Origin of the sequence: Methylobacillus draconifructus, assembly GCF_045984385.1 — a bacterium.
GTDB lineage: Bacteria > Pseudomonadota > Gammaproteobacteria > Burkholderiales > Methylophilaceae > Methylobacillus > Methylobacillus flagellatus_A.
Map to the genome: position 1 here is coordinate 287,990 of NZ_JBJQIJ010000003.1, position 113,492 is coordinate 401,481.

General features: G+C 57.7%; 110 protein-coding genes, 3 tRNA genes and 1 pseudogene (2 of these 114 running past the window's edge). 50 read left to right on the plus strand and 64 right to left on the minus strand.

Annotated elements, in window-relative coordinates:
- Both ACKF11_RS07655 and queF read right to left on the minus strand, forming a co-directional pair.
- Positions 1-240, minus strand: partial view of an LTA synthase family protein gene (locus ACKF11_RS07655; protein WP_407996589.1) — the start only. The gene continues 1,773 nt to the left of window position 1, outside the view; 240 of the gene's 2,013 nt are visible here — the first part of the coding sequence; the start codon lies at positions 238-240; the stop codon falls past the left edge of the window.
- A 32-nt stretch (positions 241-272) separates the two neighbouring features.
- Positions 273-692: a preQ(1) synthase gene (gene queF, locus ACKF11_RS07660; protein ID WP_309565231.1), complete on the minus strand. Its 420-nt coding sequence runs from the start codon at positions 690-692 to the stop codon at positions 273-275.
- 61 nt (positions 693-753) lie between these two features.
- Between queF and smc the strand changes: the two genes are divergently transcribed.
- From smc to ACKF11_RS07745, 17 genes are all read left to right on the plus strand, one after another.
- A complete protein-coding gene (smc, locus tag ACKF11_RS07665; RefSeq protein ID WP_407996590.1) occupies positions 754-4,260 on the plus strand; it encodes a chromosome segregation protein SMC in 3,507 nt (1,168 codons plus the stop codon).
- Positions 4,261-4,365: 105 nt separating this feature from the next.
- Positions 4,366-5,745, plus strand: coding sequence for a cell division protein ZipA C-terminal FtsZ-binding domain-containing protein (locus ACKF11_RS07670; RefSeq protein WP_407996591.1), 1,380 nt, complete (start codon positions 4,366-4,368; stop codon positions 5,743-5,745).
- Between the two features lies 1 nt (position 5,746).
- Complete coding sequence (ligA, locus tag ACKF11_RS07675; protein ID WP_407996592.1) at positions 5,747-7,837, plus strand: NAD-dependent DNA ligase LigA; 2,091 nt, start codon at positions 5,747-5,749, stop codon at positions 7,835-7,837.
- Positions 7,834-8,634 carry a 3'(2'),5'-bisphosphate nucleotidase CysQ gene (gene cysQ, locus ACKF11_RS07680; RefSeq protein ID WP_407996593.1) on the plus strand — a complete coding sequence of 267 codons (801 nt, stop codon included), beginning with the start codon at positions 7,834-7,836 and terminating at the stop codon, positions 8,632-8,634. The genes ligA and cysQ overlap by 4 nt, the downstream gene beginning before the upstream one ends.
- 32 nt (positions 8,635-8,666) lie before the next feature.
- Complete coding sequence (locus ACKF11_RS07685; RefSeq protein WP_407996594.1) at positions 8,667-9,539, plus strand: tetratricopeptide repeat protein; 873 nt, start codon at positions 8,667-8,669, stop codon at positions 9,537-9,539.
- Positions 9,540-9,596: 57 nt separating this feature from the next.
- The gene (gene msrP, locus ACKF11_RS07690) at positions 9,597-10,568 is read left to right on the plus strand and encodes a protein-methionine-sulfoxide reductase catalytic subunit MsrP (RefSeq protein WP_407996796.1); all 972 of its coding nucleotides are present in this window, start codon (positions 9,597-9,599) and stop codon (positions 10,566-10,568) included.
- 19 nt (positions 10,569-10,587) lie between these two features.
- On the plus strand, positions 10,588-11,211 hold the full coding sequence (gene msrQ / locus ACKF11_RS07695) for a protein-methionine-sulfoxide reductase heme-binding subunit MsrQ (RefSeq protein WP_407996595.1): 624 nt from the start codon (positions 10,588-10,590) through the stop codon (positions 11,209-11,211).
- Between the two features lie 444 nt (positions 11,212-11,655).
- Positions 11,656-12,327: a mechanosensitive ion channel family protein gene (locus ACKF11_RS07700; RefSeq protein WP_309565238.1), complete on the plus strand. Its 672-nt coding sequence runs from the start codon at positions 11,656-11,658 to the stop codon at positions 12,325-12,327.
- Between the two features lie 163 nt (positions 12,328-12,490).
- On the plus strand, positions 12,491-12,694 hold the full coding sequence (locus ACKF11_RS07705; protein ID WP_309565239.1) for a cold-shock protein: 204 nt from the start codon (positions 12,491-12,493) through the stop codon (positions 12,692-12,694).
- A gap of 341 nt (positions 12,695-13,035) precedes the next feature.
- Positions 13,036-14,340: a trigger factor gene (gene tig / locus ACKF11_RS07710; protein ID WP_407994822.1), complete on the plus strand. Its 1,305-nt coding sequence runs from the start codon at positions 13,036-13,038 to the stop codon at positions 14,338-14,340.
- Positions 14,340-14,981 carry an ATP-dependent Clp endopeptidase proteolytic subunit ClpP gene (gene clpP, locus ACKF11_RS07715; protein ID WP_309565241.1) on the plus strand — a complete coding sequence of 214 codons (642 nt, stop codon included), beginning with the start codon at positions 14,340-14,342 and terminating at the stop codon, positions 14,979-14,981. Before tig ends, clpP begins: the two co-directional genes overlap by 1 nt.
- A gap of 39 nt (positions 14,982-15,020) precedes the next feature.
- Positions 15,021-16,286 carry an ATP-dependent Clp protease ATP-binding subunit ClpX gene (gene clpX / locus ACKF11_RS07720; RefSeq protein WP_309565242.1) on the plus strand — a complete coding sequence of 422 codons (1,266 nt, stop codon included), beginning with the start codon at positions 15,021-15,023 and terminating at the stop codon, positions 16,284-16,286.
- A 140-nt stretch (positions 16,287-16,426) separates the two neighbouring features.
- Positions 16,427-18,862, plus strand: coding sequence for an endopeptidase La (lon, locus tag ACKF11_RS07725; protein ID WP_407996596.1), 2,436 nt, complete (start codon positions 16,427-16,429; stop codon positions 18,860-18,862).
- A 361-nt stretch (positions 18,863-19,223) separates the two neighbouring features.
- The gene (locus tag ACKF11_RS07730; protein WP_011479634.1) at positions 19,224-19,499 is read left to right on the plus strand and encodes an HU family DNA-binding protein; all 276 of its coding nucleotides are present in this window, start codon (positions 19,224-19,226) and stop codon (positions 19,497-19,499) included.
- 20 nt (positions 19,500-19,519) lie between these two features.
- A tRNA-Val gene (locus ACKF11_RS07735) sits at positions 19,520-19,595 on the plus strand.
- A gap of 49 nt (positions 19,596-19,644) precedes the next feature.
- Positions 19,645-19,721 (plus strand) — tRNA-Asp (locus ACKF11_RS07740).
- A gap of 206 nt (positions 19,722-19,927) precedes the next feature.
- The gene (locus tag ACKF11_RS07745) at positions 19,928-21,820 is read left to right on the plus strand and encodes a SurA N-terminal domain-containing protein (RefSeq protein ID WP_407996597.1); all 1,893 of its coding nucleotides are present in this window, start codon (positions 19,928-19,930) and stop codon (positions 21,818-21,820) included.
- A gap of 60 nt (positions 21,821-21,880) precedes the next feature.
- Here ACKF11_RS07745 and ACKF11_RS07750 read toward each other — a convergent pair whose 3' ends face one another.
- From ACKF11_RS07750 to ACKF11_RS07775, 6 genes are all read right to left on the minus strand, one after another.
- On the minus strand, positions 21,881-22,039 hold the full coding sequence (locus ACKF11_RS07750; RefSeq protein WP_309565245.1) for a DUF3309 family protein: 159 nt from the start codon (positions 22,037-22,039) through the stop codon (positions 21,881-21,883).
- A gap of 208 nt (positions 22,040-22,247) precedes the next feature.
- Positions 22,248-22,553, minus strand: coding sequence for a hypothetical protein (locus ACKF11_RS07755; protein ID WP_407994824.1), 306 nt, complete (start codon positions 22,551-22,553; stop codon positions 22,248-22,250).
- Positions 22,554-22,661: 108 nt separating this feature from the next.
- The gene (treY, locus tag ACKF11_RS07760) at positions 22,662-25,487 is read right to left on the minus strand and encodes a malto-oligosyltrehalose synthase (RefSeq protein WP_407996598.1); all 2,826 of its coding nucleotides are present in this window, start codon (positions 25,485-25,487) and stop codon (positions 22,662-22,664) included.
- Positions 25,480-27,372 carry a malto-oligosyltrehalose trehalohydrolase gene (gene treZ, locus ACKF11_RS07765; protein WP_407996599.1) on the minus strand — a complete coding sequence of 631 codons (1,893 nt, stop codon included), beginning with the start codon at positions 27,370-27,372 and terminating at the stop codon, positions 25,480-25,482. Before treZ ends, treY begins: the two co-directional genes overlap by 8 nt.
- Before the next feature lie 36 nt (positions 27,373-27,408).
- Positions 27,409-30,813, minus strand: coding sequence for a maltose alpha-D-glucosyltransferase (gene treS, locus ACKF11_RS07770; RefSeq protein WP_407996600.1), 3,405 nt, complete (start codon positions 30,811-30,813; stop codon positions 27,409-27,411).
- Positions 30,810-32,936, minus strand: a complete 2,127-nt coding sequence (locus ACKF11_RS07775; RefSeq protein ID WP_407996601.1) for an alpha-1,4-glucan--maltose-1-phosphate maltosyltransferase — start codon at positions 32,934-32,936, stop codon at positions 30,810-30,812. Before ACKF11_RS07775 ends, treS begins: the two co-directional genes overlap by 4 nt.
- A 324-nt stretch (positions 32,937-33,260) precedes the next feature.
- Between ACKF11_RS07775 and ACKF11_RS07780 the strand changes: the two genes are divergently transcribed.
- The 4 genes from ACKF11_RS07780 to ACKF11_RS07795 all read left to right on the plus strand — a co-directional run bounded on the left by ACKF11_RS07780 (position 33,261) and on the right by ACKF11_RS07795 (position 36,941).
- Positions 33,261-33,554, plus strand: a complete 294-nt coding sequence (locus ACKF11_RS07780) for a hypothetical protein (RefSeq protein WP_407996602.1) — start codon at positions 33,261-33,263, stop codon at positions 33,552-33,554.
- A 42-nt stretch (positions 33,555-33,596) separates the two neighbouring features.
- Positions 33,597-35,786, plus strand: a complete 2,190-nt coding sequence (locus ACKF11_RS07785) for a VTT domain-containing protein (protein ID WP_407996603.1) — start codon at positions 33,597-33,599, stop codon at positions 35,784-35,786.
- A 98-nt stretch (positions 35,787-35,884) separates the two neighbouring features.
- On the plus strand, positions 35,885-36,592 hold the full coding sequence (locus ACKF11_RS07790) for an endonuclease/exonuclease/phosphatase family protein (protein WP_407996604.1): 708 nt from the start codon (positions 35,885-35,887) through the stop codon (positions 36,590-36,592).
- 73 nt (positions 36,593-36,665) lie between these two features.
- Complete coding sequence (locus tag ACKF11_RS07795) at positions 36,666-36,941, plus strand: hypothetical protein (protein ID WP_407996605.1); 276 nt, start codon at positions 36,666-36,668, stop codon at positions 36,939-36,941.
- 25 nt (positions 36,942-36,966) lie between these two features.
- Here ACKF11_RS07795 and ACKF11_RS07800 read toward each other — a convergent pair whose 3' ends face one another.
- Positions 36,967-38,454, minus strand: coding sequence for an iron-containing redox enzyme family protein (locus ACKF11_RS07800; protein WP_407996606.1), 1,488 nt, complete (start codon positions 38,452-38,454; stop codon positions 36,967-36,969).
- Between the two features lie 137 nt (positions 38,455-38,591).
- On the opposite strand from ACKF11_RS07800, the gene ACKF11_RS07805 reads away from it, so the two are divergent.
- The gene (locus tag ACKF11_RS07805; protein WP_407996607.1) at positions 38,592-39,575 is read left to right on the plus strand and encodes a methyltransferase; all 984 of its coding nucleotides are present in this window, start codon (positions 38,592-38,594) and stop codon (positions 39,573-39,575) included.
- A 116-nt stretch (positions 39,576-39,691) separates the two neighbouring features.
- On the opposite strand, the gene ACKF11_RS07810 is transcribed toward ACKF11_RS07805, so the two are convergent.
- Together ACKF11_RS07810 and ACKF11_RS07815 are read right to left on the minus strand one after the other, a co-directional pair.
- Complete coding sequence (locus ACKF11_RS07810) at positions 39,692-40,582, minus strand: SDR family oxidoreductase (RefSeq protein ID WP_407994835.1); 891 nt, start codon at positions 40,580-40,582, stop codon at positions 39,692-39,694.
- Between the two features lie 64 nt (positions 40,583-40,646).
- Complete coding sequence (locus tag ACKF11_RS07815; protein WP_309565258.1) at positions 40,647-40,829, minus strand: KGG domain-containing protein; 183 nt, start codon at positions 40,827-40,829, stop codon at positions 40,647-40,649.
- Positions 40,830-41,143: 314 nt separating this feature from the next.
- On the opposite strand from ACKF11_RS07815, the gene ACKF11_RS07820 reads away from it, so the two are divergent.
- From ACKF11_RS07820 to ACKF11_RS07830, 3 genes are all read left to right on the plus strand, one after another.
- Positions 41,144-41,656 carry a DUF2231 domain-containing protein gene (locus ACKF11_RS07820; RefSeq protein ID WP_407996608.1) on the plus strand — a complete coding sequence of 171 codons (513 nt, stop codon included), beginning with the start codon at positions 41,144-41,146 and terminating at the stop codon, positions 41,654-41,656.
- Positions 41,657-41,677: 21 nt separating this feature from the next.
- Positions 41,678-42,019, plus strand: coding sequence for a copper resistance CopC family protein (locus tag ACKF11_RS07825; protein ID WP_407996609.1), 342 nt, complete (start codon positions 41,678-41,680; stop codon positions 42,017-42,019).
- 265 nt (positions 42,020-42,284) lie between these two features.
- Positions 42,285-43,127: a CopD family protein gene (locus ACKF11_RS07830; protein WP_407996610.1), complete on the plus strand. Its 843-nt coding sequence runs from the start codon at positions 42,285-42,287 to the stop codon at positions 43,125-43,127.
- On the opposite strand, the gene ACKF11_RS07835 is transcribed toward ACKF11_RS07830, so the two are convergent.
- The 7 genes from ACKF11_RS07835 to ACKF11_RS07865 form a co-directional block, all read right to left on the minus strand.
- Positions 43,093-43,653, minus strand: coding sequence for a hypothetical protein (locus ACKF11_RS07835; protein WP_407994839.1), 561 nt, complete (start codon positions 43,651-43,653; stop codon positions 43,093-43,095). The two genes, ACKF11_RS07830 and ACKF11_RS07835, sit on opposite strands and share 35 nt — an antisense overlap.
- 2 nt (positions 43,654-43,655) lie before the next feature.
- Positions 43,656-44,309, minus strand: coding sequence for a c-type cytochrome (locus tag ACKF11_RS07840; protein ID WP_407996611.1), 654 nt, complete (start codon positions 44,307-44,309; stop codon positions 43,656-43,658).
- Entirely contained in the window at positions 44,306-44,944 is a 639-nt protein-coding gene (locus tag ACKF11_RS07845) for a cbb3-type cytochrome c oxidase subunit II (RefSeq protein ID WP_407994841.1), read from the minus strand. Before ACKF11_RS07845 ends, ACKF11_RS07840 begins: the two co-directional genes overlap by 4 nt.
- Complete coding sequence (locus tag ACKF11_RS07850) at positions 44,941-46,425, minus strand: cbb3-type cytochrome c oxidase subunit I (protein ID WP_407994842.1); 1,485 nt, start codon at positions 46,423-46,425, stop codon at positions 44,941-44,943. Before ACKF11_RS07850 ends, ACKF11_RS07845 begins: the two co-directional genes overlap by 4 nt.
- Positions 46,422-46,670, minus strand: a complete 249-nt coding sequence (locus tag ACKF11_RS07855) for a hypothetical protein (protein WP_407994843.1) — start codon at positions 46,668-46,670, stop codon at positions 46,422-46,424. The genes ACKF11_RS07850 and ACKF11_RS07855 overlap by 4 nt, the downstream gene beginning before the upstream one ends.
- Positions 46,671-46,860: 190 nt before the next feature.
- Positions 46,861-47,325: a DUF2269 family protein gene (locus tag ACKF11_RS07860; protein ID WP_309565267.1), complete on the minus strand. Its 465-nt coding sequence runs from the start codon at positions 47,323-47,325 to the stop codon at positions 46,861-46,863.
- Positions 47,306-48,655, minus strand: coding sequence for an SDR family oxidoreductase (locus ACKF11_RS07865; RefSeq protein ID WP_407996612.1), 1,350 nt, complete (start codon positions 48,653-48,655; stop codon positions 47,306-47,308). Before ACKF11_RS07865 ends, ACKF11_RS07860 begins: the two co-directional genes overlap by 20 nt.
- A gap of 64 nt (positions 48,656-48,719) precedes the next feature.
- Here ACKF11_RS07865 and ACKF11_RS07870 point away from each other — a divergent pair, with 64 nt between their 5' ends.
- A complete protein-coding gene (locus tag ACKF11_RS07870; RefSeq protein WP_407996613.1) occupies positions 48,720-49,208 on the plus strand; it encodes a hypothetical protein in 489 nt (162 codons plus the stop codon).
- Here ACKF11_RS07870 and ACKF11_RS07875 read toward each other — a convergent pair.
- Positions 49,202-49,435: a hypothetical protein gene (locus tag ACKF11_RS07875; protein WP_309565270.1), complete on the minus strand. Its 234-nt coding sequence runs from the start codon at positions 49,433-49,435 to the stop codon at positions 49,202-49,204. The two genes, ACKF11_RS07870 and ACKF11_RS07875, sit on opposite strands and share 7 nt — an antisense overlap.
- A 60-nt stretch (positions 49,436-49,495) precedes the next feature.
- Positions 49,496-50,668, minus strand: a complete 1,173-nt coding sequence (locus tag ACKF11_RS07880) for a zinc-dependent alcohol dehydrogenase (RefSeq protein WP_309565271.1) — start codon at positions 50,666-50,668, stop codon at positions 49,496-49,498.
- A gap of 323 nt (positions 50,669-50,991) precedes the next feature.
- Between ACKF11_RS07880 and ACKF11_RS07885 the strand changes: the two genes are divergently transcribed.
- From ACKF11_RS07885 to ACKF11_RS07895, 3 genes are all read left to right on the plus strand, one after another.
- On the plus strand, positions 50,992-52,260 hold the full coding sequence (locus ACKF11_RS07885) for a cytochrome P450 (RefSeq protein ID WP_407996614.1): 1,269 nt from the start codon (positions 50,992-50,994) through the stop codon (positions 52,258-52,260).
- Positions 52,247-52,441, plus strand: a complete 195-nt coding sequence (locus ACKF11_RS07890; protein ID WP_309565273.1) for a hypothetical protein — start codon at positions 52,247-52,249, stop codon at positions 52,439-52,441. Before ACKF11_RS07885 ends, ACKF11_RS07890 begins: the two co-directional genes overlap by 14 nt.
- 171 nt (positions 52,442-52,612) lie before the next feature.
- A complete protein-coding gene (locus ACKF11_RS07895) occupies positions 52,613-52,876 on the plus strand; it encodes a hypothetical protein (protein WP_407996615.1) in 264 nt (87 codons plus the stop codon).
- A 72-nt stretch (positions 52,877-52,948) separates the two neighbouring features.
- Here the strand turns inward: ACKF11_RS07895 and ACKF11_RS07900 are convergent, their stop codons facing one another.
- From ACKF11_RS07900 to ACKF11_RS07935, 8 genes are all read right to left on the minus strand, one after another.
- Positions 52,949-53,383: a GlcG/HbpS family heme-binding protein gene (locus ACKF11_RS07900; protein WP_309565275.1), complete on the minus strand. Its 435-nt coding sequence runs from the start codon at positions 53,381-53,383 to the stop codon at positions 52,949-52,951.
- 73 nt (positions 53,384-53,456) lie between these two features.
- Positions 53,457-54,362: a cytochrome c oxidase assembly protein gene (locus ACKF11_RS07905; protein ID WP_407996616.1), complete on the minus strand. Its 906-nt coding sequence runs from the start codon at positions 54,360-54,362 to the stop codon at positions 53,457-53,459.
- Positions 54,359-54,769, minus strand: coding sequence for a hypothetical protein (locus ACKF11_RS07910; RefSeq protein WP_309565277.1), 411 nt, complete (start codon positions 54,767-54,769; stop codon positions 54,359-54,361). Before ACKF11_RS07910 ends, ACKF11_RS07905 begins: the two co-directional genes overlap by 4 nt.
- Positions 54,770-54,798: 29 nt before the next feature.
- Complete coding sequence (locus ACKF11_RS07915) at positions 54,799-55,410, minus strand: cytochrome c oxidase subunit 3 (protein WP_407996617.1); 612 nt, start codon at positions 55,408-55,410, stop codon at positions 54,799-54,801.
- Positions 55,407-57,299: a cytochrome c oxidase subunit I gene (ctaD, locus tag ACKF11_RS07920; protein WP_407996618.1), complete on the minus strand. Its 1,893-nt coding sequence runs from the start codon at positions 57,297-57,299 to the stop codon at positions 55,407-55,409. The genes ACKF11_RS07915 and ctaD overlap by 4 nt, the downstream gene beginning before the upstream one ends.
- 4 nt (positions 57,300-57,303) lie before the next feature.
- Entirely contained in the window at positions 57,304-58,344 is a 1,041-nt protein-coding gene (gene coxB / locus ACKF11_RS07925; protein ID WP_407996619.1) for a cytochrome c oxidase subunit II, read from the minus strand.
- Positions 58,341-58,871, minus strand: a complete 531-nt coding sequence (locus tag ACKF11_RS07930; protein ID WP_309565281.1) for a c-type cytochrome — start codon at positions 58,869-58,871, stop codon at positions 58,341-58,343. The genes coxB and ACKF11_RS07930 overlap by 4 nt, the downstream gene beginning before the upstream one ends.
- Positions 58,855-60,705 carry a methanol/ethanol family PQQ-dependent dehydrogenase gene (locus ACKF11_RS07935; protein ID WP_407996620.1) on the minus strand — a complete coding sequence of 617 codons (1,851 nt, stop codon included), beginning with the start codon at positions 60,703-60,705 and terminating at the stop codon, positions 58,855-58,857. The genes ACKF11_RS07930 and ACKF11_RS07935 overlap by 17 nt, the downstream gene beginning before the upstream one ends.
- 370 nt (positions 60,706-61,075) lie before the next feature.
- Here ACKF11_RS07935 and ACKF11_RS07940 point away from each other — a divergent pair, with 370 nt between their 5' ends.
- Positions 61,076-62,143: a mechanosensitive ion channel family protein gene (locus ACKF11_RS07940; protein ID WP_407996621.1), complete on the plus strand. Its 1,068-nt coding sequence runs from the start codon at positions 61,076-61,078 to the stop codon at positions 62,141-62,143.
- Between the two features lie 37 nt (positions 62,144-62,180).
- On the opposite strand, the gene ACKF11_RS07945 is transcribed toward ACKF11_RS07940, so the two are convergent.
- Positions 62,181-62,456 carry a hypothetical protein gene (locus ACKF11_RS07945; RefSeq protein ID WP_407996622.1) on the minus strand — a complete coding sequence of 92 codons (276 nt, stop codon included), beginning with the start codon at positions 62,454-62,456 and terminating at the stop codon, positions 62,181-62,183.
- A 268-nt stretch (positions 62,457-62,724) separates the two neighbouring features.
- Between ACKF11_RS07945 and ACKF11_RS07950 the strand changes: the two are divergent.
- Positions 62,725-62,883 (plus strand): annotated as a pseudogene (locus ACKF11_RS07950) (IS3 family transposase); the annotation flags it as partial.
- A 744-nt stretch (positions 62,884-63,627) separates the two neighbouring features.
- Here ACKF11_RS07950 and ACKF11_RS07955 read toward each other — a convergent pair.
- The 4 genes from ACKF11_RS07955 to ACKF11_RS07970 all read right to left on the minus strand — a co-directional run bounded on the left by ACKF11_RS07955 (position 63,628) and on the right by ACKF11_RS07970 (position 65,567).
- Positions 63,628-64,182, minus strand: a complete 555-nt coding sequence (locus tag ACKF11_RS07955) for a hypothetical protein (RefSeq protein WP_407996623.1) — start codon at positions 64,180-64,182, stop codon at positions 63,628-63,630.
- Positions 64,155-64,242 (minus strand) — tRNA-Ser (locus tag ACKF11_RS07960). Before ACKF11_RS07960 ends, ACKF11_RS07955 begins: the two co-directional genes overlap by 28 nt.
- A 55-nt stretch (positions 64,243-64,297) precedes the next feature.
- Positions 64,298-64,831, minus strand: coding sequence for a peptide deformylase (gene def, locus ACKF11_RS07965; RefSeq protein WP_407996624.1), 534 nt, complete (start codon positions 64,829-64,831; stop codon positions 64,298-64,300).
- Positions 64,821-65,567 carry an S-methyl-5'-thioinosine phosphorylase gene (locus ACKF11_RS07970; protein ID WP_407994871.1) on the minus strand — a complete coding sequence of 249 codons (747 nt, stop codon included), beginning with the start codon at positions 65,565-65,567 and terminating at the stop codon, positions 64,821-64,823. Before ACKF11_RS07970 ends, def begins: the two co-directional genes overlap by 11 nt.
- 99 nt (positions 65,568-65,666) lie before the next feature.
- On the opposite strand from ACKF11_RS07970, the gene hpnC reads away from it, so the two are divergent.
- The 5 genes from hpnC (at position 65,667) to glgA (ending at position 70,667) form a co-directional block, all read left to right on the plus strand.
- A complete protein-coding gene (gene hpnC, locus ACKF11_RS07975; RefSeq protein ID WP_407994872.1) occupies positions 65,667-66,521 on the plus strand; it encodes a squalene synthase HpnC in 855 nt (284 codons plus the stop codon).
- Positions 66,518-67,354 (plus strand): presqualene diphosphate synthase HpnD, encoded by an 837-nt coding sequence (hpnD, locus tag ACKF11_RS07980; protein ID WP_407994873.1) that lies wholly within the window; start codon positions 66,518-66,520, stop codon positions 67,352-67,354. The genes hpnC and hpnD overlap by 4 nt, the downstream gene beginning before the upstream one ends.
- Positions 67,339-68,667, plus strand: coding sequence for a hydroxysqualene dehydroxylase HpnE (gene hpnE / locus ACKF11_RS07985; RefSeq protein ID WP_407996625.1), 1,329 nt, complete (start codon positions 67,339-67,341; stop codon positions 68,665-68,667). The genes hpnD and hpnE overlap by 16 nt, the downstream gene beginning before the upstream one ends.
- An 11-nt stretch (positions 68,668-68,678) precedes the next feature.
- Positions 68,679-69,089 carry a phage holin family protein gene (locus ACKF11_RS07990; protein ID WP_407996626.1) on the plus strand — a complete coding sequence of 137 codons (411 nt, stop codon included), beginning with the start codon at positions 68,679-68,681 and terminating at the stop codon, positions 69,087-69,089.
- A gap of 120 nt (positions 69,090-69,209) precedes the next feature.
- The gene (gene glgA, locus ACKF11_RS07995) at positions 69,210-70,667 is read left to right on the plus strand and encodes a glycogen synthase GlgA (RefSeq protein WP_407996627.1); all 1,458 of its coding nucleotides are present in this window, start codon (positions 69,210-69,212) and stop codon (positions 70,665-70,667) included.
- A 249-nt stretch (positions 70,668-70,916) separates the two neighbouring features.
- Here the strand turns inward: glgA and orn are convergent, their stop codons facing one another.
- Positions 70,917-71,465, minus strand: a complete 549-nt coding sequence (gene orn, locus ACKF11_RS08000) for an oligoribonuclease (RefSeq protein WP_407996628.1) — start codon at positions 71,463-71,465, stop codon at positions 70,917-70,919.
- A 106-nt stretch (positions 71,466-71,571) separates the two neighbouring features.
- On the opposite strand from orn, the gene ACKF11_RS08005 reads away from it, so the two are divergent.
- Genes ACKF11_RS08005 through queD form a run of 4 tightly spaced genes read left to right on the plus strand, consistent with a single transcriptional unit; the run spans position 71,572 to position 75,120 of the window.
- Positions 71,572-72,825: a M48 family metallopeptidase gene (locus ACKF11_RS08005; RefSeq protein ID WP_407996797.1), complete on the plus strand. Its 1,254-nt coding sequence runs from the start codon at positions 71,572-71,574 to the stop codon at positions 72,823-72,825.
- Positions 72,826-72,827: 2 nt separating this feature from the next.
- Positions 72,828-73,700, plus strand: coding sequence for a ribosome small subunit-dependent GTPase A (gene rsgA, locus ACKF11_RS08010; RefSeq protein ID WP_407996629.1), 873 nt, complete (start codon positions 72,828-72,830; stop codon positions 73,698-73,700).
- On the plus strand, positions 73,697-74,620 hold the full coding sequence (locus ACKF11_RS08015; RefSeq protein ID WP_407996630.1) for a histone deacetylase family protein: 924 nt from the start codon (positions 73,697-73,699) through the stop codon (positions 74,618-74,620). Before rsgA ends, ACKF11_RS08015 begins: the two co-directional genes overlap by 4 nt.
- A 59-nt stretch (positions 74,621-74,679) precedes the next feature.
- Entirely contained in the window at positions 74,680-75,120 is a 441-nt protein-coding gene (gene queD / locus ACKF11_RS08020; protein ID WP_407996631.1) for a 6-carboxytetrahydropterin synthase QueD, read from the plus strand.
- A 42-nt stretch (positions 75,121-75,162) separates the two neighbouring features.
- Here queD and dnaQ read toward each other — a convergent pair whose 3' ends face one another.
- The 3 genes from dnaQ to ACKF11_RS08035 are packed head-to-tail and all read right to left on the minus strand — an operon-like array spanning position 75,163 to position 77,031.
- Entirely contained in the window at positions 75,163-75,852 is a 690-nt protein-coding gene (gene dnaQ, locus ACKF11_RS08025; RefSeq protein ID WP_407994878.1) for a DNA polymerase III subunit epsilon, read from the minus strand.
- Between the two features lie 8 nt (positions 75,853-75,860).
- Positions 75,861-76,316 (minus strand): ribonuclease HI, encoded by a 456-nt coding sequence (gene rnhA, locus ACKF11_RS08030; protein ID WP_407996632.1) that lies wholly within the window; start codon positions 76,314-76,316, stop codon positions 75,861-75,863.
- Positions 76,317-76,320: 4 nt separating this feature from the next.
- Positions 76,321-77,031, minus strand: coding sequence for a methyltransferase domain-containing protein (locus ACKF11_RS08035; RefSeq protein ID WP_407996633.1), 711 nt, complete (start codon positions 77,029-77,031; stop codon positions 76,321-76,323).
- A gap of 51 nt (positions 77,032-77,082) precedes the next feature.
- Between ACKF11_RS08035 and gloB the strand changes: the two genes are divergently transcribed.
- From gloB to ACKF11_RS08060, 5 genes are all read left to right on the plus strand, one after another.
- On the plus strand, positions 77,083-77,835 hold the full coding sequence (gloB, locus tag ACKF11_RS08040) for a hydroxyacylglutathione hydrolase (protein WP_407996634.1): 753 nt from the start codon (positions 77,083-77,085) through the stop codon (positions 77,833-77,835).
- 114 nt (positions 77,836-77,949) lie between these two features.
- Entirely contained in the window at positions 77,950-79,512 is a 1,563-nt protein-coding gene (locus tag ACKF11_RS08045; protein ID WP_407996635.1) for a lytic transglycosylase, read from the plus strand.
- A gap of 12 nt (positions 79,513-79,524) precedes the next feature.
- A complete protein-coding gene (locus ACKF11_RS08050; RefSeq protein ID WP_407996636.1) occupies positions 79,525-81,180 on the plus strand; it encodes a peptide-binding protein in 1,656 nt (551 codons plus the stop codon).
- Positions 81,181-81,238: 58 nt separating this feature from the next.
- Positions 81,239-82,258, plus strand: a complete 1,020-nt coding sequence (locus tag ACKF11_RS08055; protein WP_309565312.1) for an ABC transporter permease — start codon at positions 81,239-81,241, stop codon at positions 82,256-82,258.
- Positions 82,255-83,085, plus strand: a complete 831-nt coding sequence (locus ACKF11_RS08060) for an ABC transporter permease (RefSeq protein ID WP_407996637.1) — start codon at positions 82,255-82,257, stop codon at positions 83,083-83,085. The genes ACKF11_RS08055 and ACKF11_RS08060 overlap by 4 nt, the downstream gene beginning before the upstream one ends.
- Positions 83,086-83,090: 5 nt before the next feature.
- Here the strand turns inward: ACKF11_RS08060 and ACKF11_RS08065 are convergent, their stop codons facing one another.
- The 17 genes from ACKF11_RS08065 to ACKF11_RS08145 form a co-directional block, all read right to left on the minus strand.
- Complete coding sequence (locus ACKF11_RS08065; protein ID WP_407996638.1) at positions 83,091-84,833, minus strand: putative bifunctional diguanylate cyclase/phosphodiesterase; 1,743 nt, start codon at positions 84,831-84,833, stop codon at positions 83,091-83,093.
- 432 nt (positions 84,834-85,265) lie between these two features.
- A complete protein-coding gene (locus tag ACKF11_RS08070; protein WP_407996639.1) occupies positions 85,266-85,640 on the minus strand; it encodes a hypothetical protein in 375 nt (124 codons plus the stop codon).
- A gap of 61 nt (positions 85,641-85,701) precedes the next feature.
- On the minus strand, positions 85,702-86,472 hold the full coding sequence (locus ACKF11_RS08075; protein WP_407996640.1) for an MBL fold metallo-hydrolase: 771 nt from the start codon (positions 86,470-86,472) through the stop codon (positions 85,702-85,704).
- Positions 86,463-87,239 carry a TatD family hydrolase gene (locus ACKF11_RS08080; protein WP_407996641.1) on the minus strand — a complete coding sequence of 259 codons (777 nt, stop codon included), beginning with the start codon at positions 87,237-87,239 and terminating at the stop codon, positions 86,463-86,465. Before ACKF11_RS08080 ends, ACKF11_RS08075 begins: the two co-directional genes overlap by 10 nt.
- Before the next feature lie 46 nt (positions 87,240-87,285).
- Entirely contained in the window at positions 87,286-87,657 is a 372-nt protein-coding gene (locus tag ACKF11_RS08085) for a PilZ domain-containing protein (protein ID WP_407994887.1), read from the minus strand.
- A gap of 8 nt (positions 87,658-87,665) precedes the next feature.
- Positions 87,666-88,670 (minus strand): DNA polymerase III subunit delta', encoded by a 1,005-nt coding sequence (gene holB, locus ACKF11_RS08090; protein ID WP_407996642.1) that lies wholly within the window; start codon positions 88,668-88,670, stop codon positions 87,666-87,668.
- A complete protein-coding gene (gene tmk / locus ACKF11_RS08095; RefSeq protein ID WP_407996643.1) occupies positions 88,667-89,278 on the minus strand; it encodes a dTMP kinase in 612 nt (203 codons plus the stop codon). Before tmk ends, holB begins: the two co-directional genes overlap by 4 nt.
- A complete protein-coding gene (mltG, locus tag ACKF11_RS08100) occupies positions 89,268-90,272 on the minus strand; it encodes an endolytic transglycosylase MltG (RefSeq protein ID WP_407996644.1) in 1,005 nt (334 codons plus the stop codon). Before mltG ends, tmk begins: the two co-directional genes overlap by 11 nt.
- A 1-nt stretch (position 90,273) precedes the next feature.
- Positions 90,274-91,089: an aminodeoxychorismate lyase gene (gene pabC, locus ACKF11_RS08105; protein ID WP_407996645.1), complete on the minus strand. Its 816-nt coding sequence runs from the start codon at positions 91,087-91,089 to the stop codon at positions 90,274-90,276.
- Positions 91,090-91,417: 328 nt separating this feature from the next.
- Complete coding sequence (gene fabF, locus ACKF11_RS08110) at positions 91,418-92,650, minus strand: beta-ketoacyl-ACP synthase II (RefSeq protein WP_407996646.1); 1,233 nt, start codon at positions 92,648-92,650, stop codon at positions 91,418-91,420.
- A gap of 38 nt (positions 92,651-92,688) precedes the next feature.
- Entirely contained in the window at positions 92,689-92,925 is a 237-nt protein-coding gene (gene acpP, locus ACKF11_RS08115) for an acyl carrier protein (protein ID WP_011479726.1), read from the minus strand.
- Between the two features lie 113 nt (positions 92,926-93,038).
- Complete coding sequence (gene fabG, locus ACKF11_RS08120; protein WP_407996647.1) at positions 93,039-93,773, minus strand: 3-oxoacyl-ACP reductase FabG; 735 nt, start codon at positions 93,771-93,773, stop codon at positions 93,039-93,041.
- A gap of 21 nt (positions 93,774-93,794) precedes the next feature.
- A complete protein-coding gene (gene fabD, locus ACKF11_RS08125) occupies positions 93,795-94,724 on the minus strand; it encodes an ACP S-malonyltransferase (RefSeq protein WP_407996648.1) in 930 nt (309 codons plus the stop codon).
- 41 nt (positions 94,725-94,765) lie between these two features.
- The gene (locus ACKF11_RS08130) at positions 94,766-95,722 is read right to left on the minus strand and encodes a beta-ketoacyl-ACP synthase III (protein ID WP_287111516.1); all 957 of its coding nucleotides are present in this window, start codon (positions 95,720-95,722) and stop codon (positions 94,766-94,768) included.
- Between the two features lie 9 nt (positions 95,723-95,731).
- Positions 95,732-96,775 carry a phosphate acyltransferase PlsX gene (gene plsX, locus ACKF11_RS08135; RefSeq protein ID WP_407996649.1) on the minus strand — a complete coding sequence of 348 codons (1,044 nt, stop codon included), beginning with the start codon at positions 96,773-96,775 and terminating at the stop codon, positions 95,732-95,734.
- A 73-nt stretch (positions 96,776-96,848) separates the two neighbouring features.
- A complete protein-coding gene (rpmF, locus tag ACKF11_RS08140; protein WP_230341835.1) occupies positions 96,849-97,028 on the minus strand; it encodes a 50S ribosomal protein L32 in 180 nt (59 codons plus the stop codon).
- Positions 97,029-97,046: 18 nt separating this feature from the next.
- Entirely contained in the window at positions 97,047-97,571 is a 525-nt protein-coding gene (locus ACKF11_RS08145) for a YceD family protein (protein WP_407996650.1), read from the minus strand.
- Between the two features lie 73 nt (positions 97,572-97,644).
- On the opposite strand from ACKF11_RS08145, the gene ACKF11_RS08150 reads away from it, so the two are divergent.
- The 5 genes from ACKF11_RS08150 (at position 97,645) to ACKF11_RS08170 (ending at position 103,801) form a co-directional block, all read left to right on the plus strand.
- Positions 97,645-99,063 (plus strand): acetyl-CoA carboxylase biotin carboxylase subunit, encoded by a 1,419-nt coding sequence (locus ACKF11_RS08150; protein WP_407994896.1) that lies wholly within the window; start codon positions 97,645-97,647, stop codon positions 99,061-99,063.
- A gap of 38 nt (positions 99,064-99,101) precedes the next feature.
- The gene (gene oadA, locus ACKF11_RS08155; protein ID WP_407996651.1) at positions 99,102-100,952 is read left to right on the plus strand and encodes a sodium-extruding oxaloacetate decarboxylase subunit alpha; all 1,851 of its coding nucleotides are present in this window, start codon (positions 99,102-99,104) and stop codon (positions 100,950-100,952) included.
- 107 nt (positions 100,953-101,059) lie between these two features.
- Complete coding sequence (locus ACKF11_RS08160; RefSeq protein ID WP_407996652.1) at positions 101,060-101,638, plus strand: Maf family protein; 579 nt, start codon at positions 101,060-101,062, stop codon at positions 101,636-101,638.
- A gap of 25 nt (positions 101,639-101,663) precedes the next feature.
- Positions 101,664-103,094, plus strand: a complete 1,431-nt coding sequence (locus tag ACKF11_RS08165) for a DUF4139 domain-containing protein (RefSeq protein WP_407996653.1) — start codon at positions 101,664-101,666, stop codon at positions 103,092-103,094.
- Complete coding sequence (locus ACKF11_RS08170; RefSeq protein ID WP_407996654.1) at positions 103,091-103,801, plus strand: SAM-dependent methyltransferase; 711 nt, start codon at positions 103,091-103,093, stop codon at positions 103,799-103,801. The genes ACKF11_RS08165 and ACKF11_RS08170 overlap by 4 nt, the downstream gene beginning before the upstream one ends.
- A gap of 48 nt (positions 103,802-103,849) precedes the next feature.
- On the opposite strand, the gene rnhB is transcribed toward ACKF11_RS08170, so the two are convergent.
- The 10 genes from rnhB to ACKF11_RS08220 all read right to left on the minus strand — a co-directional run.
- The gene (gene rnhB, locus ACKF11_RS08175; RefSeq protein ID WP_407996655.1) at positions 103,850-104,431 is read right to left on the minus strand and encodes a ribonuclease HII; all 582 of its coding nucleotides are present in this window, start codon (positions 104,429-104,431) and stop codon (positions 103,850-103,852) included.
- Positions 104,428-105,564, minus strand: a complete 1,137-nt coding sequence (lpxB, locus tag ACKF11_RS08180) for a lipid-A-disaccharide synthase (RefSeq protein ID WP_407996656.1) — start codon at positions 105,562-105,564, stop codon at positions 104,428-104,430. Before lpxB ends, rnhB begins: the two co-directional genes overlap by 4 nt.
- Positions 105,565-105,578: 14 nt before the next feature.
- Positions 105,579-106,361: an acyl-ACP--UDP-N-acetylglucosamine O-acyltransferase gene (lpxA, locus tag ACKF11_RS08185; RefSeq protein WP_407996657.1), complete on the minus strand. Its 783-nt coding sequence runs from the start codon at positions 106,359-106,361 to the stop codon at positions 105,579-105,581.
- 2 nt (positions 106,362-106,363) lie between these two features.
- Positions 106,364-106,825 (minus strand): 3-hydroxyacyl-ACP dehydratase FabZ, encoded by a 462-nt coding sequence (fabZ, locus tag ACKF11_RS08190; RefSeq protein ID WP_407996658.1) that lies wholly within the window; start codon positions 106,823-106,825, stop codon positions 106,364-106,366.
- Between the two features lie 29 nt (positions 106,826-106,854).
- Positions 106,855-107,907: a UDP-3-O-(3-hydroxymyristoyl)glucosamine N-acyltransferase gene (gene lpxD / locus ACKF11_RS08195; RefSeq protein ID WP_407996659.1), complete on the minus strand. Its 1,053-nt coding sequence runs from the start codon at positions 107,905-107,907 to the stop codon at positions 106,855-106,857.
- A 20-nt stretch (positions 107,908-107,927) separates the two neighbouring features.
- Entirely contained in the window at positions 107,928-108,431 is a 504-nt protein-coding gene (locus ACKF11_RS08200) for an OmpH/Skp family outer membrane protein (protein WP_309565338.1), read from the minus strand.
- Positions 108,432-108,502: 71 nt separating this feature from the next.
- Positions 108,503-110,863, minus strand: coding sequence for an outer membrane protein assembly factor BamA (bamA, locus tag ACKF11_RS08205; protein WP_407996660.1), 2,361 nt, complete (start codon positions 110,861-110,863; stop codon positions 108,503-108,505).
- 17 nt (positions 110,864-110,880) lie between these two features.
- Positions 110,881-112,248 (minus strand): RIP metalloprotease RseP, encoded by a 1,368-nt coding sequence (gene rseP, locus ACKF11_RS08210; RefSeq protein ID WP_407996661.1) that lies wholly within the window; start codon positions 112,246-112,248, stop codon positions 110,881-110,883.
- A complete protein-coding gene (gene ispC / locus ACKF11_RS08215) occupies positions 112,242-113,429 on the minus strand; it encodes a 1-deoxy-D-xylulose-5-phosphate reductoisomerase (RefSeq protein WP_309565341.1) in 1,188 nt (395 codons plus the stop codon). The genes rseP and ispC overlap by 7 nt, the downstream gene beginning before the upstream one ends.
- Positions 113,426-113,492, minus strand: the final stretch of a protein-coding gene (locus ACKF11_RS08220) for a phosphatidate cytidylyltransferase (protein ID WP_407996662.1). Its footprint extends 764 nt past the window's final position; the window shows 67 of its 831 coding nt (coding positions 765-831); the start codon falls outside the window, past its right edge — the gene reads right to left on this strand; the stop codon is at positions 113,426-113,428. The genes ispC and ACKF11_RS08220 overlap by 4 nt, the downstream gene beginning before the upstream one ends.

Here is a 113,492-nt window from a genome sequence, read left to right on the forward strand (position 1 = left end):
CAGCGCGGGCAGCCACATCAAGCCGATCTGAATGCTGTCCACGCGCAAACCGTTCAGCATGACTTCCTGCCAGCTGGAGACGGCCGTTACCCGGTCGTACTGCCAAGCGACCAGGCCTGCCCGGGAGAGGCTGAAGATGAGGAAGCTGACCAATGTCATGACGAGCAGGGGCGCGTAGGGGCCGAACCTGCCTGCCAGTGTCCAGAGTGAGCTGCGGCTACGTTCCAGCAAACCGACCATGTGATGACGACTTTCGTTAATTGATGGAATGTTTAACCGCGGATATTGGATTGTGGCGCGAATTCGGCCAGTTCGACGCGAGGCTGAGGCTGCCAGCCTGGCTTGCGGTGTTCGGCAACCACGTTGGTAAAGATGCCGCCGCGCACGTAGAACTTGGCAGTGAGGCGCATGAACTTGGGATCGGTCGCCGCCACCAGGTCATCCAGAATGCGGTTGGTCACGGCTTCATGGAAGCAGCCTTCGTCGCGGAAAGACCAGATATAAAGCTTGAGGCTCTTCAACTCGACGCACTTCTGGTCAGGAATGTAATCCAGATAGAGCACGGCGAAATCCGGCTGGCCGGTTTTTGGGCAGAGGCAGGTGAATTCGGGGATCTCCATATGGATGTGGAAATCGCGGCCGGGATTGGGGTTGTCGAAGGTTTCCAAAGCTTTGCTGGGTTGACTAGACATAAGGGCTACCGTATAAATCGGATTATCAAAAAAGTGTCATTATAGCCAAGACCTCCATCAATTGCGCCTGACTCATCTAAAGCTCGCTGGTTTTAAATCCTTCGTCGACCCCACTACATTGCATATCCATGGCCAGCGCGTAGGCGTGGTGGGCCCCAACGGCTGCGGTAAGTCCAACGTCATGGAATCGATACGCTGGGTGCTGGGCGAGTCCAGCGCGAAGGAAATGCGCAGCGAATCCATGGCGGATGTCATCTTCAACGGCTCCGGCAACCGCAAGCTGGCTTCCCGCGCCAGCGTGGAGCTCATTTTCGACAACAGCCTGGGCGGCGCGGCAGGGGAATGGTCGCAGTACGCCGAAATCTCCGTCAAGCGCGTGATCGAGCGCGAAAAAGGCTCCAGCTACTTCATCAACAATGCGGCCGTGCGCCGCCGCGACGTGGCCGACTTGTTCCTGGGCACAGGATTGGGCGGCCGCGCCTACGCCATCATCGGCCAAAACACGATTTCCAGGATTGTCGAGGCCAGGCCCGAGGAAATGCGCGTATTCCTCGAAGAGGCCGCCGGCATTTCCAAGTACAAGGAGCGCCGCCGCGAGACCGAGAACCGCCTGCGGGACACGCGCGACAACCTGGTGAGGGTGGAGGATATCCGCCAGGAAATGGACAAGCAGATCATGCGCTTGGAAGCGCAGGCTGCGGTTACCCTGCAATATCAGGGCCTGCAAAACAGCCTGCAACTGGCGCAAGGGCAGCTCTGGCTGTTGAAGAAGCGAGATGCCGGCAACCAGTGGGAGAAGTCGCAGGCCGCCATGAACCGGCTCGGCATCGAGCTCGAGGCGCAGATGGCGGCGCTGCGGCAGGCGGAGGGCGGCCTAGAGGCCTTGCGCCAGCAGCACCAGGCAGCTTCGGCTCAGTTACAGGCAGCGCAGGCGGCTTATTACGAAGCCAACGCGGAAGTCTCCAACCAGGAGCAGCAATTGCGCCACACCCAGGAGGCGCGCTCGCGCCTGCAGGCGCAATTGCAACAGATAGAGTCGCAATCGCATAAGCTCGACCAGCAGCATCAGGAGTTCAGTGAAAAACTGCAAACCCTGCAAGGGCAGCAACGGGTAGTCAGCGCTGAGGAAGCCGAGGCTGGCGAGCAACTGCAGGCATTGAAGCAGAAACTGCCGGAAATGGAGCGCGCCTTCCAGTCTGCGCTGCATATCCACTCCGCCGCGCAACGGGCATTGCATGAGGCGGAGCAGGCCATACGCCTGGAGGATGCCAGCCTCAAGCATGCCGAGCGCAATTTGGAGGATGCCAGGCAGCGCCTGCAACGCATGCAGCAGGAGGCGGGCAACCTCAAGATGCCGGACGAGGCAAAACTGCATGGGCTTGAAGCCGAATTCAAGGAAGCGGCCAGCCAGCAGGCCGAGCTTGAACAAGGCCTGCTGCGATTGCGGGAGCATGAACAGCAACAGGCCGAGCAGGTCAAGGCATTACGGGAGCAACTGCTGCAACATGAACGCCGGCTGGCGCAGGCGGAAGCCGAGGCAACCTCCTTGCGCAAGATACAGGCAGGCCTGGGCAAGCAGGGACAATTGGAAGGGTGGCTGCGCGCGCGCGGCTTGCATGACGGCGAGCGGCTCTGGCAAAAGATCAGGATTACGCCTGGCTGGGAAACCGCGGTTGAGGCGGTGCTTGGCGCCCGCCTCAATACGGTCCTAGGTATGCCGGAGCAGGACATGGCACGCGTCGTGGCGGAGCGTCCTCCCGCAGCGGTGGTGCTTGCCCTTCCTGGCGATCAAGCCTCGGCCGCTGCCGATGCACAGCAGTTGAGCGCCATGGTCGAAGTACATGAGCCGGGGCTGCAGGGCCTGCTGGCAAACTGGCTGGGCAATGTCTTGGTCGCGCAAACGGCGGACGAAGCCGGGAAGCTGCGCCTGTCGCTGGAAAATGGGCAGAGCGTGGTCACTGCCGCAGGCGATATCTACGACCGCCACAGCATCAGCCTGCACGCGCAGAACTCGGAATTGCACGGCGTGCTGGAACGCCAGCGCGAGCTGGACATGCTGGAGGCGGGCCTGCCGCAAATGCAGCAGGTGCTCCATGAGGCCAAGCATGCTTTGCAGCAGGCAGAACTCAAGCAGCAGGAGTTGCGCCAGCAACAACAGCAATTGCAGCAGCAGTTACGCGGCACGACCCAGGCGCAACACCAGCGTAGCTTGCAGATCCAGCAGCTCGCCCAGGAACGGCAGCATATCGCGCAGCGCCGCCAAGGCCTGGAAAACGACATCTTCGCACTTACCAGGCAACACGATCAATTACAGCAGGACCGCCAGCAGCAACAGCAAAAACTCGGCCAGTTGCAGGCATCCCTTGGTCAATTGCAGTCCGAACGGCAGGAAACCCAGGCCAAGCGTCATGCCGCTGAAAACGAGCTGAACGCGGTGCGGGCCGCCTGGCAAAAAGCCGAGCGGGCCGCACAGGAAAAAACCTTCAACCACAAATTGCTGGCGACCAGCATCGCGGACAGCCAGAGCAGGCTGAACGCCATCCAGGAAGAACGGCAGAGCCTCGCCATCCGCCGCCAGGAAGCGCAAGCGCTGCTCGAGGCTGCAGCAATGGAAAACCTCAAGGCCAACCTCGAAGCCGCGATCGTCCGCAAGCAACAACACGAGGCTGCGCTGGCAGCCGCACGCGACGCGTTGGCGGAGGCCGACAATGCATTGCAGCAGCAGGAGCGCAGCCGCATGCAATACGAGCAGGCCTTGCACCCCTTGCGCGACAAGCTGGAGCAGTCGCGCCTCAATGAGCAGCAGGCGCGACTGCATTTTGAGCAATGCCAGCAGAACCTGCAGGAATGCGGGCTGGAGGAAGGGGCGCTGGTGCAAGGGCTGACAGTCAACACGAAAACCGGCGATCTGGAACGCCGGATCGCGGCATTGGGCGGGGAAATCGAGGGGCTTGGGCCGGTGAACCTCGCCGCGCTGCAGGAATTGGAAAGCGAGCGCGAGCGCAAGCAATACCTGGACAGCCAGTCGGCAGACCTGGAGCAGGCCGTCGCCACGCTCGAGGACGCGATACGGCGCATAGACCGCGAGACGCGCAGCCGCCTGCAGCACACCTATGACGAAGCCAACCGCAATTTTGCCGAATTGTTCGCGGAGTTGTTCGGGGGCGGGCAGGCCAAGCTGGAAATGCTGGGCGATGAAATCCTCGATACCGGCATGCAGGTGTTCGCCCAGCCCCCGGGCAAGAAGAACAGTACCATCCATTTATTGTCAGGCGGCGAGAAGGCGCTGACGGCGCTGGCATTGGTGTTCGCCTTGTTCCGCCTCAATCCAGCCCCTTTCTGCCTCATGGACGAAGTGGATGCGCCGTTGGACGATAGCAATACCGAGCGTTTTTGCGCCCTGGTGAAAAAAATGTCGGAGCGCACACAATTTTTATTTGTCAGCCATAATAAAATAACCATGGAAATGGCTCAGCAGCTCATCGGAGTCACCATGCAGGAATCCGGCGTCTCCCGTATTGTGGAGGTGGATATCGCGGCGGCATTGCAGATGCACGAGGCAGCATGAACAGGATTCCGCTCTTGGCGCTTGTCAGCACTCATGGCGCATCGGCAACACCCTTGAATAAACCAGGATCATTTATCAGATCAAGAAGCGTGGAGTATTAAAATAATGACTGATCTACATTGGGCCTTACTGGGACTGGGCGCCCTTATCATCGGCGCTGTGCTGGCCTTCAACTGGTGGCAGGAACGCAAGTTCAAGCAGGAGGCCTTCAAGCGTTTCGACGAGCCCAAGTACGATGCATTGATGGAAGAGGCGCGCGCCATCCGCAATGAAGAGTTTCATATCGATCCCCATGCCGTACAGGATGACGAGGATGCTTCCGACGCTGAATACGTTGAGCGCGCTGATACATCCGTTCAACAGGCGAATAGCCTGGATGATGAACTCCAGTACGAGCCAGACTACGAGCCTGCTGGGGAGAGCGTGTCCTTCGCGGAAACGTATGAAGCCAAGGAAGATACTATAAAGCAAGATGCTCTAGAGGAAACGATAGTTGCCAATATCCCGGAAGAGGCAGAGGTGCCGCCATGGGAGGATGCCATCGAAGAAGAAAGCGTAAAGAAAGTCGAGGCGCTGCAAGCGGCTGTTCCCGAGCAGCCGCCAGAGCCGGAATATGCCCCGGAGCCGGCTACCCGGCCCGTCCTGACGATTCCCCCTGAGGTGAATCCCGAGATCGATTTTGTCGGCGTGCTTTCGCTGGCAGCGCCAGCCAGCGGCCAGGCGCTGCGTGAGTTCCTGCTTTCGATCACGGATATCGACAAGCCGGTGTATGCCTACGGGTTGGGCGGTGACCAGCGCTGGCATCTGCTGACGCGGGAGCAGGAGTCGGCCCATTTCAGCGCCGCCATCTGTACCTTGCAGCTAGCCGACCGCGCAGGAGCGGTCTCGACCGGCACCTTGTCGCGCTTCCACCTGGCAGTCGAGGAGCTGGCCCGCTCCCTGGGTGCGTCGATTGAGTGGCTGAACACGGAAAACCCGTTGCAGCAGGCTGCCGAGCTTGACCAGTTCTGCATCGAAGTGGACCAGATGGTCGGTTTCCACCTTACGCAGGGGGCAAGCGGCCCATTCACCGGCACCAAGTTCCGCGGGCTCGCGGAAGCGGGCGGCCTGACGCTGGGCGAGGATGGCGCTTATCACTACATTGTCGAGGATGGCAGCGGTAACCAGCAGATGTTGTTCTCCGTGGTCAACCATGACAAATTGCCATTTACCGTCGAGATGCTGCGCACCTCGGTGATCCGTGGGCTTACCTTCCAGCTGGATATCCCGAGGGTGCAGAACTACACCGAGGCGTACAACCATATGGTGCTGCTGGCCAGGCAGATGGAGCACGGCCTGGGCGCCCGCCTGGTGGATGACAAGCAGCGCGAGTTGAGCGATGCGCAGATCGACAAGATTCGCCAGCAGATCAAGCTGATCCACGACAAAATGATCACGCACGGCATTGTGCCTGGCCAGGCTTACGCCTTGCGCTTGTTCTCCTGATATGACGGACATGCAAGCAGGCCTGTTTTCGGCACATCCTCCAGCAACGCTGTCCGGCTTGGCTGGAAAGGCGGAAGCCTTGCGCGCCACGATACGGCGCTACGATCACGAATATTACGTGCTGGATGCGCCCAGCGTGCCGGATAGCGAATACGACCGCGTGTTCCGCGAGCTCAAGGCATTGGAAGAAGCTCACCCCGAGCTGGTCACGCCGGACTCGCCTACGCAGCGGGTCGGCGGGGCAGCCATGACGGAACTCGTGCCGGTGCGGCATCGCATCCCCATGCTGTCGATCGAGACGGAAACCGACATCACGCCCCAGGGCGCCTGCAATTTCGACGCGCGCGTGCGCAAGAAGCTGGGGCTATTGCCCGACGATGCGCCGATTGAATATGCAGCGGAACTGAAGTTCGACGGCCTGGCCTTGAGCTTGCGCTACGAGCATGGTTTGCTGGTGCAGGCCGCTACGCGCGGCGACGGCGAGGTCGGCGAAGATGTGACGCACAACATCCGCACCATCCGCCAGATCCCGCTGCAATTGCACGGTGAAGCGCCTGAAGTGCTTGAGGTCCGGGGCGAGGTGTACATGAGCCGCCCGGATTTCGAACGCTATAATGCGCGCCAGCGCGAGCACGGCAAGCCCACCCTGGTGAACCCGCGCAACGGCGCTGCAGGCAGCATCCGCCAGCTCGATCCGCGCCTTGCCGCACAGCGGCCGTTGTCGTTCTTCGCCTATGGTCTCGGCGAGACCAAGGGCTGGAAGGTGCCGCCCACCCATGCCCAGGTGCTGGACGCGCTCAAGGCGCTCGGCTTCCCTGTATGCAGCGAGCGCGCCGTAGGCATGGGCGCGGAGGTATTGGCGGCTTTTCACCAGTCCATCGCCGCCAGGCGCGACCAATTGTCATACGACATCGATGGCGTGGTCTACAAGGTCAACCGCCTGGATCTGCAGCGCGAGCTGGGTTTCCGCTCCCGCGAGCCGAACTGGGCGGTGGCCCACAAATTCCCGGCGCAGGAAGAAATGACCGTGCTCGAGCATATCGACGTGCAGGTAGGGCGCACCGGCGCCATCACTCCCGTCGCGCGCCTGAAGCCGGTATTCGTGGGCGGCGTGACCGTCACCAATGCCACATTGCACAACCAGGACGAAATCGACCGCAAGGACGTGCGCATTGGAGATACCGTGGTGGTGCGCCGCGCCGGAGATGTCATTCCCGAAGTGGTCTCCGTCATCAAGGACAGGCGCCCAGCAGGCTCTCAGCCCTATGTTTTGCTCGAGGCGATAGGCCACTTGTGCCCGATATGCGGCTCCCATGCCGCGAGGTTGCCGGACGAGGCTGCCGTGCGCTGTACGGGCGGCCTGTTCTGCCCGGCGCAACGCAAGCAGGCCATCCTGCATTTCGCTTCCCGCCGCGCCATGGATATCGAAGGCCTGGGCGAAAAGCTGGTCGACCAGCTGATCGACCAGAACAAGGTCGAAACCCTGGCCGACCTGTATGACCCGGAGAAAATCAATCTGGACATACTTTCCAGCCTGGACCGCATGGCCGAGAAATCTGCCCGCAACCTGCTGGACGCCTTGCAGAAAAGCAAGCATGCGACGTTGAACAGGTTTATCTACGCGTTGGGCATCCGCAATGTGGGAGAAGCCACGGCCAAGGACCTGGCGCGCTATTTCGGCAAGCTGGACGCACTGCAGGCAGCGGATGCCGAAGCCTTGCAGCAAGTGCCGGACGTCGGGCCGGTGGTGGCGCGCTCGATCGCCGAATTCTTTGCCGAGGAACATAACCGTGAAGTGATCAGGAAACTGACGGACGCCGGCATCCATTGGGAGGAGAGCGAAGGGCAGCCGGCCAGCTCCGGCGCGCTAGAAGGCAAGACTTTCGTATTGACCGGCACGCTGCCCACGATGTCTCGGGAGGAGGCCAAGGAGCGCATAGAGGCAGCCGGTGGCAAGGTCAGCGGCAGTGTTTCCAAGAAGACCAGCTATGTGGTCGCAGGCAGCGAGGCCGGCAGCAAGCTAGCCAAGGCGCAGGAGCTGGGGCTGGCGATACTGGACGAGGCCGGATTGCTGGATATGCTCGCGGAATGAAGGATAGCCTCCTCCCTGCATTGATGAAGCTGGCGCATGAGGCCGGGGAGGCCATCATGCAGGTGTACCGCGGGGATTTTGCAGTACATCACAAGGAGGATCATTCTCCCTTGACGGATGCAGACCTGGCCGCCCATCGCGTCATCAAGGACGGCCTGCAATGGTTGACCCCAGGGTTGCCGCTGATCTCCGAGGAGTATGAGCTTGCCCCATTCGCAGAGCGCCAACAATGGCAGCAGTACTGGCTGGTCGACCCCCTGGACGGCACCCGTGAATTCGTCAAGCGCAATGACGAATTCAGCGTGAATATCGCCCTGATCGATTGCGGCCGGCCCGTGCTCGGCGTCGTCCACGCACCGGCCCTTGGACTCAGCTATTATGCCGACGGCCAGGCTGCCTACAAGCAGCTGGACGGCCAGGCGGCGCAGCGCATCCATGCCCGTCCACTGGACCTTGGCCATATTACCGTCGCTGCCAGCCGCTCCCATCCCGGCAAAAAAATACAGGCCATGTTGCGGAATATCACTATCCAACATAGCGAGCCGCATATTGTCCATATGGGCAGCTCGCTCAAGATATGCCTGGTGGCAGAGGGGAAGGCCGATGTCTACCCGCGCCTGGGCCTGACGTCGGAATGGGACACTGCGGCCGCGCAGTGCGTGCTCGAATGCGCGGGCGGCCAATTGGTCGACCGCCATGGCCTTGCCCTGCAATACAACCGCAAGGACACTATCCTCAACCCGGAATTTTTTGCCCGTGGCGCGACAGCGCACGATTGGAACCAATACCTGGAGTAATGATGCCGTTTTTTAGAATCCTGATGATATGTATGCTTGCAAGCAGTCTTGCGCATGCCGGCACGAACCCGGCCGAGGGTTGCCTCCGTGCATTGGATGAAGACGATGCCGATGCAGCCTTGGCTCAGGCAGGGCAGGGCCTGGCAAAACAACAGGGGCAGCTCGACCTCTTGCTGTGCAAAGGCAGGGCGGAATTGGCCCTGGGGCGCGGCCAAGATGCCGCCAAGAGCTTCACTGCCGCCGAGGCGCAGGCAACCACGGCGCATGAGCGCTTGGTGACCTATTTACTCAAGGGCAACGCCTACAATGCATTGGAGCAGTACGCACAAGCGCAATCCAGTTATGAAGCGGCGCTGGCGCTCGCCACACAGGAAAAAAACCAGAAGTTCCAGGCCATCTCACACTTGCTGGCAGGCGAGGCCCTGGTGCAGCAGGCATCGTTGCCGCAAGCGCAACAACATTATGAAGCAGCCCTCCAGCTTGCTGCCAATAACAACGAGCGTGCCGATGCCAACGAGCATCTTGCCCAGCTCAAAGCCAAGCAGGGGCTTTATGACGATGCCATCGCATACCAGGTCAAGGCCCTGGTCATGCAGGCGAGCGACGGTAGTTTCGATGCCTATGCGAATGCCGGGCTGGAGCTCGGCTCGCTTTACATCAATGCCAAGGATTTCAACAATGCCGAGAAAAACCTCAACAGGATCATAGGCAAGGCAAAAGAAGCCGGCGACGGCTACTGGGCAGCCAAGGGCTATTATTACCTGGGACTGAATTTCATCGCTGCCGGGCAGGCCGGCAAGGCGAAGGAGGCGTTGGAGCAGGCGCTCGAAATCGGCGAGGCCATAGGCGCAGAAAAGTTGACGGCGGAAGTGAACTTGCAATTGCAAAACTTATCACAGCGTTAATGCCAGCTCCGCCTGTCCCAGGCCCATGCAATGGCGCATCCGCTTGAAAGGTCGCCCATGTTGATAGGCAAGCCATCCGATATCGTAGCTTCCGAGATTACCCCCGCCCGCCTGTTCAGACAGAGGCGCGAACTCATCAAGGCCGCGGGCCTAGGCGCCATGATGGCATTGGGCGGCTGGAGCAGTCTCGGTTTTGCAGTACAGGAAAAGGGTCAAGGACGCCGACCTGCCATCAAGAGCTACAAGAAAACCGCCTACGGACAGGAAGAAAAGCTGACTTCCTACCGGGACATCACCACATACAATAATTTTTACGAATTCGGCACCAGCAAGGAGCAGCCGGCAGAAAACGCCGGCCAGCTCAAGACTTCGCCCTGGACTATTTCAATCGAGGGAGAAATCCTCAAGCCGCGCAAATTGGGAATAGAGGAACTCATGAAGCTTGCTCCCCTGGAAGAGCGTATCTACCGCATGCGTTGCGTGGAGGGCTGGTCGATGGTAATCCCTTGGGTGGGCATACCGCTTGCGCGCTTGGTCAGCCTGGCTCAGCCTACCGCTAATGCAAAATTCATCGAATTCATTTCTCTGGCCGATGAGGCCGTCATGCCCGGCGTACGCGCGCCCATCCTGGATTGGCCTTACCTTGAAGCCCTGCGACTGGACGAGGCCATGCATGAGCTTGCCATTCTCGCCGTCGGGTTGTACGGAGAAGTGCTTCCCGCTCAAAACGGGGCCCCGGTCCGCCTGGTTGTCCCGTGGAAATACGGTTTCAAGGGAGGCAAGTCCATCGTGCGCATCAGGTTCGTGGAAAAGATGCCGCAAACCACCTGGATGCGCGCAGCGCCAAGGGAATACGGCTTCTATGCCAACGTGAATCCCAGTGTCGACCATCCGCGTTGGTCGCAGGCCAATGAGCGCCGTATCGGCAGCAGCCTGTTAACGAAACGGATACCGACGCTGATGTTCAACGGCTATGCCGAACAGGTTGCCCATCTGTACAGCGGTATGGATCTGCGCAAGCATTTCTAGGCATGGTTCCTGTTTAAGCATGGCTCTTGGCAAAACCGCCGTCGCTTGGATCAAGCGCAGCATATTCATCTTGGCATTGCTGCCTCTGGCGAGGTTGTTATGGCTGGGATTCACGGACCGGCTGGGCGCAAACCCGGTTGAGTTCATCGAACACTCCACGGGAACATGGGCCTTGGTCGGCCTATTGCTCAGCCTTGCGGTCACTCCGTTGCGCCTGTTGTCGGGCTGGGGATGGCTGCTCTCCTTGCGCCGCATGCTTGGGTTGTTCATGTTCTTCTACGCCTGCCTGCATTTCATGGCTTATCTGTGGCTGGACCATTGGTTCGACTGGCCAGAGATAGCCAAGGACGTTCTCAAGCATCCCTATGTGCTGGTTGGTTTCCTTGCCTTGATATTGAGTGTTCCGCTTGCCGCGACATCCAACGACGCCATGATGCGCAAGCTGGGAAAACGCTGGAAAACATTGCATGCCCTCAGTTACCCGGTTGCCGTCCTGGCGGTATTGCATTACCTCTGGCTGGTCAAGCAGGATATTTCCCAACCCGTGACGTATGCGTTGATTTTGCTGGGCCTGTTATCAATTCGGATAGCTTATAGGCTGAGGAATAAATTTAAATTAATTAATAATCAATCAACTAGATAATTATCCTATCGTCCAATGTTAAGTGAAAAGGGTTATTTGTTTGCGGCCAATCCGCATTTACGAGAAAATACCCGACCTATCCTGGACGGCCGGGCATTACCGCTCTGGTTCAAAAGGCCTTGCTCATAGAAAACCTGTTCAAGGCCTTTTTATAAGTACGCATGGCTCTAGGACGCGTCCGGTCAAGGCGTAGTCCGCAGGTATGCTCATTGCCTTGCCAAGGACTGCAACACAGAGCGGATGCGTGTTGGAGCCATGCCCTTCGGGTTGTCTCGGTAGCGCAGCCGCTGTGGCGTTGCAAATCCTCGCCGTGCAATGAGCACGTTGACAATCCGCATACGCGTGGTTTGCGCCTTGCTTGGCTGCCTTGACAGGTCAACGTATCTCATAAAAAGGCCTTTAACAGGTTCTAGGGTCATTAATAAATAAACAAGGAGTGTGCTTATGCAACAGCAGATTGATATTTTTCTCACATCACTCAATGAATTCTGGAGTCAGGTAGCCTATTTCTTTCCCAAGCTGCTGGCGGTGATCGTCATCCTGGCCTTCGGCTGGGTTTGTGCCAAGGTGGCATGCCTGGGCGTCAAGCGCATCCTCGAGCTGGCCCAATTCGACAAGTTTGCCGATCGCTCCGGCCTGGAAGCGTTTCTCAAGCATGGCGATTTCGACCTGACCCTGAGCGGCGTCATCAGCCAGGTGATCTATTGGCTTGTGATCCTGTTGTTCGTCATCACTGGAGCCAATACGCTCGGACTCACCGAAGTCGCCCACATGCTGAACAACTTGGCAAACTACCTGCCCAAGATCATTGTCGCCATCCTGGTATTGATTTTCGGTACCTTGCTGGCACGGTTCGTCAACCGCCTGGTATTCGCATGGTTGCATGGCATGAAATATGACGGCGCGCTCAAGATCAGCACCACCGTCGAGTATGGCATCCAGATATTCGCCTTGTTCGTTGCCCTGGAACAACTTGATATCGGTACACAGTTATTGACTGCATTGTTTGTGATCGTATTCGGCGCTATCTTCCTTGCGCTTGCCATCGCGTTCGGCCTGGGAGGGAAGGACAGAGCCGCGCGCCTGATCGAGGAAATGCAATCCAAGCGTAAATAACGCACGCTTGCTTGTTGCAGCTTCTCAGGGCCGCTTTTGCGGCCCTGGGCGTTTCCGGCTGTAGGAAACTGCCTACATCATAATCAGCCATTACTTATCCGCTGGGCTGCATTGTTGTTTTAGCATGCAATGGCAGTCAGTTAGTTATTTTTGGGAGAATGATATGGCACTTGGTACGGTTAAGTGGTTTAACGATGCAAAAGGTTTCGGGTTTATTTCCCCGGACGAAGGCGGCGACGATTTGTTCGCGCATTTTTCCGAAATTCAGGCGAACGGATATAAGAGCCTGAAGGAAAATGACAGGGTGCAATTCGAAGTGACTCAGACAGCGAAAGGTAAGCAGGCTTCCAATATCCAAAAGGCCTGATATCCAGACATCTAAATAAGGGCCGGTCCAGATCGGCCCTTTGTTTTAATTGCTATATTCTCAAGCTCCATCCCATCCCGTGACATGCCCAAGCGGTCCTGCCACGCCCGATTGTCCCGCTTTTTTCCTGACATTATGTTTTATAGTCACCTATGCTAGAATCTCTAGCTAATATTCATGTCCAATTCTTACCCAGCAATGGATAAGATTGCAGCGAATGCTGGCGTAAAACTGGAGTTATGGTTTTGCAATTTTTTAATTTTCAATAAGTTGGCTCGCGCGACCGGTGTATTGTCGGCATGGTGCGCCAGGCCAAATAACTCGATTTAAGGAACACAGCAATGCAAGCAACCGTTGAGACCATCAGCAATCTTGAGCGCAGGATGACGGTTTCCGTACCAGTACAGCCGCTGGAATCAGAAGTAAATGAGCGTATCAACCGCTTGGCTCGTACTGCCAAGCTGCCGGGTTTCCGCCCGGGCAAGGTGCCATTGAATATTGTGCGTCAACAATACGGTGCGCAAGTGCGCAACGAAGTGCTTTCCGATGCGGTAGAGCGCAGCTTCAACGATGCTGTCGAGCAAAACAAGCTACGGGTGGCCGGATACCCCAACATCGAGCACAAGCCTTATGCCGAGGCAGATCAACAGATCGAGTACATCGCGACTTTTGAAGTTTTCCCCGAAGTGAAGATAGGCGACCTCTCCAAGGTGAAGATCGAGCGTCCTGCGCTCGAAGTGGGCGAAGCCGAAGTCAAGAAAACCATAGACGTATTGCTGCGCCAGCGCGCCACATTCGAGCCAGTCAAGCGCGCCTCCAAAAAAGGCGACAAGATCAACATCAGCCTGATCGCCTCTATTGACGGCCAGGAAGTAGAGCGTACCGATGAGAACGGCCTCGACCTGGTCATCGGCGAGGGCGGACGATTCCCTGCATTCGAGAGCGAACTGTCCGGCAACAAGGCAGGCAGCAACAAGGTGTTCGAGATTGCCTATCCGGAAGACCATAGGCCCGAGCAACTCGCAGGCAAAACCGTCAGTTACGATGTCACCTTCAATTCGGTCGAGCAGGCGAAATTGCCTGAATTTGATGCCGACTTCGCCCGCAGCCTGGGTGTGGAAGATGGCGACGTGGAAAAGATGCGCGAGGAAATCACCGCCAGCCTGAAGCAGGAAGTGGAAAAGCGCGTGCGCGCCAAGCTCAAGGAACAAGCATTTCAGGCCCTGCTGGAGAGCACTGCGCTGGAAGTACCCAAGGCATTCGTCAATGCGGAAATCGGCCGCTTGATCCAGAGCACGCAAAACAACCTCAAGCAGCGCGGCGTCGACCTGGCCAACGTCAACCTCGAGCCTGCATTGTTTGAAGAGCAAGCCAAGCGCAATGCAAGCCTGCGCCTCATCCTTTCCGAGCTGGTCAACAGAGAGAACCTGCAGGCGAATGCCGACCAGGTCCGCAACATGGTCAATGTCTTCGCGCAAAGCTTCGAGCGTCCTGACGACGTAGTGACCTGGTACTACGCCGATACCAAGCGCCTGGACGAACCCGCAGCGCTGGCCACTGAAGACAATGTGGTGGAATGGGTGTTGAAGTCCGCCAAAGTCACAGACAAGAAAGTCAAGTTCGACGACCTGATGGGAAATAGCTAATGATTCATTATCCTGCAACTGCGCAGAGCCAGTTTGAGGCACAAGGCCTGGGGTATATCCCCATGGTCATCGAGCAGAGCGGCCGCGGCGAGCGCTCCTATGACATTTATTCCCGCCTGCTCAAGGAGCGCATCATTTTCCTGGTTGGCCCGGTCAATGATGCCACCGCCAATCTGGTGGTCGCCCAGCTTTTGTTCCTGGAAGCGGAAAACCCGGACAAGGATATCTACTTCTATATCAATTCCCCAGGCGGCTCGGTAACGGCAGGCATGGGAATTTATGACACCATGCAGTTCATCAAGCCGGATGTCAGCACCTTGTGCGTAGGCCAGGCGGCCAGCATGGGCGCCTTGTTGTTGGCGGCAGGTGCGCAGGGCAAGCGCTTTTGCCTGCCCAATTCGCGCGTCATGATTCACCAGCCGCTGGGCGGCTTCCAGGGCCAGGCGTCCGATATCGAGATCCATGCCAAGGAAATCCTGTTCCTGCGCGAGAAGCTCAACTATATCCTGGCCAGCCACACGGGCCAGCCTGTCGAGAAAATCGCCCAGGATACCGACCGCGACAATTTCATGAGCGCCGAGCAATCGGTGGCGTACGGCTTGGTGGATAAATTGATTGCCAGCCGGGCAGATGCTGCATAACATAGTAGGCAAACTTTAGTTTATTTTTAGGATAGTTTGATGACGACAAAAGCCGAGGGCGAAAAGTTACTTTATTGCTCGTTTTGCGGCAAAAGCCAGCACGAAGTGCGCAAGCTGATCGCCGGCCCGTCCGTTTTTATCTGCGATGAGTGCGTTGACTTGTGCAACGATATCATTCGTGAAGAAATTCAGGATGAAGACGGCCTCAAGCCGAAGAGCGGCAAATTGCCTACCCCCAAGGAAATTTGCGCCATTCTCGACCAGTACGTGATTGGGCAGACGCAGGCCAAGAAAAACCTGTCGGTGGCAGTCTACAATCACTACAAGCGCCTGGAGCAGGGCGGCCAGAAGGATGACGTCGAGATCGCCAAGAGCAATATCCTGGTGATCGGGCCCACGGGTTCGGGCAAGACCTTGCTGGCGCAAACCCTGGCGCGTTTGCTGGATGTGCCTTTCGTCATGGCCGATGCCACTACGCTGACTGAGGCCGGCTATGTCGGCGAAGATGTCGAGAACATCATGCAGAAGCTGCTGCAGAAGTGCGATTACGACGTAGAGAAAGCACAGCGCGGCATCGTATACATTGATGAAATCGACAAAATCTCGCGCAAGTCCGACAATCCGTCCATTACCCGCGACGTATCGGGCGAGGGCGTGCAGCAGGCCTTGCTCAAGCTGATCGAGGGCACGGTGGCCTCGGTGCCGCCGCAGGGTGGCCGCAAGCATCCAAACCAGGAGTTCGTCCAGCTCGACACCACCAACATCCTGTTTATCTGCGGCGGGGCATTCGACGGCCTGGACAAGGTCATCCGCCGCCGTTCCGAGAAGGGCGGCATCGGCTTCGGTGCGGAAGTGAAGAGCAAGGAAGATGCGCGCGCGATCGGCGAGGTATTGAGGGATGTCGAGCCCGAGGACCTGATCAAGTTTGGCCTGATTCCGGAATTCGTGGGCCGTCTGCCTGCCGTCGCCACGCTGGAGTCCCTGGACGAGGCCGCCTTGGTCACGATCCTGGTCGAACCCAAGAACGCGTTGACCAAGCAATACACCAAGCTCTTCAAGATGGAAGGCGTCGATCTCGAGTTCCGGGAAGCAGCGCTCCACCTGATCGCGAAGAAAGCGCTGGAACGCAAGACGGGTGCTCGTGGTCTACGTTCTATCATGGAGCATGCCTTGCTGGAAATCATGTACGATCTGCCCTCCATTCCCAACCTGCGCAAGGTAGTCGTGGACGAAGGCGTGATCAAGGGTGATTCCCCGCCTATCCTGATTTATGCAGACGAGCCCAGGCTCGAGACTGCAAGTTAAACTCGGATCAAAAGGCTGCTCTGCAGCCTTTTTTATGTGAAAATCCAAGCACGGGCACTTGAAGTGACGGTGCTTGTCCCCATTGATGTATAAAGCGGTCGGCATGTTGCCTTGCTGCTGACAACATTGAAAGTTTCCTCATGACAGAACAAACATTACCGGTTTTCTCCCCAGAATCTGGCTTGCTACCATTGTTGCCGCTGCGCGATGTGGTGGTATACCCGCATCTTGTCATCCCATTGTTTGTTGGCCGCGAAAAATCGGTAAAGGCATTGGAGCTTGCCTCGGAGCAAGACAAGCAAATTCTGTTGGTGGCACAGAAGTCCCCTAACAAGGACGAGCCTGATGCCGAGGATCTTTACGAGGTCGGCACGGTAGCGACAGTGTTGCAGATGCTCAAGTTGCCTGATGGCACAGTGAAAGTGCTGGTCGAGGGCCTGCACAGGGTAAAGGTGCTGGAATTCGTCGAAACCCAGGAATGCTTTGCCGCCCGCACGGAGAAAATCGAAAGCCCGGCAGGCGACGACAGCCAGACGCAGGCCCTGATGCGCACCGTGTTCACGCAGTTTGACCAGTACGTCAAGCTGAACAAGAAGATTCCGCCTGAAATCCTGACCTCGCTTGCCACCATCGACGATGCAGGCCGCCTGGCCGATACCATTACCGCGCACCTGACACTGAAGCTCGAGGAAAAGCAGAAGATACTGGAAATGTTCAGCGTGTCCGAGCGCCTCGAGCATTTGCTGAGCCTGCTTGAATCCGAAATCGACATCCTGCAGGTGGAAAAGCGCATCCGCGGCCGCGTGAAGCGCCAGATGGAGAAAAGCCAGCGCGAGTACTACCTGAATGAGCAGGTGAAGGCCATCCAGAAGGAGCTGGGCGAGCAGGACGAGAATGCCGACATCGAAGAGCTGGAAAAGCGCATCGCCGATGCCCGCATGCCCAAGGATGCATTGACCAAGGCCAATTCCGAGCTCAAGAAGCTCAAGATGATGTCGCCCATGTCGGCCGAAGCGACCGTGGTGCGCAACTACATCGAAACCCTGGTCGGCCTGCCATGGAAGAAGAAGACCAAGATCAGCCGCGATCTCGGCATTGCCGAGGATATCCTGGACGCAGACCACTACGGCCTGGAAAAGGTCAAGGAGCGCATTGTCGAGTACCTTGCCGTGCAACAGCGCGTGGACAAGCTGAAGGCGCCTATCTTGTGCCTGGTCGGGCCTCCCGGCGTGGGCAAGACCTCCCTGGGCCAAAGCATTGCCAAGGCCGTGAACCGCAAGTTCGTGCGGGTAGCGCTGGGCGGCGTGCGCGACGAGTCCGAAATCCGCGGCCACCGCCGTACTTATATCGGCTCCATGCCCGGCAAGATCCTGCAAAGCATGACCAAGGTCGGCGTCAAGAACCCGCTGTTCCTGCTCGACGAAGTCGACAAGATGGGCCAGGATTTCCGCGGCGATCCGTCTTCCGCGCTGCTGGAAGTGCTGGACCCGGAACAGAACCATACTTTCGTCGACCATTACGTCGAGGTGGAATACGACCTGTCGGACGTCATGTTCGTCGCGACGGCAAACTCCCTGAACATCCCGGGTCCGTTGCTTGACCGTATGGAAGTCATCCGCGTGGCTGGTTACACCGAGGATGAGAAGGTCAATATCGCCATGCGCTACCTATTGCCCAAGCAATTGAAGACGCACGGCCTTGAGGAAAGCGAAATCAGCATCTCCGAAGCGACGATTCGCGATGTCGTCAGGTTCTACACCCGCGAAGCCGGGGTGCGTAGCCTCGACCGCGAGATATCCAAGATTTGCCGCAAGGTGGTCAAGGAAATCCTGACTTCCAAGCCGAAGGCTGGCACAACCGCCCGCAAGGTGACCGTCACGCCGAAGAACCTGGAAAAATACCTGGGCGTGCAACGCTTCGACTATGGCGTGGCTGCGAAGGAAAACCAGGTCGGACAGGTGACAGGCCTGGCCTGGACCGAGGTAGGAGGGGAGTTGCTGACGATCGAATCCGTCCTGCTTCCAGGCAAAGGCAAGGTGATTACCACCGGCAAGCTGGGCGAGGTCATGCAGGAGTCCATCCAGGCGGCGATGAGCGTTGTGCGTAGTCGGGCCAAGCGTTTGGGCTTCCCTGAGGATTTTCATGAGAAGAACGACATCCACATCCACTTGCCGGAAGGTGCCACGCCCAAAGATGGCCCGAGCGCCGGTATCGCGATTTCGACAGCGCTCGTATCGGTATTGAGCAACATACCGGTGCGCTCCGATGTGGCGATGACGGGGGAAATCACGTTGCGCGGCGAGGTGTTGCCGATTGGCGGCTTGAAGGAAAAGCTGTTGGCTGCACACCGCGGCGGCATCAAGACCGTGCTGATCCCGGAGCAGAACGTCAAGGACTTGAGCGATATCCCCGCCAACATCAAGAACCACCTTGATATTCACCCCGTGAAATGGATCGACGAGGTGCTGCAACTGGCGCTTGAGCGTATGCCAGAATCGGCGGATGCCGAGGTAGCAGTGGCAGACGTCAACCCCAAGGGCAAAACCAGCAAGCCGTCACCTGTGACCAAACATTAAGGCTGAGTGTTGTTGGGAGCCTGTGCATAGCTCCAACACGTGTCCTATCAACGCGCAGTCCGCAGGTAATGCAAATTGCCTTGCTGGACTGCAATGTTGAGCGGGGCTGTGTTGGAGCTATTTCTTTGGGATTGCCCGGATACATAGCTGCGGCTGCGTTGCTACTCCTCGTCGGGCGGTGAAGACTGCAGCGGTTCGCGCCTTCTCAACTACTCTGCCGGGACAGCGTATCCTATGAAAAAAGATTGTAAACAGGCCCTTAGCGCCGGAAAGGCTTGACACAGCCTTTTTCCGCTTGATATAAAGCAGGGCACAGGGTCTTTTCGCACCTGTTCTTAAACAATGTCGAAAGGGGATTTACATGGCAAACAAGTCTGAACTGATTGAGCAAATCGCTAAATCTGCTGGTCTATCCAAAGCTGCTGCTGGTCGTGCTTTAGATGCTACAACTGCTGCAATTACCAAGTCTTTGAAAAAGGGGGAGCTTGTTACCCTGATCGGCTTCGGTACCTTTTATGTTGGTAAACGTGCTGCACGCAATGGTCGTAATCCCCGTACTGGCGCCACAATCAAGATCAAGGCTGCCAATTCTCCCAAATTTAGGGCTGGCAAAGCGCTCAAAGATGCTGTAAACTAGCGGTCTTCGTTGGTTGAGACGGGTGCTTAGCTCAGTTGGTAGAGCGTCGCCCTTACAAGGCGAATGTCGGCGGTTCGACCCCGTCAGCACCCACCATCAATCATCGTAAAAGTCGTTGGTTTTGGAGAAAGCAACGCGAAGTCAAGGAGCGGTAGTTCAGTTGGTTAGAATACCGGCCTGTCACGCCGGGGGTCGCGGGTTCGAGCCCCGTCCGCTCCGCCAAGAAAAAAGCGAACCGCATGGTTCGCTTTTTTTGTTTCCAGCACCGGCTTTTCCCGGCTAGCCAAATCTTCCTTCCAATCCCTCATTGCCTTACTGGGCATGTCGTGCGTCCGGCATGTGTGGTATATTCAAGAGTTAGGTTTACAAGTCAGTCTTGGTTCAGGCTGATCATTTCAAAAGATTGAAAACAAAGAAGGCATATTGTTATGTTGGAAGCAATTCGTGATCGTTCCAAAGGGTGGCTGGCCAAAGCCATCCTAGCTGCCATTACCATCCCGTTTGCATTGGTCGGTGTCGATAGTTATCTGCGCGATGCCGGTTCAAGCGTCGCTGTGGCCAAGGTGGGAGGGGAGTCCATTACCGCACAGGAATACAGCAATGCCTTGCAAAACCTGCGTAACCGCCTGCAAAGCGAGGGCAAGGTCGACCAGTCCGTGATCGACGGCCCTGAGCTGAAGCAAGCCGTGATCGACCACCTCGTCGAAGGCAAGCTGCTGAGCAATGAGATCAAGCGGGCCAAGTTTGTCGTCAGCGATGATCAGCTTTCCAACTACATTACGCGTGAAGAGTCGTTCCACCAGGACGGCAAATTCTCCCAAGAGCTATACGACCAGTTCCTGGCGGAACGCCGCCGCACCCCTTCGCAGTTTGAAAACGAAGTGCGTGGCGACCTGCTGACGATGCAGGCGCGTGAAGGCCTTTCCGCCCTGGCTTTCGTGCCCAACGGCGTTGCCAACAATGCGATCAAGATCGAGCACCAGTCGCGGGAAGTCAGCATTGCCGAATTCAAGACCGCGGACTACATTTCCCAGGTCAAGGTGACAGAAGAGGAAATCAATGCCTATTACAAGGAGCACCAGGACAAGTTCAAGGTACCCGAGCAGGTCAAGCTTGAGTTCGTTCTGTTGTCCGCGAATGCATTGATTCCTAGCCAACAGGTGACAGAAGAGGAGGCCCGGGAATATTACGCCCAGAATGCGGCACAGTTCCAGGGCGACGAACAGCGTCGCGCCAGCCATATCCTCATCGGCTTTGGCGTTAGCCCCACTCCGGAGGCAAAGCAGAAGGCCAAAGAAAAGGCACAGGAAGTGCTGGCCCTGGTGAAAAAAGACCCCGAACAGTTCGAGCAACTGGCCCACCAATACTCGCAAGACCCGGGCTCCAAGGACAAGGGAGGCGACCTCGGCTTGTTCGGCCCTGGCGCCATGGTCAAGCCTTTCGAGGATGCGGTGTTCTCGATGAAGCCGGGCACCATCAGCGATCTGGTCGAAACCGATTTTGGCTACCATATCATCAAGCTGACCGAAATCCACGGCAGCGGCCAGTCGTTTGAGAACGCGCAAGGCCAGATCCGCGCTGAGCTGATGTACCAGAAAGCCTTGGCCAAGTTCTCCGAGCAAGCCGAGAACTTCAGCAATATGGTATACGAGCAGGCGGACAGCCTGGAGCCTGTTGCCAAGGAGTTCGGCTTGCAGGTCCAGACCAGCGGCTGGCTGAGCCGCGATGACGGCGCAAAGTTCTTCAAGAACGACAAGTTGATGAACTTCGTGTTCAGTGACGAAGTATTGAAGGACAAGCGCAATACCGAAGCGGTCGAGATTTCACCCAATAACCTGATTTCAGCCAGGGTCGCAGAGTATAAGCCTGCCGCCGCCCGTTCTTTTGAGGAAGTGAAGGCTGGTATCGAAGACTTCCTGAAGCAAGAGAAAGCGGCCAAGCTGGCTCGTGAAAAAGGTGAAGCTGCGCTTGCCGATTTGCGTGCAGGCAAGGCCGCTGCCCTCAACTGGACAGAGCCGGTGACCGTGGATCGCCGCAATCCGCAAAGCCTGACCGATTTATCGGTATCCACCGCGTTCAAGGCGGATACTGCCAAGCTGCCAGCCTATAACGGCGTGGCAGACCGCAACGGCTACCTCCTAACCAAGGTTACCTCTGTCAAGTTTGCAGTGGATAGCGATGAAGAGCAGCGTGCTGCGAAGGCGCAGTTGCAGGCGGCACTAGCTGCAGAGTATAGGCATGCCTATATCAGCTCCTTGAAACAAAAGAGCAAGGTCACGGTGAACAGCCAGTTGCTTAATTCCGATCAAGTCAACCCTTGATCCGGACTGGAAATGAAAAAAGCCCCGTTAGGGGCTTTTTTCATGATATCAAACGAACCGTCAGATACGGCCTGTCAGCAGCAAGATAATCAAGATCAGGACAATCAGCCCCAAACCGCCGCTAGGGCCATAGCCCCATCCCTTGCTGTAACCCCAACTGGGCAGTGCCCCGATAAGCAGAAGAACCAAAATAACCAACAAAATGGTAGAAACAGGCATATATTCTCCTCCGGTTGATTTAATACATTATTGAGGACGGTCTGCGACCGCGTTCTGCCGGGCTGGATGCCAGCAGAGTGTCATGAATGTAACAGCGGTACGGTTGAGGGCATTATCCGGCTGCCGCCTAAACCGCTGTCGGCGGTATCTGACACTATTCGCGCGAAAATAAGCGGCCACTGTTGGCACGGGGCGGCCGCTTGTCAGTTTAGTTGTTTTCTTTCAGGAAGAACCCCTCGGGGGGCGGCGCGATCTTCTCGCCCTGTCCATCTTCATCTTCGTCGATGATTTCAGGCTGGACATCAGGTTCGTCAGGCTCCACCGGAGTATAAGGCTTCTCAGGGTCGGGCTTGATGGGCTTGCCGTTGTCATGCGGGTTGGAAGCCTCTTTCAACGACTTGATCGCTTCTTCCTCATTGCCTTTGTCCTCGGAGTTTTGCAGCTTGTTACCGGCATGGTGGTGCGCATCCTCTACGGCATTCATCAGAGTTTGGTGATGGAAACGGCTTTTCATCAGATCGCCCCTATTTCATGATTGTGATGGATTCACTATAGGCCAGGCGGCGTCCTGCGCAACATCAGCCAAGCACGCATACTGTTGTAAGAAACTGATACAACTGGATTATTCAGGCATCAGGTCGACAACGAGCGCCGCCCAGGACAGCCTGGAAAACAGGTCACGGACGACAATTTGCCCGGCATAGATGTGGTACGAAAGCCCGGAAACGATGTTGTAGGCTTCTGTGTTGAGTTTTGCAGGAAGATGGACAATGGTGTCTTGCCAAACTTCTGCGGGAATGGCCAATTGTTGCCGCTCTTTCATGAGGGGGGGCGTCAGCCTCGGTACCACCACGATCAGCGACTTGTGGTCATCAGTCCGCATGAAGGCCAGGATATGGGCGGCACGCGAGCCGCTCACCTCCAATGGCCGGTAATCGCTGCAGTTGAACAGCGCGGCATGCTGCTTGCGGAATTGCAACAACTGTTGAATGGTGTGCTGTTTGATGCCGCCATTCCGCCAATTGGCGATTTTCTCGTCCAAATCCGTCTGTGCCAAGAGCTGTTCCCTGGGCTCATATTCCACCGCAGAGCGGTTGTCCGGATCCAGTAGGCTGAAGTCCCAGAGGTCCGTTCCCTGGTAAAGGTCTGGGATGCCTGGTGTGGTCAGGCGCAATACTGTTTGGGACAAGCTGTTGGCGGCGCCGGCCGCGGAGATTTCCTGTACGAAAGAATACACGGACTGGAGGAAGGGCAGGCTTTGTTCGGGGTCGAGGATATTGAACAGCAAGTTGCTGCATGCATTCTCATATTCCTCGTTCGCCTGCATCCAGCCCGAAAGGCGTTTGGCTTCGCGTATGCTCTTGATCAGCCATTGGTTGAGGCGCTCGGCATATGCTTTCAGCCCTTCGTGGTCATCGATCTGCAGATAGTATGGCCAGGCCCCGGCGAGAATCTGGTACAGCATGATTTCATGCTGGGGACGAGGCGCACTGTAACTGACAGCGAGGTTTTCCTCAGGAAAGATATTCTGGTGGAAGCGCGCGTTCAGGACGAGCCATTCCTGTAGCAGCGATTCCCACCGCTGCGGCACCTGGCTCACGGCGGCAATGCGCATGCGCGTATCCTCGCCACGCTTGTGGTCATGCGTGGCCGTAGCCAGCATGGTGGCCGGGAAGCGCTTGTGGCGCTGGATGCAGGCTTGGTGGAAATCTTCGGTGGAAAGCGAGAACATATCCGGATTGCTGCCGACCTCATTACGGGACAATAAGCGCCCGAATCGGTAGAACGCGGTATCCTCCATGGATTTCGCACATAACGCAGGCATGAGCTGCTGAAAACGGGTAATGGCGCGTTGCGAGAGGTCTGAAAGCGGACTGCCAGGATCGGCAATGACCAGTTCCGCGCTTAGCCAGCCCAGCACGATGTCCACCAAGGCCTTATCCACCTGGCCAAGAGTGCGGCGCGCCTGTTGGGCCGTTTGCTCGAACAGCTCTCGGTCTATCTGGTCCGGGCCGTTGTTGCCCACGTAGCTGCGGTAGGCGGGGAAGTGCGCCAGGATTTCCGTGAGCACCCGCTTGATGGCTGCGAGGGAGTAATCCCTCGTGCGGATCTCGGCACGCGCAATACGGTGTATGGCAGCGGCTGTGCCATTGAATTCACCGACCAGGTTTTCCGATAACAGTTGATAGCGGGCGCTGCGCACATGGCGGGCAAAGTCGTATTGGTCGCCGGTATATTTCTGCCAGCAGTCAGTCAGCGGCTTCGCTCCGCGCGGATCATGCAGGACGGCGCTGACCTGGTCCATGAATTCGTAGCCGGTCGTGCCGTCAAGGCGCCAGTCGCTGCGCAGCCACTCCCCTGGCGCGAGGATCTTTTCGGCGATGATGTAGGGCGGTTGCTGCAAGTGCTTAGGCCTATGCTTGGTCAAGCGCTGCAGGCGCTGCCGTAACTTGTTGCAATACTCCTGGGGGTGGGCCAGGCCGTCTATGTGGTCAAGCCGCACGCCATCCACCAGCCCTTCGCGATACAGGCTGAACAGGAGCGAGTGCGTGGCCTCGAACACCTCGTCCAGCTCGACCCGGACGCCGGCCAGCTCGCTGATTTCAAAGAACCTGCGCCAATTGATCTCGTCCGCTGCATTGACCCACCACGTGAGGCGGTAGTGCTGCCGCTCCAGCAATGCATGGAGCTGCAGGCGGTGCTCGCTGTCGGCTTGGTTATAGTAGGCCAAGGCCGAATCGAGCGCGGCGTTGCCCGGCGGCGTGGTGGCCAACGCCTGCAGCATTTGCCTGGCTTGTTCCACCTTTTTCTCCAGCGCATGGTAGGGCTGCTGCCGGTCTAGCGCCTCCAAGTGGCTTATCAATGGCCGCAACAGTTTACTGTCGGCCTGGCGCAGGATGGCCGTATAGTCGAACAGAGAAACCGGAAACTGGTTGTCGAAATAGGCCACCACGATTTGTCCTGTGTCCGGAACATAGGCCAGCCGCAGCTCACCCTTATTGAGCACATCGCCATAAGGGTCTCCAAGAAAGGGGGCCAGCACCTTGTTATGCAGCGCCGGGTCGTTGGAATGCCAGTCGATGTCGAACCACGAAGCGTAAGGGCTGGCCTGGCCCCATTCGAACACATGCTGCCACCATGGGTTTTCCGCTCCGCCCACCCCCATGTGGTTGGGCACGATATCCATGATCAGGCCCATGCCAGCACTGCGCAAACCCTCGACCAAGCGCCTGAATCCTGGTTCGCCTCCCAGCTTGGCATCGATCTGGGTCGGGTCGACAATATCGTAACCATGGGTGGAACTGCTGCGGGCCGTCAAGAGAGGGGACGCGTAAATATGGCTGACGCCCAGCTTGGTAAAGTAGGGGATGCGCGCCAATGCGTCCTCGAACGTGAAGCCCTGGTGGAACTGCAGGCGGATGGTGGCGGTGATGTCTGTTCTAGGCATGGCCTGGATGCTCCAGGCAGGCGAAGATGCTGTAGGCAGGCATTTCCCCAGCCTTCAGGGCGGCGTGCGCATTGCCGTGGTCCAGCAATACCTGCGCCGGTCCGGATACCAGCTGGTCGAGGTGCTGGGCGGCAGGGTCCGCGCCCAGGTTGGCGGCGATGGTCAGCATGTCGCCATTTTCCAGCTGCCATTGGGCATGGACGGCATAAGGCCCGAAAGCGGCATATCGCAGCGCGCGACACAAGCGCAAGTGCGGCAACAGGTACTGGTGGCGTAGTTGCAACAAATGCGTGATCCATTCGCGCCATGCGGTTTGCGCCTGGGTCTGGCCATCCCGGGGAATGGATTGCTCGAAGCTGGATTCCGCATTGGGATCGGGAATGCGGTCTGCAAGCGAGGTGTCCTGGAACTGGGGGAAGGCGGCAAACTCGGCTCTGCGGCCTTCCCGTACCGCGTTGACCAGGTCGGGGTCGCCGTGGCTGGTAAAGTAGAGGAAGGGTTCCGTCGCGCCGAATTCCTCCCCCATGAACAGCAGCGGTACTTGTGGGCTCAATAGCAACAGGGCGGTGGCCACCTTGAGCGCCGGCTCAGGGGCCAGCGTGACCAGCCGCTCGCCGAAGGCGCGGTTGCCGATCTGGTCGTGGTTCTGCAGGAACATGACGAAACTGGATGGCAACATCCCGCTGCTGGGCTCGCCGCGCGGCGTATTGTGGCGATGCGCAGAGATTTCTCCCTGGTAGATGAAGCCTTCCCCCAGGCAGCGGGCCAGTTGCTCGATGGTGTTGTTCGCGTAGTCGGAGTAATAACCGCCGGTTTCGCCGGTCAGCAATACATGCAGGGCATGGTGGCCGTCGTCGTTCCATTGGGCGTCATAGCCGTTCTGCAGCAGCGTGACCGAGTTGTGGTCGTTTTCGACGATCAAGTGGATAGGGCGCTTGCCATGGAACTCGGTGCGTATGCGTCCGGCAATATTCACCAGGAACGCCGGGTCCCAGATGGCATGGCAGGCATCGAAGCGCAAGCCGTCGAACTGGAACTCCTCCAGCCAGTAGAGCGCGTTCTCGCCATAGAACTCGATGACCTCCTGCTGGGCGAAATCGATGGCGTCCCCCCAGGGCGTCTGGTGCTCGTGGCAAAAGAACTGGGGAGCGTAATGGAACAGGTAGTTTCCCTCCGGGCCGAAATGGTTGTACACCACGTCGAGGTAAACACTCAAGCCCAGGCCGTGGGCATCATCCACCAAGGCCTTCAACTGGTCAGGCGAACCATAGCTGAACTGCGGAGCGAACTGCAATACGCCGTCATATCCCCAATTACGGCCGCCGGGAAAGCTGGCAATCGGCATCAGCTCGATCGCGGTGAACCCCATGGCAGCCAGCTGTGGCAATTCCGAGCGCAAGCCCTCGAATCCCCCCATGCAGCCAACGTGGGCTTCATACACGATCGACTCGTGCCATAACCTGCCTGCCCAGTCATCATGGCGCCAAACGTAGGATTGCGGGTCCACCACCAGGCTGTCGCCGTGCACGCTCTCGGCCTGGGCGCGCGACCAGGGGTCGGGCACGGCGAGCTCATGGCCTTGCTTGTTGAGGATGCGGTAGCGGTAGCGGCTGCCTGCATCCGCGGCAATTTCATTGCTGAACCAGCCTGCCTTGGAGTCGGCCGCCATTTCATGCTCTTGCTGCGCGCGCGGCTCGTCGTCCGCCTGCGGCCCAGATACAACGACCCAAACTTTTTCCGCATTCGGCGCCCATATCCTGAACATGACCTTTCCAGGCTGCACGATATGCGCACCGGCAGGCAGCGAGCGGCAATGCGTGTTTCCTCCCTGAGGGGCATGCGGCTTGGCGTCCTGCTTGTCATCAATGTGCAGTTGTAAGGTCATTGTCTCGTATCCTAAGGGTGAGGGGAGGGTTGTGGCTCAAGGTCGTTCCGGATTGCCGTCGGCCTGCATGTCATCCAGGAGGCCGAGCAGGCCGCGCATGGGAATGCCGATCCAGGCAGGCCGGTTTGCAGCCTCGTATGCGATTTCATAGATCACTTTTTCCAGCAGGCACAGGTTCAGCATGGCCTGATCCCCGGCAGGCAATTCTTCAGCCAAGCCTAGAGCGGAATCAGGCGCTTGAGATGGCGTGGGCAGATGGGAATGTGCAAAGTAAGCCTGCATGAAGGCGCGTTTCGAGCATTCCTCATAATCGCGCAACAGCCCCTGGCGCCGCTCCGCATCCTCGCTGGCAGGCTTGTCCATGTCGCTCTTCTCCACATGGGCGGCCGCATAGGAGAAAGAGCGCAACAGGCCTGCCACGTCGCGGAACGGATGGTCTTTCTGACGCCGCTGCTCCAGGCTGCGGGCCGGCTCGCCCTCGAAGTCGATGATCATCACGTCGCCGGAAATCATCAGCACCTGGCCCAGATGGAAATCACTGTGGATGCGGATGCGGGGTTGACCAACCACGTGCTGCACCAACTCATCGATTGTCTGGAGCAACTGCTCGCGGCGCGAACATATCGCCGATGCATGCTGGGCATCCGTATCGCTGGACCATGGTCCGCGGTCAAGCAATGCCAGCACATCCTCCGCCTGCTCATGCAGCTTATCGCGCCAAGCCCCGACCTGCGGCGTGGAAAATACGCCGGGGCTGAAACTAGGGTTTTCAGTATCCTTGGCCAGCGCAATGTGCAGCTCAGCCAGGCGCTGCCCCAGCATGGCGGCGAAATTGGTCAGCTCCTTAAGCGGGCTGGCGTCGTCCACAGCCAGGGCCTGTTTCATGAGGTCGGCGGAGCGGTTGTCGTGCAACACGCGGTTCAGCCTGTCCAGCGTCCACTGCCATGCATTGCCCTGGTTATGTACGAACGCCTGCATGATCACCTGGGTATGCGGCATGCCATCGGCATCGGTGAAAGTGACATCGCCCAGCAGCGGCGGCGTATTGGCATAGCCGACCTTGGCCAAGTGGCGGGCCACTTCAAGCTCGGGGTTGATGCCGGGCTGCACGCGGCGCAGGAGCTTCATCACTGCCAGGTCGTTGATAATCAGCGAGCTGTTGGATTGTTCCTGGTCCGTACGCCTGATTTCAAGCTCGGTTTTAAAGTCGACCTGATGCAGCGATGCCGTGCTGTTGAAATGGATGCTGCCCTGCTCGCTGTCCAGCGTGCTGTCGTTTTTCAGGTGGTGAAGCACGGCCCTCACGAAGGCATCGAGCGCGAAAGCGTCGGTGAGGGTGCCCACACGCGGCCCTCGGCGCACATGGGCCAATGCCATCTTGCGCACCAGCGCAGGTGTTTCCTGTTCGTCGGACACTACGCCCATGGGAAGGAAGTAGCGCTCACTCCCTGTGGCGGTGGAAGCCTCGACCTGTCCCAGCAGGAAAGGAGGCTCCCCGGGCTCGAGCGCATCCAGCACACCCAGCAGCATAAGCTTGATCGCGGAAAGGGTATCCTTCTGCTTGCCTGCGTACCAGCGCTGGTAAGAGAGATAAGTCGGAAGAATGTCCTGTTCCATCGTCCTGCGCAATTGCGGCGCAAACAGGCCGGTCAGTTGCTGGTTCAGCACCAGGGTGAGGTACTCCGGCAGGCTGCCGTCCTGCTCGCCTGCACCGTTGAGCGGTTGCTTGTTCCTGGTCAGGCGGAACCAATAAAAATCGTAGGCGCCCAGGGTCAATACGTAAGGCTGCTGCCCGATGCGCGGGAACACCGAGCCTCCCATCATTTCCATCGGGTCGTAGCCGGAGAACTCGGCAAGATCGAGCTCCACCGCCTGCGCAGTGCTCGAGATATTCGCCACGCAGAGGATGATCTGCTCTTCATCGGCGCTCTCGCCGCCCGGGATATGGGTGCGCAGATAGCTCAATATCTTGCGGTTGTTGGGGTAAAGCAAACGCATGCTGCCGCGCCCGAACGCGTGGTACTGCTTGCGTATCGCCAGCAGGCGCCGCATCCAATTGAGCAGGGAGTGAGGATCGCTGCTTTGGGCCTCCACGTTGATGGCATGGTAGCCGTATTGCGTATCCATGATCGGGGGAAGGACCAGCCGGGCCGGGTCGGCATGGGAAAAGCCGCCGTTGCGGTCCGGGCTCCATTGCATCGGAGTGCGGACGCCGTCGCGGTCGCCCAGGTGGATGTTGTCGCCCATGCCGATTTCGTCGCCGTAGTAAATGACTGGGGTGCCCGGCATCGACAACAGCAGGCTATTGAGGAGTTCCAGGCGGCGCCTGTCGCGCTGCAGCAGCGGCGCAAGCCGGCGGCGGATGCCGACGTTGAGGCGGGCGCGGCTTTCGGTGGCGTAGAAGTTGAGCATGTAAGCCCGCTCCTTGTCGGTGACCATTTCCAGCGTCAATTCATCGTGGTTGCGCAGGAAGATCGCCCATTGGCAGGTGGGCGGGATTTCCGGCGTCTGCCGCAGGATGTCGCTGATCGGGAACCTGTCCTCCTGCGCCAACGCCAGGTACATGCGTGGCATCAGCGGAAAATGGAACGCCATGTGGCATTCGTTGCTGCCGTCGCCGAAATATTCCTGCACGTCCTCGGGCCACATGTTGGCTTCGGCCAGCAGCATGCGGTCCGGGTAGTTCTGGTCTATTTCGCTGCGGATGAACTTGAGGATTTCATGGGTTTCCGGCAGGTTCTCGTTGGAGGTGCCCTCGCGCTCGATCAGGTAGGGCACGGCATCCAGCCTGAGGCCGTCCACGCCAAGATCCAGCCAGAAGCGCATGATGTTGATGACGGCTTTGAGCACGCGCGGGTTGTCGAAGTTGAGGTCGGGCTGGTGCGAGAAGAAGCGGTGCCAGTAATAGGCGCCCGCCACCGGGTCCCAGGTCCAGTTCGATTTCTCCGTATCGGTGAAGATGATGCGCGTCTGGCTGTAGGCGGTATCCGTATCCGACCAGACATAGAAATTGCGTGCCGCGGAGCCAGGCTTGGCCTGCCGCGCACGCTGGAACCAGGGATGCTGGTCGGAAGTATGGTTGATGATGAGCTCGGTGATGACCCGCAGGTTGCGCTTGTGGGCCTCGACGATGAAGCGCTTGACGTCGAACAGCGTGCCGTAGTCGGGATGGACGCCCTTGTACTCGGCAATATCGTAGCCGTCGTCGCGGCGCGGCGACGGGTAGAACGGCAGCAGCCAGATGGTGTTGACGCCGAGCTCGACGATATAGTCGAGCTTGAGGATCAGGCCGGCGAAGTCGCCGATGCCGTCGTTGTTCGCATCGAAGAACGACTTGATGTGCACCTGGTAGATGACGGCATCCTTGTACCACAAAGGGTCGTCGTTGAAGCGCAGGTCTTTTTCCGCCTTGAGCTTTCTCTGCAGTTGCCGCTTGTTCATTGCACCGGCCCCTTCCTCTGGATTTGCCAGATGGCATAGGGCATTTCGTGAGGGTCCATGCGCAGCTGCTGCCATTTGCCATGCCAGTCGAAGCGGTAGCCGCGCGCCAGATCCTCCACCGCAACCGTGTCGTGGTCCTGCAGCCCGAGCAGGTGCAGCGGCAATTCCATGGTGCCTTCCTGCGCGTGGTGCGGGTCCAGGTTGACGGCAACGACGATCAGGCGCTCATGGGGCAGGGCGGAACCCGGCTCATGCTTGGAGTAGAAGATGACCTGATCGTTGTGGAAAGGATGGAAGGCCACACCCAGATGGGTCTGCAAGGCCGGATATTGGCTGCGCAGCCGGTTGAGCGTGGTGATGTCCTCGATGATGTTGCCCGGGCGCTGCCAATCCCAGGCGCGAATTTCGTATTTTTCCGAGTTGAGGAACTCCTCGCTGTTTGGCATGGCGTCAGCCTCGCACAGCTCGAAGCCGCTGGATATGCCCCATAGCCCGGACAATGTCGCCGCCAGCGCCGCCCTGGCGAGAAACCCCGGCCGGCCGGAATGCTGCAGGTAGCGGGGGTTGATATCGGGCGTATTGACGAAGAAATTCGGCCGGAAGAACTCGACCTGGGCCGGATCGTTCAATGTCAGCAGGTAGTCGGTCAGCTCCTGCTTGGTGTTGCGCCAGGTGAAATAGGTATAGGACTGCGTGAAGCCTATCTTCGCCAGGCGGTTCATCATCTTGGGATGGGTAAACGCCTCGGATAGGAAGATCACGTCAGGGTATTCGTCCTGCACCTCGCGGATGACCCATTCCCAGAACGGCAGCGGCTTGGTATGGGGGTTGTCCACCCTGAAGGCATGCACGCCTTCGCTTGCCCATAGTATCAGGACATCGCGCAAGGCCAGCCATAAATCCGGCACGGCCTGCGGCGCATAGAAATCGACATTGACGATGTCTTCGTATTTCTTCGGCGGATTCTCGGCATAGCGGATACTGCCGTCCGGACGCCAGTCGAACCATTCCGGGTGCTGGGTGAGCCAAGGATGGTCGGGCGCGCACTGAATCGCAAAGTCCAGGGCCAGGTCCATCCCCATCGCTGCGGCCTGCTCCCTCAGGCGGCGAAAATCCTCCCAGGAACCCAGCTCGGGGTGTATCGCGTCATGGCCGCCTTCCTCCGAGCCGATTGCATACGGGCTGCCGGGATCCCCGGGCTGGGCCTGCAAACTGTTGTTGCGGCCCTTGCGGTTGAGGCGGCCGATAGGATGGATAGGGGGAAAGTATAAGGTGTCGAACCCCATGGCGCGAATGGCTGGCAGGCGCTCGATCACGTCGTCGAAAGTGCCGTGGCGGGAGGCGTCTCCGCTTTGGGAGCGGGGGAACATTTCGTACCAGCTGGAAAATGCCGCCGTCTTTCGGTCGATGCGTAACGGGAATTCACGGCTGCGCACCACGAAGTCCCGAGTATGGATGTGCCGGCTTAACTCGGCGGAAAGCAGTATGCGCAGGAAGTCCTGCTGGCTTTCTGCATAAGCTGGCAGAAAAAGGTCAAGGTCGGAGGGCTCCAATGGTTCCAACTCGGATGCCAGGCGCTTTGCGTTCCCTGGCGCTTCCGTCGCCTTGACTGCCTTCGCCAGGAAGCCCTGTTGCGGCTCATGGCCTGGATAGGCCTGGAGCCGCGCCAGCAAGAGCTGGCCCTCCTGTATTTCAAGCGCGACATCTGTTCCAGCCCGGACTTTTTTCAACAAGCCGTCCCGGTAGGTGGCGAATTCGTCTTGCCATGCTTCCACCGCGAACTGGTAAAAGCCCGGAACAGGAGGCGTGAAGCTTGCGCTCCAACGGTGGTTGTCCACCAGCTTCATTGGCACTGCGTGCCAGGTGTCGATATCGTTTTTCCGCCATAGCAATTGCGCCCCCAGCTTGTCATGCGTATCCATGAAAATATCGGCTTCCACTTCCACAGGCTCGCCTACGCATCTCTTGACGGCAAACCTTCCTTCGTCGATGGAGGGGCTGACCTGTTCCACGACAACCCTGGGGGCGTCCAGCAAGGCCAAATACTCCAAATCCAGGCTGCCAACGCCCTGTTCGGCAGGAAGCTGTGTTTGTGCATCGGAACGCCGGGCTGCTCTCGCCATAGTCAATGATTTCCCGCATGGATCGGTTAAATGAGGGTGGTACAGGACATTGCCTCCGGCGTGAAAAACGCCAAGGCAGTCGATTCATCATAAGAATGGGAACGAGCTGCTACCGATCAGTGCGCTACTGATTTGTTTGTAGGAATTCTTTTCCGAATAAATATTTTTTACTTAATAATCATTACGTTGCATGATTTATGTGCATCTCTTGCTGTGTTGCAAGCAATCGAAATAAGCGGTTTCATAGGCAAAAGCCTAGCCAATTCATACAGCGGCTAGCATGGTCTCCACATTGACAGTAACGACAGTACTGGAGGATAGGAAATGAAACATGGTCCGATATGCCTTGCTGCCTTCCTGCTGGCGAGCGTCATGGTCGTCGGCGTACAGGCAGACCCCGCGCCTGTAGACAATACGGTGCCGCCTTGCGACCACAGTGACGCGACCAGCAAGCCGGATTGCAAAATGGATTCCGACAGCCTCAAGGTTCCGCCTCCGGTCCCGGGCGAGCGTGAAAGCGTGATCGTCCCGCCCGAAGTTCCTGCGGAGGGGCTGCCCAACGACCCGCGCACCCGCAATCCGGACATTGACGAGAAAAATATTAGGAACAGGCAATAGCAATGCCATCAATACCAATAACTATTTATCGGAGGGCGACCGATGCAAATTAACCCAGCGATGGACTCCTCGCCAGGCAACGCATTGTTCCGCCTGGGGCACAACTGCTGGAAGTATTCGCATGCCAGCTACCTGGCGCCTGTGGTCGACTGCGCCAATTACTATCGCGCCCTGCATGAGGCCATCTGCCGGGCGCAGCATTCCATTTTCATCCTCGGCTGGGACATAGACAGCCGCATCGACCTCATCCGTGGGGCCGAGGCGGAAGCGCAGGCTTGCCCGACTGCATTGTTCGAACTCCTACAGTGGAAGGCACGGCAGACGCCCGCAATCCAGATTTACCTCAACCGCTGGAATTACTCCGTTTTCCTTTCAGCGGAGAGGGAAAGCTTTTCCGAGGCGAAATGGAAGCTGAGCGGGGCGGACAACCTGCATTTCATCTTTGACGGGCAATTGCCGCTGGGGGCCAGCCACCACCAGAAAGTGGTCGTGATCGACGACGAGCTGGCGTTCTGCGGCGGCATGGACGTGGCGATCGCGCGCTGGGATAACCGCCATCACCATCCCCGCAATCCAGACCGATTGGATCCGGACGGCAGCATGAAAATGGGGCTCGAAAAACGCTTCGACCCTTACCACGATGTCCAGGTGCTGGTAGCTGGGCCGGTCGCTGCCGTGCTGGCCCGCCTGGTGCGCTACCGCTGGCATTTCGGGGGCGGCAAGAGGGCCGCAAAGGTGCGCCAGGCGCATCACAACGCTTTGCCGCCCAGTTGGCCGGCCAGCATCAAGCCTGTCATGGAGCGGGTAGGGGTGGGAGTCTCGTTGACCATGCCGCGTTTCCACCGGCAACCCCAAGTCCAGCAGATCGAGCGCCTGTACATTGACATGATCGCCAAGGCGGAGCGCTTTATTTATATGGAAAACCAGTTTTTTACCCGCCGTGCCGTCGCGAAGGCATTAAACCAAAGGCTGCGGGAAAACCCCAGGCTGAAGGTGCTGCTCGTAAGCTGTTACAACGCCCAGGGGGTGATGGAGCGTAAATCCATGTTCCATGCCAGAGTGATATTCCGCAAGATCGTCGAGTCGCACGGCGTGGCCGACCGTGTTGCCCTGGCTTATCCTCTCAGCCGCGAGCACGGCGAGGAAACGCCGGTACGCATCCATTCCAAGGTCATGGTCGTGGATGACCGCTACCTCCGCATAGGCTCGAGCAATATCAACAATCGTTCCATGACGCTGGACAGCGAGTGCGACCTCGTCATCGAGGCAAGGGACGAGGCGCACCGCAAGCAGGTCGCAGCCATGCGCAACGACCTCATCCGCGAGCATACCGGGCTTGAGCTGGAAGAGATCGAGCGCATTGCAAACCGGGTTGATGCGCCTGTGGAGGCGTTTCTTTCCGAGCTGGCGCACAGCCGCCAGCATCTGCGCAGGATAAACGACGACCGCTACCGTCACGAACGCTTCACCCGGCTGGCACGGCGTTTTGCCGACCCTTCACGCCCCATCTTGCCGGACCTGTTCACTTCGCGCCGGGCGTTTGGGAGGAGCAAGCGGCGCATTCCTTTCCGCCTGATCGCCGGCATTCTGCTGGTAGCGGCGGTTGCGTTGTCCTGGAAGGTCACTCCGCTCGCGGAATATGCCACGCCGGAAAAGATAGTCCCGCTGCTCGAGCAGGTGCAGAACACTGCATGGGCCTTTCCTGCCGGGCTGGCTGCCTATGTGCTGGGCACGCTGGTCTTCCTGCCCCACATGGTCATGACCGGGACGGTCGTGGTCGTCTTCGCCCCTCTGGAGGCATTCCTGATCGCCATGCTGGGCTCGCTCATCAGCGTGAGCGTCGGCTGGATGGCGGGGCTGGGCCTGGGAAAGAAGTCGCTGCAGGCCATGCTGGGCAGGCATGCGGAGAAGATTTCGCAATATGCCCGCGACGGCGGCGTCATGGGCCTGACCCTGTTGCGGCTGCTGCCGATCGCGCCGTTCACCGTGGTCAACCTGGCCCTGGGCATGATGAAGGTGCCTTTCGTCACGCTGCTGATCGCGACGGTGCTGGGCTTGTTGCCGGGCACACTGGTCTCGGTGTTCATCGGCCAATCCGCATTGGCATTATTCAAGAATCCCGATCCGCATAATGCCGTGCTGGTAGGCGCCGGCCTGTTGTTGTGGGTGCTGGTGATCGTCAGCACGCATTTTCTTTCCCGGCATTGGCAGCGTAGGCTGCATGCGAATTAGGGCGGCTGACAAACTCGGCGAAGCGGTCTTGGTTAAGCACTTTACCGCAACGCGTCAGCCCCTCTTAATACACTTTTCTTGTTTCGAAGCGATCATGCATGCAAAGAATAAGACTGCTCTGTTTCAACATCCATGGCGGACGCAGCCTGGATGGCAAGCGCGACCTGGCCCGGGTGCACGGCCTGATGCAACGGCTGGATATCGATATCGGCGTTTTCCAGGAAATGGAAACCCGCCCCTCGCGCGGAGGGTTGTCCGGCGACGTGCAGACGCTGGCCGGACCGGAACGTCCGCACCATTTGATCTGCCCCAGCATGCAAGAAGGGGCTGGCTGGTACGGCAACCTGATCGTCAGCCGCTATCCGATCATCCGCGGGTTGCTGCATAACCTGGAGACCCACCCCAGCCTGGAGCCGCGCCATGCGGCAGATGCCCTGGTGCAGCTTCCATGGGGAAGGCTGCGGGTGATCGGCACCCACCTGTCGCTTTCCATCTTCGAGCGCAGGTCTGAGGCGAAAAACCTGCTGCGACTGATGCAGGCCGTGGAAGAGCAGGAGCGCAGTCCCCTCCTGCTCATGGGGGACATCAACGAATGGCAGGTGCCGTCCTCGCTGCTACGCTATCTCAACCGACACCTCACGCCGTTGTCCTGCAGGCCCACATTTCCTTCACTATGCCCCATCTTCCGCCTGGATCGCGCCTGGCACGACGCGCCCGGTATCAAGGTCACCGCACACCGGCTGCCGGGAAAGGGGATCAGGAAATTGTCCGACCACTTGCCATTGGTCGTGGAGCTTGAGTATTGAAGGGCGTCTAGAAAAATATAGGGATGGGCCAAGAAAAGCTGTCCCGCCTTAATGACACGAACAAGGAGTTTGTATGGATTATCTGGATTGGTTGCAATGGCCCGCAATGGCAGTCACGATTGCGGCAGCCTGGCTGGTGGGGTCCACGTCCAAGTACCGGCGCAACTGGGGCTTCTGGGCGTTCATCCTGAGCAACCTGCTGTGGATTGCCTGGGGCTGGCATGCCCATGCATATGCCTTGATCGTTCTGCAATTTGGGCTGGCCGTTATGAATATCCGGGGCGTATGCAAGAACGCGCCTCCTAGCCAAGAGAAGGCCATGCCTTCACGCGACGCACAAGCACGTTAATGCGCGTTGGCTCGCTGACTTATTATTAACCAAGCCATTGCGCCTTGAACATGCGCGTCGCAGCAAGGCCCACTGGGTGGTGATGCAAGGCAGGAGACATCCACGACCCCAGGAACTGCATCAACGCTTCCTTGTCCTTGAGCGATGCCAGTTGCTGATTGAATAAGTGCTGTTCGTCAATCTCTGGCACAGGCGCTGGTTGTGCCAAGTGAATGATATTGGAGGATGGGCCACCGGCAGCCTGCTGCCGTTTGGCCTGCCGCTTTTGGACGCGCCAGGGCTCGCCCAGGCGTTCGCGCTTGGGGAGGCGCTCGAGGGCGTCACCTGCAATCCAGTCGTAAAGCACTTGTTTCTCGTAGGGGCTGAACACGCCGAACATCTGGCCCTGGCTGCCGTCAATCAACTTCCAGAACCTGGAATTTTTGGGATCCTGGTGCCTGTTGATCCAGCCTTGCTCCTGAAGCGCCTGCAGGAGGGAAGGCATCTGGCTGCCGTCGGATAGCCATTCCCTGAGGTTGCGACCGGCAATCCGGCAATGGTGGTGATGCATGAACTGGCCGATGGTGGCCTTCTGCCGGAATATCTCGATTAGCTCGTCCTCCAGCCTGAAGGATTCGATGATGTCGACCGAGCCAAGCCCGGCATTATTGAGCTTGGCACCATGGATCACCCGCTGCATGAAGTCCTGCTGATGCGCGAAATGCGGAAGCAGCTCGCGCAATGCATCGACCGACTTGACCGCATGTCCGGACAATGCATTGTCTATGGTGATATGCAAGGTGAAGTAATAAGGGTCGATATTGAGCTCGTTCAGTTCCGCGGCAGTGATCAGCAGGTGCAGCGGCAATTGTTCGTAAGCCAGGTTGAAGCCGATGACCTCCGGCAGGAACTGGTCTGCATGGACGGACAAGGCCAATTGGGTGGCGCCCTGTATAAAGTATTCGTCGTCCAGCGTCCTCCATTGTTCGCATCCGTATGCGTGAATCAGCTTGCGGTAGATAGCGACATGGTTGTCCTCCTCCTGGCCGTCGCCAAGTTCCTCTAGATAGATGTCAATCAAGGCGCTGAAGCCCGGGTCTTTCCAGCGCCGAACCAGGCCGTAAAGCCATGATCCATCCACCATCTTGGTGGGGGCGACCGACTTGATGAAATTCAGCGCATGCGCCTTGCTGCCGAAATAACGCCGGGGAGCGCCGTCCTGGCGGTCCTGCAGGTATTGCTGGTAACGCTGTCCCGTCTGCAGGCTACCTTGCACTATCCAGTTTTCCAACTGCTCGACATCGGACGGAAAAGGGTCAGGGTCGGCAGCGCAGGACTCAAGCTGCTGTCGCAGGAATTCGAGTGCGTTAGCATGGCAGCTCTCCGGCGCAGGACTATGCGTTCCGCCATGGCTTAACAAGCCGAAATATAATTCACGCGGCAATGTTCCTAGTTTCTCGGCGTCATGCAGCGAGGGGGAAGGGGCTGTGCTCAACATAGGAATGGGTTCATCCGGAAGCTTGAATAGCATCATTCTCTTTCCCTCGGCCGCGGCCGGTTATCGGTCAGAGGATTAATCTCCTGTCAGACTGAGACGACAGGCAAGCCTGGCTTATTTTGTTAAGCTGTCGGCTAGACAAATAGGCCCTGCCGCGCACAAGGACCCCGCCCATGACCACCGACTTCCAATCGAGCGAAAAACTCATGCTGCACAACGGCTTGAGTGAAGCAAATGCCGCCCTGGTTGCCATGCTTGCATGGTTGCGGCAGCAATCATATGCGTTCATTACCGTTTCTCCCGCCAGCCACGCGCTGGTCAACGGCCGTCCGGGAAACGAAACCGCCAAGGATATCCATGGCGTCCTCGGTTGGAGCAGGCCATTCGCTCCTGATGTGGTTGGCGAACCGCTGTTCGCCTTGCTGGAGCAGGCCCACGCCCTTGAGCACGTCGGCAGCCTGTGGCGCAGCCGGTTCCGCGTCTCCAGCCTGGCCGGGCAATTGTTCCTGCATTCGTCGTTCCCTACGGTCGAAGGCGACGCGATTTTTTTCGGGCCCGATACCTACCGTTTCGCCCAGGCCATCGAGCGGCATCTGGCGTTACTTCGGCCCCGGGTGCGGCGGGCGGTGGATATCGGCAGCGGCAGCGGGGCAGGGGCCATCCTGCTCGCCCAGCATCTGCCGCAAGCAGAAGTGCATGGGGTGGACATCAACGACAAGGCTCTGGCCCTGGCCGCTGTCAACGGCATTGCCGCGGGCTTGTCCAACCTGCATTGGCGGCATAGCGACCTGCTGCAGGCCCTGAATGGCGAGTTTGACCTCATCGTGTCCAACCCTCCGTTCCTGGTGGACGCCGCCGAACGCGCTTACCGCCATGGCGGCGGGCCGCTGGGAGCCGATTTGTCGCTGAAGATCGTCGATACGGCGCTCGGCAGGCTGGCACCGTACGGCACGCTGCTGCTTTATACCGGAGTGGCGGTAATGGATGGCCAGGACTTGTTCAAAAACGAAGTGGACGCCAGGCTGAAGGATAGCGGCTGGCATTACGAATACCAGGAAATGGACCCCGATATCTTTGGGGAAGAGCTGGACAGCCCGGTTTATTCCAATGCCGACCGGCTGGCAGCTGTCACCCTCATGGTGCAACGGCCGGGATAATGCCGCTGGAAACCTGGCAAAAACGCGGAGAGCGGCGGGTTGCAGCTACCAAGCCATGTACCCGGCGGCAAGCCGGGCAGGCGAGGTGGCTGTGACGTTATCGGCAAATCGCCTTTTTAACCGTTGACGATAGAGCCGCCATTAGGATGGATGATCTGCCCGGTCAGGTATGACCCGTCGTTGGAGGCGAACAGCACATACGCCGGCGCGACCTCGCTGGGCTGGCCGGGCCGCTGCAGCACGGTGTCATGCCCGAATTTTTCCACCTGTTCCGCACTGAAGCTTGCCGGGATCAGCGGCGTCCAGATCGGGCCTGGCGCCACGGCATTGACCGTAATGCCCCGTTCACCCAGCTCTATCGCGAGCGAGCGCGTGAACGCGACGATCGCCCCCTTGGTGGAAGCATAATCGACCAGGATAGGATGGCCCTTGTATGCAGTGACGGAAGCGGTATTGATGATCCTGCCGCCTTTGCCCAGCAGCGGCAAGACGGCCTTGGTCAGGTAGAACATGGAAAAGATGTTGGTCCGGAAAGTGTGCTCCAGCTGCTCGGCAGAAATCTGCTCGATACTGGGCTGAGGGTATTGCTGCCCCGCGTTGTTGACCAGGATGTCAAGCTGGCCCAGCTCTTCCACGGTCTTGGCCACCAGTTCCTCGCAGAACTGCGGATTACCCACATTGCCCTTGACGGCAATGGCCTTCCGGCCTTGCTCGCGGATCAACGACAAGGTTTTTTCCGCATCCTCGGTTTCATCGTCGCTCAAATAATTAATGGCAACATCGGCGCCCTCAATGGCGAAATGGATCGCGACGGCCCTGCCGATGCCGCTGTCGCCTCCGGTAATGAGGGCCGTCTTGCCTTCAAGCTTGCCGCTGCCGCGATAAGCTGGGTCGACATATTGCGGGCGCGGCTCCATATCCGCTTCCACGCCCGGCTGCCGGTCTTGGTGCTGGGCAGGTTGGTCAATATCGCGATGATCCTTGTCTGGGTTGTAATCTAGCGTCATTTTGTCCTCCGTCGGGGAATATAAAAAATGAAGAGGGAAGCGGCCGCTTCCCCGGAACGGTTACTTAACGGCCTCCGCTATGCGAAGCTTGGCCGCCCTTGCGGCCTGCTTCGCGTGCGGATTTGGAATCGAATTCGTGCGCCGTGCCTTTGGCATGGGCGGCCTTGCCGCCCTGGCTCGCAATTTCCCGCTGTTTTTGTTTATCCATGGAAGCAAAACCGCGGTTGGAACTATTTTGTTGAGTCATAATATTTCTCCTTGAAACATGTGGCGTTCCTTCCAAGACGAATTGTCAATGAAAGGTGGGTTCATGCTAGAGAAGTGCGGCAAGGGCGGTCATCGTCATGCGTCCTATTAAGCTGTGAGAATCTGAAACAGCCGAACACCCAGGCCATGCATCAGGAGCAGGCTCAGCAAGCAATGCTTGGAAGATTCATGGATGAGGTTGTCAGCGCTTTCCGTCAAGAGATTCAGGATTGTCCGCTCATGGAGTTTATCGACACAGGATAGAGTCGACATTGTTTCAACCCGGCAATGCCTCACTTACAAAGGAGATTAGCGATGGATCCCGTTTATCCTGCAGGTAGCGGCACGAAAGCAGCCGTAAGGCGACATCCCATACACCCGATGCTGGTTTCCCTCCCCATCGCGTTCCTGATGGGGGCATTGCTGAGCGATATTGCATTTGCGTTATTAGAAAATACGTTCTGGGCCGAAACGTCGTTTTGGCTGTTGGCGGCGGGTTTGGCTGGCGGGGTGCTTGCAGGCTTGTCCGGCCTGATCGAACTGCTGGGCGTGAAGCGTGCGCGACGGCTTCCCATGGCTTGGCTGCATGGCATCATTAACCTTATCGTGCTCGGATTGGCATCCGTCAACTTTTTCCTGCGCATGGATGATATGCTGGATGTCCTGCCGCTTGGCCTGGGGCTGTCGGTGGTAACCGGGGCCTTGCTCGGCGTCTCGGGGTGGCTGGGAGGCGAAATGACATTCCGCCATGGGATAGGCGTGTCGGAACAGGTGGGCGGCTTCGCGCATGATGAGAGCAAGCCTAGGCCGCACGTGCATCAAGGATAACGTCATACGGAGATCATCGATTTGGCTAACCGATACCTCATACTCTGCTGGTTGCTGCTGCTTCCATTCTCGGCGCTGGGTCATAGCAAGCTGCTTTCCTCCGACCCGGAAGAGGGCTCCGTCCTGTCAGAGCCTCCGACTATAGTCACCCTGCGCTTCAACAAACCTATAGAGTCCCGCTTCAACCGGGCCGAGTTGTGGCAAGGGAAGCAATGGATAGCACTGCCTTCCGAGGCCGCTCCAGAAAAGCTGGTCATCAAGCTGGGCAACGCCAAGCCCTTGGCCGAGTACCGCATCCGCTGGAGCGTAATGTCCCATGACGGCCATCGTCAGCAAGGAATACTGCGCTTTCTCGTCAAATAAGCATGCCATCCCTTAGAGCCTGTTCATCTTTTCATAGGGCACGCATGGCTCCAGGACGCGTCCGATCAAGGCGCAGTCCGCAGGTCATGCTCATTGCCTTGCCAAGGGCTGCAACACAGAGCGGGCGCGTGTTGGGGCCATGCCCTCCGGGTTGCCCCGGCAGCGCAGCCGCTGCCGCGTTGCAAATCCTCGCCGGGCAATCAGCACGGCTGCGGTTTGCGCCTTGCATCGACCACACCGCCGGGGCAACGGACCCTATGAAAAGATGAACAGGCTCTTCGACCATGCCCACCTGCTTGATGGAGCGCTTGCACGGGCCTGTGCCTATATGGCGCTGGCCATGCTCTCCGGCATGCAATTATGGGAGTGGCGCCTCCAGCGCCTGTTGGCCTGGCGGAAATATTTCAACTGGACCGCATTCGCGCTTGGCAGCGCGGCCTTGTTGCTGGCGCTGAACAGTGCGGCCTTGAGCGGTGAGGATGCTTTCAACGCGGCAGCGATGTCTGTCGCCAGTCCCGGCGAAATGCTCGAGCTGCTGCGGTTCAGCGCCTTCGGCCATGCATGGCTGGCGTACTGGCTTTGTTTGCTGGCTGCCGTTAGCTGCTGGAAAAGCTGGGTGGCCCGCACTGCCTGCCTGGCAATGCTGGGCGCGTTGGCACTGGCGTCGCATGCCGGCGAACTCGGCATGTGGAATTGGACATACTGGATAGACTTGGCGCATATGGGATGCGCCCTGCTTTGGCTGGGAGGGATGAGCCTCATGCTGGTGCTTAGGCTTGCTGACAATTCATGGATGTCGCTGCGTGAGTTCAGCTTTTTTTCCCGCGTGGCGTTGCCGGTGTTTTTGCTGGCGCTAGCCAGCGGGGCGGCAAGGGCATGGCTGCAATATGCGGAGGAGGGCGGTCTGGGCTGGACCTATGCCGCCATGCTGGGGCTCAAGCTGGCCGCGGTGGCGGCAATTGCGGCTTGCGCCTGGCAATTGAGGCGCTTGCTGCGGCAGCCCGGATTTAGCATGGCAGCTTACGATAACGGGCTGACTCTCGAATTCTTCTTTGCGCTCGTGCTGGTGCTGTTCACTTCGTTGCTGACGCAGCTTCCGCCGGATTGAGCTCAGTGGGTTGCAAGCTTACTTCCTCTCCGCCGTGACGGCCGAATATCTGCTCTATACGCGCCGCCTCTCCAGGCGGCTGCAGATATACCAGCAACAGCATGGCGTCGTCCCGCTCCAATGCGCGCTGCATGACGACATTGGTATCGCTGTCGCGCAGCCAGCCGTATAACGCCCCCAATGCCGCGCCGACGATAATGCCGATATCGGGCCCTAACAGTTGCACGAACGCCATCTTCTCCGTGACCTCATACCCTGCCAGCAGGATAATCGCCATGGTGAGCGCAGAGCTGATCAGCAGGCCAGCCAGCGCCCCTCTGCCAGTCCAGGCGAACCAGCTGTCGGTGTTCTTCTTGGCGCGCAGGGAGGAAAACTTCGCCGCCGCCTTTTCCGAGAGCGCGACATCGATGAGGTCGCGCGGGATGCCCAGCCGCAGGCATTCCGCCAGTACGTTGTCCACCTGGCCTTGTTGCTTGAAGAACCCGGATATGGTGAAAGATTCTTTGAGTGCGGCATGCGGCTTCATATTTACAAGGCCTCCAGTTCGTCCGCCGTCCATGGGGTCTGGCGGTCCTTGGTCTGCTCGCGCACCTTTTTCACAAGGGCTGCATCCACCTTGTCTGCCTTGTTGTCTCCGAGCTCGGAGCGGATATAGCTGGCGACCGCGGCCACTTCCTCGTCTCCCAGTTGCGAGGCCCATGGCGGCATGATGCCGTTATAGGTTTGCCCTGCCACCTCGATCTCGCCTTGCAGCCCGTGCAGGATGATGTTAACCAGCACTTCCGGGCTTTCAAGCACGTATTTTGCCCCTACCAGCGGCGGGAAGGCGCCCGGCACGCCTTGACCGTTGGCTTGGTGGCAGGTGGCGCAACGGCTGCCGAAGATAGAGGCGCCGGACACCGTGGCAGCCGAAGCGCTTTCCTGCGCCTGGCCCGGTTTGCCGCCTTCATGCAGGAAGCCGATATGCGCCGCGGTGTCCAGCCTGCCCATATGCCGCCCCAGGTAGAACGCGCCCACAACCATGGATAATACGACGAATAGGTAAAACCAGACGGGGCCCTTGATCGTATCCTCGAAAGGCTCGGCGGTTTCATGCATGGCGTCGTCGTGCAAAGCCAGGGTGGATACTTCGTTTTTCTCCGACTGGATAGGGTGGTCATGGTGACGGTTTTCATCAATCATGGCTGCGCCTCTTCTGGGTTGTCATTCTCTGGATTGTCATTGGCAGGCTTTAATGGGTCATTGGGAGCAGGATAGTCGTGCTTCAAGCTGAGCAGGTAAGCCACCAGGGCTTCCGCCTCTTCAGTCACCACGACCACGCCATCCGCCGGCGCATAAGGTTTGGGCACGTCCAGCACCTTGTCGCCGGGCTCGGCTTCGGCTTTATGCCGGAACAGGAACGGAAAGGCGGGCATGATGGACCATGGCACCAACGCGCGCGGCTGGTAAAGGTGCAGCAGTTGCCAGTTACGGTCGGGCAGGCGCGAGCCCACATTGAACAGGTCCGGCCCGGTTCGCATGGTGCCGAGCAGGTGGGGGTTGTCGTGAACGTAATCCTCGGGCACGGAAGGCCGCGTCCCCAGGCCCTTGCTGATATCGGCGGTAAAGCTGGGGTCGCGCACCTGCTGAGTGTGGCAATAGATGCAGCCGTTGCTGATATAGAGTTGGCGCCCGGCCAGTTGTTGCGCAGTCGGCTCCTTGAGTTCGGGCGGCGCCTGCATCGACGAGAGCATGCTCTTGGGCAGTATCACCAGGATGACTAGGGCGAATATCACCGTTGCCATCGCCCCCATGATCAATACGAGCAATCTGGTCATGGCGCCTTCTTTCTAACCAGCACGGGCTTGATCTCAAAGAAGGGAGGGTGCCGCCTGATGCTGCCATGGCGCGTAAAGGCCAGCAGGTAGGCATGATAGGCAAATACGATATGCCCGGCAGAAATGATCACAGCCGCCACACTGCGCATGAGTAACCACGGGCGTGCGCTTTCCACGGAAGCCTCGAAGCCCTGGCCCGGAGCCAGCAGGCTCAAGCCCTGCAATACGCCGCCTATGCCCAGCGCCACCACGTAGAGCACCATGCCGCCGCCGACAAGCAGGATATGCGCACGGATCAGCCGCGTGCTCGGCCACTCCTTCTTGAGCACGCGCGGCAGGATGTAATACATGCCGCCGAACAAGGACAAGGTCACGAACATATAAAGCCCCAGGTGCGAGTGGGCGATGGTCCAGTGCGTGAAATGGGTGATGCGGTTGACGCTGACCAGGGCGGTGAGAATGCCCTGCAAGGAGACTGCGGTGTAGGACATGGCCGCGATGACCGCCAGGGTCAGCGCCGGCGAATAGCGCATGGCGCCGAAGCGGCCGACCACGGTCATATGCTGGTTGATGCCGACCGCAACTACCGGCACCACCATCATGATGCTGGCGGTAATCGAGGTGGCGATCATCCATGAGGGCAGCGGCCCGCCGATCAGGTGATGCATGCCGTTGAGCGCATAGAACAATGCCAGCCCCCAGAACCCGATCAGGGAAAGCCAGTACGAATAGATCGGGCGGCCGATGATCTTGGGCAGCAGGTAGTAGATCAGCCCGAGGTTGACGGTGGTGAGCCATAAGCCGAGGGCGTTATGGGCGTAGAACCAGTTGACCGCAGCCGATTCCACGCCTTGAAAGATGGGCAGGTTGCCCGCAATGAAGATGATGAGGAACCATGGGTAGGATGCCGCGACATACCATACCGACACATACAGGTGATGCACGTTGCGCACTGAAAGCGTCTTCCAGATCGACGCGCCTACCAGGGCGGCGCCCACCACCAGGAGCGGGTCGGCCCAGATGCGGTCCAGCTCCAGCCATTCCAGGCCGTCGCTATAGCCCGCCAGCAGCAGGGCCACGCCCACGCCCAGCCCCACGGTCCAGATCAGGATGCCGGCGACGGCGGCCTTGGCCCAGCGCAGCTGCGTGCGGCACAGCCTGGGCATCAGCCACAGGGAAACCGAGAACATGGCGGTGGAAGCCCAGCCATAGACCATGACGTTGAGGTGCGCCGGGCGGATGCGGCCGAACGTCAGGTAGGCCTGCTCGGTAAGGAAGTCGGGACGGTCGAACTTGAAGCTGCTGATGTCGCCCATGACCGTGCCTGCGAGCAGCCAGATAATAGCGATAAAAAAACCGAGCAGGACCGGCTGCCTGCCGGAGTGGTCATAAGCGGAGACCTCTTCGGCGCTTATCCTGAGCTTGCTGTGATCCAGCGTGCTGTCTTGCTGGGTACGGGGTGAGGCGACTGCTTCAGTCATAGCCAGCGCTCCCATTCGCGTTGCGGATTGCGGAGCAGGCCGCCGTGCCGCTGCATGCGCTCTTCAGCCTGCTCGCGCGTTTCCCAGGGGCGGGAGTAGCGCAATTCTTCCACCTCGAAAATCGAATCCGCAGTGGCCCCGATATTGTCGAACTGCCCATGGGAGATGGCGAAAAGCAGGAATACCAACGGGGGAATCCCCACCACGAGGCTGAGCAGGATGATCGCAAACGAATTGGCAAGCATTCGAACTCCTGTAGAGAAAAAGGAAATAACCACAATGAATGTAGAGGTGAACCTGTGCCGTTGGCACTACTCAGTTTTCCTAAAGCCATGTCAGAAAAACCAACGCCCTGGTCAGGCAAGCATGGGCAAGATAGGAGGCAGACGCCGCTTGTCGCGAGAGCTCGGGCATTCCAAGCGCATGGATTGCTGCCTAAAGCGGCTTTGCCGTCATCAGGTAAAAGACGCACAACAAGGCGAGGAATGCCGGGATGCCGAGCAGCACCCAGTAGCGCAGGTACCGTTGGTACTGCGGGGGCAAGGGTTCGCGCGCATGGGCGGCGAGCACGGCCATCTTGTGCATGCGTATCTGCAGCCACACTACCGGCAGCCAACAGGCGCCGGCCAGCAGGTAAAGCGCGATGGACCATATGATCCAGCCCTGCATGATCGGATAACCGGCACGATGCATCAGGTAGAAGCCGGTGACAGGCTGGACGATGATGGCAGGCGTGGTGAATATCCAATCGGCAAGCACGACCAGGCGCGCCACGCCGGCAGTATTCCTTGCATCGCCTTTCAGGCTGGTGACCAGCATATAGAAGGCGGAACCGATGCCGGTGCCGAACAATATGGTGGATGAGACGATATGCAGCCACTTAACGACGAGGTAATCCATCCTGGCGCTCCAGTGTCATCAACATATAGATCAGTGCCGCCATGGGCAGGTTCTTGAGCAACGGCCCGAAGGGATGCAGCCAGAATGCGGGGATAAACCAGCTGAGTATCAGGGTGTAGCCCAGGATGACGGCAATCTGCAGCTGCCAGAGCAACCGCCGCTTGCGCAGCAACAAGGTGGCAATGCCGAAGCTGATGTCAAGCAAGGCCGCCCCGTACAAGGCCACGCTCGCCGTCGAGCCTTCCAGGCCGACCTCGGCAAGCAATGCGTAGCTTTCCTGAACCGGGTAGATCCCGAGCGACAGTAGCCCAGTGACTATCCATACCACGGCGATGCTGAACCTGAGCAAGGGCAGCAGCCAGCCGAGCAGCGCGAGCGAGCGCCATCCGTCGGCCTCCGCCGGTTTGATGAATGACTCGACCGGCATGGCGTCGCGGCCCAGAAAGAAGCGCATATCCTCAGTGTCCGCGATATTGCCGCGTTCCAGCATCGCCAGCGTCTCGGGCGTCAGCAGGCTGGAGGGAAGCCATTGCCCGGCCCACGCCGCCAGCTTCGCGACCATGCGGTGCAGAGTGAATGCCCTCAGCCTGCCAAGGCCCATCTGCTGTCGCAAGGCACCGCAATATTCGCGCAAGGTCAGCGCTTGCGGGCCCGCCGCGGCAATGGTGATGGTTCCCGCCGGATTGAGCGGCACCAGGGCTTGCACCAATTCCGTCAGGTCATGGATATGCACGGGCTGTAGAAGCTGGCATCCCCCTCCGGGCAGTGGCAGCACGGGCAGGCTGGCCAACATGGCGAACAGGCGCGCGCTCTCGCCGTCCTGGCCGAATACCAGCGAGGGTTGCAGGATGAAGGCCGGGATGTCCAATGCCCTGAGCGCATCGTCGGCGGACTTCTTGCTCAGGTGATAGGCGCTGGCTGCCTCTTCGTCGGTCCCCAGCGCAGATATCTGAATGACCAGCCCCACCCTGGACTGCTGGCAGGCCCTGAACAAGGCGGCAGGCGCTTGCTCATGCAGGGCGCTGAATGTCTGTCCGCCATGTTCGCGCAACAGGCCGACGGCGTTGATGACGACATCCACGCCGTCGAGTACCGGCAGCCAGTCTTGGATATCGAGACCCTGTGCGAAATCCGTTTCGATATACGCGATATCGGGGTGGCTGGCTGCAGGCAGCTTGCGCACCCCGGCAATGACGCTATGCCCTTGTTGCTTAAGCGCCGCTACGAAATGCCTGCCGAGAAAGCCGTTTGCTCCCAGTATCAACACGACCCTGGGCTTTGCGTCATCGGGCAAAGGCGGCGCTGCGGTTGAACTTGCGTGCTGCGTCATGGCTCTATGAAGGGAGCCGGAAACGCTGGCCGCGACTTTTTTCAACCAAATACGGAGGCGCATCATGCCAAAAGGTCTATGCAGGCGCGGGTTGAGCACGGGAACATATGCCAGCGTGAGTTCGGCATTGGCGCTGGCCATATGTGGAAAACTGGAAAACGGGGCATATGCGGCTCCTATCAATGCAATCAGTCATTGGGTGTGGGGAGATGACGCGGCCCGTCACGACGGAGCGGATGTGACGCACACCGTGCTGGGCTATACGATCCATCATGCCTCCGCCACCTTCTGGGCCCTTATCTACGAGCATGCGACCAGGTCGAGGCAGGAAGGCAACGCCTTGCAGCTCTACGCGGATGCAGCCGTCATTGCGGCCCTGGCATGCTACGTCGACTATCATCTGACGCCGCGCCGCCTGAGGCCAGGCTATGAAATGCGCCTCTCGCGCCTCTCGCTGCTTGCAGTATATGCAGCATTCGCTTTCGGCCTTGCCCGGCAGAAGCTGGCCAGGCACCGGTTACAGAAACGGGCGCCTGGCAAGCCAGCTCAATAAGTAATCTGCCGGCACACGATTTTGTCGATCATCCCGTTGGGCCGGCGGTTGGTTTCGATACCATAATCGCTTCCTATGCTTCCAAAGACCGCCATGACGATTTTCTGGAAACCTTCCAGGGCGTCGAACGAATCGTCGACGGGCTTGATCACGAAACCATGGCCTTCAGGCATGTTTTCTGCGAGATGCAGCGGGGAAGACACCTTGAACTCATCTACTCTTGCCATGATTTTTCTTTCTGTCATCTGATAAAGTCGCAAGCCATGCCATTGTTGACGCAGGCCTTGCTAATGCAGGCCCGGGGTCAATACGACCTTGCGGCAGTTTTCCTCAGCATCGTTGAAGATGCGGTAGCCCAGCGGCGCGTCCTCCAGCGACATGCGATGGGTAATGATGTCGGCCGGGTGCAGGTCGCCGTTTTCAATGAACTCCAACAGCTCGGGCAGAAAGCGGTGCACATGGGTCTGGCCCATCTTGAACGTCAACCCCTTGTCGAATGCATCCCCGAGCAGGAAGCCGTGGATGAACCCTGCATATACGCCAGGGATGCTGACCGTGCCGCCGCGCCTGGTGGCGGCAATGCATTGGCGAATCACTTTGCCGCTGCTGGTTTCCAGTTTCAATGTCGTCAGGGCGGTTTCCACCATGCTGCCCTTGGCCTCGAAGCCGACAGCATCGATCGAGGCATCCACGCCGCGATGCGCGGTATGCTCCAGGATGTACTCGGCAGGGTCTTCGACCTCGTCCAGGTTGATGCTGATTGTGTTGTATTGCGCCTGGGCGAAATCCAGCCGGTATTGCAGGTCGTCGATCATGAAAATCGTCTCCACGCCCAGCATGCGGGCACAGGCCGCTGCCATCAGGCCGACCGGGCCTGCGCCGAAAATAGCCAGGCTGTCGCCTTCACCCACTTCGGCATTGAGTACGGCCTGGTAGCCGGTAGGCAGGATATCGGTCAAGAACAGTACCTGCTCATCCGCCAGGCTGCCGTTGACCTTGAACGGACCCACATTGCCCTGAGGCACGCGTACCAGTTCCGCCTGGCCGCCGGGAATGCCTCCATATAGATGGCTGTAGCCGAACAAGGCGGCGGGCGGCGTGGCGGTTTTCTTGTTGAGGCTGGGGCCACGGCCGGGATTGGTGGTTTCGCAAGCAGCGAATTGCTGCTGGTCGCAAAAATAGCAGTGGCCGCAGGCGATCACGAACGGGATGATTACGCGGTCGCCTTTTTTCACCTGGGTAACGCCCTGGCCCGCGTCTTCAACGATGCCCATGAACTCATGCCCGAGGATATCGCCGTCATGCAGATCGGGGATCTTGCCGCGGTAAAGATGCAGGTCCGACCCGCAGATGGCAGTGGAGGTGACGCGGATAATGACATCATCGGAGGCCTGGAGGATGGGGTCTGGAACCGTTTCGATACGGACATCTTTACTACCGTGGTATGTCAACGCGCGCATGAGGTACTCCTTCTGTAGGTGGAAAGTGAAAACGGTAGCGCAGCTGCCTGCCGTAAATATTCAGTTGGCCCGGGCACTGAGCCCGACAGCAACCTGATGTGATGCTAGCCAAGCATGAGCCGCCGGTTCATCCGCGCTTTGCTGAAAGCGCTGTAAGAATTCCATTCCTTTGCCGATATCGCCGCTAGCGTAAGACAGGATCAGTAATATTTACCGACATGAGAATCCGATAATCGCGCCTGCCAAGGTCTAGCCCTGCATTGCATCATTCATGCCTAGCGGCATCTGGCCGCTTTTATATTTCTTCATCCAAGAGGAGTTCCATGACCGCCCCTCCGCTCGAAAGCACTTATGCGCTATGGAAAAAAGGATATGTCTTCATCGACAGCACTTGTCGCGCGCTGGGAGTCAAAGCTTTCAAAACCCGCCTGATGATGCATCCCACCATCTGCATGCAGGGCGAAGCGGCGGCCAGGCTGTTTTACGACAACGAAAAATTCGTACGCTCCGGGGCCATGCCTGCGCGTGCGCAGAAAACGCTTGTCGGTGTAGGCGGGGTGCAGGGAATGGACGACCATGCGCATCGCCACCGCAAGCAGATGTTCATCCGCGAACTCATGACGCATGCGCATATCGAGCAGCTCGTGCGCCTGCATCACAACCATTGGCGCGAAGCCATCCGTCAATGGAAGCCCGGCAGTAAAATCGTGTTGTTACGCGAGGCGCAAAGACTGCTGTGTAAGAGCGTATGCGCCTGGGCCGGCGTACCGCTGGCCAGCCAGGAACTGGGACGGCGCGCGCAGGAATTCGGCAATATGATAGACAGCGGCGCCCGGCTGGGCCTGCATCACTGGCGCGGCAGGATGGCGCGCAAGTCATGCGAGCGCTGGATCGGGCAACTGGTCGAGGATATCCGCCACTACGGCAAGCCGGAACAGCCGGACAGCGTATTGCAGGCGGTCGCCTGGCATCGTGACGAACAGGGACAACTGTTGCCGCTGCACGTGGCGGCCGTCGAACTGATCAATATATTGCGTCCTACCGTGGCAGTGGCGCAGCTTGCCGTATTCAGCGCGCTGGCGTTGCATTCATTTCCGGCTTGCAGGCAAAAGCTGCTGCAGGGCGACGAACGTTACCTGGACTGGTTCGTGCTCGAGGTCAGGCGCTTCTATCCCTTCTTTCCTTTCCTTGCCGCCATCGTGCGCCAAGATTTTCATTGGCAAGGCCTGGAATTCAGGCGCGGGCATCGCGTGCTGCTGGACATCTACGGCACGCACCGCGACCCGGCATTGTGGCAAGACCCGGAGCAATTCATGCCTGAGCGCTTCAAGGATTGGGACGGCAACAGTTTCGGCTTGATCGCCAATGGCGGCGCAACCTATGAATACCACCACCGTTGCCCTGGGGAATGGATCACGATCGCGCTCATGAAGACCATTGTTCAGATGCTGGTTCACGAACTGGAATACACCGTCCCTGATCAAGACCTGAGGCTGGACCTTGGCAGGATTCCGGCATTGCCGGAAAGCGGGTTCATTATCCAGCCTGTCCTTACCCCTAGCCATTTGGAGAAAAAATATGCAAGCCCATGAGCTGACGTCATTGCAGTGGAAAGCATTGAATAAAGTGTGGGAAGCCGAACAAGAAGGCAGGGCGGCAGAAATTGCCGATGGCCTGCGCGATTTCCTGATCAAGGCCGAACTGATCTTGCCGGACATGGAGCAGCATCACCGCATCACGGAAAAGGCTAGGTCCATGCTCGTCAAACCCTGACAGGTGGGGCTGCTCCTGCCTGCTCTGTATGAACTCATGCATCCATCCTGGCGTTGGTTTTTCATACAAGCGCCCATGAGGTTTTCTAGCGCTGTTTCAGCACCCGGACTACATTGCCTTCCGTCTTGCCCGTCTATGCTGGAACTTCATTCATACGAAAGGAGCAGACCAGTGAAATCCATATTATGCATTGCCGCCCTGAGCCTCGGTCTTGGCCTGTCCAGCGCCTATGCGGCGGAAGAAATCAATCCCCGCGCGCTGGACGATGCCAATACGCCTCGCAACCAGGATGAAAAAGCATCGAGAGATGGTAAGCAGAAGGCCATTGAAAACGCGACCGATCAACAGGCGGACCCCAATGTAAAACCCTCCCGCCATGACCAGCGTAACCATACTTCGACAGAGCAGCCGCGAAACAGACAGGAGGGCCGTTAGCCCGTCCAGCGGATTGAATCGAAGCATGAGTAAATGCCCGCAGGCTCTCTGACTGAGCCTGCGGGCATTCGTTTATGTGCGCCAGGGATGCTTGGGCAGGTCGCAGCTGCCTGCCGCCTCGGCGCCGGCCTTGGCTACGATGTGGTCGTTTTCCACCGTATCGCCGCTGACACCTATTGCACCCACCAACACGCCTTCGTCATCCACGATGGGCAAACCGCCTGGAAAGGTGATGAGGCCTTCATTGGAGTGCTCTATGCCGTACAAGGGCTGGCCCGGCTGCGACAACTTGCCGATTTCACCGGAAGGCATGGCGAAAAAGCAGGCGGTCTTCGCCTTCTTGACCGCGACGTCTATGCTGCCTACCCAGGCGTCGTCCATGCGCGAGAACGCCTTGAGGTTGGCGCCAGAGTCCAGCACGGCGATACAGCTTTTCACACCGATAGCCTCGGCCTTGCGCGTGGCCTGCTCGATAATGTTCCTGGCTTGTTCTATTGTGACGTGCATGATGGTTCTCCTTTGTGGTTTGTAAAGAGTGGAGCGTGCTGCTTAATTTCCCTGATTCAAAACTAACTGTCAGTCATCCGCCGGCCTGTTTTGTTGCAGGTCGGCTCCTGCTTTCCGTGCTGAGCAGGCGATAGCAGATCGCCAGCGCCACCGCCAGATAGGCAAGGCCGCCCGGAATCCACATGATGAGCCCGCCCAGCTGCTGGTCCTGCAAGGCCAGTTCCAGGCTGCCTGCGGGAATGATGTAGCTGTGGTACCAGACCCGGCTCGAGAAGGTCAGCAGCGCGCCGAGCAAGGCGGTGTGCAATGCGGTGGTGAACAGCGACACCAGGCCCGATACCGCAGGGCTGCGCGTGTTGCTCAGGCGCATGAGCGACCACCAGAACAGCAAGGCGGAGAAAAAGAAGCTGAGGTGCTGCAGGTCATGTACCAGCGGGTAATGCAGCGCGGTCTCGAACAGTTCCGGCACGTGCCACCCCCACAGCACACCTGCATGTACCGTCCAGGCGGTGAGCGGATTGGTCAGCGTTCGCCAGAAGCGCGAAAAACTGGCGCCGGAGGTCACCTTGCCGACTTTTGCCGCTGCGCGGGGGAAAGCCCATGCCCACATCGAAAGGGGGCGGGCGATGACGAAAAGCGGCGCGGCGATAATCATCAACAACTCATGCTGCACCATGTGCATGGAGAAATAGGCATTGCCCAAGGTATCCACGGGGGAAAACAAGGCGGCCACGAGCGAGGCCCAGGCAAGCAGGAACGCCTTGACGCGCATGGGCGTATAACTGGTCGGCCTGCCTGCCTTGCGCGTCAAGCGGTAGAGCCCGGCGAGATAGAGTACAAGCGCCAGTCCGACCGGGAGCGCCACCCAATAATCTTGCAGCAGTTCCAGCCAGGGGTTGGCGTGGTGGCGGCCGCCAATCGGGTGGGCCCAGGCCTGTGCGGCATGCAGGCAGGCAATGAAGGCGGCAAGCCGCTTCATATGCACGGGTCCAGCACCAGGACGGGCAGCCACTGGATCACGATCACCAGCAGGAAGAACAGGCTGAGCATGAAGCCTGCCAATGCCATGAACTGCCGCGGCGGCATCTCGCTTTCACTCTCGCTGCCGCGCTTGTGCGATTGCGGATTCTCGTTGATGCGGGCCAGGGTCTTGTGCAGCTGCAAGTTGTGCCAGCTCAGGTAGGCGCTGGCGGCGCTGAACAAAAAGGCCGCAATGGTCGCGGCATGCACGGGGATCAATTGCTCTTCCCGGCAGGACCAGTCGAGAATGGGATAAGCCACGCTCAACTGCAGGCTCCAGCTGATAGGGCCCGCCAGAATGCATATCCAGAGCAGTGCGAGTGCAAAGCTGGGATTGTGTTCCGCGATTTTGATCGGGTCGCGCATGCTGATGATTCCTTTGGTCGGTCAACGCCTCAGCTCCAGATACGGGAGCCCAGGTAAATGGTCAGGTAAAGCGGTATCCATGCCGCCGCGACGAAATACCAATAGAGCCCGTTCACGGTGACGGCAATCCTTTTTTCCGGCGTGAAGTAACGCCTGCGCGCCAAGTAGACGATTATCAACGTCTTGAAAATCACTGCAATCACGTGGGCGCTATGAAATCCGATCATGAGCCAGACTATCGAGCCGTAGGCATGGGTGTCCCAGCGGAAATCGACATGGCTGGCATATTCATAGGCCTTGATGCCTAGGAACACCAGCGCCAGGGCGATGCTCGCCAGCGGCATCCATGCCAATGGATTGGCGTCGCCGCGCTTGAAGGCCTTATCGGTAAGGTAGACCGGCACCATGCTGGCGAGCAAAACCACGGTGGACAAGGTAGGCAACAGCAGTTCCGGCGGGCTGGTGCCTGCGGGCGGCCAGGCGGCATGATTGCCCTGCAGATAGAAGAAGCTCGCGATCAGGGTGGCGACTACCGTGCCTTCTACCGTCATGAGTCCGACGATGCCCCACCACAGGGGCGACCTGAATTCATAGCTGTAATCCGGCAGTTTGCTGGCGTCGATATCGGCATGCAGGCTCATTTTGCCGCTCCCAGTTGTTTAGGCCATATCCAGCCGGTAATGGCAATGAAGCAAAGCAGAAAGCCCAACAGGGGGATGGCCATATGTACCATCAGGCCGGCAAAGGTGAGGGCGGTGGCGACTGCGAGCCAGAAAGGCCAGGGCGACGGGCCAGGCAGCGGCTGCCGCGCTTCCGGGTGCGATTCGAGGATGGAGGTGAGCAGGATTTCGCGCCGGTCGCTGCGGATGCCGGTGACCACCGGGTTCTGCTCCAGGCCGCCGGTGCCGGACCATAACGGGTAGCGGCTGTCCACCGTCCTGATGTGGCGGAAATTGTACGAAGGGGGAGGGGAGCTGGTGGCCCATTCCAGCGTATCCGCGTTCCAGGGATTGTCCCCGGCCACCTTGCCGCGCTTGAGGCTGGCTAGCACATTGACCAGGGTCAACAGGAAGCCCAGCGCAAGCACCGTGGAGCTGATGCTGATAAAGAAGTTGGCCTCGTTCCAGCCTAGGCCGTCGAGATAGGTGTAGACGCGCCGGGGCATGCCGTCCAGCCCGAGCTTGTGCATCGGGAAGAAGGTCAAGTTGAAGCCGGCGAAGGTCACCCAGAACGCGATCTTGCCGAGGCGCTCGCTCATCATGCGGCCGGTGAACTTGGGATACCAGTAATACAGTCCGCCCAGCAATGGAAACACCGCGCCGCCGATCAGCACGTAGTGGAAGTGGGCGACGACGAAATAGGTGTCGTGCGCCTGCATGTCGAACGGCACCGAGGCCACCATCACGCCGCTAAGGCCGCCGATGATGAAGATGAGGAAAAAGCCCAGCACGTGCAGCAAGGGCGTCGCGAGCTTGGGCTTGCTGCCCCATAGCGTAGCGATCCAGCAGAAGATCTGCACGCCGCTCGGGATGGCGATCATGGCGCTGGAAGCCGTGAAGAAATTGGAGCCGAGTTGGGGCAGCCCCGCCGTGAACATGTGGTGCACCCAGAGCCCGAAGCCGATGAAGCCGATGGCGACGATCGAGAGCACGATGGGGATGTAGCCGAAGATGGGCCGTTGCGTGAAGGTGATGATGATGCTGGAGACCATGCCCAGCGCCGGGATGAAGATGATGTAAACCTCAGGGTGGCCGAAGAACCAGAACAGGTGCTGCCATAGGATAGGATCGCCCGAGGCCGCGGTGAAGAAATGCATGCCGGCCATGCGGTCCAGCGCGAGCATCAGGCTCGCGATCACTAGCGGTGGCAGGGCGAACACGATCATGAACGACATCACCAGCATGGCCCAGACGAAGATCGGCATGCGGTTGAGCGACATGCCGGGCACCTTGCACTTGAATATGGTGGCGATGATCTCGATTGCTGCCACCAGCGCCGAGATTTCCATGAAGGTGATCACCGTCGTGTAGAAATCCAGCCCGAGGCCGGGCGAGAACGCGGCGCCGGCAAGCGGGGGATAGCTGAACCAGCCCGCGTCGGGCGCGATCTTCAGCAGCAGCGCGGCATACATCATGACGCCGGCGATGAGATAGATGTAGTAGCCGAAGGCGTTGAGCCGCGGGAACGTCATGTCACGCGTGCCGAGCATGAGGGGAATGATGTAGACCGCGAAGCCTTCCATGACCGGGATCGCGAACAGGAACATCATGGTGATGCCGTGCATCGTAAACACCTGGTTATAGGTTTCCGGGTCCATGAAATTGTTCTCGGGCACCGCAAGCTGCAGGCGCATCAGCAGCGCCAATATCACGCCCAGGATAAAGAAGATAAACCCGGTGACGATGAAGCGCATGCCGATATTGGTCTGGTTGACATGGGTGAACCAGGCGAAGAAGCCGGGCGGGGACGCCCAGGTGCGCTCCAGTTGCCGGGTTTCCTCGTCGTGTTGGATGGATGCTGAATCGGTCATTCCGCTACTCCAGGCTGAGCAAGTATTCGACAAGGTTGCCTAGGTCCTCTCCCGCAAGCACGGTCGCCGGCATATGGCTGCCGGGCTTGAAGCTCTGCGGCGAGAGTATCCACGAAGACAAGGTGCCGGGCATGTTGTCCAGCGTGCCCGCCGCCAGGGTCTTGCGCGAGCCGATATGCGTCAGGTCCGGCGCGACGCTGGCGAGGGCGCTGGTGCCGCGGATCGCGTGGCACATGGCGCAGCTTGAGCGCAGGAACACCTGCCTGCCCTTGGATTCGTTCTCGGTGGCAGGCTCGCGCGCAGGCTGCGCCTGCCGCTGCAGCCATGCATCGAACTCCTCTTCAGGCACGGCATCCACGGTGAAGGCCATCTTGGCATGCTGCTTGCCGCAGAACTCGGTGCACTGGCCGCGATAGCTGCCTGGCCGGTCGGCCTTGACCCAGGTCAGGTTGCGCTTGCCCGGCACCATGTCCGTCTTGCCGTTCAATTGCGGAATCCAGAAGCTATGGATGACGTCGCTGGCCTCGAGCGCGATGCGTACGGGCTTACCGACGGGAATGCGAATCTCGTTGGCCGTCTTGGCGACATGGTTGCCTTCCGTGTCGAGGTAATCCACCTCCCACCACCATTGGTGCCCCGTGACCTGGATGGTCAAGGCGTGCTCGGGCATGGGCGCGACGATCTCGCGGTTGACCGCGGCGCTGGAAATGACGAAGACGGTCAATATCAAGGCCGGGATCACCACGCCCGAGACGAAGACCAGGTTGCGGCTTTGCGTGAAGGTCAAGGGCTTAGGCTCGGCTTTATTCCTTGCCCTCAGCAACGCCACGGCCAGCATGGCCAACACGATGAGCAGGATGATGCCGCCGATCGCCACCATGCCCCAGAACAAGTCGGCGATGGCCTTGGCCAGCGGGCCTCCGGGCTGCAGGGCGGATTGGCTCGCATATGTCGAGGAACAGGCGCATATGAGCCAGATGCCTGCCGCAGCAATGCCAGGCGGCAGGGATTTTCGCGGTAAGCATTTCTCCTGAGGCGGGCTCATGGAGTCTCGCCCTCGCGCAGGTCTGATTCCGCCTCGTCCTGCAACGGCCTGCTGCTGGCGCCGGCCGGCAGGTCCTTGTCCAGGCCGCCTAGCGAGCGCACATAGGCGACGATCTTCCATGCCTCCTGCTCGGGGATTTTGCCGTGAAACGCCGGCATGCCGTTCGGGCGGCCCTCCATGATGGAAGCGAATATCTGCGCAGGCTCGCTGCCGTATATCCAGTGCTTGTCGATAAGGGGCGGACCCATGCCGCCACCGCCGTTGGCATGGCAGCCGGCGCAGTTGAACCAACCATAGAGCCGCTTGCCCTCGTTGATCGCATGGCGGTTGTCCATGTAGGGGTGCGGCTTGAGGACCGCATCCTCGGTGCCGGGGCCGAATTCCGCTACTCTGTTGACAGGAGGCGAGGGCGGGTTTTCCGCATTGCGCAGGGCGGCCTGGTCCTCGCAGCCGCTCAGTAACAGCAGGGAGAGCGCTGCTACAGGCAAAGAAAGCGCTGCGGCAGATTTGCTAAAGGGAGAAAACATACAATTGCCCTCCCTTGTCGGTATGTTTCGGCAGGTCTTTCATGGCATTAGCAAACCCCAGGGCCGCCGTGCCGTCGCGTGCATCAAGGCCGCCGGAGACAATAGCGCCGGACCAGCCGCCCACGCCCGAGAAGATGGCGACGTACTGCTTGCCGTCCTTGTCCTGAAAGGTGACCGGCTGTCCGACGATGCCGGAGCCGACGCGGTATTTCCACAGCAGCTTGCCGGTTTTGGCATCCAGGGCCTTGAACCAGCGGTCCATGGTGCCGTAGAACACGATATCCCCGGCGGTCGCCACCGTGCCGCTCCAGACTGGGAAGTCCTCCTTGATGCTCCATACCTTGTGGCCGGCAACTGGGTCCCAAGCGGTATAGACGCCGCGGTGCCCGCCCGGCCCGGCGAACATCTTCACGTCGGAGCCGACATAGGGCGTTCCGGCAATATAGTTGGCCTGCGTACCATGCATATCCATGCAAAGGTTGTTATGCGGCATGTAGATAAGCCCGGTCCTGGGCGAATAGGCTGAAGGCTGCCAATCCTTGCCACCTGGGGCCGCAGGACAGATGTTGTGTACCGTCCGGTTGGTGCCGGGCTGTTTGTCCTTCACCTTGCGCATTTGCCCGGTCTTGAGGTCTACCCCCTCGGTCACGTTGACCGGCACATAGGTGTTGGCGGACAGCACCTCGCCGCTGGCGCGGTCCATCACGTATACATGGCCGTTGCGCTCCGGCCTGACTAGTACCTTGCGCTGTTCGCCGTTGACGGGCAAGTCGAGCAGCAGGCTTTCGTTGACGCCGTCGTAGTCATACAGGTCATGAGGTTCTACTTGGTAGGCCCAGATTGCGCTGCCGTCGTCCGGGCGGCGCGCGAACACCGTCAATGTCCACTTGTTGTCGCCAGGCCGGAAATCCGGGTTCCAGGGGCCGGGATTGCCGGTGCCGTAATAGACCAGGTCCAGCTCCGGGTCGTACGAGAGCCAGCCCCATACCGTTCCACCGCCGATTTTCCACATTTCCGGCGGCCAGCTGTTGGCCCCAAGGTCCTTGCCTTGGTCCTGCGGGTAAAACGGCCTGAAATCCTCGCCAATCAATACTTCCTTGTCCGGGCCGGTGCTGTAGGCTGTCCAGAGCAGCTCGCCCGTTTCAGTGTCCAGTGCCTTCAGCCAGCCGCGCACCCCCATCTCGCCGCCGCTGTTGCCGACCAGCATTTTCCCCTTGACCACCAACGGCGCCATCGTCATGGTCTCTCCGCGCTTGAGGTCGCCGACCTTGGTTTTCCATAACTCCTTGCCCGTGGCCGCTTCAAGGGCGATGGCATGGTTGTCCAGAGTATTGAAGAACAGCTTGCCGTCCGCATGGACCAGGCCGCGGTTCACCACGTCGCAGCATGCCATGCCTTGCGATTCCTGGTGCGTGTCGGGCTTGTACTCCCATTTCTTGCTGCCGTCGAGCGATAGCGCATACACCGTATTCGGGTAAGGCGTGACCACATACAAGGTATCGTTCACGAATACCGGTGCCGCTTCATGTCCCGGCGTGAGGCCGGTCGAGAATGTCCAGGCCAGCTTCAAGTTCTTCACATTATCGCGGTTGATCTGCTCCAGGCCGCTGTAGCGGGTGCTGGCGTAGTTTTTTGCCGGCATGGCCCATTGACCGTCTTCATTAGCTTCCAGCCAAGCGGGTGAGGTTGAATTGTTATGGGGGTAATTTGCCTGCGCTACCTCAGGAGGCGACGAAGCAGGATTCGATTGCGTACTATCTTGACTACAGGAGACTGTTAAAAAGCCGACCAGCAACCATCCCGGATAAAGGAAAAAATCTCTGTAGCTATCCACTCGATAGTTCCTTTTAGCGAATTTATATGGAGATGAAAGACATTCAGCTGTTCGATCATCTAAGGAAGTTTTCCCCTGTTGGTATCAATTCTAGCCATTAAGTTTCAAAAAATATTTCCAAAAAATAACAACTGTAATTTAATGTAATGAATACCCAATCCAAGTGAAAATGTTAAATGCAGCCAATACTGCTAAATTCCGGCCCTTCCTCTCCTAATTGTTAATGATGTCCGACAGAAAAATTAGAATTCTCTGATTGAGTCATTAAGTAAATCCCTTAGGCTTGTCGGTTGGAGTGAAAATTCAAGGGCAGGGTAGGGAATCTGCATTGAATTTTTCTCCGTAAAAATAAAGCCATGGAGGAAATTGGATGCAGGAATTTTTGGAAGTTACTACCTTTATTGGACTGTCTTTAGATCAATGGATTACATTGATCATCATTGCAATATCAGCTTATTTAATACTGCACACCTTATGGCGCATCGTCATCAATAAATTGTCGAAAGCTTCCGCCGGAACCGAACATAAATTCAACAACACGATTGCCGAAGTGCTTGGCAGCACCCAAAAAATCACCTTGGCATTATTTGCATTGCTGATTGCGCTGCAGTTCTTGGAACTTCCGGAAAGATGGGAGACTCGACTGAGTCATTTGACCTTCTTTGTGATCGGCATCCAGATCGCATTATGGATAAGCAAGAGCATCACCATCTGGTCAAGCGTGCAATTATTGGAAAAAGAAGGCCAGGTCCCTAATCCGGTGATCACCTCCATGCTCAGCTGGATATTGAAAGTCGCCATCTGGTCGATCGTGATATTGGCCATCCTCTCCAATGTGGGCGTCAACATCACTGCATTCATCGCCAGCTTGGGCGTAGGCGGCGTTGCTGTGGCATTGGCCGTGCAGAATATTCTGAGCGACTTATTCGCATCGCTGGCCATCGGCCTGGACAAACCTTTCGTGATAGGGGACTTCGTCGTATTCGGCGAAGTAGCCGGCAGCATTGAAAGGATAGGGCTGAAAACTACGCACATCAGGAGCATCAGCGGCGAGCAGATCGTGTGCAGCAACACCGAACTCCTGAAAAACATTATCCATAATTACAAGCGCATGTCGCAGCGCCGGGTAGAGTTCAAGTTCGGAGTGACGTACGACACGCCTGCAACCACTCTTGCCAAGATACCTGACATAGTGAAATCCGCAATAGAAACATCTGATCGCACTAGGTTTGACCGAGCCCACCTCAAAGGATTTGGAACAAGCTCCTTGGATTTCGAAGTGGTCTACTTCGTGGATTCCAGCGACTTCAACTTATATATGGATACGCAGCAGGCCATCAACCTATACATGATCAACGAATTCAAGAAACTGGGCGTTGATTTTGCATTGCCAACGACCAACATGCATATCCGCAGCCTAGAGGCCGCAGCAGCTTAAATGAGAAAGAAAAATAGGGCGTGGAAGCGGTTAATGACTAAAGCTGCTTGATACTGATGGGATTGCTTTCGCTAGTCTTCTTGTGCGAATCCTGGCTTGCCAGGATTTCGCTTACCTTGGCGTGAATCTCATGTTCAAACTCCTCAAATACTTCGAGCTTCTTCAGATCTTCCTTAATATCGATTTTGAGCAAGGCTGCACAGGTTTCCAACGCTGGCTTGGATAAAATGAAATGGTATGTATTACCATCTTCCAACGCTTTAAAATGCACTTCCTGATTGATCACGATCTTATCGAAAAAACTAGCATTCATAATGTTTCCCCTTCTATGATTCTATGAAATAAAAATTCCAGTCTCATGATAGGGATGCGTTCCAATATCGTTGAAGAAGAAAACGCTGATATGAATGTAGGAAAAGCAAGCTCGATGAAATCTCCAACCTTCGATCTTGCTAGAAGGCACCTCTACACTGCATTGCCATTGTTTACCGAAGTGTGCTAAGCCTACGTGCCGCTTTTATAAAGAAAGCCAATCAGACATCGGAAGCAGGGGAGCTGGCCGATAACACAACTAGCATTACAGGCGCAGAATTTATCCCACCAGGGAGCTGGCACGCCAGGATATCTTTGACTACATCGAAATGTTCTACAACCCGATTCGTCGGCATAGTCACGCCGCGAACCTTTCCCCAGTAAACTACGAACGGCAATACTTTTCTGAGGCAACAAACTGTCTATAAAAGACTGGCCGATTCACCCTTTGATGACAAACGCAGTATCCGCAGAATCATTTTAAGTGAATCAATATTAAGATAATGATGCAGGGGTATGGGGGCTGCTTTAAGCCCCCATGTAGACTAGATATCATCAATGTTCTGCGAAAATTACGCGAGAATCCCGCCTTAGATATTCACCAAGCGATTAAACCGCGTCCTATAAACTGGTATTTCAGTCGATTTCAAGAAAAGCAACAAGAGTGCATGGATTCCACAATCAAGGTGTCCATCATCGGCCAGACTGGGTTAGCGACAAACTTCACCTTTGGTATTGGATGTTACGAGTTGAGCGTCCTAAAGGTGCCAAGCGTCGTCAGCTGTAATGGATAGGCCTAATGTTCAAATGAGCTTTGAATTCCGCTACAGGGATAGGAGTAATTTTGCCATCTAATTTAACATAACACACATTATGCGAAGTATGCAAAAGATGGTTAGAGCACTTCGTCGCTTTCTTAAATGGAACAAAAATGTTCCATACTTTACGTGTAACTGGCACGTAAAGTTTTTGTGGCCATCGTTGCCGGTCTGATTGGCCAATCAAAACCCAAAAACACAAAAGCCCCAATCGGGGCTTTTTTATTGTCTACAGGGCGCGTTAAAACGGTCGGCTTGGTACTCAGGCATCAATTCACGCGGAAAAACGCCTCAGAGCGTTGGAAATGGCGTCAGTCTACATGGTGGCCTTAAGCGGCCCCCATACCCCCGCAATCAACTGCGGTTTTTCTCCAAACGATCAATAGCATTTTGAATGGCAACACCTGTGCGGAGATTCGGATTGAGCTTGCGCTCGTATTCGACTAATCGACGGGCTTTTTCCTTGTCACCACGACAAGCAGTGACAAGACGCTGCATTTGAAAGTCTAGAAACGAAGACGGGCGCTGATCAGCACCCGGATTTAACAATAAACGCCACAGCAGGAAGCAAACGGCGATAACAACTAAGCCTGTTACACCTTCTCCTCCTCGTTCCTCGTCGTCGGCGGCTGCACAGGCATGCCGCGACCAGCCCAACGGTGCTCGATACCAGACCGGCAAGCACTCTCTGATACATCCAGCCCGTTCGCCTTCATCGCCGTAGCACCGGCATTCCCCTCTGAACTCAATACAGGCAGGAACTTTGAAAATTACCGCATGCGGGTCTTGGCTCAGTGCGGTTGGAACGGTGTGATTAACCGAGTCTAGTGAGTGCGTATCCCCCGATAATGGGGTAGAGCCTGAAAACATATAAAGGAAACTGGCGGAAGCGGTGAGATTCGAACTCACGAACCCTTGCGGGTCGCCGGTTTTCAAGACCGGTGCCTTCAACCACTCGGCCACACTTCCGTTTTGACATCAGTCATGGTGGTGACTGAAGAAAGGCCGCCATTCTATCACAAGATTAATCGTCTTCCACCACCATCCCGGAGAAAAGCACGTCGGTAAAACCAAACTGGGCAAGGTCACGAATCCGCATCGGGTAAAGGATGCCGTCAAGGTGATCACATTCGTGCTGTACCACCCTTGCATGAAAGCCGCTTACCAAGCGGTCTATCGGATTTCCGTATTGATCATATCCAGTGTAGTGCAACCTTTGATAACGCGGTACCACGCCGCGCATGCCTGGGACGGAAAGGCACCCTTCCCAGCCATCTTCCAGTTCTTCGCCTATAGGCGTCAGCGTGGGGTTGATTAATACCGTATACGGCACTTGTTCGGCATCCGGGTAACGCGGATTATGGCCAACGCCAAAAATCACGACCCGGAGGCTGACGCCGATTTGCGGGGCGGCTATACCGGCACCGTTCAGATGCGCCATGGTGTCCTCCATATCTTTGATCAGGGCATGGAGCTCCGGGGTATCGAATTGCTGGATAGGCTCTGCCTTTTGCAGCAGCAGAGGCTCTCCCATTTTCAACACAGGTTTAACAGGCATGGCCTACCACTACCCTTTCTATCAGGTTTCGGACGCGTTGCATGGTTGCGTTAAGGACATCGCCCATGTTTTCGTATTGAATGCCATTCACGCTACTGCCTCGCCCTGCCGCATGATTGGCCACGGGGCAGATGGCCGCGTAATGCAGATCCAGCTCACGCGCGAGAGCGGCTTCCGGCATGCCGGTCATGCCGACCATGGTGGCACCGTCCCTTTCCAGGCGGTTGATTTCTGCTGCGGTTTCCAGGCGAGGGCCTTGCACACATGCGTAGACACCGCCATCGATAACTGATTCATCAATATTGGCCGCAGCCTCCAAGCATAAGCTGCGCAGCCTGTCGCTGTAAGGCACAGTGAAGTCGATATGCTTCACCGGCAGGTCGCCACCGTCATAATAGGTGTTCTTGCGTGCGTGCGTGTAATCGATGATCTGATCCGGCAAGGCAATCACGCCCGGGTTGAGGCTTTCATGGATGCCGCCGACGCTGGCGACGGAGACAATGTCGCGCACGCCTTCGGCATGCAGCGCCCAGATATTGGCGCGATAATTGACGATATGGGGCGGAATGGTGTGCCCATGACCATGCCGGGGTAAAAAGATCACTTCATAGCCGCAAATATCCCCGTAAGTTAGGGGGCCGGAAGGTTCGCCATACGGCGTACGAACAATCTGCCTGCGCTTGATCTTGAGATTGGCCAGTTTGGTCAGCCCTGTACCACCAATAATACCTAGCATGAAAACTCCACAATGACGGATTGGCACATTGTAGCGCAACAATCTTCACTTGCCACAAAGCGCGATGACTGGCGTTTTATGGCATACTTTATGCCGCTTATGACCACATCAGACCAAGCCACTATCCAGCAGAGCATGGCGCTTGCCAAAGCCCATTATGAAAATTTTCCTGTTGCCTCTGTTCTCCTGCCCAAGGATTTGCGCGCACCCGTTGGCTTGATCTACGCCTTTGCCCGCCAGGCCGACGACTTTGCCGATGAGGGCGAGCTGGCGCCGGAGGAGCGGCTGGCCTTGCTTGACGGCTTTCGCTCGCAACTCGATCAAATCAGGGATGGTGTAACGCCCGACACGCCTTTGTTCCAGGCGTTGCAAGCCATGATCAAGGAGCGCGGCTTGCCGCTGGCGCCGTTTTACGACCTGCTTTCCGCATTCAGCCAGGATGTGGTCAAGGCCCGCTACGCCAATTTCGGCGAGGTCATCGATTATTGCCGCCGTTCGGCCAACCCGGTCGGGCGGCTGATGCTGCATCTATACAAGGCCGCCACGCCGCGCAACATTGCCTTGTCGGATGCGATCTGCACCTCGCTGCAGCTCATCAACTTCCTTCAGGATGTCGAAATCGACTATCGCAAGGACCGCATCTACCTGCCGCTGGACGAACTGCAGAAATACAAGGTCTCCGAGCAGCAGATTGCCGATAAAAACAGCCAGGGCACATGGGCCCTGTTGATGGAATTCCAGGTCAACCGCACGCGCAAGCTGCTGCAATCCGGGGCGCCGCTCGGGCTGGCCCTGCCCGGCCGCATCGGGCTGGAAATGCGCATGATCATTGCGGGGGGCGAACGCATCCTGCGAAAGCTCCATCATGTACGCGGCGATGTTTTCAACCAGCGCCCGGTTCTCAAGCCGGCGGACTGGGTTTATATGCTGTACCGTGCGGTGAGGAAAAAATGAGTCCGCAAGAATATTGCCAGAAGAAGGCCGCAGCCAGCGGCTCCAGTTTCTACTACAGCTTCCTGTTCCTGCCAAAGCCCAAGCGGGAGGCCATCACCGCGCTGTATGCCTTTTGCCGGGAAGTGGATGATATCGCGGATGAGGTCCAGGATATCAACGTCGCGCAGACCAAGCTCAACTGGTGGCGCGGCGAAATCATCAATCTTTTCGAGGGCAGGCCGCAGCACCCGGTTACCCTTGCCTTGCAGGCGCCAGTCACGGAGCTCAAGCTCAAGCAGCAGCACTTCCTGGACATCATCGACGGCATGCAGATGGACCTGGAGCAAAACCGCTACCGCGACTTTGCCGAGCTCGAGCTTTATTGCTACCGCGTTGCCAGCGTGGTCGGCCTGCTCTCGGCCTCCATTTTTGGCTACAGCAACCCGCAAACCCTGCAATATGCGCTGGACCTGGGCATGGCCTTCCAGTTGACCAACATCACGCGCGATGTCGGCGAAGACGCCCGCAGGGGCCGGATTTACCTGCCGCTGGACGAAGCCGCCCGTTTCGGCGTCAGCGAGCAGGATATTCTGCAGGGCAGGCCCTCCGACAATATGCGGCAATTGCTGGAATTCCAGGCCGAACGCGCTGAACGCTATTACGACAAGGCGCTTGCCGAGCTGCCGCCGGAAGACCGCAAGCTCCAGCGCACCGGCCTCATCATGTCGGCGATCTACCGCACCCTGCTCAAGGAAATCAAGGCGGACGATATCCAGGTGGTACTGAACGCGCGCGTATCCCTCACCCCCATCCGCAAACTCTGGCTTGCCTGGCTGACATGGGTTCGCAATTAACGCCGCATGTCGCGGTGATCGGCGGCGGCTGCGCCGGGCTGGCGACAGCCGTTCGGCTCACGCAAGCCGGCATCAGGACCAGCTTGTTCGACTCCAGCCACCAACTGGGCGGGCGGGCGCGGGGTATAGACTGGCAAGGCCTCACGCTGGACAACGGACAGCATATCCTGCTTGGCGCCTACTCACAGACATTACGGTTTTTGCAGACATGCGGCGTGGATATCGATACCGGCTTGCTGCGCTTGCCGCTCAAGCTCGAAATACCAGGCAAGTTTTCGCTTGAAAGCCAGGCTGCCCTGCCGGCGCCATTGCATATCTTGGTTGGCCTGCTGCAAGCGCAAGGCCTCAGCCTGCGGGAGCGCCTGGCTGCCGTGCGCTTCATGGCCGGCCTGCGGCTCAAGCGATTTCGCCTGGCAAAGGACGTTCCATTGCAGCAACTGCTGGCAAGCCAGCCTCCCCGGCTCACCGCCATGCTGTGGGAGCCCCTCTGCCTTGCGGCCCTGAATACCCCGATTGCCACGGCAAGCGCACAAACATTCCTCAATGTGCTGCGGGACAGTTTCGCGCACAAGAAATCCGACAGCGATTTGCTCCTTCCGCGCGCCGACCTCTCGGCCCTGCTTGCCGAACCCGCGGCCACCTTCATCGAAGCGCATGGAGGCAGAGTCAGCCTCAATACGCCAATAGAAAGCCTGCATACGCTGGAACATGGAGTAAGGTTGAAGCTGAAGGATGCAATGCAGGACTTCAGCCATGTAGTGATCGCCACTTCCCCTTTCCGCGTCGCCGCATTGCTGCCTTCGCTGCAAAGCATGGAGGATGTCGTTGCCAGCTGCCAGTCGTTGCAATACCAGCCCATTTATACCGTCTACCTGCAATACACTCACGACACAGTATTGCCGCAAGCCATGCATGGCCTGGCCGGCCAACTCGGCCAATGGGTGTTTGACCGTGGACAGCTTTATGGGCAACCAGGCCTGCTCGCCATTGTCATCAGTGCCGAAGGCAAACACCAGGCATTGACGCAATCCGACCTCGCCATCAAGATACACCAGGAGCTGCGGGCGGTTTTTCCAGCCCTGCTGAAGATAGCGCCGCTCTGGCATAAAGTCGTCGCGGAAAAACGTGCGACCTTTGCCTGCACGGCGGGACTGGATCGTCCGGGCCAAACCACTCCGCATCCGCGCATACAGCTAGCCGGGGATTATGTCGGCACCGGAAGCCCCTTATTAGACTATTCTGCCACGATAGAAGGCGCGGTCAGGAGCGGTTTCCAGGCGGCTGAAAATATTATTAAATCACATCAAGTATAAATTTTAATATTATGATAATAAATGATATTTATGACTTCATTCTTCACTGGGGAATCATGAGTCTGTCCTTATGGGTCGCCAGTCTGATCTTCCCCGGAATCAAGTTTTCCTCGCGGCTTTCGCTGTTGATCTCCGCTCTGGCCCTGGGTTTCGTCAACGCCGTCATCCGCCCTTTGCTGCTGGTGCTCACCTTTCCATTGACCTTGGTGACATTCGGCTTTTTCGCACTGGTCGTCAACGCCTTGATGATCATGCTGGTTGCCAAGCTGATCAAAGGGTTCGAACTCTCCGGCTTCTGGACGGCATTCTTCGCCAGTATCTTCATTGCCGTGCTGGGTTTCTTGATCGAATGGATACTGCCGAGCCAGGGAGTCGCCTTGATGGCGCCCATCAACAGCAACCCGGATACCATCTCGATCTAATGATCTTGCATTCAAATCCCCCTGGGCGGCGGATTCTCGCCCCCATGGTTATTTGATATGCTTGAACGATAGAAAAAGCCCAGCCCACTCCCAACTTCAAAAAAACAAAGAGCACATACCTTGCGCATCCTTTTTGTTAGTTCCGAAGCCTACCCCTTGATCAAGACAGGCGGCCTCGCCGACGTCAGCGGCTCTTTGCCTGCCGCCATTCGCGACCTTGGCATCGACATCCGCATCTTGCTCCCAGGCTATCCGGCCGTATTGGCAAAGCTGCAAGACAAGCGCCTGATCACGCCAATCCATGGACTGCCGGAAGTCGGCAGCATTAACCTGCTGGCAGGCAAGATGCCGGACACCGGCGTCGATGTCATGGTGGTTGAAAATGCCCAGCTGTTTGACAGGCCCGGCAGCCCGTATAACGACAGCCAAGGCAACGACTGGAACGATAACGCCCTGCGCTTCGGCATCCTGTCCAAGGTGGGCGCCATCTTGAGCAGCCAGCACTCGCCCTTAGGCGACTGGATACCCGACGTTGTGCACTGCAACGACTGGCAAAGCGGCCTGACTCCCGCATTCCTGCACCACTCGGGCACTCCTCATGCCAAGTCCGTCATCAGCATTCACAACCTGGCATTCCAGGGCAATTTCGCTCCCGAATGGGTGCAGCGCCTAGGCTTGCCGGCCCATAGCTACCAGGTGGACGGCCTGGAGTATTACGGCCAGATGTCCTTTCTCAAGGCCGGGGTCTACTATGCCGACAGCATCACCACCGTCAGCCCCACTTATGCGCGCGAAATCCAGACCGAGCAATACGGCTTCGGCATGCAGGGGCTGTTGGCAACACGCAGCCACGAGATTCACGGCATATTGAACGGGATTGAAACTCAGGAATGGAATCCGGCCACCGATCCTTACCTGGCCAAGACCTATAACCTGGAACACCTTGCCGACAAGAAGATCGTCAAGAAAGCGCTCCAGGTGCAATTGGGGCTGGAAGCCGCACCGCACAAGCCATTACTCGGCGTCGTCAGCAGGCTAACGCACCAGAAAGGCCTGGATATATTCCTGTCCGTGGCGGAAAAACTGCTGGCAAGACACTGCCAGATCGCCGTGCTCGGCAACGGCGAAGCGCAGATGGAAAACGGGTTCAAGGAGCTAGCGAAGCGACATCCGCGCCAGGTTAGCGTGACGATTGGCTACAAGGAGCCGTTATCGCACCAGATCATGGCCGGCGCCGATATGTTCATCATGCCTTCGCGTTTCGAGCCATGCGGGCTTAACCAGATGTATGGCCTGCGCTACGGCACCCCGCCGGTCGTGACCCGCACTGGCGGCCTCGCCGACTCAGTCAGGGACAGCAACAGCAGCACGATGAAGAACAACACCGCAACGGGATTCGTGCTGGAATCTGCGGAACCCCAGCAGTTGCTGAACGCCGTGGAGCGCGCCCTCGTCTATTACCATGACCCCAGGGCATGGCGCAGAATCCAGCGCAACGGCATGCGCCGCGACCTGAGCTGGGCCAGCAGCGCGAAGCTCTACCTGGACTTGTACCAAAGCCTTGCCCAGCAGCGCTAACCAACCTATTTTTTTAATATCATCCGCACAAATACCCACAATTAGCAAACTGTTACAACTATTTAACAGTTTGCTAACCATTTCGCCTGTCCCGGCAATAATTCAGCAACACTTCCGCCCTAATATGCTACCTAACGCAGAGTAAATGGCAGCAATGCTTTTTATATGCGAGCTTTCTCCAAAGCTATACTTCTCCTCCCTTAGCGGGTGCGCCTGACGCACCCCTTTTTTTGCCTGTTATTCCTGACGTTACTCCATGCGGATGAAGTGCTCCCGGTAATACTTGAGCTCGTCGATCGATTCGTAAATATCCGCCAGCGCCTCATGCTTGCTGCTTTTCTTGAAGCCTGCAATCAGGGCCGGGCGCCAGCGCCTTGCCAGTTCCTTGAACACGCTGACATCCAGGTTGCGGTAGTGGAAATATGACTCCAGCTCAGGCATGTAGCGCGCCATGAAGCGTCTATCCTGACAGATGGAATTGCCGCACATCGGGGATTTCCCCGCCGGTACAAACTCCTTGAGGAATTCGATCATCTGCTGCGTAGCCGCAGCTTCGTCAAGGGTGGAAGCCTTTACCTTGTCAATCAGGCCGGAGCGCCCGTGCGTTCCCTTGTTCCAAGCGTCCATGCCGTCCAGCACGGCATCGGATTGATGAATCACCAGCACCGGGGATTCACCCAGCACATTCAGTTCGGCGTCGGTCACGACGGCAGCCAATTCCAAAATACGGTCGCTGTCTGGCTGCAAGCCGCTCATTTCCATATCCAGCCAGATGAGGTTGTCGTTGTGTTGTGACATAATGATTTCCATTAAAATGTGCGCGGATGCAAAGTAAAGGTGAACCTTCCACCCCATTCTTGCTTCAAAATAAACATAATATTTTAACTGATAAATAAGCAAAATGATGGCTACGAACCTGACTATCCTGTTCATCTCGCTCCTGGTGCTCACCACAACGATCCGACTCTGGCTCGGCCGGCGGCATGTCCACTATATCCAGCAACACCGCGCCAAGGTGCCGGAAGCGTTCAGTTCCAGTATCAGTCTCGGCGCCCACCAGAAGGCCGCGGACTACTCTTCTGCCAAGACGCGCCTCGCGCTCATCGAAACCACGGCCCAGGCCGTATTGCTCCTGCTGCTGACCGTAGGAGGCGGCTTGCAACTGATAGACGACGCTTGGCGCGGCGTCTTGCCAGAGCACGACATCATTCGCGGCGCGGCCGTCATCCTGAGCGCCTTGCTCGTCAGCAGCGTGGTGGACTTGCCTTTCGACTATTACCGCACCTTCGTTATCGACCAGCATTTCGGCTTCAACAAAATGACGCCCGCGATGTACTTCAAGGACATGGTCAAGCACAGCATCGTCGGCCTGTTGCTGGGCGCACCGCTGCTGTTCGTCGCGCTATGGCTCATGCAGGGCGCCGGGGACTACTGGTGGCTCTACCTCTGGGTAGTCTGGAGCATATTCAATCTGCTCATGCTGGCGATCTATCCCACATTCATCGCGCCGATGTTCAACAAATTCTCCCCGTTGGGCGACGAATCCCTGAAAAACCGCATCGAGGCCTTGTTGACTAAATGCGGCTTCAAGTCGCAAGGGCTGTTCGTCATGGATGGCTCCACGCGCAGCAGCCACGGCAATGCCTATTTCACCGGCTTTGGCGCGAGCAAGCGCGTTGTTTTCTTCGATACCCTGCTGGAACGCTTGAATGGCGATGAGATTGAAGCAGTCCTGGCCCACGAGCTCGGCCATTTCAAGCACAAGCACGTCATCAAGCGCATTGCCCTAATGTTTTTCGTCAGCTTCATCGGGCTGGCCCTGCTCGGCTGGCTCGCGCAGCAGGATTGGTTCTATGCCGGCCTTGGCGTGCAGCAGCCCAGCGACTACATGGCGCTGATCTTGTTCCTGCTGGTGAGCCCGGTGTTCCTGTTCCTGTTGCGTCCGTTGCTTGCCGGCTATTCGCGCAAGAATGAATTCGAGGCGGATGAATATGCCGCGCAGAATGCCGACGCCCGCTACCTGGTCGAGGCATTGGTCAAGCTTTATCGTGACAACGCGTCCACGCTCACGCCCGACCCGCTGCATTCGGCGTTTTACGATTCGCACCCGCCAGCCAGCATCCGCATTTCCCGGCTCAGCACATTTACAGCGCACTAGTCTTGTCGAATGCGCTGTTGAACGGCCTGGTCGTAGCCTCCTACGGCAAGCGCTACGGGGTTGAACTGGAGGATGGTGTCGAGCTGAGCTGCGTCACTAGGGGCAAGAAAACCGACCTTGCCTGCGGCGACAGGGTCAAGGTCAAGCTGACCGGCCCGAGCGAAGGAGTGGTGGAGCAGCTTGAACCCAGGAGCAGCCTACTCTACCGCAGCAACAGCTTCCGCAGCAAGATGCTCGCCGCCAATGTCAGCCAGGCCGTGATCGTGCTGGCGACGCAGCCGAGTTTTTACGAGGAGCTCTTGAACCGCTGCCTGGTGGCGTGCGAGGCGGCAGGCGTCAAGGCGGTGATCGTGCTCAATAAATGCGATCTCGACAATGCCGAGGATGTCATGTCGCGGCTGCAGGATTATGCCGCATTGGGCTACACCATCCAGCCGCTATCGGCACGGGATGATATCGCCCCGCTCAGGCAATGGCTCGCTGGGGAAACCAGCGTATTGGTAGGCCAGTCCGGCATGGGGAAATCCACCATCGTCAACGCGCTGCTGCCAGACAAGATGGTCAGGACGCAGGAGGTATCGACCGTGCTTGATAGCGGGAAACACACCACCACAGCCGCCCATCTCTACCACCTGGATGCAACGAGCAAGCTGATTGACTCTCCCGGCCTGCAGGAATTCGGCCTGCACCACCTCGACGGCGAGCAATTGGAATTGGCATTCGTCGAGTTCCGCCCCTACCTGGGCAAATGCCGTTTCAACAACTGTCGCCACCTCAAGGAGCCTGACTGCGCCATCCGGGAGGCAGCCGATGCAGGCGCGATATTGCCGCGGCGCCTCGCCTACTACCAGCAGCTACGCCAGGAAATCGCATGACCACCGCGCTGGTGTCCCATCCCGATACGCTGCTGCATGTCATGGATGGCAAACACCCCGAGTCGCCCGCGCGCATCACAGCCATCATGGATGCGCTTGCGGAGCGACAATTGCTTGGCAAGCTGCAGCGCCACGAGGCGCCGCAAGCCGACGATGAAGCGCTACTGCGCGTGCATGACGCCACCTATATCGAGTATATCCGCAGTATTGCCCCCCGCGCAGGCATCGTGAGGCTGGACCCGGATACCGCCATGGGGCCGATGTCGTTGACGGCATGCCTGCATGCCACCGGTGCTGTCATCAAGGCTGTCGACCTGGTGATGCAAAAACAGGCCGCCAATGCCTTCTGCTGCATACGCCCGCCCGGGCACCATGCCGGCAAAGCGCGGGCGGCGGGTTTCTGCATCTTCAACCATATATCCGCAGGCGTTGCCTATGCGCTTGCTGCCTACAAGCTGGACCGTGTCGCAATTTTGGATTTCGACGTACATCACGGAGACGGCACCGAGGATATATTCCGGAACGATCCGCGCGTCATGCTGTGCTCCACCTTCCAGCACCCTTTCTATCCGCACAGCGGGGCGGACACTCGCTCGGATCACATCATCAACGTCCCCTTGGCAGCAGGAAGCGACGGCCAGGTGTTTCGCGAAGCGGTCCTGCGGAACTTCGAGCCGGCGCTGCAACGCTTCCGGCCACAGATGCTTTTCATATCAGCCGGGTTCGATGCGCATGAAAACGATCCGTTGGCGCACCTGAAACTCAAAACCGATGATTACCGCTGGATCACCAATTTCGCGATGACGGTCGCGGATCAACATGCGGAAAAGCGCATCGTCTCCGTGCTGGAAGGCGGCTACCACCTGCCATCGCTGGCAGAGTCGGCAACAACCCATATCCGCAACCTGGCCGGGCTTTGATCGCCGGCAACGCGCCAGGATGCTGAAGCCGTTGCGGTCTTTGCTGCTATAATCGCGCCATGCAAATCACCACCCGCCTTGAATTCGATGCCGGACACCGCATCCCCAGCCACAAAAGCCAGTGCCGCAACCTGCACGGTCATCGCTATGCCCTGGAAATCACGCTTTCCGGCAATATCATCGAGCAGGAAGGCGCCTCGGATAATGGCATGGTCATGGACTTTTCCGACGTCAAGGCTATCGCCAAGCGTTGCGTGGTGGACCAATGGGATCATGCCTTCCTGGTATACCAGGGCGATACAGCGGTGCTAGAATTCCTGCGTAGCCTGCCCGACCATAAGACCGTGGTCTTCGGTACCGTGCCGACCGCAGAAAACATGGCGGCGGAAGCGTTCCGTATCCTCAAGGCGCAATACCACGATACCTACGGCACCCAGCTCAAGCTGGAGCGGGTGCGGCTCTACGAAACCCCCAACAGCTGGGCCGACGCGCTGGCGTAGACTAATGTAGCCTGGCCTACCTCGGCGTCCACCCCGCCGCCGCTATTGCGTCCACACGCAGGCGCCGCCCTTGTTCAGGGCTTGCAGATACTCCTCATGCGCCGCCTGCTCCGATTCGCTTGCAGCCAAGACTAGCAACGGCTTGCTGCGCGTCAGCCTGATCTCCTCATTGCCCTCTATCGGCCCGTGGTCCAGCATGTCGATCATCAGGCTTTCCTGGCCGCGCGTCATGGCCATGTAGACATCGGCGAGCAACTCCGCATCCAGCAAGGCACCGTGCAGCGTGCGCGAAGAATTGTCTATGCCGTAATGCCGGCACAGGGCATCCAGGTTGTTGCGCTGCCCAGGGCGCATTTCCTTGGCCATTTTCAGCGTATCGATGATCTCCAGCACGCTGTGCTCGATATTCTGGCGTTCTATCCTGTTGAGCTCGGCATTGAGGAAGCCGATATCGAACGGGGCATTATGGATGATCAAGTCCGCGCCGGAAACGAATTGCAAGAAATCGTCCACAACATCGTGAAAGCGCGGCTTGTCCTGCAGGAACTCCAGCGTGATGCCATGCACCTCCTGCGCAGCCTGATCGATCTCGCGATCGGGGTTGAGGTAGACATGGAAGTGATTGTTGGTCAGCCTGCGGTTGACCAGCTCCACCCCGGCGATTTCGATAATACGGTGCCCCTGGGCGTGATAAAGGCCGGTGGTTTCAGTATCGAGAAAAATCTGTCGCATGCCCATCCTTATGCCACCTCCCGGCCCAGCACCTGGTCAACGCCCTTGTTGGCCAACGCATCGGCGCGCTCATTGCCCACATTGCCCGCGTGCCCCTTGACCCAGACCCACTCGACCTGGTGCTGTTGCACCAGGCTATCCAGGGTCTTCCACAGGTCGACGTTCTTAACGGGTTTTTTGTCGCTGGTAAGCCAGTTCCTTGCCTTCCAGCTATGCACCCACTCCGTGATGCCCTTCTGCACGTAGACCGAATCCGTATAGATTTTCACCGTACATTGGCGCTTCAAGGCTTCAAGCGCCCGGATGACAGCAGTCAGCTCCATGCGGTTATTGGTCGTCACCAGCTCGCCGCCCCAAAGCTCTTTCTCACGTCCGGCAAATGACAGCCACGCGCCCCATCCGCCGGGACCTGGATTGCCCTTGCAGGCACCGTCGGCATAAATTTCTATCACGCTATTACTCATGTTTTTACTGTATATCCGTTTTTTGGGTTGGAGTGGGCAACAGGCCGGCCTTGAGCTTGGACTTGTTCCATGCTGGCTTGATCAGGCGCATGCTGACGACCCGTTTTTTGGCCAGGACAAAGTATATCCCACCCATCAAGGGCCACAGCCTTGCCCCGAGACGCTCGATCCTGCCAAGGCGCCCATGGCCGCTGCTATTGCGGAAAGGCGGCATATGGCATGCCATTGTGACCTCGACGACTTCGAAGTCCAGCAGCGCCAGCCAATCCTTGACCCGCATCAGGCTGAGAAAATTCGCATCCCAGGGATAAACGTCATGATCGCTGGCCAGGCGGCGCGCGCCCCAGGCGCTGACCGGGTTGAAGCCGGTGATCACAATATGCCCCTCCGGCACCAATACACGGGCGGCTTCACGCAAGGTCTGGTGCGGATGCTCGCTGAAATCCAGGGTATGCGGCAACAACAACAAATCCAGGCTGTCCGCCTGCAATGGAAATTGATGGGATGCGCAGCGTATCGAGCCGTTCGCGACGTCGGCATTGAACTGGTATGGAATGCGGCAATGCCGCAACAATGGCATCTGCAGCATGCCGAACTGCATGGCATTGAAGCCGAAGATATCGTGCACCACCCGGTCAAACAAGGCCTGTTCCTGCTCCTGCAGGTATTGTCCTAATGGGCTGGCAAGCCATTGTTCTTGCTTCTCTATTGACATCAGGCTCCCAACATATCATTAATAGACATCGCACATTGACTGATCGCTTAGATGCTTGAGATTATCCCGGTTCCTGCCTTCAAGGACAATTATATCTGGCTATTGCACCAGCATGGCCACGCCGTCGTGGTGGACCCAGGTGACGCCCAGCCTGTATTGGAGACGCTGTCCGCGCTAGGTTTACAGCTGAATGCCATCCTGGTCACCCATCACCACATGGATCATATTGGCGGCGTGGAAGAGCTGATCCACGCCACGTCAGCCCGGGCATTCGCACCTGAGAAAGAGCAATACCCGTTTCCGCACCAGCCGGTCGTTGCCGGCGACCGGCTGGATTTTGCCAAGCCTGCGCTTTCCCTATCGGTACTGGAAGTCCCCGGCCATACCCTGGGCCATGTGGCTTATTGCGGCAACGGCATGCTGTTCTGTGGCGATACCCTGTTTGGCGCAGGCTGCGGCCGCCTGTTTGAAGGGACTCCTGAGCAGATGTACACATCCCTGCAGCAATTGACGGAATTGCCTGCGGATACAAAAGTGTATTGCGCACATGAATATACCGAACACAATCTGGAATTCGCCTTGTCCCTAGAACCTAGCCATGAGGCATTGCTTGCCCGCCAGCAGGCAACCAGCGCCTTGCGCGCCAAAGGCCTGCCCAGCCTGCCTTCCAGCCTGGCATTGGAGCTGGACACCAATCCTTTCCTGCGCTGCCACGAGCCTGGCGTGATCGCGGCATCAGGCAGTGCGACGCCAGATCCGGTGAATGTTTTTACGGCAATCCGGGAGATGAGAAACCATTTTTAATCATCAACATAATGAAGTTACTTCAAGTTGGGTGTTTATTTTTGCCATAGACTTGACGCTGCATTCCCTCATTCGCTACTATCCTAGCACCCGAAGCCATCACGAGAAGTGTGAATGACTGTGAAGTCCCTGCTGAAGCTGGTATTACTGGCGTCACCTATCATTACAGCTCCCGCAGCTTACGCTGTCACCAATGTGGTCGGCGACGAGATCGTCATTCTCGGGGATTATCCCAGCGATGATATTGCAGGCTACATGCCTGACAGCGCCAATCTCCAGAGCCAGGAAAACCTCGCCACCTTTGACTTGTGGCAGCGGATTCGCGACGGCTATGGCATCCCTGAACTGCAGTCCCCGATCACCAGCACGCACGAAAGCTGGTACTCTTCGCGCCCAGACTACGTCAAGCGCATGGTAGACCGCAGCCAGCGCTATCTCTACCATATCGTTGAAGAAGTGCAGAAACGCGGCATGCCCACAGAAATCGCGCTGCTGCCCATGATAGAAAGCGCATTCAATCCACAGGCGCTCTCGCGCAGCAGCGCCTCGGGAATCTGGCAATTCATCCCGTCGACCGGCAAGAATTTCGGCCTCAAGCAGGATTGGTGGACGGATGGCCGCCGCGACGTCACTGCCGCGACCAACGCCGCGCTCAACTACCTGCAGAAGCTCTATATCATGTTTGGCACCTGGGATCTCGCCCTGGCGGCCTACAACGCGGGTGAAGGCACGGTGAGCCGCGCGATTGCCCGTAACCGCAGCCTGGGCCTGCCTACTGACTACCAGAGCCTGGAACTGTCCGACGAAACAAAAAACTACGTGCCCAAGCTGCAGGCGGTCAAGAACATCATGACCAACCCCCAACGCTACGGCCTGAACATACAGAGCATTCCCAACCGCCCCTACTTCGTCAAAGTCACCGCCCCGCAACAGATCGACGCGAAACTGGCTGCAGAGCTGGCCGAAATCTCCGCTGAAGAATTCGCTTCGCTCAATCCCGAATACAACCGCCCGGTACTCACCACCAACGGCCAAGTGCATGAAATCCTGCTGCCGATCAGCGCGGCCGAGATTTTCACCAACAATCTGGCCGTCTACGACAAGCCGCTGGTCAATTGGCAAACTTACCACGCCAAGCGAGGCGAACGTATGGACAGCATTGCGCGTAAGTTCGGCATCGACCCGGCAAAGCTGCGCGACATCAACGGCCTGAGTGCGAACAACCTTAACAGCAATATGCCGCTGCTGGTTCCAGTACAGGCGGACACAGTCAGCGATACCGCGATTGCTATCGCCGACCACGGGCAGATCGCGATTGCCGCCGCCAGCGTGACGCTACCCAGCACGATCAAGCACACGGTAAAAAGCGGCGATACCATCAGCAGCATTGCCAAACGCTACAACATCAGCAACCAGCAACTAATGAGCATGAACGGCTTGAAATCGAGCACGTTGAAGCCCGGCCAGGCGCTCACCGTTACAGGATCGCCTACCGCATCCTCCGCAGCGAAGAAGGTCGCCAGCCGGCATTATGTCGTCAAGCGCGGCGACACCCTGGACAGCATTGCACGCAAGTTCGACGTGCAAAGCAAGGATTTGAAGCGCTGGAACAACCTGACCGGCTCCCACATTGCACCAGGCAACAAATTGACGGTTTCCCGTCCCGACGAGGCTTGATGGCTTTCCCGCATGCGTGACCTCTTTCCAGCACTGAGTTGCCCTGCCGTCGTGACCGTATTATTGGCCGCCTGCCTTGCAGCCTGCGGCCGCGCTCCTGTCGAGCAAGCAGTCAACTATGATCTTGAATACCCGCCGGAAAACGGCGGCACGATGATTGACGCCACGCGCGGCGAACCCAGCGGCTTGATTACGATGATTGCTGGCGAGGCTGCTGCATCCGCAGTGGCGCAGAACATCTTCAGCAGCTTGCTGCGCTATGACAGGAATCTGGAATTCGAGGGGGAGCTGGCCGAGTCATGGCAGATTTCCCCGGACCAGAAAGTCATCACCTTCAAGCTCAAGCCCAACCTGAAATGGGCGGACGGCAAGCCGCTCACCAGCGCGGACGTCCTCTTCACATGGAAGCTCATCACCGACGACAAGACCAGGACGCCCTACGCCTCCGACTACAAGCTCGTCATCAAGGCCGAAACGCCTGATGCGCGCACTTTCAGGGTAAGCTACGCCGAGCCTTACGCCCCGGCGGTCAATTCCTGGGCGGGGTTGGACATCCTGCCCAAGCACCTGCTGGAAGGCAAAGATATCAACAATACGCCTTTTGCCCGAAACCCGGTGGGCAGCCATTACTACAAACTGGAAAAATGGCGTTCTGGCGAGCAGATTTCCCTCGTGAGCAATCCCCTTTCCACGCAGGGAATACCGAGGATAGAACGCCTGGTGAGCAGATTCATCCCTGACGAGGCTTCGCAGTTCCTCGAGCTGATGGCCAACAATATCGACACCATGGCGCTGTCGCCGGTGCAATACGCGCGTATCTTCCCCGCACGGCCAGAATTGCAGAAAAAATTCTCGCTTTACAAGGAGCTGGGCAATAGCTACACCTACCTTGGCTTCAACCTCAAGCGCAAGCCTTTCAACGATGTCCGGGTGCGCAAAGCCATCAATTACGCCATCAACAAGCAGGAGCTGATCGACGGCGTGTTGCTGGGCATGGGGGAGCCGGTCGCCTCCCCTTACAAGCCGGGCACCCGCTGGTCCAATCCCAACCTCAAGCCATACAGTTACGACCCCGCCAAAGCCAGGGCCTTGCTTGAGGAGGCCGGGTTCAAGAAAAACAGGAGCGGCATCCTGGAGCGCAACGGCAAGCCGCTCTCCTTCGAGATTCTCACCAACCAGAACAAGCAGCGTGAAATGAGCGCAGTGCTGATTCAGCGCCGGCTCAAGGAGATCGGCATCGATGTGCAGATCAGGGTGCTGGAATGGGCCAGCTTCATCGGCCGCTTCATCAAGACCGGCGACTTCGACGTGGTATTGCTCGGCTGGCAATTGGCGGTCGACCCGGACCAGTATGCCATCTGGCATTCATCCCAGCAGGCGCCGGGCCAGTTCAACTTCATCGGCTACAAGAACCAGCGCGTTGACCGCCTATTGGAGCGCGGACGCATGGAGCTCAACCCGGACAAGCGCATGAGCACCTACCACGAATTCGCAGAGATCCTGCTTGAGGACAGCCCCATCGTCTACCTGTTCGCAGGCTACGGCCTGCAAGCCATGCACAAGCGCATCAAGGGCATAGACAACCCTGCCCCGCCTGCCGGGATCGGGCACAATTCACAGGACTGGTACATTCCCAGGCCATTGCGTCGCACGGAGATCAGCCAGTGATGCCGGTTGCTGCCAATATGCTCGCTGACCTTGGACCGTCTTGCAGGAAGGCCTGCGCATGCTGAAATACCTATTGAAGCGCCTGTTCTGGATGGTGCCGCTGCTGATCGGCATCAGCCTGGTTTCCTTCCTGATCATCCATCTCGCGCCTGGCGACATCACGACCACCGAGGCCGGCTTCGACCCCAAGGCCAGCGAGGAGTCGCGCCAGAAGCTGCGAGAACTCTACAACCTGGACAAGCCCGTGATCGTGCAGTACGGCCTGTGGCTGCAGCGCATGGTCAAGCTGGATTTCGGCACTTCATTCGCCTCCCATCAACGCCCGGTGTTCTGGCAAACCAAGGACAAGGATGGCAACGTTACGCCGGGCATGATCCAGGAAGCGCTGCCCATTACCCTGCTCATCAATGTATTGAGCCTGGGCCTGATCATCGTCATCGCGCTGCCGCTAGGCGTCGTCTCGGCCCTGACGCAGAACCGCCTCCCGGACCGCGCCATCACCCTGTTCGTCTTCGTCGGGTTTGCCATCCCGGGCTTCTGGCTGGCATTGCTGCTCATGTACTGGACCGGCGTCATGAATGACTGGCTTCCCATTTCAGGGCTGCACAGCCAGGGTGCCGAACATATGCATTGGCTCGCCTACGCCTGGGATGCATTAAAACACCTGGCCTTGCCGGTGTTCATCTCGGCATTGAGCGGCTTGGCAGGCATTTCCTTGTTCGTGCGCAACGGTATGCTGGACGTATTGCACCAGGATTACATCACCACCGCGCGCGCCAAGGGCCTGCCGGAAAATACCGTGGTCTATGGCCACGCCCTGCGCAATGCATTGTTGCCGCTCATCACGATTTTCGGCCTTTCCATCCCCGGACTGATAGGCGGCTCCGTGATCGCGGAATCCATCTTTGCCATTCCCGGCATGGGCAAGCTGTTCTACGATGCCGTATTGATGCGGGACTTCCCAGTCATCATGGGCATACTCACCATAGGCTCGGCGCTGACGCTGCTGGGCAACCTGCTGGCCGACCTGGCCTACGCCTGGGCCGACCCGCGCGTACGTCGTGGAGTGATGCAATGAAGCGCGCGCTTTCGAACCCCTTGGCCCTGGCCGGCTTCATCATCATCGTCAGCATTTTCCTGCTGGCATTGCTTGCGCCGTTGATCGCGCCATACGAACCGGATGCCATCGACGTCAAGGCGATTTTGCTGAGCCCTTCCTCCAGCCACTGGATGGGCACTGACGCGCTGGGCCGCGATGTATTTTCGCGCATGCTGTTCGGGGCACGTATTTCTTTGCTTGTCGGGTTGGTTGCCGTCGGCATTGCCACAGTCATCGGCATCATCCTCGGCGCGATCGCGGGTTATTATCGCGGCTGGGTGGACATGCTCATCATGCGGGCTGTCGATGTCATGCTGTCGATCCCTACCTTCTTCCTGATCCTGGCTGTCATCGCATTCCTGACGCCATCCATCTGGAACATCATGATCATTATCGGCCTGACTTCCTGGATGGGCGTCACCCGCCTCGTACGGGCCGAATTCCTGAGCCTGCGCAACCGCGAATTCGTCATGGCCTCGGAAACCCTGGGGGCCAGCGACAATCGACTGATTTTCAGGCACTTGCTGCCCAACAGCATGACGCCCGTGATCGTCAGCTCGGTACTTGGCGTAGCGAGCGCAGTATTGATCGAGTCCGGCCTGAGCTTCCTGGGGTTAGGCGTGCAGGCGCCGCAAGCGTCATGGGGCAATATCCTCACCGACGGCAAGGAATATATTCAATTTGCCTGGTGGCTGTCCCTATTCCCCGGGCTGGCTATTTTGATTACCGTATTAGGCTACAACCTATTCGGCGAGGGCCTGCGCGACGTATACGACCCGCGCTCATCGCAATCGCGCAGCAGGTAGATTGATTAATGCAGCAAGCCGTGGAATTCCTCCAGCGGTAGCGGCTTGGAGAAGAGGTAGCCCTGGAATGCCGTGCAGCCGTACTGCCGCAGCATTTCCATTTGCTCACGGGTTTCCACCCCTTCGGCAATCACTTGCAGGTCCAGCGCTGCCGCCATCGCGATAATCGCTTTTACGATCACGGCGTCGTTGGCATTGTGCACGATATTGCCGACGAAGCTGCGGTCTATCTTGAGCTGGTTCAACGGCAAGCGCTTCAGGTGCACCAATGAAGAATAGCCGGTGCCGAAATCATCCATGGCAAAATGAATCCCCAGCTGCTGCAGCTCCAGCATTTTCTGCGCATTGTCCGATGTTCCCTCCATGATGAGGCTTTCCGTCAATTCGATTTTGAGGCGTGAGGGATTGATCTTGGTTGCTTCCAATATGTCCCTGATCTGCTTGACGAAATCCTCCTGGCATAACTGGCGGATGCTGATGTTGACTGACAGCACCAGGTCGCGGGTATGTTCATGCCGCTCCCATGCCTTGAGCTGCTGGCAGGCGGCGCTGAGCACGTAATGGCCGATGGGCAGGATCAGCCCGGTTTCCTCGGCAAGGGAGATGAATTGGGCAGGCGGCACAAGGCCACGCACTGGATGCAGCCAGCGCAGCAACACCTCGGCCCCGTAAGCGTGTTGCTCTGCGTCTACCTGAACCTGATAATAAAGCAGAAGCTGGTTTTGGCTGACTGCCATGCGCAGGTCCGCCTCCAGCCCTGCCTTGCGCTCTATCATTTCCTGCATGTGGGGGTCGAACAGACAATAGGTATTGCGCCCGGTCTGCTTGGCCTGGTACATCGCCGTATCCGCACGGCGCAGGATTTCATGGATATTGTCTTCGCCGCTCAGGATGCTGATGCCGACACTGGCCGTGCAGTGGTAGCGATAGCCCTTAAGCTCGTAGGTATGGCTGATCGCCTGGCATACCTTTTCCGCTACGCGCAAGGCGCCTTGCGTCGCAAGCTGCTCATCGCCGCTGATGTCTTCCAGCACCACCAGGAACTCGTCCCCGCCGAACCTGGCCACCATGTCGTTTTGCCGCACCGAGCTGCGTAGCCTGGAGGAAACCTCGGTCAGCAGCAGGTCGCCGAAATCATGACCCTTGGTATCATTCAGCGTCTTGAAGTTATCCAGGTCGATGAAGAAAATGGCGCCATAGGTTTTATTTTTTTGACTATTCACCAATGCCAGCGAAAGCCGATCCATCAACAAGCGCCGGTTGGGCAACTGGGTCAGCGGATCATAGAAAGCCAGGCGATAGATGTTTTCCTTGGCCTCTTTCTGCTGGCTGACATCGGAAAAAGTGGCGATGTAGTTGATGATATGGCTGCGGTCATCGGTGATCGCCCTGATCGTTAGCAGCTTGGGGTAAATGGTGCCGTCCTTGCGTTTGTCCCAGACTTCGCCCTGCCAGTAATGATGCTCGCGCAACTCATTCCACATCCTGCGGTAAAACAACGCATCCTGCCGGCCTGACTTCAGTAGCGAAGGCGTCATGCCCACTACCTCGTCCTGGCGGTATCCAGTCAGGCGGGTGAAGGCGCTATTGACCTTCAAAATGATATTGTTGGCATCCGTTACCAGAATGCCGTCCTGGCTTTCAAAGGCATGGCGGGTAATCCTGAGTTCGCTCTCCGCCTCCTGCAGGCGTTTTCTCAACTCGGCGACTTCGTGTTGCAGCAGCTCATATTGATCCCGCAGTTCCATGCTTGGCAGCAAATGGTGCAGCAACCTGCTCAGCCATTGCGGACATTTAAAGCCTTGTAAAGTGGCAGCCAGGGCACCGGTCCGCACAACAAACCCTACGCCATTCATATTCCCCGTGAAAAACGCCATTTCATCACTTTCGGTGTTATTGATATTGTGACTACTGCAAAATACATAACCATTATTTTAAAATGGTTATTTTGGTAAAAAAATATCGCTTGTTTTTACAACGATTGCCATGCGTATTGAATGCCCGCAATCGAGTAATAAGCTTTAACCAATCGTTAAATGTTAAATTGGCGACAATTAAAGCGTCAATCGATTTCCACAATTTGAGAATAGTACATTTGGCCTATTTAGCTGGCTCACACAAAATAAACTATCATTAATTTATTGAATAAAAACAAAAAAGCCGGGATTTCCCGGCCTTGATTATCTGTTGTTAAAAAATGCAATATTGACACATCGGTCATTTACAAATGTCAACTCGATGGTTTTATAAGTCCGCTTAGGGTCATATTTCACCAAGTCCTTGTAGTACCACATCTCCACCTGGTCAGGCTTACCCTGCTTGTCCGTCGGGCGTCCAATGACAGTGGACGCGTTGCTTGGCTTCACAGACTGCTCCTTCTTGAGCGGCTCGCCAAGCTGCTTGGCGACAACGCTGCGCGTCTTGTTACCGAAGGCGCTTAGAAACTCCTCTTCGGTGTAGGTCGTCTTTTTAGGCTCGGCCATCACGGGTGCAGTTACCATGATAGATGCGAGCAACGCGCCAACCACCAATAAACACTTCTTGTGCAATGCCATTACAACAACTCCTTCTTCCTCTGTATATAGGGCCCATCCGTCATGCGGCAAGCCCTTTTCATTAAAAATCAGCTATTTCAAGCTTGAGTCCATCATACCCTACCTGTACGGAGGATGGCAGCATTTTGCTGACCGCCTCGTACTCCATTTCATGTGTCATATGGATGAGATAGGTTTGCTTCGCGCCGATGATGGCTGCTTGTTCCAGGCTTTGTTCAAGGCTGAAATGCGTATAGTGCGGAGTGTAGCGCAAGCAATCCAGCAACAAGACATCAAGGCCGTGCAACAGTTCCATCGATGTATCGGGAATGGCGGAGGCATCAGTCAGGTATGCCATCCTGCCAAGCCGGTATCCATACATTTCCAGGGTGCCGTGCATTATCGGCACCGGGATTATCCGGGCACCGAACAAATCGAATGCGCGCTCGACCGGGTTCACGCTCAGAATGGGCAAATCCCAGTAATTCCCGGGTTCGCGGATCGCGTAGCCGAACTTGCTGACGATATGCGCCATCGCGTCCGGTTTGCCATATAGGGGGATCTGTTGACGCTGCTTCTGGCAAAAGGCGCGCAAGTCGTCAATGCCATGCAGGTGATCCGCATGCGTGTGGGTGTAAAGCACGGCATCGACATGGGTCATGCCTTCACGCAATGCCTGCAAGCGGATATCAGGGCCGGTATCGATGAGGATGTTCTTGCCGTTGCCCAGGGTGATTAACGAGGAACAGCGGCTGCGCTTGTTCTTGGGGTTGTCTGACAGGCAGGTGGCACACTGGCAGCCGATCACCGGCGTGCCGGCGCTGGAGCCGACGCCCAGCATGGTCAGGCGCACGGGCGCGCATCCTTGAACAGGCGGAAGAAGTTTTCCGTGGTCGCCAGCTCGACTTCCTGATAGCCGATGCCGCGCAGATTGGCGATTTCCTCGGCGACATAGCGCACGTAGGCAGGCTGGTTGAGCTTGCCGCGAAACGGCACAGGAGCCAGGTACGGGGAGTCGGTCTCGACCAGAATGCGGTCCAGCGGCAATGTCTTGGCCACCTCTTTCAATGCCACGGCATTCTTGAACGTCACGATGCCGGAAAAAGAGATGTAGAAGCCGAGCTCTATCGCAGCCAGGGCAACTTCCAGGCTTTCGGTAAAGCAATGCATGACGCCGCCCACCCGCTCCGCGTGCTCTTCCCGCATGATGCGCAGCGTATCCTCCGCTGCATTGCGCGTATGAATCACCAGCGGCTTTTTCGCACGGATGGCAGCCCGGATATGCGTACGGAAACGCTCGCGCTGCCACTCGAGGTCGCCGGTAAGGCGGAAATAATCCAGGCCGGTCTCGCCGATAGCGACCACTTTGGGATGTGCCGCCAGTTCGACCAGTTGGTCCTCGGTGAAATCCGGCTCGTCTTCATAATCCGGATGCACGCCGACAGAGGCATAGAAATTATCATATGCCTCAGCCACGGCAAGCACGTCGGGAAAGTCAGGCAATGTCACGGAGATGCATAACGCATGCCCGACCCGCTCTTGCTGCATGGCGCCACGCAGGGCTTCAAGGTTTTGACGCAATTCTGGGAAATTCAGATGACAGTGGGAATCAACCAACATAAAACAAATAAATCAATAAATTAAGAATTAGTATTAAAGCAAACTATTACATCGTGTGCGTAGGCCGCTGCGACTTCAACGCATTACCCAACAAACCTTCGATCTGGTTTCGCGCCTGAAGGCCGCCGTCCTTCTCGCTCAACTGCACCCCTATCCCTTGCGGGCGGTTGCCATGCGCGACCGGGCTGATCCAGACCACCCGGCCGGCCACTTTGAGCTTGTCGGGGTTGTCAAGCAAGCTGAGCAGCATGAAGACTTCGTCGCCGATATGGAATGACTTGTTGGTTGGGATAAACAATCCTCCCCCCAGGATAAAAGGCATATACGCCGCATACAAGGCCGCCTTTTCCTTGATCGCAAGCGACAGCACGCTGGGCTTGTGCGTTGCCTGCTTGTCTGCGTCTTCTTGTTCGCTCATGTTGACCTCTATCCGGAAAACAGCTTGCTGTACTGCAATAACAAATGCTCGAGTTGCAGTTCGTTATTCAAAGGATGGCTGGCCGAACGCCTCGCTTCATCCACCTGGCGCTGGAACGTCAGCAATGCGCTCAAGTCTACGCTTTTGCCCAGTGCTTGCAAAGCCGCGCTATCACGCACATGGTAACGCGGGACCGCGCCCAAGCTGACAGCGACAAGGTCGTACAGCCATTTCTGCAATGCGGTCGTCGCCTCTTCCATGCCGAGGGCGGCAAACTCGCTGGCCGAGCCGAACGGATCGAGCTTCTGGCCCAGGGCAAGTCGCGCTGGCACTAGCTGCATTTTGTCGCTGCCGGCTGCCGCCTCCGCAGCGCTGAGCGGCGACCCTCCGCTATAAGCCAGCCAGTACTGGGCGTCCTTAATGCCTTGCTGCTCTAGCCATGCCAGTGTTTCCGCCTCCGAAGGGGCAGGCATTTCCAATTGCTGGCAGCGGCTCATTATCGTGGGCAGCAGGCGCTGGGGGTGACTGGTCACGAGGATGAAGATGACGTCGGCCGGCGGCTCTTCCAGCATTTTCAGCAAGGCATTGGCTGAAGTCTGGTTCAAGGCGTCAGCCGGGTGGATCACGACGATGCGCAACCCGTCGTTCTGGTGGCTGGAAAGCTCGAGGAAACCGGCAAGCTCGCGTATCTGCGCCACGGATATCTGCGTGCTCTTGCGGGCTGGCTTCTTGCTGGCTGCCGCAGGCTCGGCAGCATCCTCCTGCTCCGGCGTCAAGAGGCGGTAATCGGGATGGCTGTTTTGCACGAACCAGCTGCAGCTGACGCAATGGCCGCAGGCATAGCCATCATCAGCGGGCGATTGGCACAACAGCGACTGTGCCAATGTATTGGCGAACTCCAGTTTGGCGATGCCCTGTTTTCCTCTCAGCAGCAAGGCATGATGCCTGCGTGCGCGCGACTGCTGCAAACGCTGCCAGGTGCTGGCATGCCAGGGATAACGCTGGCTTGTCATGCTCCGAACTTCTGCATGATATCGAGCACATCCACCCTGACCTCATCCAGCGGGCGGTTGCCGTCAACCAGCCGGAAACGTTGCGGCTGGGCTTCGGCGCGCGCAAGATAGCCATTGCGGATGCGGCGGAAGAATTCTGCGCTTTCGCGCTCGAACTTGTCTGGCGTCCTGGCCGCGGCCAGACGCGCCACGCTGATTTCCACCGGTACGTCGAACAACAGGGTCAGGTCCGGCTGCAGGCCCTGTTGCACCCATGCCTCCAGCGACTCGACCTTTTCGCGCGGCACGCCGCGCCCGCCGCATTGGTAGGCAAACGAGGCATCGGTGAAGCGGTCTGACACCACCCAGGCACCACGCGCCAATGCCGGCTCTATCACTTCGGCAATATGTTCGCGCCGTGCCGCGAACATCAGCAGGGTTTCGGTTTCCGCATGCATGCGCTCATGCAGCAGCAATTCGCGCAATTTCTCCCCCAATTGGGTGCCGCCGGGCTCGCGTGTGGAAACCACTTCCAGCCCGCGGGCCTTAAGCGCTGCGATGATGCCCTCTATGTGCGAACTCTTGCCCGCGCCATCCATGCCTTCCAGCGTAATGAATTTACCGCGCATTTCCGCCTTTCAATTGATATCGCACCACTGCGCGATTGTGTTCGGTCAGGGTACGGGAAAATTGATGGCTGCCATCGCCCTTGCCGACGAAATACAATGCATCGGTCTTGGCCGGGTGCAATGCCGCGGTAATGGCGGCCATGCCCGGCATGGCAATAGGCGTGGGAGGCAAGCCGACCCGCGTATAGGTATTGAACGGCGTATCGCGCAACAAGTCCTTCTTGCGCAAGTTTCCGTCAAACGCTTCGCCCATGCCATAGATCACGGTGGGATCGGTCTGCAAGCGCATGCCGATGCGCAGGCGGTTGAGAAATACGCCTGCAATGACGGCGCGCTCGCTCGCCTTGCCCGTCTCCTTCTCGACGATGGAGGCCATGATCAAGGCCTCATACGGAGAGCTGTAGGGCAAGCCTGCCGAGCGCTGTTCCCATGCCGCCTTCAGGCGGTTCTGCATCGCGACGTTCGCACGCTTGAGGATGTCCTGGTCGCTCATGCCCTTGCTGAAGAAATAAGTATCGGGAAAGAACAATCCTTCAGGGAGACTGCCGGCAGCCCCTATGTTGCGCATGATCTCTTCATCGGTATACGCCATGGTGAGGTGGCGCACCGATTCGTGGTTGTTCAGCGCCTGGCGCATCTGGGCAAAGGTCCAGCCCTCGATGAAGGTAATGCTGTCCTGGGTCACGTTGCCGTTGCTAAGGGTGATGAACAGTTCGTACGGCGTCTGGCCCGACTCCAGCAAATAGTTGCCGGCTTTGATGCCGCCGGCCATTTTCATGGCCCTGACCAGCAGGATGAAGCTCCACGGCTCCTTGAGCACACCCTGGTCGACCAACTGCTGGGAAATGGTGCGCAGGCTGCTGCCCATACGCAAATCGAACTCGACTGTCTTGGTGGGAAACTGCAAGGGGATGGTAACAAAATAAGCCATCCATGCGGCAAATGCGATGACCAGCAAGGTCACCAGCACAAACAAGCTCTTCAATATGCGCATGCTATTCCTGCAAAATTCGCCGCAACCTGCCAGCCAGTTGGCCTGCCGGCCAGGTTCGGCCATTGAAATCCACAACCTGCCAGACGCCGTAAAGGCTATTGCACATCAGCACCTCGTCGGCGTTCATCAGCTCGGCGAGCGTCAACGAGGTGATCACGGGAGTCAATCCAAGGCCGGGCGCAATATCCAGAATACGTTGGCGGGTAATACCAGCGACACCGCAGCGCTCAAGGCCGGGCGTCGCCAATATTGTACCTGAGCGTGCCAGGATATTGCTCATTACCCCCTCAATCACCAGGCCGTCCTGGTCCAGCATCACCCCTTCGCTGACGCCTGGATCGGTCCACTCCTGCCTGGCAAGTACGTTTTCCAGACGGTTGAGGTGCTTAATGCCGGCCAGCAGAGGCTGGTGCGACAGCCTGGTGCTGCAAAGATGCGCTCGAATACCTGCGTCGGCATTCTGTTCAGGATAGCCGGGCAATAGGCTGCGGATGGCGATACGCGTGACGCTGACGCGATCGGCAACCGCATATCCGCGCTCGGCGATGCCGCGGGTCAATATCAGCTTGGCGACGCCATTGCCCTGGTCCGCAAACAGCCGGGCTATATCGGCTTGCCAGGTAGGTTCGTCAGGACACGGCAGTTGGAGGCGCCTGCTGTCGTCGGCCAATTTGGCATAGTGCTCTGCCCAGGCTGCCGGCTGCCCCTGTACCACGCGGATGGTGCGAAATACGCCATCGCCGTAAGCAAGTCCGCGATCCAGCGGGGACACCCCCGCATCGGGGACACCGTTAATCAGGAAGGTGGTTGTGCTCATTGGGATATGTAAAATCAACAGCCGTCCATGCTAAAGCATATGCACCGGCTTAGAAAGATTTTCTCTCCACAAAAGCTGTGGATAATTTTGTGGATGGACTTCGGAAAGTACTGCTAAGCTACCGTTACCATTACAGTTTTTTTGAATCGCCCAGTTTTTAGGCAGATAATTTTATTTTTAAAAATCAATGATTTATAAAAACATCTATATAAACAAGCAGTAAAGACGACATCTTACTGTCATATGCCACAAATCTGTGCATAAAGGCCCGTGACTCTTCATAAGAGTGCACGGGCCTTTACGGAGTTTGCTTCGTTTTAAGTGTGAGTTAAATCTTGCGGAATACCAGGCTGCCGTTCGTACCACCAAAACCGAAGTTGTTTTTCACGGCCGCATCAATCCTCAAATCCCTGGCTTCATTGGCACAAAAATCCAAATCGCATTCAGTATCCTGATTGAAGATATTGATGGTCGGCGGAGATACCTGATGATAGATGGAGAGTACGGTGAATACCGACTCCAATCCGCCCGCACCGCCCAGCAAGTGGCCCGTCATCGACTTGGTGGAATTCACCACCAGGTTCTTGGCGTGGTCGCCAAATGCAGCCTTGATCGCATTGGTTTCATTCACGTCGCCTAACGGCGTGGATGTGCCGTGCGCGTTCACGAACTGGATCTGGTCGGGATTGAGGCCCGCATTCTTCAATGCATTGACCACCGAGCGGCGAGGACCATCCATGCTGGGAGCCGTCATATGGTACGCATCGGCACTCATGCCGTACCCTACCAGCTCCGCATAGATCTTGGCACCGCGCTTCTTGGCCGACTCATACTCTTCCAGCACAAGGACACCGGCCCCTTCGCCAATCACGAAACCATCGCGGTCGGCATCCCAGGGACGACTGGCCGTGGCAGGATCATCGTTACGGGTCGACAAGGCACGTGCGGCAGCAAAGCCGCCCACGCCAAGCTCAGTAATCGGCGCCTCGGCACCGCCGGCCACCATGATGTCGGCATCACCATATTCAATCATGCGGGCTGCGTCGCCAATCGAATGCGTGCCTGTAGTACAAGCCGTCACGATAGCGACGTTCGGACCCTTGAACCCATACATGATGGAAAGGTTGCCCGAAATCATGTTGATGATGGTGCCGGGAATGAAGAAAGGCGAAATCTTTCGCGGACCGGACTCGTGATAAACCTTGTCCGTATCCTCGATCAATTGCAGGCCGCCGATGCCGGAGCCGATGGAAACCCCAATCCGCTCGGCATTCTCTTCAGTCACTTCGATGCCCGCATCCTTCACTGCCTCGATCGCGGCAGCCATGCCGTATTGGATAAAGGTATCCATACGGCGAGCCTCCTTGGCGGGAAGATATTGCGATACGTCGAAGCCCTTCACTTCACCTGCAACTTGCGAGGCAAAAGGGCTGGCATCGAATTTAGTGATATTGGTGATACCGGATTGACCGGCCACAAGATTGGCCCAGGATGTTTGTACACCAATACCGACTGGTGACACAACGCCTAGGCCAGTTACAACTACCCTACGCTTGGACAAGGCAACTCCAAGTAAAAACGGAAATTGGGGAAAAAAGCTTACTTCAGGTTTGCGTTGACGTAGTCAATCGCTTGCTGAACTGTTGTAATCTTTTCGGCTTCTTCGTCAGGAATTTCGCAATCGAATTCTTCTTCCAGCGCCATCACCAATTCCACGGTGTCGAGAGAATCAGCACCCAGATCGTCAACAAAGGAGGATTCGTTCTTGACGTCAGCCTCGTTTGCACCCAGTTGTTCGGAAACGATCTTTTTAACGCGTTGTTCGATGTCAGACATCTAAATTATTCCTTTCAAGTTTAAGTCGCTTAAAAAAGCTCGGGCTATTCTATCAAAAGTCCCGAGGAATTCAAAAACAGAATGACTAATGATATAGGCCGCCATACAGGGCATTACGCCATGTACATGCCGCCGTTCACGTGCAGGGTTTCGCCTGTGATATATCCAGCGGCCGGAGATGCGAGGAAGCTTACTGCCGCAGCAATGTCGGCCACGTCGCCAAACCGGCCGGCCGGCACGCGCTTCAAGAGTTCTTCGCGTACATTGTCTGGCAGTTCGCGCGTCATGTCGGTATCGATGAAACCTGGCGCCACGCAGTTGACGGTAATGCCCCGGCTGCCGACCTCTGCCGCCAGCGAGCGCGTGAACCCCGCCATGCCGGCCTTGGCCGCCGCATAGTTGGCCTGGCCGGGATTGCCCATATGGCCCACTACGGAAGAAATATTGATGATACGGCCGCTTCTGGCCTTCATCATCGGGCGCAGCACCGCCTGCGACATCCGGTAGACGGAAGTCAGGTTGGTCGCGATCACGGCATCCCAGTCTTCGTCCTTCATGCGCATCAGCAAGGTATCGCGGGTAATCCCCGCATTGTTCACCAGGATGCCGACATCGCCAAACTGGCCGGCGATGCTCTTCAATACGGCCTCGACCTGCGCGGGGTCATTGACATCCAGCGCCAGGCCGATGCCGCCATGGGCGCTCAACGCCTGGGTAATATTGGCAGCGCCGGACTCACTGGTCGCGGTGCCGACTACCTTGGCGCCCTGCTTTGCCAGCTCCTGCGCAATGGCGGCGCCAATACCGCGGCTGGCGCCTGTAACAAGTGCAATTTGCCCTTCCAGCATGATTGCCCTCCTCCTCGATGATTATTGATTGAATTGCGCCTGGGCTTCCGCCAGCGCTTCCTGGTTGACCAATGCAATGCATGGCAGCTCGGCCACCGTGCGCTTGACCAGCCCGGCCAATACCTTGCCAGGACCGCACTCCGCGCTGGCAGTCACGCCGGAGGCATGCACAGCCTGCACGGTTTCCACCCAGCGCACAGGGCTGTAAAGCTGGCGCACCAAGGCATCCTTGACCTTGGCCGCATCTTCATATGCAGCCACATCCGCATTATGCAGCACTGGGATTTGGGCGGATGCGAAACCTACATCCTTGAGATACTCGGCCAGCTCATCCGCCGCAGGCTTCATCAGGGCGCAATGGGACGGCACGCTGACCGGCAGCAGCAAGGCGCGCTTGGCGCCCTTGGTCTTGGCAGCCTCGATACCGCGCTCAACCGCAGCCTTGTGCCCGGCGATCACGACTTGGCCCGGAGAGTTCAGGTTGACTGCTTCCAGCACCTCTCCTTGCGCCGCCTCGGCACAGGCCGCACGGACGGTATCGTCGTCCAGCCCGAGCACGGCCGCCATGGCGCCGACGCCTTCGGCCACCGCGCGCTGCATGACGTCGGCACGGAAGCGCACCAGAGGCAATGCAGCTTCGTAGGACACGATGCCGGCCGCAACCAGCGCGGTGTATTCTCCCAGGCTATGACCTGCCAGCACGGTCGGCAATGGCCCGCCCTGGGATTGCCACGCGCGCCATGTCGCAACACCCGCCGCCAGCATCAACGGCTGGGTATTGGTGGTCTGGTTGAGCGCGTCGTTGGGCTCGGTCGCCATGCGCCAGAAATCGACGCCAAGCGTATCGGAGGCCTCGACGAATGTGTCCTTGATCACGGCAAGGTCGCCAAAGCCCTGCATCATGCCGACGGATTGCGAGCCTTGCCCGGGAAAGAAAAATGCGAAATTCATGAATGCGGCCTTTTTAGGTCGTAAGGAATCGTTTGAATGAATTAATACTTGAGGAGCACGGAGCCCCAGGTAAAGCCGCCGCCAAATGCTTCCATCAGCACGGTTTCGCCACGCTTGATGCGCCCGTCGCGCACGGCGACATCCAGGGCCAGCGGTACGGATGCGGCGGAAGTGTTGCCGTGCTTGTCCACGGTGACCACCACCCGGTCCATTTCCATGCCCAGCTTGCGCGCGGTCGACTGCAGGATGCGGATATTGGCCTGGTGCGGGACCAGCCAATCGATGTCCGATTTCTGCATGCCGTTGGCTTCCAGCGTTTCATCGACGATGGCATCCAATGTATTCACCGCGATCTTGAACACGGCGTTGCCTTCCATATGGATGGTCTTGTCCTCGCCGCGGTTGGAAACGCCAGTCGGCACATTGAGCAGTTTTGTGTAGCTGCCGTCTGCGTGCAGATGGGTGGAGATGATGCCCTGCTGGTCGCTGGCACCCAGCACCACCGCGCCGGCGCCGTCCCCCCAGAGGATACAGTTGCTGCGGTCGGTCCAGTCGGTGATGCGCGACATGGTCTCGGCGCCCACCACGAGCGCGGTGCGCGCCGCGCCGCTGCGGATGAAATTATCGGCAGTGGCAATCGCATAGATGAAGCCGCTGCATACCGCCTGCACATCGAACGCAGGCGCGCCCGTATTGCCCAGCTTGTGCTGCAGCAGGCAAGCCGTGCTCGGAAACACGCGGTCGGGCGTCGTGGTGGCGACAATGATCAAATCCACGGCATCTGCAGTGACGCCCGCAGCCTCCAGTGCACGCTGTGCGGCATGGAAGGACAGGTCGCTGGTGAATTCGCCCTCGGCGGCAATATGCCGCTGGCGGATGCCGGTACGGGTATAGATCCACTCATCCGTTGTATCGACCATGCGCTCAAGATCAGCGTTGGTCAGAATCTTCTCCGGCAAATAGCTGCCGGTTCCCAAGATGCGCGAATAGATGGTCATATGCCCTCTTTATATATTCTCGGCACCCAGCGCAGCAGGCTGCGGCTTGAGGTGCTCGATTTCGAGTTGCTCGGTGATACGGTTCAGGACGCCGTTGCGCGACTCTTCCGCCGCCGCCTGGATCGCATATTGGAACGCCAGGCTGTCTGCGCCGCCGTGGCTCTTCACCACGACGCCGCGCAAGCCTAGGAAGGTGGCGCCGTTATAGCGGCGATGATCCAGCCTTCGCTTGAAGGCCTTCAGCACGGGCATGGCAATCAATGCCGTCAGCTTCGTCAGCCAATTGCGCTTGAATTCCTGCGTCAAAAAACGATTGACCATCTGGGCCAGACCTTCAGAGGTCTTGAGGGCGACATTGCCGACGAAGCCGTCGCAGACCACGACATCGGTCGTGCCCTTGTAGATGTCGTTGCCCTCGATATTGCCATAGAAATTGAGATGGCTCGCGCGCAGCAGTTCGCCCGCCTGTTTCACCACCTCGTTGCCCTTGATGTCCTCGGAGCCGATGTTGAGCAGGCCCACGGTAGGCCGCTCCTTGTGCTCGACGCAGGACACCAGCATGGCGCCCATGATGGCGAATTGCAGCAAATGCTCGGGAGTGCAGTCGGCATTGGCGCCGAGGTCCAGCATGTAAACCCGGCCTTTTTGGGTTGGCAGTATGCCTGCGATCGCAGGCCTGTCTATGCCCGGCAGCGTCTTGAGGACAAAACGCGCCGTCGCCATCAGGGCTCCGGTATTGCCGGCGCTGACGCAGGCATTGGCCTCGCCGCTCTTGACGAGGTTGATGGCCACACGCATGGAGGAATCTTTTTTGTTCTTGAGCGCGCTCTGGGGAGATTCGTCCATTGCCACCACTTCAGTGGCATGGTGGATCCTGAGGCGCGGGCCTGCCGCCGCCTTGTTGGCAGAAAGCTCGGCCTCGATCACATCCTTCAAGCCGACAAGAATGATGTTTAATTGGCTATCCTGCTTGATAGCGTTGAGCGCGGCGGGAATGGTGACATGAGGGCCATGATCGCCTCCCATCGCGTCGATAGCAACAGTTATATCCATGCTCACAATCGGAGGTTAAATACAAAAGCGCCAGCCGTAAAGGCTGGCGCATAAACCTGCAAACCCAGGGAGATTACTCACCCTTGGCTGGCAATACCTTGCGGCCACGGTAATAGCCGTTAGGGCTGACGTGGTGACGCAGATGGGTTTCGCCAGTGGTTGGCTCAACTGCCAGAGGCGGGTTGGTCAGGAAGTCGTGGGAACGGTGCATGCCACGCTTGGATGGTGACTTTTTATTTTGTTGAACGGCCATAATTTGCTCCTAATTAAACTAATCGTTTTGGCTTTTGCCGGCTTTAAAACCTTTTAACACAGCAAAAGGACTTGGTTTTTCCAACTCGACCTTGCCCGCGCCGCCGCACGCCTCTTCAGCATGCTTGGGTGCCAACGGCAAAGTCAGCAATATCTCGTCTTCTACCAGGTCTATCACCGGCATTTGCGTTTCCGCCACCAAGTAATCCACCTCATCGTCATATTCATCTGAATCTGGCGATGGAATCGCATCTTCACTGGTGACGATCACAAAATCTGCAGCCACATCCAGCGGGTATTCAAATGAATCCAGGCAACGCTGACAAGTCAGCTTGAGCGCACCGCGCACTTCTAAATGAAGCGTGGGTTTGCCCGACTCGTCCGCCCTGCCATTCAAGGTGATTTCCAGCGAACCATCGGTATCGGCCAGATATTCACCCAAGCGAGAAAATCGCAAGAGCGGGATTATATCATGAAACTCTTGCGCTTTTCTCGAGAAGTCGAGACTGTTGATAACAGGCATGTGGATTGCTTGTGCAGTCATAAGCCGCGCATGATATAATTTGCGGGTTTCCCTGTCAAAAATCAGCACTATTTTTCAGGTTTAGGTTTACTACGTGATCAAAAAAATTCTAATTGCCAATCGTGGCGAAATTGCCGTGCGTATCGTACGCGCCTGCTCCGAGATGGGCATCAAGTCTGTTGCTATATATTCTGATGCTGACCGCCACGCATTGCACGTCAAAAAGGCGGACGAGGCCTACAACATCGGATCCGATCCGGTGCTGGGCTACCTGAATGCACATAATATCGTCAATCTTGCCGTCGCATCGGGGTGCGACGCGCTGCACCCTGGCTATGGCTTCCTTTCCGAGAACCCCGAGCTCGCTGAAATCTGCGCGCGCCGCGGCATCAAGTTCATCGGGCCCGACGCCAAGGTGATTCGTCAGATGGGGGACAAGATCCAGGCGCGTACCGCCATGATCAAGGCTGGCATCCCATGCGTGCCCGGCAGCGACGGCAACCTGGAAAACCTGGAAGAAGCACGCAAGCTCGCCGCCAAGATCGGTTATCCCGTGATGCTGAAAGCCACCAACGGCGGCGGCGGCCGCGGCATTCGCCGCTGTAACGACGAAAAAGAGCTGCTAGGCAACTACGACCGCGTCATTTCCGAAGCCAGCAAGGCGTTCGGCAAGCCGGAAGTGTTCCTTGAAAAATGTGTGGTCAATCCGCGCCATATCGAGGTGCAGGTGCTGGCGGATAGCCACGGCAACGTCATCCATCTGTTCGAGCGCGACTGTTCGATCCAGCGCCGCAACCAGAAGCTGATCGAGATTGCGCCTTCCCCGCAATTGAGCAAGGCGCAGCGCGAGTATATCGGCAACCTGGCCGTCAAGGCGGCCAAGGCCGTAGGCTACAAAAACGCGGGGACGGTCGAGTTCCTGCTCGATTCCGACAACAACTTCTATTTCATGGAAATGAACACCCGCTTGCAGGTGGAGCATACCGTGACCGAGCAGATCACCGGCATCGATATCGTGCAGGAGCAAATCCGCGTCGCCGACGGCCAGCGCCTGCAGTACAAGCAGTCGGAAGTGCAGTACCGCGGCTTTGCCATGGAATTCCGCATCAACGCGGAAGACCCCAAGAACGACTTCCTGCCCAGCTTCGGCAAGATCACCCGCTACTACGCCCCCGGCGGCCCGGGCATCCGCATGGACGCCGCCATGTACAGCGGTTACGTGATCCCGCCCTACTACGACTCCATGTGCGCCAAGCTCACCGTTTGGGCGCTGAATTGGGAAAGCGTGGTGGAACGCGGTCGCCGCGCGCTCAACGACACGGTGGTGTACGGCGTCAAGACGACGATTCCTTATTATCAGGAAATCCTCAAGCACCAGGACTTCCGCAATGCCCAGTTCAACACCAGCTTTGTCGAGTCCCATCCCGAGCTTGCCAACTATGCAACCCAGTTCCCGCGCGAACTGATTGCAGCGGCGATTTCAGCCGCCATAGCTGCCCACGAGGGTATCTGAGGCTTAAAATTAACACCTTGAAGTGGTAGAAAAAGATTATGGCAAAAGTACATGTAACCGATGTAGTTCTACGTGATGGTCACCAGTCGCTGATTGCGACCCGCATGCGCACCGACGACATGCTGCCCATCTGTTCCAAACTCGATGCTGTCGGCTATTGGTCGTTGGAAGCCTGGGGCGGCGCGACATTCGACGCCTGCGTACGCTACCTGCGCGAAGACCCCTGGGAGCGCCTGAAAAAATTGCGCAAGGCATTGCCCAACACGCGCATCCAGATGCTGTTGCGCGGCCAGAACCTGTTGGGCTACCGCCACTACTCGGATGACGTGGTCCGCGCCTTTGTGCAAAAGTCCGCCGACAACGGTATTGACGTGTTCCGCATCTTCGACGCCATGAACGACCTGCGCAACCTCAAGGTTTCCATCGAAGCGGTCAAGGCGGTCGGCAAGCATGCAGAAGGCACTATCAGCTACACGACCAGTCCCGTGCATGACATCCCCTATTTCGTCAACCTGGCGAAGGAACTGGAAAGCTTCGGTTGCGACACCATCGCCATCAAGGACATGGCGAGCCTGCTCACGCCGCAGGTAACGGGCGACCTCGTCAAGGCCTTGCGCGAGGCGGTCAGCCTGCCTATCCACTTGCATGCCCATGCCACTTCCGGCCTGGCCAGCATGTCGATCCAGCGTGCGGTAGACAATGGCGTTGCCATCGTCGACGGCTGCATTTCCTCATTTGCCGAAGGCGCCAGCCTGCCCACCACCGAGAGCATCGTCGCAGCACTTAAGGGCACCGAATACGACACCGGCCTCGATATCGGCCTGTTGCAGGAAATCTCGGCCTACTTCCGCGAAGTGCGCAAGAAGTACTGGCAGTTCGAAAGCGAATTCACCGGCGTGGATACCCGCGTGCTGGTCAACCAGGTGCCGGGCGGCATGATTTCCAACCTGTCCAACCAGTTGAAAGAACAAGGCGCTCTGGACCGCATGGACGCAGTGCTGGACGAAATCCCGCGCGTACGCGAAGACCTCGGCTACCCTCCGCTGGTCACCCCCACTTCCCAGATCGTCGGTACCCAGGCGGTGCTGAACGTCATGACTGGCGCGCGCTACAAATCCGTGACCAACGAAGTGAAGAACTACCTGCTGGGCCATTACGGCAAGGCGCCTTCCACAGTCAACCCGGACGTCCGCAGCCTGGCCGTCGGCAATGCACAAGTCATCGAGTGCCGCCCTGCCGACCTCCTGACCGCGGAAATGGAAAAGCTGCGCAATGAGGTAGAAGGCCTGGCCAAGAGCGAGGAAGATGTGCTCACCTACGCCATGTTCCCGGACCTGGCCAAAACCTTCCTGCAAGAGCGCAATGCCGGTACGCTCAAGCCCGAGCCCCTGCTTGACAAGGAAGCCGTCACCTCCAGCGAGTCCCACTCGCGCTTCGCGCCTACCGAGTTCAATGTCACATTGCATGGCGAGACTTTCCATATCAAGCTGACCGGCAGCGGCCACCATGGCGAAGAGCAGCGCCCATTCTATGTTTCGGTGGATGGCGTGGCGGAAGAAGTCGTCGTGGAAACCCTGAATGAAATCGAGGTGTCCGGCGGCCAAAGCAGCGGCGAAGCGAAAAAGAAGGCAAGCAGCACTACCGGTAGCGGACGTCCTCGCCCGACTCATGCCGGCTGCGTCACCACCGCCATGCCCGGCACCATTGTGGACGTCAAGGTCAACGTGGGCGACAAGGTGAATGCCGGGGATGCGGTTCTTGTGATCGAAGCCATGAAGATGGAAAACGAAATCCAGGCTTCCAAGAGCGGCGTCGTCGTGGCGATTAACGTCAAGAAGGGCGATAGCGTCACGCCGGACGAAGCCTTGCTGGAAATCCAGCCCGACTGAGGCGTTGAGCTTTCTGCCAAAAGCCGGCCCAGGCCGGCTTTTTTATTGCTATTTTTGCCTCATCAGTAACGCCGTGCCACAATGAAGTTTTGACCGTTCAACCTTGTATGCAGCCCCTGATCCTTGCTTCCTCTTCCCCTTACCGGCGTGAACTGCTAGCTCGCCTGCAATTGCCCTTCAGCGTGCAATCCCCTGATATAGACGAGACGCCACAGCCCGGGGAGGCTCCGGAGCATACCGCACTGCGCCTAGCCCAAGCCAAGGCCAGGAAAGTGGCGGAGGCATTTCCCGATGCATTGGTCATCGGCTGCGACCAGGTGGCGACCCTGGACGGCCTGCAGCTAGGCAAGCCCGTGACGCATGATAATGCCGTGAGGCAATTGACCCTGATGCGCGGTTGCAGCGTGGTTTTTCATAGCGCCCTCTGCCTCTACAATGCTGCCACACAGGAAATGCAGGCCGATGTCGTGCCCTATACCGTGAAATTCCGCGACCTGAGCGACCGGCAGATCGAGAACTATCTGCGAAAAGAACAGCCTTATCAATGCGCCGGCAGCGCAAAATCGGAAGGATTGGGTATCGCCGTGATCGCTGCCATGGAGGGCGACGACCCCAATGCGCTAATTGGCTTGCCGCTGATACGCCTCATCGACATGCTGGCCAGCCAGGGTGTCGACGTCATATAAACAGAGTTCCCCCAGAGGAGATTCCATGATCTTGAAACGCACTATGATTGCCGCGAGCCTGATGGCCGCCTTCCACGCCATTGCAGCCCCCGATGAAATCCGCAGCACTCTGCACGACCAGCAAAGCGTCGCCGTGACGATTTACAACGGCGACCTCGCCCTGGTGAAAGACCAGCGCAAGGTCAACCTGCAATCGGGCCTCAATGCATTGGCCTTGCGCGACGTCAGTGCGCAGATCCGCCCTGAAACTGCATTGTTGCGCAGTTTGAGCGGGCAATTGCAGACATTGGAGCAGAATTTCGACTATGACCTGCTCAGCCCGGAGAAACTCCTGGAGAAATATATCGGCCAGACGGTGCAGGTGATCCGCACCAATCCTGCCACGGGCGCTGAAACCGTAGAGCAAGCCTACGTGCTGGCCGCCAACAACGGCACGGTGCTCAAGATGGGCAACCGGATAGAAACCGGGGTTCCCGGCCGCATCGTGTATCCCGACGTGCCGGAAAACCTGCGTGACCGCCCGACCTTGGTGACCCAGGTCAACACCAGGCAATCCGGTCCGCAGGATGTCGAGCTGAGCTACCTTACCCATGGCTTGAGCTGGCAGGCCGACTATGTCGCCGAGCTCAATGCGGCAGAAGACCGTCTTGATCTATCCGGCTGGGTCACACTGTCCAACACTAGCGGCACCACATACCGGGATGCCAAGCTGCAATTGGTCGCTGGCGACGTCAACCGTGTCGCTCCGCCGCCTGCGCCAATGGCATTGATGCGCAAGAACGAGATGATGGTGGCGGATGCCGCCCCTGCCATGGCCCAGGAAGCGTTGCTCGAATATCACCTCTATACGCTCGAACGCCCCACCACCCTCGCCGAAAACCAGACCAAGCAGGTGGCTTTGCTCAGCGCCCAGTCAGTGCCTGTGCGCAAGGAGCTGGTATTGAGAGGTTCTCCCTACTACTACCAGTCCAGCCAGGGAGACCTGGGCCAGAAACTGAAAGTGGGCGTTTTCGTCGAGTTCGATAACAAGGAAAGCGCAAAGCTCGGCAAACCCATCCCCAAGGGCATCATGCGGGTATACAAGAAAGATAGCCAAGGCAATGCCCAATTTGTCGGCGAGGACAATATCGACCATACCGCAAAGAACGAAACCGTGCGTCTCAAGCTCGGGGAAGCCTTTGACGTCACCGCCAACAAGAAGCAGACCGACTTCAAGAAACTGTCCAACCCTGCCAAGGGCAACAGCCAGTTCGAGAGCGCTTACGAAATCGTGATCAAGAATGCCAAGAACCAGGCTGTCACAGTCAAGGTCGTTGAGCCGATCCCCGGCGACTGGAGCATATTGTCACAAAGCCGTCCCAGCACAAAAACCAGCAGCAACACGGCCACTTGGAGTATCAATATCCCGGCGGAAGGCAGCGCCACGCTCACTTACCGCGTGCAGGTGAAGCATTGAGCGCAGGCACGCTATACATGCTCCCGGTGACGCTGGGGGCGGACAATATCCAGCAAGCCTTGCCGCAGGAGGTCATTCAACTGGCGCAAGGCCTGGAGACCTTTGTTGTCGAGAATGAGAAAACCGCACGGCGCTTTCTCGGCCTGGTCAAGACGGCCAAACCCGTCCGGGAGCTGACACTGCTGACGCTCAACGAGCATACGCCGGATACGGAGCTGCCCGCCTTGCTGGCGCCGTTGCTCGCCGGGCAGGACGTGGGGCTGATGTCTGAGGCAGGCTGCCCCGGGATTGCCGACCCTGGCGCTCGCCTGGCGGCACTGGCCCATAGAAAGAACATCCGCGTCGCCCCGCTGGTCGGCCCTTCTTCCATCCTGCTGGCGCTGATGGGGTCGGGATTGAACGGGCAGCGTTTCGCATTTCTCGGCTACTTGCCTAGCGACAAGCAAGCCAGGATTCAGAAGCTCAAGGATATCGAACGCCAATCGAGGCAACAGCAGGAAACACAGATTTTCATCGAGACGCCTTACCGCAACCAGCACCTGCTAGAGGACATGCTCGCCCATTGCGCAGCGGAAACCAGGTTGTGCATCGCGCGCAACATCAGCCTGCCGACCGAGCTGATCGTCAGCAAGCCCATCAAGGATTGGAAAAAGTCGGAATTGCCGGAACTGCACAAGCAGCCAACGGTGTTCCTGCTGCTTGCATGAAACACCGGGCCTGAATCTTAATTCCTAGGCCCGGCATTAGAAACCTACCTAGACCAGCCCCAACACTTTCTTGACCGGCGCATAACTGCGCCTGTGGATATCGCAGGCGCCATGCTCGGCAAGCAGCCTGAGGTGGTGGGCTGTCGGATAGCCCTTATGCTTGGCGAAGTCATACTGCGGATAGCGCGCATGCATTTCCACCATTTCATAGTCGCGCGCCGTCTTCGCCAGGATAGAGGCGGCAGCAATCTCCTGCACCTTGCTGTCCCCCTTGACGATGCCTTGTGCGGGTATCGTGATCTTGGGGCAATGGAAGCCGTCGACCAGCACCCGCATGGGCATTACCGTCAATTGATCGATCGCGCGCTTCATCGCCAGCAGGCTTGCCTGTAGAATGTTGATCTCGTCGATCTCTTCGGCGCTGCACGAGGCAATCGCCCAGGCCAGCGCGTGCTGCTTGATCTCGACTGCCAGCGTATCACGCTTTTTCTCGCTGAGTGTCTTGGAATCTGCCAGGCCAAGGATAGGACGCTGCGGGTCCAGGATCACGGCCGCGGCGTAGACCGCCCCCGCCAGAGGGCCCCGGCCGGCCTCATCCACGCCGCAGATAATCACGCGTTCATTGCTCATTTGATGAAAGACAGCACTGCCTGCGCCGCCTTCTCCTCCGTATTTTGCCGCAGCAGCTCATGCATGCGGCGAAACTCCGTTTGTATGTCGGCAATCCGGGATTTGTCGTTGAGCATCTGCAGCAAGGTCGCTGCCAGTTTTTCCGGCACGGCATCATGCTGCAACAACTCCGGCACGATGAACCTCCCAGCCAAGACGTTCGGCAAGCCGACGTAAGGCAGGTATTTCATACGCTTCAATATCTGCCAGCTCAGATTAGGCATGCGGTAGGTAATGATCATGGGCCGCTTGATCAAGGCGGCTTCCAGGGTCGCGGTGCCGGAGGCCACGATCACGGCATTCGCAGCTTCCATCGCCTGGTGCGCATGTCCGAACATGATGTTCACCGGCAAGTCGTAGCCTTCATTCGCATACAAGGCGCGCTCGAAGATGGCGCGCGTCTCGCGGGTAATCAACGGCACCAGGAAGCGCGCATCGGGCCGCTCGGCAAAAATGAGCTTGGCGGTCTTGATGTACAGGTCTGCCAATTGCTGCACCTCGCTCTGGCGGCTGCCTGGCAGCATGGCGATGACCAGGCTGTCCTGCGGCAGCTTGAGCTCTTCGCGGGCTCCTTCAAGATCAGGCTCCAACGGCAGCATATCCGCCAGGGGATGGCCGACATACGAGACGGGCACCCCGGCCTGCCGATAAATTTCCGGCTCGAACGGGAACAGCGCCAACATGTGCGATACCGCCTGCTGGATTTTCTTGATCTTGCCGCGCCGCCATGCCCAGATCGAGGGACTGACATAATGCACGGTGGAAATTCCCTGGCGCTTGAGCTTGCGCTCCAGCGTGAAATTGAAGTCCGGCGCATCAATCCCGATAAACACGTCGGGACGATGATCGAGAAAGTGTTGCGCCACTTCCTTGCGGATTTTGAGCAATCCCGGCAAATGGCGCAGCACCTCGACGTAACCGCGCACGGAAAGCCGTTCCATCGGGAACAGGGTTTCCGCGCCTTCGGCGATCATCTTGGGGCCGGCAATGCCGACGAACTTGAGGTCAGGACGCTGCTTTTTCAGCGCCCGGATCAAATGGCTGCCCAATAAGTCGCCAGAAGCCTCTCCGGCCACAATACCAATGGTCGGCATGACACACCCTGCTTCTAGCGGACGATGCCGCGGGTTGATTGGTTGAGGAAATCGACCAGGATATCCAGCTCTGGCGATGTCTTGCTTTGCTCTGCCAATTGCTGCTTGGCTTCTTCCAGCGTCAGGCCGTTGCGGTACAAGGTCTTGTACGCGCGCTTGATCTGCAGGATATTGTCCGCAGAGAAGCCACGGCGCTTCAGCCCCTCGGAGTTGATGCCGTGCGGCTTGGCATCATAGCCGGCAGCCGTGACGTAAGGCGGAATATCCTTGAATACGACCGAGCCCACTGCTGTGATCACATGGGAGCCGATTTTGCAGAACTGGTGGATCAAGGTGAATCCGCCGAGGATGGCGTGGTCATGCACGTCGACATGTCCCGCCAGCGAAGAGTTGTTGGCAAAAATGGTATGGTCGCCGACCACGCAATCGTGGGCGATGTGCACGTAGGCCATGATCCAGTTGTGGCTGCCGATCTTGGTTGTGCCCTTGTCCTGCACGGTACCGCGATTGAAAGTGCAGAACTCGCGGATGGTATTGCCGTCGCCGATTTCCAGCAGGGTTGGCTCGTCCTTGAACTTCTTGTCTTGCGGCACCTCGCCCAAGGATGAGTACTGGAATATCTGGTTGTCCTTGCCGATGGTGGTAGGCCCCTTGATTACCACATGGCTCGCCACGCGGGTACCGGCGCCGATACGGACACCTGGCCCGATAATGGTGAATGCGCCGACTTCTACGCTGGAATCGAGCTCGGCCTTGGGATCAATAATCGCGGTAGGATGTATCCTCGGTTCGGCCATGCTTAGTCAATCGCTTTCAGGATACACATCATTTCCGCTTCAGCGACGACAGCGCCATCCACCAGGGCCTCCCCCTTGTATTTCCAGATACCGCGCAATATGCGATCTATGCTGACCTTGAGAACGAGCTGGTCGCCAGGCGATACCGGCTTCTTGAAGCGGACATTATCCATGCCTGCAAAGTAATACACGGACTTGTCGTTGGGCTTGGTGTCCATGGTCTTGAACGACAGGATGGCGGCTGCCTGGGCCAACGCTTCCACGATCAACACGCCCGGCATGACTGGATGGTAAGGAAAATGGCCCGGGAAGAAAGGCTCGTTGATCGTGACGTTCTTCACGGCCACGATCTCTTTGTTCAGTTCCAGCGAAAGCACACGATCCACCAATACAAAAGGATATCGGTGTGGCAGGTAATTCAGTATTTCATGAATATCCATGCTCGTAATAGCTTGTTCAGTCATGGCTTTTCTCGTTTCTCAACATCAAATTATTATTTATCTCTCTGGATACCAGATGCCTGCAGGGGCGCCAATTGCTTTTCCAATTGCTTGACCCGCTCCGCAAGCTCTCCCAATCGTCTGATACCTGCAGCGGTCCTGAGCCAGTCTTCATGTCTCTGGAATGGCATCAATGCCGTGTAAGTGTCCGCCTTCGTCAACGAACGTGTAATCATACTCCCAGGCGACACGGTCACGCCATCGGCGATTTCAAGGTGGCCCAGTATCATGGCAGCCCCGCCGATACGGCAATGCCTCCCCAATACGGCGCTGCCCGCGATGCCGACGCAGCCCGCAATCACGGAGTGCGCGCCTATGCGGCAGTTATGGCCGATCTGCACCAGGTTGTCGATCTTGCAGCCTTCATGGATGATGGTATCGTCGATCGCGCCCCGGTCGATGGTGGTATTGGCGCCGATATCCACGTCGTTCTCGATGACGACGCGCCCGACCTGCGGAATCTTCACCCAGCGACCATGCTCGGGGGCATAGCCAAACCCATCCCCGCCAATGACGCTGCCAGAGAATATGCTACAGCGCTCCCCGATCACGCAGTGGTGGTAAATCGTGACGTTGGCATGCAATACCGAATGTGCACCGATTTCCACGCCCTCGCCGACAACACAGCCTGGATGAATAACCACATGCTCGCCCAGCACCGCATTGGCACCGACTACGGCCTTCGCCATGATGGTGCAACTGGCCGGCACTTGCGCGCTGGGGGCAATCGCGGCGGTTTCATCCACCCCTGCCACATATTGCGGCCTAGGGTTAAGCAAATCCGAGACCTTGGCAAAATAGGCGTAGGGGTTGTCCGTGAGTATCCTCGGCAATGCCGTGAGGTCACGGTTGTCCGGGGTCAATATGACCGCGCTTGCCTTGGTGGCGGCAAGCACGGATCGATACTTGGAATCGGTCAGGAAACTGATCTGCCCTGCCTGGGCATTGGCAAGGGAGGCAACGCGAGAGATCAGGATGTCACCCTGCCCCACCACATCGCCTCCCAGTCTGGATACGATCTCCCGCAGGGAATACGACGTACTCATTGAATGGCTATTGGCTGGGCTTACTTCTTGCCCAGGGATTTCAATACCTTGTCGGTAATGTCGATCTTCTTGTTGGCATAAGCCACGCCGCCGTATACCACCAGGTCGTAGCCCTCGGCTTCGGAAACAGCCGTGACCGCCTTGTTGATCCTGTCCTGCAGCACGCCCAGCTCTTCATTCTTGCGCAGGTTGACATCTTCGCGCAGCTCGCGCTGTTTGCGCTGGAACTCGATCTTGAGGTTGGAGGCATCGCGCTCCTTGTTGCGTCGGTCGGCTTCCGACATGGTCAAGCTGTCCTTTTCCAGCGCAGTCTCCAGATCGCGGATCTGTTTTTGCAGGCGGTCAAGCTCGTTGGTACGCGGGCCGAACTCCTTTTCCAGCTTCTTGCCGCTCTCGGCAGTTTGCGGCGCTTCCTGCAGGATCTTGTCAACCTGCACATAGCCGATCTTCAATTCGGCGGCCTGGGTACTGGCTGCGAAAGACAAAGCAGTGGCAACCAACAGACTTTTCAACAACTTATTCAATTGACTTTCTCCTGATATACAAGCTTTTGCTTCAATAATTTCAAATTAACCATACAGTATTCTAGACTAGCTTAGAACTGCTGCCCCATCTGGAATTGCAGCATCTGGGTACGATCGCCATCTTGCTTGTTGAGTGGCTTGGCCAGCACCAGCTTGATCGGGCCGAACGGCGACAGCCAGCTGACCCCGATGCCCGTGGAGTAGCGTATATCGCTTAAACTTGTTGAATATGGGCAGCCTGACACTTGTCCACGGCTATCTATACAAGCACCAGACTCATCAATGCCATCGCCAGCAATGGAACCTGCATCAATGAAAGTACTTAAGCGCAAGGCATTATTGTCCTTCATACCTGGTATGGGAAAATACAGTTCTGCATTAGCAAGAAATCGCTTCGTACCACCGGCAGCAAAATCACGATACTGGCCTTGTGTATCATAAATACGAGGACCAATCGAACTCTGCTCATAGCCACGTACTGAGTTCACGCCACCGGCATAGAAGTTCTTGAAGAATGGATAATCTTTATCGCCATAGGTATTGCCATAGCCGATTTCACCATTCAGCATCAGAGTGACGCTCTTGCTGATATCCTTGTACCAGGCATGCTTGTATTCCAGTTTATAGTACTGTAAATCAAGGCCGGGCAAGGCAACCTCGGAGCTGATGCGCTGCAGCACCCCTTTATTCGGGAACATGATGTTATCGCGCGTATCATGCGTCCAAGCCAGGTTAACAAACCAGGAGCTGTTGCTGCAACTGTTGGCGTCTTCGGAACTGCTGCAATAGCGCTTGAACTGCGGCGGGCTATTGCTGCTCAGCTCAACGTCAGTGTAATCAAAGGTCAAGCCGGCGCTGACGAAATCCCGCTCATTCAACGGCATGCCGAAATTCACGCCCGCACCGTAAGACGCGGTCTTGTAATCACCGGTACGCAGGTAAGTCGTATCGACCTTGCGATGGTAGACGTTGAAGCCGCGGCTGATGCCGTCCGGGGTGAAGTAAGGGTCCGTGTAAGTCAACGAGTACACAGTGTTGATACGGCCAGTATTAACCTGCGCAGCCACGCGGTTACCCGTGCCAAGGAAGTTGTTCTGGTTGATGGTCACGCCTAGCACCACGCCTTCATAGCTGGACAAGCCGGCACCGAACATGACGCTACCGGTCGAGCGTTCCGTCACGTTGATATTGAGGTCGACCTGGTCGTTGGTGCCTGGGACCGCAGGCGTCTCGACGTTGACGTCAGAGAAATACTGCAATCTCTCGAGACGCTGCTTGGAGCGCTCGATCTTGTCCGCACCATACCAGGCAGACTCCAGCTGGCGCATTTCGCGGCGCAACACTTCGTCCCGAGTCCGCGTATTGCCGGTCAGGTTGATGCGGCGCACATAAACGCGGCGGCCCGGGTCAATGTAGAAAGTAAATGCGACGGTATGCTTTTCCTTGTCGACTTCGGGAATCGCATTGACGTTGGAAAAGGCGTAACCGTCATTGCCCAGACGATCATTGATCGCCTTGCTTGATTCCGTAACGCGCTGGCGATTGAACACCTCCCCTGACGAGACGGAGATCAGACTGCGCGCCTCGGCTTCAGGAATCAGCATTTCACCGGCCAGCTTGACGTCGGTCACGGTGTACTTCTCGCCTTCGGTGACATTGATCGTGATGTAGATATCCCGCTTGTCCGGCGTGATGGATACCTGGGTCGAATCGATATTGAATTCCAGATAGCCCTGGTTCATATAGAAAGAACGCAGCGCTTCCAGGTCGGCCGTCAGCTTCTGGCGGGAATACTGGTCGTTCTTGTTCCACCAGGTGAGCCAGTTGGGCGTGGTCAGCGTCAGCTTTTCCAACAGCTCTTCCTTGGTGTAATCCTTGTTACCGACGATATTGATATTGCGGATCTTGGATACCGCGCCTTCTTCGATGTCAAAGCGCACGGCGACGCGGTTACGCTCGAGCGGTGTCACCGAGGTCTTCACCGAGGCGCCATACTTGCCCTGGGAGAGGTATTGCCGCTTGATTTCCTGCTCTGCGCGGTCCAGCATGGACTGGTCGAAAATCAATCCTTCGGCGAGGCCGATCTGCTTCAGGCCTTCTTTCATCTTGTCCGTTGGAAAGGATTTGTTGCCATTGAAGACGAGCTGAGCAATGGCCGAGCGCTCCTGCACCATCACGACGACGATGCCGTTGTCGGACTCGATCCGCACGTCCTTGAAGAAGCCGGTGCCGTAGAGCGACTTAATCGCCTGCGTGGCTTTTTCCTCTGTCATGGTATCGCCCACACGCACGGGCAAATAGTTGAACACCGTACCGGCTTCAGTCCGTTGCAGGCCTTCTACACGGATGTCCTTTACCACGAAAGGATCCTGAGCCAATGCTGAAGTGGAATAAAGAGCCAGGATTAGTAATGGGATATGTTTAAGCTTCATGCCAAACTTCATTAAGATCAACCTGTTATAAACCTGGTGATGTCATTGTAAAAAGCGACTGCCATCAATAAAGCCAATATCGCCAAACCTATACGCTGGCCCACTTCCATAGCGGCTTCAGAGACCGGGCTGCCCTTGAAAATCTCTATCGTATAATACAACAAATGCCCCCCGTCCAACACTGGCACGGGCAATAGATTAAGCACCCCGAGGCTGATACTGATCAAGGCCAGGAAGCCGATGAACGACTTCCATCCGATATGGGCGCTCTGGCCGGCATAACTCGCTATCGTCACCGGGCCGCTCACGCCTTTCCAAGAAGCCTCGCCGGTCACCATGCGCGCCAGCATCTTGATGCTAAAGACAGATGTTTCCCAGGTTTTATCCACCGCCCGGGTAAAAGATTGCAAAGGCCCGTAGCTCACGGTGACACTCAACTTTTCCACGAGGGCTTCGTCTACCTGGTAGGCAGCGCCTATCCGGCCTATCTTCGTGCCATTTTCATCTACAGCCTGCGGGATGACCACCGCATCCAGCTGCCGCTCGCCGCGCTTCAACCGCAATGTCAACGGCTGATCCGGCTGCTCGCGCACCAAGGTGACAAATTGCTCCCACTCATCGATGGGCCTGTCGTTGACCGCCAGCACTTCGTCACCGGTTTGCAAACCAGCCCTGGCCGCTACGCTGTCAGGCATGATGTCCCCCAAGCGCGCAGGCATGGCGGGACGGTAAGGTGCGAGGCCCAGCTTTTCAAGGAAATCGGACTCGAAATCTTCCTTTTCGATACTGTCCAGCTTCAGCTCGGCTTCATGCTCGCGCTGCGCCTCATCCTTGACCTTGACCGTCACCGCAGGGGACTTGATCGCCTCCTGCAACAATATCCAGCGCACGTCAGTCCAGCTCGCGACCGGCTCGCCAGCCACTGCAGTGATCAAGTCGTTGCTTTTCAGCCCGGCCTGCGCGGCAGGCGTTTGGGCAGGCACTTCCCCAAGCATAGGCTTCATGCCCGGCACGCCCTGCATGAACAATACCCAGTAAAGGAAAATCGCCAACAGCAGGTTGGCCGCCGGGCCCGCGGACACGATCGCAATCCTTTTCCAGACGGGTTGCCGGTTGAACGCCCGCGTCAATTCGGCTTCGCTGACGCTGCCGGGCACCGGCAGTTCGCGCTCGTCCAGCATCTTGACGTATCCGCCCAGCGGCAAGGCCGAGATCACGAACTCGGTATTGTCCGCGCCAAAGCGCCGCCTAAAAATAGGTTTGCCGAAACCCAAGGAGAAACGCAGCACCTTGACATTGCACCAGCGCGCCACCTGGAAATGGCCGTACTCATGCACGGCAATCAGAATGCCGAGGGTCACCAGAAAGGCGAGCAAGGTCAACATGCTTCCAACTGTCTCCATTCCATGGCATGAGACCGTGCCAGGGAGTCGGCTTCGACCAGCTGGGAAACGGATGATACGGCTTCGATATCCATGGCTGTCAGCACGGCCTCGATCAGGCGCGGAATATCCTGGAACCCAATATTACCGTTGAGGAAGGCGTCCACTGCCACCTCGTTCGCCGCATTAAGGATGGCGGGCGCAGTGCCTCCGTGGCGCAAGGCATCGAACGCCAGACGCAAGCACGGAAAGCGCGAAGTATCCGGCGCTTCGAAATCAAGCCGACCGACCTTGAACAAATCCAGGGCGTTAACCCCGGCTTCCAGCCTTTCAGGATATCCAAGGCCGTAGGCGATCGGGGTGCGCATGTCCGGATTGCCCATTTGCGCCAGCACGGAGCCGTCCACATATTCCACCATGGAATGAATCACGCTCTGCGGGTGCACCACCACTTCGATCTTCTCCGCCGGCGCATTGAACAGCCAGTGCGCCTCGATGACTTCCAGCCCCTTGTTCATGAGCGTCGCGGAATCGATCGTGATCTTGGGCCCCATGACCCAGTTCGGATGGTTCAATGCTTGCGCGGGCGTCACTGCCATCAGCTCGGCGGCGCTTGCCTTGCGGAAAGGACCGCCTGAAGCGGTCAGCAAAATACGCCTGACGCCGCCGTGCTCGAGTGCAGCCAAACGGGCCGGCGGCATGACCTGGAAGATCGCGTTATGCTCGCTGTCGATCGGCAGCAAGGTGGCGCCGCCCTCCTCCACTGCCTGCATGAATAGCTTGCCCGCCATCACCAGGGTTTCCTTGTTGGCGAGGAGAATCCGCTTTCCGGCATATGCCGCCGCCATGGCAGGCTTGAGCCCTGCGGCGCCGACGATGGCCGCCATGACCACATGGACCTCGGGATGCGCCGCGACCTCTTCCAGCGCCTCCAGGCCTGAAAGCACCTGAGTTTCCGCGCCTTTCAGCCTTTGCTGCAGCTTTTCCGCCGCGTCGCTATCCAGCATGACGGCATAGCGGGGCCGATATTGCAGACAAAGTTCAGCCAGCTCGTCGACACGGGAGTTGGCCGTAAGGGCAAACACGCGATAGCGTCCAGGGTGCCTGGCGATCACGTCCAGGGTATTGAGTCCTATGGTGCCGGTGGCGCCCAGAATGGTGACGTTTTGTAGCATGGGCGTCATGAGGCGGAATGCATCCACGCTTGGTAATAAAGAGGCAAATGAAGAAAAAACGCCGCCAGCGGC

Bases quoted from the DNA above. Each gene is read 5' to 3' on its own strand.
- ACKF11_RS08050 (WP_407996636.1), top strand. From the start codon at position 79,525: ATGCGTGACCTCTTTCCAGCACTGAGTTGCCCTGCCGTCGTGACCGTA.
- hpnD (WP_407994873.1), top strand. From the start codon at position 66,518: ATGAGTCCGCAAGAATATTGCCAGAAGAAGGCCGCAGCCAGCGGCTCC.
- ACKF11_RS07930 (WP_309565281.1), bottom strand. From the start codon at position 58,871: ATGTTTTCTCCCTTTAGCAAATCTGCCGCAGCGCTTTCTTTGCCTGTA.
- coxB (WP_407996619.1), bottom strand. From the start codon at position 58,344: ATGAGCCCGCCTCAGGAGAAATGCTTACCGCGAAAATCCCTGCCGCCT.
- ACKF11_RS07840 (WP_407996611.1), bottom strand. From the start codon at position 44,309: ATGATTGATGAAAACCGTCACCATGACCACCCTATCCAGTCGGAGAAA.
- ctaD (WP_407996618.1), bottom strand. From the start codon at position 57,299: ATGACCGATTCAGCATCCATCCAACACGACGAGGAAACCCGGCAACTG.
- rseP (WP_407996661.1), bottom strand. From the start codon at position 112,248: ATGTTGACCTTGCTCGCCTTTCTGGTGACCCTCGGCATTCTGATTGCC.
- rpmF (WP_230341835.1), bottom strand. From the start codon at position 97,028: ATGGCCGTTCAACAAAATAAAAAGTCACCATCCAAGCGTGGCATGCAC.
- ACKF11_RS08070 (WP_407996639.1), bottom strand. From the start codon at position 85,640: ATGGCATTGCACAAGAAGTGTTTATTGGTGGTTGGCGCGTTGCTCGCA.
- ACKF11_RS07905 (WP_407996616.1), bottom strand. From the start codon at position 54,362: ATGAAGCGGCTTGCCGCCTTCATTGCCTGCCTGCATGCCGCACAGGCC.
- pabC (WP_407996645.1), bottom strand. From the start codon at position 91,089: ATGAGCACAACCACCTTCCTGATTAACGGTGTCCCCGATGCGGGGGTG.
- ACKF11_RS07970 (WP_407994871.1), bottom strand. From the start codon at position 65,567: ATGCTAGGTATTATTGGTGGTACAGGGCTGACCAAACTGGCCAATCTC.
- lon (WP_407996596.1), top strand. From the start codon at position 16,427: ATGACAGAACAAACATTACCGGTTTTCTCCCCAGAATCTGGCTTGCTA.
- ACKF11_RS08045 (WP_407996635.1), top strand. From the start codon at position 77,950: ATGACTGTGAAGTCCCTGCTGAAGCTGGTATTACTGGCGTCACCTATC.
- ACKF11_RS07830 (WP_407996610.1), top strand. From the start codon at position 42,285: ATGAACAGGCTCTTCGACCATGCCCACCTGCTTGATGGAGCGCTTGCA.
- hpnE (WP_407996625.1), top strand. From the start codon at position 67,339: ATGGGTTCGCAATTAACGCCGCATGTCGCGGTGATCGGCGGCGGCTGC.
- treS (WP_407996600.1), bottom strand. From the start codon at position 30,813: ATGAACAAGCGGCAACTGCAGAGAAAGCTCAAGGCGGAAAAAGACCTG.
- msrP (WP_407996796.1), top strand. From the start codon at position 9,597: ATGTTGATAGGCAAGCCATCCGATATCGTAGCTTCCGAGATTACCCCC.
- clpX (WP_309565242.1), top strand. From the start codon at position 15,021: ATGACGACAAAAGCCGAGGGCGAAAAGTTACTTTATTGCTCGTTTTGC.
- ACKF11_RS07750 (WP_309565245.1), bottom strand. From the start codon at position 22,039: ATGCCTGTTTCTACCATTTTGTTGGTTATTTTGGTTCTTCTGCTTATC.
- oadA (WP_407996651.1), top strand. From the start codon at position 99,102: ATGGCAAAAGTACATGTAACCGATGTAGTTCTACGTGATGGTCACCAG.
- orn (WP_407996628.1), bottom strand. From the start codon at position 71,465: ATGTCACAACACAACGACAACCTCATCTGGCTGGATATGGAAATGAGC.
- ACKF11_RS08080 (WP_407996641.1), bottom strand. From the start codon at position 87,239: ATGTTGGTTGATTCCCACTGTCATCTGAATTTCCCAGAATTGCGTCAA.
- ACKF11_RS07865 (WP_407996612.1), bottom strand. From the start codon at position 48,655: ATGACGCAGCACGCAAGTTCAACCGCAGCGCCGCCTTTGCCCGATGAC.
- ACKF11_RS07745 (WP_407996597.1), top strand. From the start codon at position 19,928: ATGTTGGAAGCAATTCGTGATCGTTCCAAAGGGTGGCTGGCCAAAGCC.
- lpxD (WP_407996659.1), bottom strand. From the start codon at position 107,907: ATGAGTACGTCGTATTCCCTGCGGGAGATCGTATCCAGACTGGGAGGC.
- tmk (WP_407996643.1), bottom strand. From the start codon at position 89,278: ATGCGCGGTAAATTCATTACGCTGGAAGGCATGGATGGCGCGGGCAAG.
- ACKF11_RS07670 (WP_407996591.1), top strand. From the start codon at position 4,366: ATGACTGATCTACATTGGGCCTTACTGGGACTGGGCGCCCTTATCATC.
- ACKF11_RS07870 (WP_407996613.1), top strand. From the start codon at position 48,720: ATGCCAAAAGGTCTATGCAGGCGCGGGTTGAGCACGGGAACATATGCC.
- hpnC (WP_407994872.1), top strand. From the start codon at position 65,667: ATGACCACATCAGACCAAGCCACTATCCAGCAGAGCATGGCGCTTGCC.
- ACKF11_RS07860 (WP_309565267.1), bottom strand. From the start codon at position 47,325: ATGGATTACCTCGTCGTTAAGTGGCTGCATATCGTCTCATCCACCATA.
- ACKF11_RS07890 (WP_309565273.1), top strand. From the start codon at position 52,247: ATGCAAGCCCATGAGCTGACGTCATTGCAGTGGAAAGCATTGAATAAA.
- queF (WP_309565231.1), bottom strand. From the start codon at position 692: ATGTCTAGTCAACCCAGCAAAGCTTTGGAAACCTTCGACAACCCCAAT.
- ACKF11_RS07855 (WP_407994843.1), bottom strand. From the start codon at position 46,670: ATGCTTGCCAATTCGTTTGCGATCATCCTGCTCAGCCTCGTGGTGGGG.
- mltG (WP_407996644.1), bottom strand. From the start codon at position 90,272: ATGCGCATATTGAAGAGCTTGTTTGTGCTGGTGACCTTGCTGGTCATC.
- fabZ (WP_407996658.1), bottom strand. From the start codon at position 106,825: ATGACTGAACAAGCTATTACGAGCATGGATATTCATGAAATACTGAAT.
- clpP (WP_309565241.1), top strand. From the start codon at position 14,340: ATGATTCATTATCCTGCAACTGCGCAGAGCCAGTTTGAGGCACAAGGC.
- ACKF11_RS08165 (WP_407996653.1), top strand. From the start codon at position 101,664: ATGATCTTGAAACGCACTATGATTGCCGCGAGCCTGATGGCCGCCTTC.
- ACKF11_RS07875 (WP_309565270.1), bottom strand. From the start codon at position 49,435: ATGGCAAGAGTAGATGAGTTCAAGGTGTCTTCCCCGCTGCATCTCGCA.
- ACKF11_RS08130 (WP_287111516.1), bottom strand. From the start codon at position 95,722: ATGACCATCTATTCGCGCATCTTGGGAACCGGCAGCTATTTGCCGGAG.
- ACKF11_RS07790 (WP_407996604.1), top strand. From the start codon at position 35,885: ATGCAAAGAATAAGACTGCTCTGTTTCAACATCCATGGCGGACGCAGC.
- acpP (WP_011479726.1), bottom strand. From the start codon at position 92,925: ATGTCTGACATCGAACAACGCGTTAAAAAGATCGTTTCCGAACAACTG.
- ACKF11_RS07815 (WP_309565258.1), bottom strand. From the start codon at position 40,829: ATGACTCAACAAAATAGTTCCAACCGCGGTTTTGCTTCCATGGATAAA.
- ACKF11_RS07940 (WP_407996621.1), top strand. From the start codon at position 61,076: ATGCAGGAATTTTTGGAAGTTACTACCTTTATTGGACTGTCTTTAGAT.
- lpxA (WP_407996657.1), bottom strand. From the start codon at position 106,361: ATGGCCGAACCGAGGATACATCCTACCGCGATTATTGATCCCAAGGCC.
- ACKF11_RS07700 (WP_309565238.1), top strand. From the start codon at position 11,656: ATGCAACAGCAGATTGATATTTTTCTCACATCACTCAATGAATTCTGG.
- ACKF11_RS08060 (WP_407996637.1), top strand. From the start codon at position 82,255: ATGAAGCGCGCGCTTTCGAACCCCTTGGCCCTGGCCGGCTTCATCATC.
- ACKF11_RS07915 (WP_407996617.1), bottom strand. From the start codon at position 55,410: ATGAGCCTGCATGCCGATATCGACGCCAGCAAACTGCCGGATTACAGC.
- treY (WP_407996598.1), bottom strand. From the start codon at position 25,487: ATGCCTAGAACAGACATCACCGCCACCATCCGCCTGCAGTTCCACCAG.
- ACKF11_RS07820 (WP_407996608.1), top strand. From the start codon at position 41,144: ATGGATCCCGTTTATCCTGCAGGTAGCGGCACGAAAGCAGCCGTAAGG.
- queD (WP_407996631.1), top strand. From the start codon at position 74,680: ATGCAAATCACCACCCGCCTTGAATTCGATGCCGGACACCGCATCCCC.
- ACKF11_RS07805 (WP_407996607.1), top strand. From the start codon at position 38,592: ATGACCACCGACTTCCAATCGAGCGAAAAACTCATGCTGCACAACGGC.
- fabD (WP_407996648.1), bottom strand. From the start codon at position 94,724: ATGAATTTCGCATTTTTCTTTCCCGGGCAAGGCTCGCAATCCGTCGGC.
- ACKF11_RS07990 (WP_407996626.1), top strand. From the start codon at position 68,679: ATGATAATAAATGATATTTATGACTTCATTCTTCACTGGGGAATCATG.
- ACKF11_RS07850 (WP_407994842.1), bottom strand. From the start codon at position 46,425: ATGACTGAAGCAGTCGCCTCACCCCGTACCCAGCAAGACAGCACGCTG.
- ACKF11_RS08065 (WP_407996638.1), bottom strand. From the start codon at position 84,833: ATGGAACTGCGGGATCAATATGAGCTGCTGCAACACGAAGTCGCCGAG.
- cysQ (WP_407996593.1), top strand. From the start codon at position 7,834: ATGAAGGATAGCCTCCTCCCTGCATTGATGAAGCTGGCGCATGAGGCC.
- ACKF11_RS07780 (WP_407996602.1), top strand. From the start codon at position 33,261: ATGAAACATGGTCCGATATGCCTTGCTGCCTTCCTGCTGGCGAGCGTC.
- ACKF11_RS07810 (WP_407994835.1), bottom strand. From the start codon at position 40,582: ATGACGCTAGATTACAACCCAGACAAGGATCATCGCGATATTGACCAA.
- ACKF11_RS08055 (WP_309565312.1), top strand. From the start codon at position 81,239: ATGCTGAAATACCTATTGAAGCGCCTGTTCTGGATGGTGCCGCTGCTG.
- ACKF11_RS08005 (WP_407996797.1), top strand. From the start codon at position 71,572: ATGGCTACGAACCTGACTATCCTGTTCATCTCGCTCCTGGTGCTCACC.
- dnaQ (WP_407994878.1), bottom strand. From the start codon at position 75,852: ATGCGACAGATTTTTCTCGATACTGAAACCACCGGCCTTTATCACGCC.
- ACKF11_RS07800 (WP_407996606.1), bottom strand. From the start codon at position 38,454: ATGATGCTATTCAAGCTTCCGGATGAACCCATTCCTATGTTGAGCACA.
- fabG (WP_407996647.1), bottom strand. From the start codon at position 93,773: ATGCTGGAAGGGCAAATTGCACTTGTTACAGGCGCCAGCCGCGGTATT.
- ACKF11_RS07785 (WP_407996603.1), top strand. From the start codon at position 33,597: ATGCAAATTAACCCAGCGATGGACTCCTCGCCAGGCAACGCATTGTTC.
- ACKF11_RS07705 (WP_309565239.1), top strand. From the start codon at position 12,491: ATGGCACTTGGTACGGTTAAGTGGTTTAACGATGCAAAAGGTTTCGGG.
- ACKF11_RS07795 (WP_407996605.1), top strand. From the start codon at position 36,666: ATGGATTATCTGGATTGGTTGCAATGGCCCGCAATGGCAGTCACGATT.
- lpxB (WP_407996656.1), bottom strand. From the start codon at position 105,564: ATGCCGACCATTGGTATTGTGGCCGGAGAGGCTTCTGGCGACTTATTG.
- ispC (WP_309565341.1), bottom strand. From the start codon at position 113,429: ATGACGCCCATGCTACAAAACGTCACCATTCTGGGCGCCACCGGCACC.
- ACKF11_RS07880 (WP_309565271.1), bottom strand. From the start codon at position 50,668: ATGCGCGCGTTGACATACCACGGTAGTAAAGATGTCCGTATCGAAACG.
- msrQ (WP_407996595.1), top strand. From the start codon at position 10,588: ATGGCTCTTGGCAAAACCGCCGTCGCTTGGATCAAGCGCAGCATATTC.
- ACKF11_RS07900 (WP_309565275.1), bottom strand. From the start codon at position 53,383: ATGCACGTCACAATAGAACAAGCCAGGAACATTATCGAGCAGGCCACG.
- tig (WP_407994822.1), top strand. From the start codon at position 13,036: ATGCAAGCAACCGTTGAGACCATCAGCAATCTTGAGCGCAGGATGACG.
- ACKF11_RS08035 (WP_407996633.1), bottom strand. From the start codon at position 77,031: ATGTCAATAGAGAAGCAAGAACAATGGCTTGCCAGCCCATTAGGACAA.
- ACKF11_RS07685 (WP_407996594.1), top strand. From the start codon at position 8,667: ATGCTTGCAAGCAGTCTTGCGCATGCCGGCACGAACCCGGCCGAGGGT.
- ACKF11_RS08160 (WP_407996652.1), top strand. From the start codon at position 101,060: ATGCAGCCCCTGATCCTTGCTTCCTCTTCCCCTTACCGGCGTGAACTG.
- ACKF11_RS07845 (WP_407994841.1), bottom strand. From the start codon at position 44,944: ATGACCAGATTGCTCGTATTGATCATGGGGGCGATGGCAACGGTGATA.
- holB (WP_407996642.1), bottom strand. From the start codon at position 88,670: ATGACAAGCCAGCGTTATCCCTGGCATGCCAGCACCTGGCAGCGTTTG.
- ACKF11_RS07885 (WP_407996614.1), top strand. From the start codon at position 50,992: ATGACCGCCCCTCCGCTCGAAAGCACTTATGCGCTATGGAAAAAAGGA.
- ACKF11_RS07835 (WP_407994839.1), bottom strand. From the start codon at position 43,653: ATGAAGCCGCATGCCGCACTCAAAGAATCTTTCACCATATCCGGGTTC.
- ACKF11_RS07945 (WP_407996622.1), bottom strand. From the start codon at position 62,456: ATGAATGCTAGTTTTTTCGATAAGATCGTGATCAATCAGGAAGTGCAT.
- ACKF11_RS08145 (WP_407996650.1), bottom strand. From the start codon at position 97,571: ATGACTGCACAAGCAATCCACATGCCTGTTATCAACAGTCTCGACTTC.
- gloB (WP_407996634.1), top strand. From the start codon at position 77,083: ATGCTTGAGATTATCCCGGTTCCTGCCTTCAAGGACAATTATATCTGG.
- ACKF11_RS07910 (WP_309565277.1), bottom strand. From the start codon at position 54,769: ATGCGCGACCCGATCAAAATCGCGGAACACAATCCCAGCTTTGCACTC.
- ACKF11_RS07755 (WP_407994824.1), bottom strand. From the start codon at position 22,553: ATGAAAAGCCGTTTCCATCACCAAACTCTGATGAATGCCGTAGAGGAT.
- ACKF11_RS08085 (WP_407994887.1), bottom strand. From the start codon at position 87,657: ATGAGCGAACAAGAAGACGCAGACAAGCAGGCAACGCACAAGCCCAGC.
- treZ (WP_407996599.1), bottom strand. From the start codon at position 27,372: ATGACCTTACAACTGCACATTGATGACAAGCAGGACGCCAAGCCGCAT.
- bamA (WP_407996660.1), bottom strand. From the start codon at position 110,863: ATGAAGCTTAAACATATCCCATTACTAATCCTGGCTCTTTATTCCACT.
- rnhB (WP_407996655.1), bottom strand. From the start codon at position 104,431: ATGAGCAATGAACGCGTGATTATCTGCGGCGTGGATGAGGCCGGCCGG.
- ACKF11_RS07730 (WP_011479634.1), top strand. From the start codon at position 19,224: ATGGCAAACAAGTCTGAACTGATTGAGCAAATCGCTAAATCTGCTGGT.
- rnhA (WP_407996632.1), bottom strand. From the start codon at position 76,316: ATGAGTAATAGCGTGATAGAAATTTATGCCGACGGTGCCTGCAAGGGC.
- ACKF11_RS08015 (WP_407996630.1), top strand. From the start codon at position 73,697: ATGACCACCGCGCTGGTGTCCCATCCCGATACGCTGCTGCATGTCATG.
- plsX (WP_407996649.1), bottom strand. From the start codon at position 96,775: ATGGATATAACTGTTGCTATCGACGCGATGGGAGGCGATCATGGCCCT.
- def (WP_407996624.1), bottom strand. From the start codon at position 64,831: ATGCCTGTTAAACCTGTGTTGAAAATGGGAGAGCCTCTGCTGCTGCAA.
- ACKF11_RS07775 (WP_407996601.1), bottom strand. From the start codon at position 32,936: ATGGCGAGAGCAGCCCGGCGTTCCGATGCACAAACACAGCTTCCTGCC.
- ligA (WP_407996592.1), top strand. From the start codon at position 5,747: ATGACGGACATGCAAGCAGGCCTGTTTTCGGCACATCCTCCAGCAACG.